Source organism: Streptomyces sp. NPDC101151, assembly GCF_044768335.1.
GTDB lineage: Bacteria > Actinomycetota > Actinomycetes > Streptomycetales > Streptomycetaceae > Streptomyces.
The window spans coordinates 167,907-278,113 of the sequence record NZ_JBIWPP010000010.1 but is presented as its reverse complement, the minus strand read 5'-3'; the positions used below and the strand labels follow the sequence as shown (position 1 = coordinate 278,113).

Annotated in this window: 109 protein-coding genes and 11 pseudogenes (2 of these 120 cut by a window edge); 64 read left to right on the top strand and 56 right to left on the bottom strand. The window is 68.9% G+C overall.

Annotated elements, in window-relative coordinates:
• Window positions 1-488 carry the 3' portion of an ABC transporter ATP-binding protein gene (locus ACIRU3_RS21435; protein ID WP_404058409.1) on the top strand. Its footprint begins 373 nt before the window's first position, so only the last 488 of its 861 coding nucleotides appear in the window; its start codon lies beyond the left edge, outside the window; it ends in the stop codon at window positions 486-488.
• 7 nt (window positions 489-495) lie between these two features.
• Here the strand turns inward: ACIRU3_RS21435 and ACIRU3_RS21430 are convergent, their stop codons facing one another.
• The gene (locus ACIRU3_RS21430) at window positions 496-1,101 is read right to left on the bottom strand and encodes a DJ-1/PfpI family protein (protein WP_404058407.1); all 606 of its coding nucleotides are present in this window, start codon (window positions 1,099-1,101) and stop codon (window positions 496-498) included.
• Between the two features lie 262 nt (window positions 1,102-1,363).
• Here ACIRU3_RS21430 and ACIRU3_RS21425 point away from each other — a divergent pair, with 262 nt between their 5' ends.
• The gene (locus tag ACIRU3_RS21425) at window positions 1,364-1,678 is read left to right on the top strand and encodes a hypothetical protein (RefSeq protein WP_404058405.1); all 315 of its coding nucleotides are present in this window, start codon (window positions 1,364-1,366) and stop codon (window positions 1,676-1,678) included.
• On the opposite strand, the gene ACIRU3_RS21420 is transcribed toward ACIRU3_RS21425, so the two are convergent.
• Window positions 1,653-2,258 carry a hypothetical protein gene (locus ACIRU3_RS21420; RefSeq protein WP_404058403.1) on the bottom strand — a complete coding sequence of 202 codons (606 nt, stop codon included), beginning with the start codon at window positions 2,256-2,258 and terminating at the stop codon, window positions 1,653-1,655. The two genes, ACIRU3_RS21425 and ACIRU3_RS21420, sit on opposite strands and share 26 nt — an antisense overlap.
• 487 nt (window positions 2,259-2,745) lie before the next feature.
• On the opposite strand from ACIRU3_RS21420, the gene ACIRU3_RS21415 reads away from it, so the two are divergent.
• The 6 genes from ACIRU3_RS21415 (at window position 2,746) to ACIRU3_RS21390 (ending at window position 7,082) form a co-directional block, all read left to right on the top strand.
• Entirely contained in the window at window positions 2,746-3,876 is a 1,131-nt protein-coding gene (locus tag ACIRU3_RS21415; protein ID WP_404058401.1) for a sulfite oxidase, read from the top strand.
• Between the two features lie 418 nt (window positions 3,877-4,294).
• Window positions 4,295-5,560, top strand: coding sequence for a molybdopterin-dependent oxidoreductase (locus ACIRU3_RS21410; RefSeq protein WP_404058487.1), 1,266 nt, complete (start codon window positions 4,295-4,297; stop codon window positions 5,558-5,560).
• A 2-nt stretch (window positions 5,561-5,562) separates the two neighbouring features.
• On the top strand, window positions 5,563-6,066 hold the full coding sequence (locus ACIRU3_RS21405; RefSeq protein ID WP_404058485.1) for a hypothetical protein: 504 nt from the start codon (window positions 5,563-5,565) through the stop codon (window positions 6,064-6,066).
• Window positions 6,063-6,755 carry a class I SAM-dependent methyltransferase gene (locus tag ACIRU3_RS21400; protein WP_404058399.1) on the top strand — a complete coding sequence of 231 codons (693 nt, stop codon included), beginning with the start codon at window positions 6,063-6,065 and terminating at the stop codon, window positions 6,753-6,755. The genes ACIRU3_RS21405 and ACIRU3_RS21400 overlap by 4 nt, the downstream gene beginning before the upstream one ends.
• A gap of 50 nt (window positions 6,756-6,805) precedes the next feature.
• On the top strand, window positions 6,806-6,964 hold the full coding sequence (locus tag ACIRU3_RS21395) for a hypothetical protein (RefSeq protein ID WP_404058397.1): 159 nt from the start codon (window positions 6,806-6,808) through the stop codon (window positions 6,962-6,964).
• The gene (locus tag ACIRU3_RS21390; protein ID WP_404058395.1) at window positions 6,954-7,082 is read left to right on the top strand and encodes a hypothetical protein; all 129 of its coding nucleotides are present in this window, start codon (window positions 6,954-6,956) and stop codon (window positions 7,080-7,082) included. Before ACIRU3_RS21395 ends, ACIRU3_RS21390 begins: the two co-directional genes overlap by 11 nt.
• Before the next feature lie 165 nt (window positions 7,083-7,247).
• Here the strand turns inward: ACIRU3_RS21390 and ACIRU3_RS21385 are convergent, their stop codons facing one another.
• The gene (locus tag ACIRU3_RS21385) at window positions 7,248-8,336 is read right to left on the bottom strand and encodes an alcohol dehydrogenase catalytic domain-containing protein (protein WP_404058393.1); all 1,089 of its coding nucleotides are present in this window, start codon (window positions 8,334-8,336) and stop codon (window positions 7,248-7,250) included.
• 92 nt (window positions 8,337-8,428) lie between these two features.
• Here ACIRU3_RS21385 and ACIRU3_RS21380 point away from each other — a divergent pair, with 92 nt between their 5' ends.
• The 8 genes and pseudogenes from ACIRU3_RS21380 to ACIRU3_RS21345 all read left to right on the top strand — a co-directional run bounded on the left by ACIRU3_RS21380 (window position 8,429) and on the right by ACIRU3_RS21345 (window position 16,844).
• Window positions 8,429-9,322 carry a LysR family transcriptional regulator gene (locus tag ACIRU3_RS21380; protein WP_404058391.1) on the top strand — a complete coding sequence of 298 codons (894 nt, stop codon included), beginning with the start codon at window positions 8,429-8,431 and terminating at the stop codon, window positions 9,320-9,322.
• Between the two features lie 785 nt (window positions 9,323-10,107).
• Window positions 10,108-10,881 carry a polyphosphate--glucose phosphotransferase gene (ppgK, locus tag ACIRU3_RS21375; protein WP_404058389.1) on the top strand — a complete coding sequence of 258 codons (774 nt, stop codon included), beginning with the start codon at window positions 10,108-10,110 and terminating at the stop codon, window positions 10,879-10,881.
• A 51-nt stretch (window positions 10,882-10,932) separates the two neighbouring features.
• Entirely contained in the window at window positions 10,933-12,999 is a 2,067-nt protein-coding gene (tkt, locus tag ACIRU3_RS21370) for a transketolase (RefSeq protein ID WP_404058387.1), read from the top strand.
• Window positions 13,000-13,166: 167 nt separating this feature from the next.
• Window positions 13,167-13,310 (top strand): annotated as a pseudogene (locus ACIRU3_RS21365) (hypothetical protein); the annotation flags it as partial.
• A gap of 10 nt (window positions 13,311-13,320) precedes the next feature.
• Window positions 13,321-14,352: a phosphogluconate dehydrogenase (NAD(+)-dependent, decarboxylating) gene (gnd, locus tag ACIRU3_RS21360; protein WP_404058385.1), complete on the top strand. Its 1,032-nt coding sequence runs from the start codon at window positions 13,321-13,323 to the stop codon at window positions 14,350-14,352.
• Window positions 14,353-14,357: 5 nt separating this feature from the next.
• Window positions 14,358-15,050, top strand: coding sequence for a 6-phosphogluconolactonase (locus ACIRU3_RS21355; RefSeq protein ID WP_404058383.1), 693 nt, complete (start codon window positions 14,358-14,360; stop codon window positions 15,048-15,050).
• 48 nt (window positions 15,051-15,098) lie between these two features.
• Window positions 15,099-16,508 carry a glucose-6-phosphate dehydrogenase gene (gene zwf / locus ACIRU3_RS21350; RefSeq protein ID WP_404058381.1) on the top strand — a complete coding sequence of 470 codons (1,410 nt, stop codon included), beginning with the start codon at window positions 15,099-15,101 and terminating at the stop codon, window positions 16,506-16,508.
• Between the two features lie 132 nt (window positions 16,509-16,640).
• On the top strand, window positions 16,641-16,844 hold the full coding sequence (locus ACIRU3_RS21345) for a hypothetical protein (protein WP_404058379.1): 204 nt from the start codon (window positions 16,641-16,643) through the stop codon (window positions 16,842-16,844).
• Here the strand turns inward: ACIRU3_RS21345 and ACIRU3_RS21340 are convergent.
• Window positions 16,837-17,073 (bottom strand): TetR family transcriptional regulator C-terminal domain-containing protein, encoded by a 237-nt coding sequence (locus ACIRU3_RS21340; RefSeq protein ID WP_404058377.1) that lies wholly within the window; start codon window positions 17,071-17,073, stop codon window positions 16,837-16,839. The genes ACIRU3_RS21345 and ACIRU3_RS21340 overlap by 8 nt on opposite strands.
• A gap of 2 nt (window positions 17,074-17,075) precedes the next feature.
• Here ACIRU3_RS21340 and ACIRU3_RS21335 point away from each other — a divergent pair, with 2 nt between their 5' ends.
• Window positions 17,076-17,243 carry a hypothetical protein gene (locus ACIRU3_RS21335; protein WP_404058375.1) on the top strand — a complete coding sequence of 56 codons (168 nt, stop codon included), beginning with the start codon at window positions 17,076-17,078 and terminating at the stop codon, window positions 17,241-17,243.
• A 228-nt stretch (window positions 17,244-17,471) separates the two neighbouring features.
• On the opposite strand, the gene ACIRU3_RS21330 is transcribed toward ACIRU3_RS21335, so the two are convergent.
• The 3 genes and pseudogenes from ACIRU3_RS21330 to ACIRU3_RS21320 form a co-directional block, all read right to left on the bottom strand.
• Complete coding sequence (locus ACIRU3_RS21330) at window positions 17,472-19,271, bottom strand: Ig-like domain-containing protein (protein WP_404058373.1); 1,800 nt, start codon at window positions 19,269-19,271, stop codon at window positions 17,472-17,474.
• Between the two features lie 76 nt (window positions 19,272-19,347).
• Window positions 19,348-20,427 (bottom strand): hypothetical protein, encoded by a 1,080-nt coding sequence (locus tag ACIRU3_RS21325; protein WP_404058371.1) that lies wholly within the window; start codon window positions 20,425-20,427, stop codon window positions 19,348-19,350.
• A gap of 512 nt (window positions 20,428-20,939) precedes the next feature.
• A pseudogene (locus ACIRU3_RS21320) lies at window positions 20,940-21,065 on the bottom strand (transposase); the annotation flags it as partial.
• Window positions 21,066-21,705: 640 nt separating this feature from the next.
• Between ACIRU3_RS21320 and ACIRU3_RS21315 the strand changes: the two are divergent.
• Window positions 21,706-22,032: a transposase gene (locus tag ACIRU3_RS21315; RefSeq protein ID WP_404058369.1), complete on the top strand. Its 327-nt coding sequence runs from the start codon at window positions 21,706-21,708 to the stop codon at window positions 22,030-22,032.
• A gap of 215 nt (window positions 22,033-22,247) precedes the next feature.
• On the opposite strand, the gene ACIRU3_RS21310 is transcribed toward ACIRU3_RS21315, so the two are convergent.
• The 3 genes from ACIRU3_RS21310 to ACIRU3_RS21300 all read right to left on the bottom strand — a co-directional run bounded on the left by ACIRU3_RS21310 (window position 22,248) and on the right by ACIRU3_RS21300 (window position 23,879).
• Entirely contained in the window at window positions 22,248-23,381 is a 1,134-nt protein-coding gene (locus tag ACIRU3_RS21310; protein WP_404058367.1) for a S1 RNA-binding domain-containing protein, read from the bottom strand.
• 108 nt (window positions 23,382-23,489) lie between these two features.
• Entirely contained in the window at window positions 23,490-23,636 is a 147-nt protein-coding gene (locus ACIRU3_RS21305; RefSeq protein ID WP_404058483.1) for a phage minor capsid protein, read from the bottom strand.
• 24 nt (window positions 23,637-23,660) lie between these two features.
• On the bottom strand, window positions 23,661-23,879 hold the full coding sequence (locus tag ACIRU3_RS21300) for a hypothetical protein (RefSeq protein ID WP_404058365.1): 219 nt from the start codon (window positions 23,877-23,879) through the stop codon (window positions 23,661-23,663).
• A 331-nt stretch (window positions 23,880-24,210) separates the two neighbouring features.
• Between ACIRU3_RS21300 and ACIRU3_RS21295 the strand changes: the two genes are divergently transcribed.
• Window positions 24,211-24,714, top strand: a complete 504-nt coding sequence (locus ACIRU3_RS21295) for a hypothetical protein (protein ID WP_404058363.1) — start codon at window positions 24,211-24,213, stop codon at window positions 24,712-24,714.
• 96 nt (window positions 24,715-24,810) lie between these two features.
• On the opposite strand, the gene ACIRU3_RS21290 is transcribed toward ACIRU3_RS21295, so the two are convergent.
• Complete coding sequence (locus ACIRU3_RS21290) at window positions 24,811-25,314, bottom strand: hypothetical protein (protein ID WP_404058361.1); 504 nt, start codon at window positions 25,312-25,314, stop codon at window positions 24,811-24,813.
• Window positions 25,315-25,770: 456 nt separating this feature from the next.
• On the opposite strand from ACIRU3_RS21290, the gene ACIRU3_RS21285 reads away from it, so the two are divergent.
• Window positions 25,771-26,244, top strand: a complete 474-nt coding sequence (locus ACIRU3_RS21285) for a protein kinase (protein ID WP_404058359.1) — start codon at window positions 25,771-25,773, stop codon at window positions 26,242-26,244.
• On the opposite strand, the gene ACIRU3_RS21280 is transcribed toward ACIRU3_RS21285, so the two are convergent.
• From ACIRU3_RS21280 to ACIRU3_RS21265, 4 genes and pseudogenes are all read right to left on the bottom strand, one after another.
• Window positions 26,159-26,662 (bottom strand): hypothetical protein, encoded by a 504-nt coding sequence (locus tag ACIRU3_RS21280; protein ID WP_404058357.1) that lies wholly within the window; start codon window positions 26,660-26,662, stop codon window positions 26,159-26,161. The two genes, ACIRU3_RS21285 and ACIRU3_RS21280, sit on opposite strands and share 86 nt — an antisense overlap.
• A 129-nt stretch (window positions 26,663-26,791) precedes the next feature.
• Window positions 26,792-26,980 (bottom strand): annotated as a pseudogene (locus ACIRU3_RS21275) (hypothetical protein); the annotation flags it as partial.
• A 309-nt stretch (window positions 26,981-27,289) separates the two neighbouring features.
• A complete protein-coding gene (locus ACIRU3_RS21270) occupies window positions 27,290-27,646 on the bottom strand; it encodes a TetR/AcrR family transcriptional regulator (RefSeq protein WP_404058355.1) in 357 nt (118 codons plus the stop codon).
• Between the two features lie 381 nt (window positions 27,647-28,027).
• A complete protein-coding gene (locus ACIRU3_RS21265) occupies window positions 28,028-28,717 on the bottom strand; it encodes an SDR family NAD(P)-dependent oxidoreductase (protein ID WP_404058353.1) in 690 nt (229 codons plus the stop codon).
• Between the two features lie 249 nt (window positions 28,718-28,966).
• On the opposite strand from ACIRU3_RS21265, the pseudogene ACIRU3_RS21260 reads away from it, so the two are divergent.
• Window positions 28,967-29,278: pseudogene (locus ACIRU3_RS21260) on the top strand (sensor histidine kinase); the annotation flags it as partial.
• A 385-nt stretch (window positions 29,279-29,663) separates the two neighbouring features.
• On the opposite strand, the gene ACIRU3_RS21255 reads toward ACIRU3_RS21260, so the two are convergent.
• The 5 genes from ACIRU3_RS21255 to ACIRU3_RS21235 form a co-directional block, all read right to left on the bottom strand.
• On the bottom strand, window positions 29,664-30,065 hold the full coding sequence (locus tag ACIRU3_RS21255) for a DDE-type integrase/transposase/recombinase (RefSeq protein ID WP_404058351.1): 402 nt from the start codon (window positions 30,063-30,065) through the stop codon (window positions 29,664-29,666).
• Between the two features lie 153 nt (window positions 30,066-30,218).
• A complete protein-coding gene (locus ACIRU3_RS21250; RefSeq protein WP_404058349.1) occupies window positions 30,219-30,614 on the bottom strand; it encodes an Imm50 family immunity protein in 396 nt (131 codons plus the stop codon).
• Window positions 30,607-31,074, bottom strand: coding sequence for an Imm50 family immunity protein (locus ACIRU3_RS21245; protein WP_404058347.1), 468 nt, complete (start codon window positions 31,072-31,074; stop codon window positions 30,607-30,609). The genes ACIRU3_RS21250 and ACIRU3_RS21245 overlap by 8 nt, the downstream gene beginning before the upstream one ends.
• 214 nt (window positions 31,075-31,288) lie before the next feature.
• Window positions 31,289-31,798, bottom strand: a complete 510-nt coding sequence (locus tag ACIRU3_RS21240; protein WP_404058345.1) for a class I SAM-dependent methyltransferase — start codon at window positions 31,796-31,798, stop codon at window positions 31,289-31,291.
• Window positions 31,799-32,189: 391 nt separating this feature from the next.
• Window positions 32,190-32,924, bottom strand: coding sequence for a dienelactone hydrolase family protein (locus ACIRU3_RS21235; RefSeq protein ID WP_404058343.1), 735 nt, complete (start codon window positions 32,922-32,924; stop codon window positions 32,190-32,192).
• A 392-nt stretch (window positions 32,925-33,316) separates the two neighbouring features.
• On the opposite strand from ACIRU3_RS21235, the gene ACIRU3_RS21230 reads away from it, so the two are divergent.
• From ACIRU3_RS21230 to ACIRU3_RS21210, 5 genes and pseudogenes are all read left to right on the top strand, one after another.
• Window positions 33,317-34,297 carry a threonine/serine dehydratase gene (locus tag ACIRU3_RS21230; RefSeq protein ID WP_404058341.1) on the top strand — a complete coding sequence of 327 codons (981 nt, stop codon included), beginning with the start codon at window positions 33,317-33,319 and terminating at the stop codon, window positions 34,295-34,297.
• 460 nt (window positions 34,298-34,757) lie between these two features.
• Entirely contained in the window at window positions 34,758-35,483 is a 726-nt protein-coding gene (locus tag ACIRU3_RS21225) for a peptidylprolyl isomerase (RefSeq protein WP_404058339.1), read from the top strand.
• A 316-nt stretch (window positions 35,484-35,799) separates the two neighbouring features.
• Window positions 35,800-36,063 (top strand): annotated as a pseudogene (locus tag ACIRU3_RS21220) (MFS transporter); the annotation flags it as partial.
• Window positions 36,030-36,338, top strand: a pseudogene (locus ACIRU3_RS21215) (isocitrate lyase/phosphoenolpyruvate mutase family protein); the annotation flags it as partial. The pseudogenes ACIRU3_RS21220 and ACIRU3_RS21215, both read left to right, overlap by 34 nt.
• A gap of 247 nt (window positions 36,339-36,585) precedes the next feature.
• Entirely contained in the window at window positions 36,586-37,485 is a 900-nt protein-coding gene (locus ACIRU3_RS21210) for a hypothetical protein (protein WP_404058337.1), read from the top strand.
• On the opposite strand, the gene ACIRU3_RS21205 is transcribed toward ACIRU3_RS21210, so the two are convergent.
• The 3 genes and pseudogenes from ACIRU3_RS21205 to ACIRU3_RS21195 all read right to left on the bottom strand — a co-directional run.
• The gene (locus ACIRU3_RS21205; protein WP_404058336.1) at window positions 37,466-38,845 is read right to left on the bottom strand and encodes a sensor histidine kinase; all 1,380 of its coding nucleotides are present in this window, start codon (window positions 38,843-38,845) and stop codon (window positions 37,466-37,468) included. The two genes, ACIRU3_RS21210 and ACIRU3_RS21205, sit on opposite strands and share 20 nt — an antisense overlap.
• On the bottom strand, window positions 38,842-39,504 hold the full coding sequence (locus ACIRU3_RS21200) for a response regulator transcription factor (protein WP_404058334.1): 663 nt from the start codon (window positions 39,502-39,504) through the stop codon (window positions 38,842-38,844). Before ACIRU3_RS21200 ends, ACIRU3_RS21205 begins: the two co-directional genes overlap by 4 nt.
• Window positions 39,505-40,163: 659 nt before the next feature.
• A pseudogene (locus ACIRU3_RS21195) lies at window positions 40,164-40,460 on the bottom strand (polysaccharide deacetylase family protein); the annotation flags it as partial.
• 740 nt (window positions 40,461-41,200) lie between these two features.
• Here ACIRU3_RS21195 and ACIRU3_RS21190 point away from each other — a divergent pair.
• On the top strand, window positions 41,201-41,596 hold the full coding sequence (locus tag ACIRU3_RS21190; protein WP_404058332.1) for a DUF3592 domain-containing protein: 396 nt from the start codon (window positions 41,201-41,203) through the stop codon (window positions 41,594-41,596).
• Between the two features lie 50 nt (window positions 41,597-41,646).
• Here ACIRU3_RS21190 and ACIRU3_RS21185 read toward each other — a convergent pair whose 3' ends face one another.
• Window positions 41,647-42,465 (bottom strand): class I SAM-dependent methyltransferase, encoded by an 819-nt coding sequence (locus tag ACIRU3_RS21185; RefSeq protein WP_404058330.1) that lies wholly within the window; start codon window positions 42,463-42,465, stop codon window positions 41,647-41,649.
• A 336-nt stretch (window positions 42,466-42,801) separates the two neighbouring features.
• Here ACIRU3_RS21185 and ACIRU3_RS21180 point away from each other — a divergent pair, with 336 nt between their 5' ends.
• Both ACIRU3_RS21180 and ACIRU3_RS21175 read left to right on the top strand, forming a co-directional pair.
• Window positions 42,802-43,173 carry a BlaI/MecI/CopY family transcriptional regulator gene (locus ACIRU3_RS21180; protein WP_404058328.1) on the top strand — a complete coding sequence of 124 codons (372 nt, stop codon included), beginning with the start codon at window positions 42,802-42,804 and terminating at the stop codon, window positions 43,171-43,173.
• Window positions 43,170-44,108: a M56 family metallopeptidase gene (locus ACIRU3_RS21175; RefSeq protein WP_404058326.1), complete on the top strand. Its 939-nt coding sequence runs from the start codon at window positions 43,170-43,172 to the stop codon at window positions 44,106-44,108. The genes ACIRU3_RS21180 and ACIRU3_RS21175 overlap by 4 nt, the downstream gene beginning before the upstream one ends.
• Before the next feature lie 150 nt (window positions 44,109-44,258).
• Here the strand turns inward: ACIRU3_RS21175 and ACIRU3_RS21170 are convergent, their stop codons facing one another.
• The 3 genes from ACIRU3_RS21170 to efeO all read right to left on the bottom strand — a co-directional run bounded on the left by ACIRU3_RS21170 (window position 44,259) and on the right by efeO (window position 46,979).
• A complete protein-coding gene (locus ACIRU3_RS21170) occupies window positions 44,259-44,849 on the bottom strand; it encodes a hypothetical protein (RefSeq protein WP_404058324.1) in 591 nt (196 codons plus the stop codon).
• 114 nt (window positions 44,850-44,963) lie between these two features.
• Window positions 44,964-45,812, bottom strand: coding sequence for an iron uptake transporter permease EfeU (gene efeU / locus ACIRU3_RS21165; RefSeq protein WP_404058322.1), 849 nt, complete (start codon window positions 45,810-45,812; stop codon window positions 44,964-44,966).
• A gap of 21 nt (window positions 45,813-45,833) precedes the next feature.
• The gene (efeO, locus tag ACIRU3_RS21160) at window positions 45,834-46,979 is read right to left on the bottom strand and encodes an iron uptake system protein EfeO (RefSeq protein WP_404058320.1); all 1,146 of its coding nucleotides are present in this window, start codon (window positions 46,977-46,979) and stop codon (window positions 45,834-45,836) included.
• Between the two features lie 383 nt (window positions 46,980-47,362).
• On the opposite strand from efeO, the gene efeU (ACIRU3_RS21155) reads away from it, so the two are divergent.
• Window positions 47,363-49,393: an iron uptake transporter permease EfeU gene (gene efeU, locus ACIRU3_RS21155; protein ID WP_404058318.1), complete on the top strand. Its 2,031-nt coding sequence runs from the start codon at window positions 47,363-47,365 to the stop codon at window positions 49,391-49,393.
• 38 nt (window positions 49,394-49,431) lie between these two features.
• On the top strand, window positions 49,432-50,703 hold the full coding sequence (gene efeB, locus ACIRU3_RS21150) for an iron uptake transporter deferrochelatase/peroxidase subunit (RefSeq protein ID WP_404058316.1): 1,272 nt from the start codon (window positions 49,432-49,434) through the stop codon (window positions 50,701-50,703).
• 113 nt (window positions 50,704-50,816) lie between these two features.
• Here the strand turns inward: efeB and ACIRU3_RS21145 are convergent.
• Window positions 50,817-51,339, bottom strand: a pseudogene (locus ACIRU3_RS21145) (GNAT family N-acetyltransferase).
• A gap of 308 nt (window positions 51,340-51,647) precedes the next feature.
• On the opposite strand from ACIRU3_RS21145, the gene ACIRU3_RS21140 reads away from it, so the two are divergent.
• Genes ACIRU3_RS21140 through ACIRU3_RS21130 form a run of 3 tightly spaced genes read left to right on the top strand, consistent with a single transcriptional unit; the run spans window position 51,648 to window position 53,580 of the window.
• Entirely contained in the window at window positions 51,648-52,316 is a 669-nt protein-coding gene (locus ACIRU3_RS21140; RefSeq protein WP_404058314.1) for a DedA family protein, read from the top strand.
• Window positions 52,313-52,918: a phosphatase PAP2 family protein gene (locus tag ACIRU3_RS21135; RefSeq protein ID WP_404058312.1), complete on the top strand. Its 606-nt coding sequence runs from the start codon at window positions 52,313-52,315 to the stop codon at window positions 52,916-52,918. Before ACIRU3_RS21140 ends, ACIRU3_RS21135 begins: the two co-directional genes overlap by 4 nt.
• Complete coding sequence (locus ACIRU3_RS21130) at window positions 52,915-53,580, top strand: phosphatase PAP2 family protein (RefSeq protein ID WP_404058310.1); 666 nt, start codon at window positions 52,915-52,917, stop codon at window positions 53,578-53,580. Before ACIRU3_RS21135 ends, ACIRU3_RS21130 begins: the two co-directional genes overlap by 4 nt.
• Before the next feature lie 224 nt (window positions 53,581-53,804).
• On the opposite strand, the gene ACIRU3_RS21125 is transcribed toward ACIRU3_RS21130, so the two are convergent.
• Window positions 53,805-54,584, bottom strand: coding sequence for a hypothetical protein (locus ACIRU3_RS21125; RefSeq protein ID WP_404058308.1), 780 nt, complete (start codon window positions 54,582-54,584; stop codon window positions 53,805-53,807).
• A 337-nt stretch (window positions 54,585-54,921) separates the two neighbouring features.
• On the opposite strand from ACIRU3_RS21125, the gene ACIRU3_RS21120 reads away from it, so the two are divergent.
• The 4 genes from ACIRU3_RS21120 to ACIRU3_RS21105 all read left to right on the top strand — a co-directional run bounded on the left by ACIRU3_RS21120 (window position 54,922) and on the right by ACIRU3_RS21105 (window position 58,727).
• Window positions 54,922-55,869 (top strand): ATP-binding cassette domain-containing protein, encoded by a 948-nt coding sequence (locus tag ACIRU3_RS21120; RefSeq protein WP_404058306.1) that lies wholly within the window; start codon window positions 54,922-54,924, stop codon window positions 55,867-55,869.
• Entirely contained in the window at window positions 55,866-56,705 is an 840-nt protein-coding gene (locus ACIRU3_RS21115) for an ABC transporter permease (RefSeq protein ID WP_404058304.1), read from the top strand. Before ACIRU3_RS21120 ends, ACIRU3_RS21115 begins: the two co-directional genes overlap by 4 nt.
• A 70-nt stretch (window positions 56,706-56,775) precedes the next feature.
• Window positions 56,776-58,041, top strand: coding sequence for a sensor histidine kinase (locus tag ACIRU3_RS21110; RefSeq protein ID WP_404058481.1), 1,266 nt, complete (start codon window positions 56,776-56,778; stop codon window positions 58,039-58,041).
• Window positions 58,038-58,727, top strand: a complete 690-nt coding sequence (locus tag ACIRU3_RS21105; protein WP_404058302.1) for a response regulator — start codon at window positions 58,038-58,040, stop codon at window positions 58,725-58,727. The genes ACIRU3_RS21110 and ACIRU3_RS21105 overlap by 4 nt, the downstream gene beginning before the upstream one ends.
• Window positions 58,728-58,818: 91 nt before the next feature.
• On the opposite strand, the gene ACIRU3_RS21100 is transcribed toward ACIRU3_RS21105, so the two are convergent.
• From ACIRU3_RS21100 to ACIRU3_RS21085, 4 genes are read right to left on the bottom strand one after another with little or no spacing between them, the layout of a single operon-like run.
• The gene (locus tag ACIRU3_RS21100; protein WP_404058300.1) at window positions 58,819-60,321 is read right to left on the bottom strand and encodes an ABC transporter ATP-binding protein; all 1,503 of its coding nucleotides are present in this window, start codon (window positions 60,319-60,321) and stop codon (window positions 58,819-58,821) included.
• Window positions 60,318-61,163 carry an ABC transporter permease gene (locus ACIRU3_RS21095; RefSeq protein WP_404058298.1) on the bottom strand — a complete coding sequence of 282 codons (846 nt, stop codon included), beginning with the start codon at window positions 61,161-61,163 and terminating at the stop codon, window positions 60,318-60,320. Before ACIRU3_RS21095 ends, ACIRU3_RS21100 begins: the two co-directional genes overlap by 4 nt.
• Window positions 61,160-62,179 carry an ABC transporter permease gene (locus ACIRU3_RS21090; RefSeq protein WP_404058296.1) on the bottom strand — a complete coding sequence of 340 codons (1,020 nt, stop codon included), beginning with the start codon at window positions 62,177-62,179 and terminating at the stop codon, window positions 61,160-61,162. The genes ACIRU3_RS21095 and ACIRU3_RS21090 overlap by 4 nt, the downstream gene beginning before the upstream one ends.
• Window positions 62,167-63,714 carry an ABC transporter substrate-binding protein gene (locus tag ACIRU3_RS21085; protein ID WP_404058294.1) on the bottom strand — a complete coding sequence of 516 codons (1,548 nt, stop codon included), beginning with the start codon at window positions 63,712-63,714 and terminating at the stop codon, window positions 62,167-62,169. Before ACIRU3_RS21085 ends, ACIRU3_RS21090 begins: the two co-directional genes overlap by 13 nt.
• 321 nt (window positions 63,715-64,035) lie before the next feature.
• Between ACIRU3_RS21085 and ACIRU3_RS21080 the strand changes: the two genes are divergently transcribed.
• Genes ACIRU3_RS21080 through ACIRU3_RS21060 form a run of 5 tightly spaced genes read left to right on the top strand, consistent with a single transcriptional unit; the run spans window position 64,036 to window position 69,910 of the window.
• On the top strand, window positions 64,036-65,031 hold the full coding sequence (locus ACIRU3_RS21080) for a TauD/TfdA family dioxygenase (RefSeq protein WP_404058292.1): 996 nt from the start codon (window positions 64,036-64,038) through the stop codon (window positions 65,029-65,031).
• A 29-nt stretch (window positions 65,032-65,060) separates the two neighbouring features.
• Entirely contained in the window at window positions 65,061-66,056 is a 996-nt protein-coding gene (locus tag ACIRU3_RS21075) for an ornithine cyclodeaminase family protein (RefSeq protein ID WP_404058290.1), read from the top strand.
• Entirely contained in the window at window positions 66,053-67,417 is a 1,365-nt protein-coding gene (locus tag ACIRU3_RS21070) for a Y4yA family PLP-dependent enzyme (protein ID WP_404058479.1), read from the top strand. The genes ACIRU3_RS21075 and ACIRU3_RS21070 overlap by 4 nt, the downstream gene beginning before the upstream one ends.
• A gap of 52 nt (window positions 67,418-67,469) precedes the next feature.
• Entirely contained in the window at window positions 67,470-68,498 is a 1,029-nt protein-coding gene (locus tag ACIRU3_RS21065; protein WP_404058288.1) for a cysteine synthase family protein, read from the top strand.
• A 5-nt stretch (window positions 68,499-68,503) separates the two neighbouring features.
• Window positions 68,504-69,910: an MATE family efflux transporter gene (locus tag ACIRU3_RS21060; RefSeq protein WP_404058286.1), complete on the top strand. Its 1,407-nt coding sequence runs from the start codon at window positions 68,504-68,506 to the stop codon at window positions 69,908-69,910.
• A gap of 187 nt (window positions 69,911-70,097) precedes the next feature.
• Here the strand turns inward: ACIRU3_RS21060 and ACIRU3_RS21055 are convergent, their stop codons facing one another.
• The 5 genes from ACIRU3_RS21055 to ACIRU3_RS21035 all read right to left on the bottom strand — a co-directional run bounded on the left by ACIRU3_RS21055 (window position 70,098) and on the right by ACIRU3_RS21035 (window position 75,588).
• Window positions 70,098-70,829 carry a response regulator transcription factor gene (locus ACIRU3_RS21055; protein WP_404058284.1) on the bottom strand — a complete coding sequence of 244 codons (732 nt, stop codon included), beginning with the start codon at window positions 70,827-70,829 and terminating at the stop codon, window positions 70,098-70,100.
• A 29-nt stretch (window positions 70,830-70,858) separates the two neighbouring features.
• Window positions 70,859-73,504 (bottom strand): FtsX-like permease family protein, encoded by a 2,646-nt coding sequence (locus ACIRU3_RS21050; RefSeq protein WP_404058282.1) that lies wholly within the window; start codon window positions 73,502-73,504, stop codon window positions 70,859-70,861.
• Window positions 73,501-74,118, bottom strand: a complete 618-nt coding sequence (locus tag ACIRU3_RS21045; RefSeq protein ID WP_404058280.1) for an ABC transporter ATP-binding protein — start codon at window positions 74,116-74,118, stop codon at window positions 73,501-73,503. Before ACIRU3_RS21045 ends, ACIRU3_RS21050 begins: the two co-directional genes overlap by 4 nt.
• Window positions 74,119-74,236: 118 nt before the next feature.
• A complete protein-coding gene (locus tag ACIRU3_RS21040) occupies window positions 74,237-74,902 on the bottom strand; it encodes an ABC transporter ATP-binding protein (RefSeq protein WP_404058278.1) in 666 nt (221 codons plus the stop codon).
• Window positions 74,903-74,976: 74 nt separating this feature from the next.
• Window positions 74,977-75,588, bottom strand: a complete 612-nt coding sequence (locus tag ACIRU3_RS21035; protein WP_404058276.1) for a hypothetical protein — start codon at window positions 75,586-75,588, stop codon at window positions 74,977-74,979.
• A 173-nt stretch (window positions 75,589-75,761) separates the two neighbouring features.
• On the opposite strand from ACIRU3_RS21035, the gene ACIRU3_RS21030 reads away from it, so the two are divergent.
• Window positions 75,762-77,126 carry an ATP-binding protein gene (locus ACIRU3_RS21030; protein ID WP_404058274.1) on the top strand — a complete coding sequence of 455 codons (1,365 nt, stop codon included), beginning with the start codon at window positions 75,762-75,764 and terminating at the stop codon, window positions 77,124-77,126.
• Between the two features lie 116 nt (window positions 77,127-77,242).
• Here the strand turns inward: ACIRU3_RS21030 and ACIRU3_RS21025 are convergent, their stop codons facing one another.
• Window positions 77,243-77,821 carry a fasciclin domain-containing protein gene (locus tag ACIRU3_RS21025; protein WP_404058272.1) on the bottom strand — a complete coding sequence of 193 codons (579 nt, stop codon included), beginning with the start codon at window positions 77,819-77,821 and terminating at the stop codon, window positions 77,243-77,245.
• A 399-nt stretch (window positions 77,822-78,220) separates the two neighbouring features.
• On the opposite strand from ACIRU3_RS21025, the pseudogene ACIRU3_RS21020 reads away from it, so the two are divergent.
• Both ACIRU3_RS21020 and ACIRU3_RS21015 read left to right on the top strand, forming a co-directional pair.
• A pseudogene (locus ACIRU3_RS21020) lies at window positions 78,221-78,476 on the top strand (DNA-directed RNA polymerase subunit alpha); the annotation flags it as partial.
• 633 nt (window positions 78,477-79,109) lie between these two features.
• Entirely contained in the window at window positions 79,110-80,456 is a 1,347-nt protein-coding gene (locus tag ACIRU3_RS21015) for a hypothetical protein (RefSeq protein WP_404058270.1), read from the top strand.
• 506 nt (window positions 80,457-80,962) lie between these two features.
• Here the strand turns inward: ACIRU3_RS21015 and ACIRU3_RS21010 are convergent.
• The 4 genes from ACIRU3_RS21010 to ACIRU3_RS20995 form a co-directional block, all read right to left on the bottom strand.
• On the bottom strand, window positions 80,963-82,279 hold the full coding sequence (locus ACIRU3_RS21010) for an MFS transporter (RefSeq protein ID WP_404058268.1): 1,317 nt from the start codon (window positions 82,277-82,279) through the stop codon (window positions 80,963-80,965).
• Complete coding sequence (locus ACIRU3_RS21005; RefSeq protein ID WP_404058266.1) at window positions 82,276-83,487, bottom strand: type III PLP-dependent enzyme; 1,212 nt, start codon at window positions 83,485-83,487, stop codon at window positions 82,276-82,278. Before ACIRU3_RS21005 ends, ACIRU3_RS21010 begins: the two co-directional genes overlap by 4 nt.
• Window positions 83,484-85,199 (bottom strand): IucA/IucC family protein, encoded by a 1,716-nt coding sequence (locus ACIRU3_RS21000; protein WP_404058264.1) that lies wholly within the window; start codon window positions 85,197-85,199, stop codon window positions 83,484-83,486. Before ACIRU3_RS21000 ends, ACIRU3_RS21005 begins: the two co-directional genes overlap by 4 nt.
• Window positions 85,200-85,299: 100 nt before the next feature.
• Window positions 85,300-86,901 (bottom strand): IucA/IucC family protein, encoded by a 1,602-nt coding sequence (locus ACIRU3_RS20995; RefSeq protein WP_404058262.1) that lies wholly within the window; start codon window positions 86,899-86,901, stop codon window positions 85,300-85,302.
• A gap of 594 nt (window positions 86,902-87,495) precedes the next feature.
• Between ACIRU3_RS20995 and ACIRU3_RS20990 the strand changes: the two genes are divergently transcribed.
• Complete coding sequence (locus ACIRU3_RS20990; protein ID WP_404058477.1) at window positions 87,496-88,254, top strand: response regulator transcription factor; 759 nt, start codon at window positions 87,496-87,498, stop codon at window positions 88,252-88,254.
• A 32-nt stretch (window positions 88,255-88,286) separates the two neighbouring features.
• Complete coding sequence (locus tag ACIRU3_RS20985) at window positions 88,287-89,684, top strand: sensor histidine kinase (protein WP_404058260.1); 1,398 nt, start codon at window positions 88,287-88,289, stop codon at window positions 89,682-89,684.
• A gap of 25 nt (window positions 89,685-89,709) precedes the next feature.
• Here the strand turns inward: ACIRU3_RS20985 and ACIRU3_RS20980 are convergent, their stop codons facing one another.
• Complete coding sequence (locus ACIRU3_RS20980) at window positions 89,710-90,432, bottom strand: conjugal transfer protein (RefSeq protein WP_404058258.1); 723 nt, start codon at window positions 90,430-90,432, stop codon at window positions 89,710-89,712.
• Window positions 90,433-91,228: 796 nt separating this feature from the next.
• Between ACIRU3_RS20980 and ACIRU3_RS20975 the strand changes: the two are divergent.
• A pseudogene (locus ACIRU3_RS20975) lies at window positions 91,229-91,962 on the top strand (hypothetical protein); the annotation flags it as partial.
• Window positions 91,963-92,158: 196 nt separating this feature from the next.
• Here the strand turns inward: ACIRU3_RS20975 and ACIRU3_RS20970 are convergent.
• Window positions 92,159-93,055 carry a replication-relaxation family protein gene (locus ACIRU3_RS20970; protein WP_404058256.1) on the bottom strand — a complete coding sequence of 299 codons (897 nt, stop codon included), beginning with the start codon at window positions 93,053-93,055 and terminating at the stop codon, window positions 92,159-92,161.
• A 667-nt stretch (window positions 93,056-93,722) separates the two neighbouring features.
• Between ACIRU3_RS20970 and ACIRU3_RS20965 the strand changes: the two genes are divergently transcribed.
• A complete protein-coding gene (locus ACIRU3_RS20965; protein WP_404058254.1) occupies window positions 93,723-94,019 on the top strand; it encodes a hypothetical protein in 297 nt (98 codons plus the stop codon).
• Between the two features lie 98 nt (window positions 94,020-94,117).
• Window positions 94,118-94,351: a hypothetical protein gene (locus tag ACIRU3_RS20960; RefSeq protein ID WP_404058252.1), complete on the top strand. Its 234-nt coding sequence runs from the start codon at window positions 94,118-94,120 to the stop codon at window positions 94,349-94,351.
• Between the two features lie 59 nt (window positions 94,352-94,410).
• Here the strand turns inward: ACIRU3_RS20960 and ACIRU3_RS20955 are convergent, their stop codons facing one another.
• The 4 genes from ACIRU3_RS20955 to ACIRU3_RS20940 all read right to left on the bottom strand — a co-directional run bounded on the left by ACIRU3_RS20955 (window position 94,411) and on the right by ACIRU3_RS20940 (window position 95,575).
• The gene (locus ACIRU3_RS20955; protein WP_404058475.1) at window positions 94,411-94,569 is read right to left on the bottom strand and encodes a DUF6087 family protein; all 159 of its coding nucleotides are present in this window, start codon (window positions 94,567-94,569) and stop codon (window positions 94,411-94,413) included.
• Between the two features lie 2 nt (window positions 94,570-94,571).
• Window positions 94,572-94,718, bottom strand: a complete 147-nt coding sequence (locus ACIRU3_RS20950) for a DUF6087 family protein (protein WP_404058250.1) — start codon at window positions 94,716-94,718, stop codon at window positions 94,572-94,574.
• 118 nt (window positions 94,719-94,836) lie between these two features.
• On the bottom strand, window positions 94,837-95,310 hold the full coding sequence (locus tag ACIRU3_RS20945) for a hypothetical protein (RefSeq protein ID WP_404058473.1): 474 nt from the start codon (window positions 95,308-95,310) through the stop codon (window positions 94,837-94,839).
• Window positions 95,311-95,335: 25 nt separating this feature from the next.
• The gene (locus ACIRU3_RS20940) at window positions 95,336-95,575 is read right to left on the bottom strand and encodes a hypothetical protein (protein ID WP_404058248.1); all 240 of its coding nucleotides are present in this window, start codon (window positions 95,573-95,575) and stop codon (window positions 95,336-95,338) included.
• A 167-nt stretch (window positions 95,576-95,742) separates the two neighbouring features.
• Between ACIRU3_RS20940 and ACIRU3_RS20935 the strand changes: the two genes are divergently transcribed.
• From ACIRU3_RS20935 to ACIRU3_RS20890, 10 genes are all read left to right on the top strand, one after another.
• Window positions 95,743-96,405, top strand: a complete 663-nt coding sequence (locus tag ACIRU3_RS20935; RefSeq protein ID WP_404058246.1) for an HAD-IA family hydrolase — start codon at window positions 95,743-95,745, stop codon at window positions 96,403-96,405.
• Window positions 96,406-96,494: 89 nt separating this feature from the next.
• Window positions 96,495-97,697 (top strand): helix-turn-helix domain-containing protein, encoded by a 1,203-nt coding sequence (locus ACIRU3_RS20930; RefSeq protein ID WP_404058244.1) that lies wholly within the window; start codon window positions 96,495-96,497, stop codon window positions 97,695-97,697.
• Between the two features lie 201 nt (window positions 97,698-97,898).
• Complete coding sequence (locus ACIRU3_RS20925; protein ID WP_404058242.1) at window positions 97,899-98,342, top strand: hypothetical protein; 444 nt, start codon at window positions 97,899-97,901, stop codon at window positions 98,340-98,342.
• Complete coding sequence (locus ACIRU3_RS20920; protein WP_404058240.1) at window positions 98,339-98,533, top strand: hypothetical protein; 195 nt, start codon at window positions 98,339-98,341, stop codon at window positions 98,531-98,533. Before ACIRU3_RS20925 ends, ACIRU3_RS20920 begins: the two co-directional genes overlap by 4 nt.
• Window positions 98,534-98,597: 64 nt before the next feature.
• Complete coding sequence (locus ACIRU3_RS20915) at window positions 98,598-99,485, top strand: glycosyltransferase family 8 protein (protein WP_404058238.1); 888 nt, start codon at window positions 98,598-98,600, stop codon at window positions 99,483-99,485.
• A complete protein-coding gene (locus tag ACIRU3_RS20910; protein ID WP_404058236.1) occupies window positions 99,482-100,363 on the top strand; it encodes a phosphotransferase enzyme family protein in 882 nt (293 codons plus the stop codon). The genes ACIRU3_RS20915 and ACIRU3_RS20910 overlap by 4 nt, the downstream gene beginning before the upstream one ends.
• Window positions 100,360-101,091 carry a glycosyltransferase gene (locus ACIRU3_RS20905; RefSeq protein ID WP_404058234.1) on the top strand — a complete coding sequence of 244 codons (732 nt, stop codon included), beginning with the start codon at window positions 100,360-100,362 and terminating at the stop codon, window positions 101,089-101,091. The genes ACIRU3_RS20910 and ACIRU3_RS20905 overlap by 4 nt, the downstream gene beginning before the upstream one ends.
• Window positions 101,088-102,014 carry a PIG-L deacetylase family protein gene (locus ACIRU3_RS20900; protein WP_404058232.1) on the top strand — a complete coding sequence of 309 codons (927 nt, stop codon included), beginning with the start codon at window positions 101,088-101,090 and terminating at the stop codon, window positions 102,012-102,014. The genes ACIRU3_RS20905 and ACIRU3_RS20900 overlap by 4 nt, the downstream gene beginning before the upstream one ends.
• Complete coding sequence (locus ACIRU3_RS20895; RefSeq protein ID WP_404058230.1) at window positions 102,008-102,622, top strand: hypothetical protein; 615 nt, start codon at window positions 102,008-102,010, stop codon at window positions 102,620-102,622. Before ACIRU3_RS20900 ends, ACIRU3_RS20895 begins: the two co-directional genes overlap by 7 nt.
• Window positions 102,623-102,628: 6 nt before the next feature.
• Window positions 102,629-103,660 carry a glycosyltransferase gene (locus tag ACIRU3_RS20890; RefSeq protein ID WP_404058471.1) on the top strand — a complete coding sequence of 344 codons (1,032 nt, stop codon included), beginning with the start codon at window positions 102,629-102,631 and terminating at the stop codon, window positions 103,658-103,660.
• Here ACIRU3_RS20890 and ACIRU3_RS20885 read toward each other — a convergent pair.
• The gene (locus tag ACIRU3_RS20885; protein ID WP_404058228.1) at window positions 103,657-104,703 is read right to left on the bottom strand and encodes a phosphotransferase; all 1,047 of its coding nucleotides are present in this window, start codon (window positions 104,701-104,703) and stop codon (window positions 103,657-103,659) included. The genes ACIRU3_RS20890 and ACIRU3_RS20885 overlap by 4 nt on opposite strands.
• Before the next feature lie 226 nt (window positions 104,704-104,929).
• On the opposite strand from ACIRU3_RS20885, the gene ACIRU3_RS20880 reads away from it, so the two are divergent.
• The gene (locus ACIRU3_RS20880; protein ID WP_404058226.1) at window positions 104,930-105,367 is read left to right on the top strand and encodes an NUDIX domain-containing protein; all 438 of its coding nucleotides are present in this window, start codon (window positions 104,930-104,932) and stop codon (window positions 105,365-105,367) included.
• Between the two features lie 69 nt (window positions 105,368-105,436).
• Here ACIRU3_RS20880 and ACIRU3_RS20875 read toward each other — a convergent pair whose 3' ends face one another.
• Window positions 105,437-106,066, bottom strand: a complete 630-nt coding sequence (locus ACIRU3_RS20875) for a hypothetical protein (protein ID WP_404058224.1) — start codon at window positions 106,064-106,066, stop codon at window positions 105,437-105,439.
• 164 nt (window positions 106,067-106,230) lie between these two features.
• Between ACIRU3_RS20875 and ACIRU3_RS20870 the strand changes: the two are divergent.
• A pseudogene (locus ACIRU3_RS20870) lies at window positions 106,231-106,356 on the top strand (IS110 family transposase); the annotation flags it as partial.
• A 388-nt stretch (window positions 106,357-106,744) separates the two neighbouring features.
• Here ACIRU3_RS20870 and ACIRU3_RS20865 read toward each other — a convergent pair.
• Window positions 106,745-107,710, bottom strand: coding sequence for a pirin family protein (locus ACIRU3_RS20865; protein WP_404058222.1), 966 nt, complete (start codon window positions 107,708-107,710; stop codon window positions 106,745-106,747).
• Between the two features lie 155 nt (window positions 107,711-107,865).
• A complete protein-coding gene (locus tag ACIRU3_RS20860; RefSeq protein ID WP_404058220.1) occupies window positions 107,866-108,033 on the bottom strand; it encodes a hypothetical protein in 168 nt (55 codons plus the stop codon).
• 191 nt (window positions 108,034-108,224) lie between these two features.
• On the opposite strand from ACIRU3_RS20860, the gene ACIRU3_RS20855 reads away from it, so the two are divergent.
• Window positions 108,225-108,746 carry an ArsR/SmtB family transcription factor gene (locus ACIRU3_RS20855; RefSeq protein ID WP_404058218.1) on the top strand — a complete coding sequence of 174 codons (522 nt, stop codon included), beginning with the start codon at window positions 108,225-108,227 and terminating at the stop codon, window positions 108,744-108,746.
• A 56-nt stretch (window positions 108,747-108,802) separates the two neighbouring features.
• Here the strand turns inward: ACIRU3_RS20855 and ACIRU3_RS20850 are convergent, their stop codons facing one another.
• From ACIRU3_RS20850 to ACIRU3_RS20840, 3 genes are all read right to left on the bottom strand, one after another.
• Window positions 108,803-109,144 carry a hypothetical protein gene (locus tag ACIRU3_RS20850; RefSeq protein WP_404058216.1) on the bottom strand — a complete coding sequence of 114 codons (342 nt, stop codon included), beginning with the start codon at window positions 109,142-109,144 and terminating at the stop codon, window positions 108,803-108,805.
• Window positions 109,141-109,824, bottom strand: a complete 684-nt coding sequence (locus ACIRU3_RS20845; protein ID WP_404058214.1) for an RNA polymerase sigma factor — start codon at window positions 109,822-109,824, stop codon at window positions 109,141-109,143. The genes ACIRU3_RS20850 and ACIRU3_RS20845 overlap by 4 nt, the downstream gene beginning before the upstream one ends.
• Before the next feature lie 61 nt (window positions 109,825-109,885).
• Window positions 109,886-110,207: the 3' portion of a hypothetical protein gene (locus ACIRU3_RS20840; RefSeq protein ID WP_404058212.1), read on the bottom strand. The gene runs 137 nt beyond the window's last position; only the last 322 of its 459 coding nucleotides appear in the window; its start codon lies off the right edge, out of view; the stop codon is at window positions 109,886-109,888.

Sequence of the window (110,207 nt, the reverse complement as noted above, 5' to 3'; positions counted from 1 at the left end):
ACCGCTGCGGTGTACGGCCGTACGCGGACCGGGACTACGCCTCCCTGTCCGGTGGCGAGCGCCAACGTGTGCTGCTGGCCCGGGCCTTGGCCCAGGACCCCCGGCTGCTCGTGCTCGACGAGCTGACCAACCACCTGGACATCCGCGCCCGGTTCGAGCTGCTGGACCTGATCCGCGCCACCGGTGTCACCACGCTTGCGGTCCTGCACGACCTCGACCTGGCCGCCCGACTGTGCGATCACCTGGTCGTCCTGCACGAGGGCGCCGTGGTGACGGCGGGACCGGTCCTGGACGTGCTGTCCCCGCAGCTCCTGGCCGACGTCTTCGGCGTACGCGCGCACGCCGAACGGCAGGCGGACGGAGTCGTCCGCATCACCTACGCGGCTCAGCCACTCGCCCATGGCCACGGGGAGGAGGGCGGCGGTGACATGACGGGCGACGAGACCGGTGCGCAGGACGACCGGAGGGTGAAGACGGGAGAACTGTGATGCCGGGTCAGGCGCCCTTTTCAGCAGGTGTCTCGTACTGAATGCCGGTACGCGTCGCTTCGCTCGCCTCCGCACCACCGAACCGGGCCACCAGGTGCAGCGCCATGTCGATACCGGCCGACACCCCGGCGCTGCTGACGATGTCACCGTCGTCCACGTACCGGTCCCGCGTACGCACGTCGATCGTGCCGTCGAGCTTCGTGAGCTTGTCGAGGTAGTGGTGGTGCGTGGTGGCCGGCCGGCCGGCCAACAGCCCCGCGGCAGCCAGCACCAGCGAGCCCGTACACACGCTCGCCAGTACGGTGCCACGTTCGTGGAGGCCGCGCAGCCAGTGGAGATGTCCTTCGTCGCGCGCCAGAGTTCGGGTGCCGTTGCCACCGGGATGGACGAGTACGTCGAGCGGCGGCGCCGTGTTCGTGCCGCAGTCGGCGACGAGGCGGAGCCCCTTCGAGCAGACCACCACAGCATCAGCGTCCGGTCCGACGGCCAGAAGCCGCACCGGAGACGACGCGATGTGGGAGGCCCAGAAGCCGAGCACCTCCCACGGGCCCACCACGTCGAGTTCCTCGACGTCCTCGAACAGCAGCACACCGATGGTCAGGGTGTCGGTCACGATCACACCGTAGACGAGGAAGGCGCCTCCGAGCCCCACGTGTCCTGCCAGAAAGTGCGTAGCCCCCCGGGCGTCGATGGGTGTCCCGGGGCAGCACGGCGCGGTCGGATGCACCGCCGCACACTCCTCGGAAGGGTCTGGACCACGAGCGGTGCGGACGGCCTGGCGCCTGTGGCGACTTTGTGGGACCTGCACCTGCGGCCGCCCGAGCCGGCATCTGCCGCGCCGGCTGCGACCTCCGCACCGCCCCCAGTGCCCGCGCGTGAGCTTTCTGCGCATCACCGTGCGACACCGGCCAGGGCCAGCGCCACCAGCCGTAGCCACCACGCGGATCCCCACCGCTTCGGCGGCGCCCGACGGCAGCCGTCTGCAGCTGCGCGCCCGCACCAGCGACGGGATCGACACCTCCACCTGGTCCGGCTGGAAGGCCTTCCGCATCGACGCGACCGCCGTACAGCCCGCAGTCCTGTCCACACAGCTGGTCGATGAGGGCCTGCTACGAGGGCAAGTGCTCGGCGTGGGCGTGGACCGACAAGACCCCGCTCCGCCCGTCAGGGCCGTAGACCGGCCCGTCTGAGTGCGACTCCGGACAACTCGGAGATGACGTCGGGGTCCCCGCGGCGCCAGGCGTCGGCGAGGCCGCCGGGTGGGGTGGGGAGCGCGGCGAGGTCGCGCTGCGGTCCGGTGAGGGCGCGCAGGGCGAGCAGGTCGGCGCCCCCGGGGTTGTCCAGGAGGCGCCGCGTGGTCGTGCTGCGCCGGATCCAGAGCAGACGTGGAGGGAGCCACAGCACCAGTACGAAGGCCACGGGGAGGACGATCAGGGCGAGTGTGGTGAGGTCGGCCACCTGGCCCACGATGTGCTGCAGCGACTGTCCGGCGTCGGAGAGACCGGTGCCGGCGCCGGCGGCGGACTGGAGCGGCTTCTTCAGGGCGCCCCCGATGAGCGGCACGTTCGAAGCCGCGTCGGCCGCGTCAGCGAGGCCGTCGGCGAGGTTGTCGCCCGCGCTCTGCGCCTGCCGGCCAGGCTCCGCCAGCCGCATGATCGCGTCGTGGACGGTCAGGGCGAACTTCACCGTGGCCGCGATCAGGGCCACGGCGATCAGGTCCGCGAGTACCTGACGGCTCCGGCGTGCCGGGGTCTGGGCGTAAAGGCGCATGGGTGTGCTCCGTCCCGCTCACCGTCTGACCCAGCACGTTCGCCCATGGACGCACGCCTCGGCCGTGCGACATGCGGTGCCTTGCTCCGGGAAGCCCGGCAGGTCAGCCGATGGGGTGATGGGAGGCGACGGGAAGAGGAGGGGCTGGACGTCGGTGGCGAGGGTGGCCGCCCGGTCCATGTGGATCCGGGCCCCGGGATTTTGGTGGGCCCGCCCCCGGCGCACCCCCGGCACGGTGTGACGGCCTACGGGCCCCGGTGATCAAGGCCATCCTCGACGTTCCCCGGCGAAAAGCAACGCCCAGGGACCGTCCCTTGGGTCCACTCGGCGTCGTGGCGTCGGTCCATGGCGTGAGCGGCCGCCTGCTCGGGCGGCAGCGGGTTCACGCGCCGCACCGTCACGTCGGTTGCCACGAGGGCAGGATTCCAGCTGACGCCTGCGGGCGCGCTGCGGTGCACGAGCGGTGGCGCGAGCGAATAATCGGAGCATGGGGCGTCGACTCGCCGACGTGAGCACTCCCGCCCGCGTGGCCGCGAAAGGCGAGGGACTGGGGCAGGACGAGCTGGCGCTGGCCGCCCGGAATCACGGTCTGCCGCTGGAAGCCATGCGCTACGACGTGACCCCGCCGGGCCTACACTACGTCCTGACGCACTACGACATCCCCCCTGTGCCGGACGAGGCCGCGTGGCGGCTCACCGTGATCGGACGCGTGCGGCGCGTGCTGTGCCTCTCGACTGCGGAGCTGCGCACGTATCCGGCGGTCACGACACGTGTGACCCTGGAGTGCGCAGGCAACGGCAGGGCCCTGCTGTCGCCGAGGCCGGTGAGCCAGCCGTGGCTGGTCGGAGCCGTAGGCACGGCGGAATGGACCGGGGTGCCCCTGCGCCTGCTCCTGGACGAGGCCGGTGTCGGGTCCGACGCTGTCGACGTGGTGTTCACCGGCGCCGATCACGGTGTGGAGCGCGGTGTGGAGCAGGACTACGAGCGCAGTCTTCCCATCGACGTCGCAACGTGCGACGACCCCGAGGTGCTCGTGGCCTACGCCATGGACGGCGCACCCCTGCCGCCCCAGCACGGCAGGCCACTGCGTCTGGTGGTGCCCGGCTGGTACGGGATGGCCCAGGTGAAGTGGTTGCGGGGCATCACCGTCATCGACGCCCCCTTCACCGGCTTCCAGCAATCCGTGGCCTACCGGATCAGGCAGGAGGCCGGGGAGGCGGGGGAGCCGGTCACTCGTATTGCTCCACGGGCACTCGTGATACCGCCCGGCTTCCCCGACTTCATGTCCCGCACGCGGGTGGTCGCGCCCGGTCCGGTCCTCCTCGAAGGACGGGCGTGGTCGGGATGCGCGCCGGTGACGTCGGTGCAGGTCAGCACCGACGGTGGCGCGACCTGGCAGCCGGCCGGGCTCGAACCGGATGGTGGCCACCGCTGGGCCTGGCGCCGGTGGTCCTTCATGTGGTCCGCAGTCCCCGGTGACCACGTCCTCAGCGTCCGCGCCGCGGACGAGTCGGCGAACGTCCAGCCCTTGGAACAGCCGTGGAACCGAGGCGGCTTTGCCAACAACGTGGTCCAGCGCGTTCCGGTGTTCTGCCCGGACAGTGCCAAGACCGCATGACGACAGGCATACCGGTGAGTCCGGTGCGGGACTCCGGCGCCCGTCCCCGGGGCCGGGGCACGGGACTTTGAGGACTACCCGTGGCAGAAGTTCGACCGTCCGGCCGACGACAGACACCCACTTGCGCCTCAGCCCCGGACAGACCGCCTGACCCGTGTCAGTTTGTGAGTGTTCTGTATCCCGGCAAGGGTCGAGGCGTGGGGCTGTTCTCTGGTGAGCACGGCTCCGAGACCGGAGAGGACGGCCGATGGCAAGTGGCGGAAGGCCGTCGGGTTCGGCCCCGTCCGGTGGGACGCGACGCCCGGGGCCGGACGAGAAGCCGGTGCTGGAGCGGCTGAGGCGCGTGCGCATCGCCGGGACGGCTGCCGTCTCGGCGGCCGCGGCTCGTACTCGGGCGACGACGCGGCGCATCGGGCAGATGCCGCCGCCCCCGGGGCCGTTCCGGCGGGGGTTCTGGCGCAGTCCGATCCGCGGACCTTGGCTGACCTCGGTGTTCGGGCTGGTCCTCCTGATCGGCATCCCACTGCTGTTCATCACCGGACTGCTCTCCTACGCCTCCTACAACCCCGGGCTGAGTCCCATCAACGACGAGACTCCCGACAAGGGTGTCCTGGGCTTCTACCTCTTCAGCTGGCCCACGCACCCGTACTGGCTGTACCGGCTGCTCCAGGGCGTGCATGTGACGCTGGGTGTGGTCCTCGTGCCGGTGCTGCTGGCCAAGTTGTGGTCGGTGATCCCGAAGCTGTTCGAATGGCTGCCGGTGCGCTCCGTCGCCCACGGGCTGGAGCGGCTTTCGCTGCTGATGCTGGTCGGTGGTGCCATCTTCGAATTCGTCACCGGGATCTTCAACATCCAGCTCTACTACGTCTTCCCGGGCTCGTTCTACCGCCTGCACTTCTACGGCGCGTGGGTGTTCATCGCCGCCTTCGTCGTCCACGTGTGCCTCAGACTCGGCCGGATGACACGGGCCCTGCGCTCGCGCAGCCTGGGCGACGAGCTGCGCACCGACCTCGCCCACACAGTGCCCGAACCACCCGATCCCGACGGTCTGGTGGCGGCTGCCCCCGCCCCGCCGACGATGACCCGCCGCGGCGCGGTGGGCATGGTGGGAGCGGGATCGCTGCTCCTCCTCGTCGTGACCGCCGGACAGAGCATCGGTGGCTGGATGCGCGCCACCGCGCTCCTCGCACCGCACAACCGCGACCCCGGCAGTGGCCCGAACGCCTTCCAGATCAACAAGACGGCGGCGAAAGTGGGCGTCACCCCCGCACTCGTCGGCCCCGCCTGGCGACTGGAGGTCCACGGGCGCGGAGCGCCCCAGGTCCTCACCCGCGAGCAGCTCCTGGCGATGCCCCAGCACGCCGCCGCACTCCCGATCGCCTGCGTGGAGGGATGGTCGACCGAGGACCAGCGCTGGAGCGGCCTCCGGTTGGCCGACCTCGCCGCCGCGGCCGGTATGCCCGATGCAGGAAGCGTCCTGGTCCAGTCGATCCAACCCCCCGGCCCCTTCACCAGGGTGGTGCTGCGGGGCAACCAGATCCACGACCCCCGAGCGCTGCTCGCCCTCCGCGTCAACGGCGCGGACCTCTCGCTCGACCACGGCTATCCGGCCCGCGTCATCGTCCCGGCCAACCCCGGCGTGAACAACACCAAGTGGGTCCACCGGCTCACCTTCAGGGCGTGACCATGGCACGATTCGTCCGCTGGTACGGCTCCGGCCCCTTGCACCTGCTCGTCCTGATCGCCTCGTTCGCCCTCACCGGCTACGCCATGGTGCGCCTGTTCGCCGTCCAGCCGTGGGAGGTGGCGATCTGGCTCGTCGGTGCGGCGATCCTTCACGATCTGATCCTGCTGCCCCTGTACTCGCTCGCCGACCTGTCGGCCCTCTCCGTGCTCCGTCACCGCGCCGCCGAAGGACCGACGGTGCCATGGATCAACCACCTGCGCGTCCCCGCCTTCCTCTCGGGTCTGCTCCTGCTGGTCTGGTTCCCCCTCATCCTCCGCCTCGCGGTCCCCTATCCCGGTGACACCGGGCTGTCCGACGACGTCTACGTCGGCCGCTGGCTGGCGATCACCGGCGTGCTCTTCGCTGCCTCCGCGGTGGCCCTCGCGGCGAGACTGCGCCGCGTGCGGCGGGCCGCCCGGAGTGACGAGAGCAGACCCGCCCCAGGTGGTGGCGCCGCACCGTGACGACCGACGAGGACGAGCTGTACGACGCCGACGAGGATCCCTACGCCCTGGCCCTGCGATCCGGCCGTGGACGGGTGTACCTACGGCTGGTCGACGGGCGCCGGATCCGGATGCCGGTCCACCGCTGGCACGAGAGGCCCACCGAGGCCGACAAGACCGTGCTGGAACGCTGCATCGGCCCCGTCCTCGATGTCGGCTGCGGCCCGGGCCGCATGTGCAGGGCACTCCTGAACCGGGGAGTCTTCGCCCTCGGTGTCGACATCGCGCCTCGCGCGGTCGCGCTGACCACGGCCCTGGGCGGCCTCGCACTCTGCCGATCGGTCTTCGACCGGCTGCCGGCCGAGAGGGGCTGGCAGACGGTGCTGCTCATCGACGGCAACATCGGCATCGGAGGCGACCCCCGGGGCCTGCTGCGCCGCTGCGGCCGGCTCATCGCCCCCACCGGGCGCCTCGTCGTCGAGGTCGACCCCCACGACATCGAAGAGCTGTGCACCGCCCGGTTCGAGAACGTTCAGGGCCGGAGCGGTCCGTTCTTTCCCTGGGCGCGGCTGGGGCGACGAGCGCTCCACAGGGTCGCCGCTGATCTTGCCCTCGGCGTCACCGACCAGTGGACGAGCGGGCACCGCTGCTTTGCCACCCTCGCCCAGCAGGGATCATCCTCGGACTGCCCTGACACGCAATCACCGTGATGAGACGGGCGGGATCACCGTCGTCCGAGCCGAACCCTGTCACGCTCCTGATGATCGACGTCACCGCGCTCGGGCAGCCACCAGCCGTGTTGCGGAAACGCACACCGATTCCGGTCACCGACCACGACGTGAAGGTCGACCCGGTCATCACGCCGGATGAAGTCATCGAGTGCACGGCGACACAGCGTCGGGAGCGGGGTGCTCGGTGAGCAGGTCCTCGGCCAGGCCGCGCGGCAGGACCAGTGCGTCGGCGCCGGGGTGCCCGGCTGCGTGGAGTGGACGAACAGCTGCCGGCCGGGCGCGCTGGTGACGGTGAACGCTTCGTAGTAACGAGGGCCCTGGATCGGCGCCCTTCAAGTAGGAGTGTTCTGCGGCTGTTGCGGCCGGCGCTTCGTGATCTTGAACCTCGCGGCTGTTCACGAGAACGGCATCGGTATGGACCGCCCGCCCCGCATGAGGGCAGCAGGCCCTTCCGGGTGGGGAATACGGCCATCAGTCTCCGGACGGATTGAGGACGGTGCGGTCGAACGGCCCGCCATGCGCGGTGGCGTACTCGACGGCGTCGTTGACGGCGTCGAGGGGGAAGGTCCGCATCCGTTCGGGATCGAGGTCGAGCGCACGTGACGCGATGAGGCGGATCATGCCGACGTTCGCCGAACGCGGGTACATCCACTGTCCGCGCACGGTGACCGAGTTGCGCATGATCCACGGGTAGGGCAGGGCGAAATCCGCGCCGCCGAGCATGCCGACACCGCCCATGAGGACGACGCGGCCGTATTCGCGGACGGTCATGGCCGCAGCGCGCGATGCCGTGCTGGGCGCGGCGGGCGGGAGCAGGTCGAGCACCATGTCGATCGGGTCCTCGGCGGCCGCGGACATGGCCGCGCGGTCGGCGGCCTCGTCGCCGGTCAGTCCGACCGGGCGGACACGTGGGCCGAACCGGTCGGCGAGGAGGTCGAGCGCGGCGCGGTTGCGGCCGGGCGCGATCACGCGGCCCGCCCCCATCGCAAGCGCCACGGCGACCGCGGCGCTGCCGAGGTTTCCGGTGGCCCCGCTGACGAGCAGCGTCTCGCCGGCTTGGAGCCGGCCCGCCAGCAGTCCTCCGTAGGGGATGGTGTACACGCCGAGCGAGGACCAGCGAGCCGGGTCGGCCTCGGCTTCCAGGGGCAGGGGGTGGACGTTCTCCGTGGGTACCCGCATGAGCTCGGCGAACGATCCGTCGGGCAGATGCCGGGCGAGCCTGGCGCCACCGTCGCCGCGGGAGCTCCAGCCCTGCAGCGTGATGTCGGGGGCCAGCGCGTCGTCGCGAGAGCGGACCGTGCAGTCGCACCACACCAGGTCGCCGACGCGCAGCCGGGTGGCGTCCGGGCCGATGTGGACGATGCGTCCCACGCCGCCGGGGCCTGGTACCACAGGGGGTTCGAGCGGGTAGTTCCGCCGGCCGCTGAAGACCTCCTCGGCGTAGGGGGGGACAGTGGCCGCGAGGACTTCGACCACCACCTCGCCGCCGCCCGCGCCCGGGTCGGGTATCTCCTGCACGGTGAGCGGGGCACCGAACTGTGTCAGGACTGCTGCTCGCATCTGCTGACCTCCTTGGTCGTCGGTCTTGAGGCTAGGAGTGCAGAGGGCATGCGCCAAGCGACGATCTGGCATCTGTGGTATGCGTAGTGCGCATGGACTTCTCCAGTACGTCTCTACGGGTGCTGCGGCAGGTCGCCGAGTCGGGGAGTTTCTCCGCGGCGGCCTCCCAGCTCGGCTACACCCAGTCGGCGGTCTCGCGCCAAGCGGCGGGCCTGGAACGGAGCGCGGGCGCCGTGCTGTTCGAGCGCCGCTTCGACGGGGTGCAGCTCACGCCCGCCGGCCTGAACCTGTTGCGGCACGCTCGCACGATCCTGGACTCCGTCGCGGCGGCCGAGCGCGAACTCACCGGCTCCGCCGTACCGACGGAACTGGTGCGGTTGGGGATGTTCCCCAGCGCCGGGGCAGTGATCCTGCCCGGCGTGCTCACCCGGCTCGCGACGGCCACCCCGCACATCACGGTCACGACGCGTGAGGGCACCACGCCCGGCCTGCTCCGGGCGCTGCGGGCGGGCTCGATCGACATCGCCGTGCTGACGTCCCGCCCGCCGCACCGTCCGTCGGACGGCGAGTCCCCCCGGTTGCACGTCGAGCCCGTCGAGGACACCGAACTGCTCGTAGGGGCGTCCAGCACCGGCCTGTTCGCCGGCCGGAGCGCGGTGCACGTCGACGAGCTCGTCGATGCTCCCTGGATCGCGGCCCCGTCACCGAGTGCAGAACCTCTGCTCGGGGTCTGGCCGGGCCTGCCCGGGCGGCCGCGCACGGTCCATACGACGAGGGACTGGCTGACGAAGCTGCAGCTGGTTGCCGGCGGTTTCGGCGTGACAACGGTCCCGTCCCGCATGTCGACGGTGCTGCCGCCCGGCGTGAGCCTGCTGCGGGTGGACGGAGTACCCCCCGAGGTCCGGCGGATTCTCATGGCGCGGCTTCCCGGCCGGCCGGCTCCGGGAATCGCGGCCGTCACCCGAGCGATCGCCTCCGCCCCGTGACCGTCGCCGCAGCCCGCAGCCCGCTGATGCTGTGCCATCCTCACGTGTTCTGTGGCCCTGCCAGGGCCTGCCACCGGAAGTACCTCGATGCTCCGACCCCTCTCCGGGCTTCTGCTGATCTTGTTCTGGCGCAGGACCATCTGTGAGAACGGGCCCGGGGCATCACGGTCCTCAACCGGTGTCGGCGGCGATGTGTACGCGGTCGATGTCCGCGTCGTCCTGAAGGGGACTCAAGGGCTTGCCGGGACACAAGTCGTGGCTGCCGGCTGCGGGAGTCGTTGTCGTGGTGGGGGAGACCGGAGGGGATCGAGGCGGTCCTGGCTGCGAACTTCCGGGTGCTGCTGCCGCATCTGGACGAGCGTCAGCGGCGGCCGGCCATAGGGGCGGAAGCGCGGTCGCTGCGGCATGGCGGGATCAGGCTCGTCGCTGCTGCGGCCGAGCCCAAGGAGCTGGGGGTCTGCTCGCAGGGTCTGAGAACTGGGGGAACTGTGGGACGGGTTCCCGGTCGGCTTGATTTCCGAAAGTTGCCGGAGGGCACCGCGGCTGGCATGAGTCGCAGGCGCGTTCCTCTCGAACGGAGGGGAAAGCCGATAGAAAGCCAATACCCATGCGGGCATGCAATGCTTGGATATACCCATTCGCTTTCGATATAACCCTATAAAGGTGATGTGGCGAGCATAGGGGGTGTGTGCGAATATTAAGTATTGTATGGCGAAGCTCTTGTGGGGCCTGACGTCCAAAATTCACACAACTCATTTTGGGCCGGCCCCTGAGGGGAGCGGGCAGTGGCGCAGGAAATTCTGGACCGGACGGCCCATGTGCTGGGGGTCGACATCGGCGGGACCGGTATCAAGGGAGCGCCGGTCGACCTCGACCTCGGCAGCCTCATCGGTGAGCGGGTCCGGATCCCGACCCCGCATCCGGCGACCCCGGGGGCAGTCGCTGACGTGGTCGTGAAGGTCCTCTCCCAGATAGGCGTCCAAGGACCGGTCGGGCTGACGCTCCCGGCCGTCATCCGGGGCGGCAAAGTCCAGACGACGTCCAATATCGACCCGGCCTGGATGGATACGGACGCGGCCCGGCTCTTCGCGGGAGCGACCGGCCGCGACGTGAGGGTGGTGAACGACGCCGACGCGGCCGGGATCGCCGAGATGCGCTTCGGCGCCGGCAAGGGACGCAAGGGCGTCGTCGTGATGGTGACGCTCGGCACCGGTATCGGCAGTGCCGTCTTCTCCGACGGGATCCTGGTGCCCAACAGCGAGCTGGGGCACCTGCCGCTGCACCACGAGGATGCCGAGGACTGGGCCGCGGAGTCGGTGCGCGAGCACGACGACCTGTCCTGGAAGAAATGGGCGCACCGTCTGCAGACGTATCTCGAGCTCGTCCAGCGGCTGCTGTGGCCCGACCTGATCGTCATCGGCGGCGGCGTCAGCAAGAAGGCCGATAAGTTCCTGCCGCACATCGAGCTCAGGACCGAGATCGTACCGGCGCAGCTGTTGAACGATGCGGGCATTGTCGGCGCGGCGCTCTTCGCCCCGGCCGGGAAGGCGCAACCCTAGTCCGCCGCGCTCGACATGAAGGCAGGGGCGGCACCTTCAGGGAGGCTCGCATTGGGCAACAACGACCTGGAAACACTTTCCGTCAACACGATCCGCACCCTGTGCATGGACGCCATCCAGGCGGCCGACTCCGGCCATCCGGGAACGCCGATGGGAATCGCCCCGGTCGCGTACACGCTCTGGCAGCGCTTCCTGCGCTTCGACCCGGCCGACCCGATCTGGCCTAACCGCGACCGCTTCGTGCTGTCGGAGGGACACGCCTCCGCGTTGCTCTGGTCGCTGCTCCACCTCACCGGCGTGCGGGCTGTCGACCCCGACTATGAGATCCTCGGCCGCCCCGCCGTGAGCCTCGACGACCTCAGGACGTTCCGCCAGCTCGGCTCGCGTTGTCCAGGGCACCCGGAGTACCGGTGGACCAGCGGCGTGGAGACCACGACCGGCCCGCTCGGCCAGGGCGTTGCGACCTCGGTCGGCATGGCGATCGCCGGGCAGTGGCTCGCCGCCCGGTACAACCGTGACGACTTCACCCTCTTCGACTTCGACGTGTACGCGATGGCCGGCGACGGCTGCATGATGGAGGGGATCTCCTCGGAGGCTGCCTCGCTCGCGGCCCATCAGCGGCTGTCGAACCTTTGCTGGATCTACGATTCCAACCGGGTGACGATCGAGGGTCACACCGACATCGCGTTCACCGAGGATGTGGCGGCCCGGTTCATCGGCTACGGCTGGAACGTCACCACTGTGGCCGACGCCAACGACCTCGACGCGGCGGCCCGCGCGCTGCACACCTTCAAGTCCGAGAACGAGCGCCCGACGCTCATCGTGGTGCACAGCCACATCGGCTACGGGTCACCGGTCGAGGACACCCCGAAGGCGCACGGCGCGCCGTTCGGCGTGGAGGGTGTCAAGTCGACCAAGCGATTCCTCGGGATGCCGGAGGACAAGGACTTCTTCGTTCCCGGCGGCGTCTACGAGCACTTCGCCGCAGGCGTCGGCGCTCGCGGTCGCGAAGCCCGGACGAGCTGGGAAAGCCGATTCGAGGCCTACCGAACCACCCATCCCGAGCTCGCCGACGAGTTGGGGCGCATCCAGCGGCGTGAACTGCCGGAGGGCTGGGAGTCGGTGCTGCCGACCTTCGTGGCCGACCCCAAGGGCATCTCCGGCCGCGACTCCAGCGGCCAGGTGCTCAACGCCCTTGCCCGAGCGGTGCCGTGGCTGGTCGGCGGGTCCGCGGACCTCTCGCCGTCGACCAAGACCAACCTCACGTTCTCCGGCGCCGGAGACTTCCAGGCCGATGACCGCTCGGGGCGCAACCTCCACTTCGGGATCCGCGAGCACGCCGCCACCGCGATCACGAACGGGATGGCGCTGACCAAGCTGCGTTCGTACTGGTCGGGGTTCCTGATCTTCTCCGACTACGCGCGCGCCGCGATCCGGCTCTCGGCGCTGATGGAGATCCCGGTCGTGCACATCTTCACCCACGACTCGATCGGGGTCGGCGAGGACGGCCCGACCCACCAGCCCGTCGAGCAGCTCGCGTCGCTGCGCGCGATGCCGGGGCTGCTGGTGTTCCGCCCGGCCGACGCGAACGAGGTCGTGGAGGCCTGGCGGGTCGTCGCCGCGCTCAGGCACGAGCCGGCGGTGCTGGTCCTGTCCCGTCAGGCACTGCCGACCCTGGACCGCTCCGAGATGGGGGCCGCATCCGGGGTGGCCAGGGGAGCCTATGTCCTGGTCGACGCGGCGGACGGCAAGCCCGACGTCATCCTGCTCGCCACCGGCTCGGAGGTGCAACTCGCGCTCGCGGCCCGTGACGAGCTCGCCGCCGAGGGCCTCGCGGCTCGCGTGGTCAGCATGCCCTGCTGGGAATTGTTCGACCGCCAGTCCAAGGAATACCGCGACTCGGTCATCCCGCCCGGGATCCGGGCCCGGGTCGCCGTCGAGCAGGCGGCGACCTTCGGCTGGGACCGTTACGTCGGCGACGGGGGCGCGGTCGTCGGCATGCGCACGTTCGGGGCATCGGCGCCGCTCAAGCAGCTTCTGACCAAATTCGGCTTCACCCCCGAGAAGGTCACCCAGGTTGCCCGCGAGTGCGTGGCCGCCGGAAGGGAGCAGGCGTGAACGTAACCCAGGCGCTCCACGAGGCCAACGCCTCGCGCGCTCCGGTGAACGTGACGGTGCTGCTCTCGCGGACCACAACCGGGCCGCAGCCGATGCCTACCTGCGTGGCGCCGAGCGCATGGCGCGGGCCGGCCACGACCCCGCCGTCGGCTCGGTCGCGTCGGTACTCCTTCGACCAGTGGGGCGTCGAACTCGGCAAGGTGCTTGCTGTCGCGATCACCCCGGAGCCCGAGGGCGCGACCGGCCCTGAACTCGGTCACGACCCGTCCACGAACGCGCTGATCCGGCACTACCGCACGCTCAAGGACTAGGAGGCGCCACATGGCGACAGACAAGCCCATGCAGCTCGGGATGATCGGGCTCGGCAGGATGGGGGCGAACCTGGTGCGTCGGCTGATGCGGGACGGCCACCATTGCGTCGTGTCCGACGTCAACGCGGCCGCCGTCGCCGAACTGGCCGGCGAGGGCGCGACGGGCGCGGACTCACCCCGGGACTTCATCGCGAAACTGGACAAGCCACGGGTCGTATGGCTCATGCTCCCGGCTGCGATCGTCGACTCCATCCTCGACCAGCTCGAGCCGTTGCTGGAGCCCGGCGACATCCTGATCGACGGCGGCAATTCCTACTACCGCGACGACATCACGCGCGCCAAGCGTCTTGCCGGCAAGTCGCTGCACTATGTCGACTGCGGGACCAGCGGTGGGATCTGGGGGCTGGAGCGCGGCTACTGCCTGATGATCGGCGGCGAGGATGAGGTCGTGGCCCATCTGGACCCGCTCTTCAAGACGATCGCTCCCGGCGAGGGCAGTGCCGAGCCGACGCCGAGCCGGACCCGGACCGACGGCACCGCCCCGCTCGGGTACCTGCACTGTGGGCCGAACGGCGCCGGGCACTTCGTGAAGATGGTCCACAACGGGGTCGAGTACGGGATGATGGCCGCGATCGCCGAGGGCCTCAGCATCATCAAGCGCGCGGACGCCGGCAAAGGCCGGCAAGAGGTCGACGCGGAGACGACGCCGCTGCGCGATGCGTGGGCCTACCAGTACGACATCGACGTCGGCGAGGTGGCCGAGGTCTGGCGGCGCGGCTCGGTCGTCGGCTCGTGGCTGGTCGACCTGATCGCCGACGCCTTCGCCGGCTCGCCCTCCCTCGACGGTTTCGCCGGGCGGGTCTCCGACTCCGGGGAAGGCCGCTGGACCGTCCTCGCCGCGGTGGACGAAGGCGTCCCGGCACCGGTCATCACCACCTCGCTCTACGAGCGCTTCGAGTCCAGAGAAGCCGGGGAGTTCACCGACAAGATCCTCTCGGCGATGCGCTCGGAGTTCGGCGGGCACGCCGAAAAGAAGAGTTGAGGGCTGTGCATCACGAACTCGAAGTCGTCGCCGACCCCGATGCGGTCGCCGGCACCGCGGCGGCGTTCGTGGCGCGGCCGGCCCGGGCCCGCGCGCAGGCCCACGGCCGAGTCACGTCCGCCGTCAGCGGGGGGCACACGCCATGGGCGATGTTCGCGCGGCTCACGCATGAGCACGTCCCCTGGGAGCACGTGGCGGTGTTCCAGGTCGACGAGCGGGTCGCGCCCGACGGCGACCCGGACCGCAACCTCACCCACCTGCGGGAGAGCCTCGGTGCGGCCCCGGCCGAGGTCATCGCGATGCCCGTGAACGACGCCGGCCTCGACGCGGCGGCCGCCGCCTGCGGGCGGTCGCCGCCCGAGCGTTTCGACCTCGTTCACCCGGGCCTCGGCCCGGACGGGCACACCGCTTCGCTGGTGCCACGGGACCCGGTGCCCGAAGTCCTGGACCGGCTGGTGGCCCCGACGGCGCCCTACATCGGCCACCAGCGCATGACACCCACCTACCCTGCGCTCGCTCGCGCCCAGCAAGTGCTCTGGCTCATCACCGGAGAGGACAAGCGCGAACCGCTCTCAAAGCTCATCATGGGAGACCGGCCGATTCCCGCCGGCCGGGTCGAGGCGGCGGCGTCGCTCGTCCTCGCGGACGCGGCGGCCGGCCAGGGCCCGGCTCGCGCCGACGCCCGGTCGCCAGCATGACCATGACGCCCGACCCTATTGCCGTGCCGGCCCCGTAAGGGGGATCAGATGGCCTTGAACTCATCGAACGTTCCCGCAGACGTGCTGGTCATTTTCGGGATCACCGGCGACCTCGCGCGAAAGATGACGTTTCGCTCGCTCTATCGGCTTGAGCGGCGCAAGCTGCTGACCTGCCCGATCGTCGGAGTGGCGCGCGACGGCTGGTCCGACGACGCGCTGCGTGACCACGCCCGCGCGGCGATCAAGGCAGCGGGCGAGCCGCTCGACGACAGCGTCTTTTCCCGGTTCGCCGCCCGACTCAGCTATGTGCAGGGCGATTACGCCGACCCGGAGACGTTCCATCGCCTCGCTCGGGCGGTCGACGGCAGGCGGCACCCCGTCTTCTACCTGGAGATCCCGCCGTCACTGTTCGCCCGGGCGGTCGGGGGCCTGGCAGGCGCCGGGCTGACCAAGGGCGCCCGAGTTGTCGTGGAGAAACCATTCGGGCATGACCTCGCGTCGGCGCGCGCCCTCAACGCCGAGCTGCGTCAGCTCCTCGACGAGGATCAGCTGCTGAGGATCGACCACTTCCTCGGCAAAGAGCCGGCGATGGACATCCTGTTCCTGCGGTTCGCCAACTCCGTGTTCGAGCCGGTGTGGAGCCGAGACCACATCTCCTGCGTGCAGATCACCATGGCCGAGGACTTCGGGGTCGAGGACCGCGGCCACTTCTACGACCCGGTCGGCGCCCTCCGCGACGTCGTGCAGAACCATCTGCTGCAGCTGCTCGCCCTGGTGGCGTCCGAGCCACCGTCAGCCGCCGATGCGGACGCGCTCCGGGACCGCCGGGTCGATGTGTTCCGGGCGATCCCCGACGCCGACCCGGCTCACTACGTCCGCGGTCAGTACGAGGGGTACCTGCAGGTGCCCGGAGTGCGGCCGCGCTCGCGCACCGAGACCTTCGTCGGGTTGCGGCTGGAGGTCGAGAACTGGCGCTGGTCCGGGGTGCCGTTCTTCATCCGCGCCGGCAAGTCCCTCCCCGAGCGAGTGACCGAGATCCGGATCGTGTTCAAGCGCCCGCCGCGGCTCGCGTTCGCGAAGGGGTTCACGCCCGAGCCCGGCCAGTGGATCCTGCGGATCGATCCGAGCCCCGGCATGAACTTCCGCATCCAGGCCAAGCAGCCGGGCAAGCAGGACACGCAACTGGTGGACCTCGACCTCCTCTTCGCGGCCGAGCTGGGTGAGGCACCCGAACCGTACGAACGCCTGCTCAGTGATGCCATGCAAGGCAACGCGAGCCTGTTCACCCGAGAGGACTCGGTGGAGGAGACGTGGCGAATCGTCCAGCCGTTGCTGGAGTCGCCCGGCGACCCCGAGCACTACCGGCAGGGGACCTGGGGACCGGCGGGAGCGAGCAAGCTCGTCGCCGGATACCCGCGATGGCACGAACCATGGCTGCCGGCGCGGTCCCCCGAGTGAGACAGCCGCGCCCCGGACCTGGCGAACGGCACGGTGATCAGGCCACCTGGGTGAGAAGCGGGTCCGGCAGAACTCTCACCAGCGCTGTCGGAAGAGCCCGCCACAGCTGGACCTTGTCCGGCAAGAAGGGCAATGCGCCCGTACCGCTTCTCCGTCGCCCGGCTCCCCGTGCCCGCGGTCGGCGAGGACATCGTGGGCGGGACCATGAGCACCGGCCGGGTACTCGTCACGCACATCGACGGGCCTCTTGACGAGCCGACCGGGGGACGCGTGGCGCGTGACGCGATCGCACATCACGCTGGTTCGGCCTCGTCCTTCGCCTATAGGGCTACCTGACAGGACCGCGCTCTTGCGGGGCGGTCAGCATGCCCTCGACAATGCGGCGCACCTTGCTCACAGCACTGTCGTCGCCGAGCCGTAGAGCCGTGTTGGCGGCGCACAGCAGGGCGTCGATCCGGAAGACGGCGAGTTCGACGTCCAGGTCCGCAATCTCACCGATGTCAATGGCGTACCGCAGTTCACCGGCGATGACTTCGAGCCACTCGGGTCCTTTGATACCGCCCATGGTTGAACACCTCTGCCCGCATCGGCCTCGCGGTGCTGCGTCGCCTCGCGTCCTTCGACGTCGAGCTCCACTGCACCGACCAGGGCCGCACGATCCGCGATGAGTACGTGATCGTCGACGGCGGAAGCCTGGCCGGTACCGGCGCGCACTCCTACTCCGTCACCAAGTGACCCGTGGCCGCCACCGCACGGGTCGATGGACGGGCCGGTGTGCACGCTCGTTGATTTCATCCGGGCGGTGGCAGCCCGGCCTTCAGTTCAGCTCCGCTGTGGCCTGGCGCAGATGGGGAGGGTGGTGGACAACACGGCCCTCCCCGTACTGCTGCCGTCGCTTTCCGCCGGCCTGGCGCCCCGAGTCAACGATGTGATCGACCGTTCAGTCCGGACCGTGCCACCAGGTCAGCGGCACTGGCCGGACCGGGGTCCGTGCACGGTGTTGCCGCTTTGGTCCAGCCCCGGCTTGTTGCCCTTGCAGGACAGCGGGCCGTCGACCTGGTTGTTCTCGAAGGTGGGAATGGCTTCGTCGGGCAGCAGGCCGCTGCCGCTGTTGTCGGTGATCGTCACCAGCCCGGTCACCGCGTTGTCGGACGCCTCGACGCCGCCGCTGTTGGCGTCAAGAGTGAACGGACCCCGGATGACGTTGCCCTGGCAGGTCGTCGGCTCGCCGCCGATCCGTACGTAGCCGGTGCTGTGCCTGACGGTGAGGGGGCCGGTGAGTGCCGACCCGCAGATGGAGAGGGCGAGCGCTCCGTCGGCGGTGACGGGTCCGGTGATCCGCGCGTCGGAGAGGGAGAGCGAACCGCCGGGCCGCACGGTGATCCTGCCGACCTGGCTGCCGTCGGAGGCGATGCAGATCGCCTGACCGTCGGCGACGGTCAGGGTTCCGTGGTGGGCCGTGGCGATGCAGGGCCGGCTGAAGCCGACCGTGACATCCGTGGGCTCGTCGGTCGAGCTCCCGGTGAAGTCGGCGTCACCGCTGTAGGTGGCGGTGATCGCGTGGGCGCCGGGGCGGAGTCCGCCGGTGGTGAAGCTGGCCCGGCCGCCGTCTAGCGGTACGTCCGCCAGTGGTGTCGTGCCGTCGGAGAAGGTCACCGTGCCGCTCGGGGTGCCGACGGCCGGGTTCACCGGACCGACGGCGGCGGTGAGGGTGACGGGGTGGCCGAACAGCGGGGTGTCGGTGTCCGCGGTGAGCAGGACGGAGGCCGTGTAGCGGAAAGAGACGATCGCCTTGCCGTTGCCGTGCTGGACGCCCTGGCGCAGGGAGACGTCGGTCGCGGCCGGTGTCGCGTAGCTGCTGCCGCCGCCACCTCCGGCGCCGTAGAGGTTGCCCGGATTGCCGCCGCCGGAGCCGCCACCGCCACCGAAGTAGCCACCGCCTCCGCCGCCGTTGCCGCCCCGGGCGCCGTTGCCGCCGGGCCCGCCGCTGCCGGGGTTGGGCAGACCGGTGTTGGGGTCGGTGTCGCCTCCTGCGATGCCGGGGCCGCCGAGGGCAGAGTTGGGGCTGCCGGTCCCGGGTGTGGTCTGGCTGCCCCCGCCGCCCGCGACGCCGGACCCGTCCGGGCCGCCGCCTTGGCCGCCGTCCTGTCCGAGCGGGGCTCCGCCGTCCCCTCCGTGCAGGAGCGGTCCGCCGTTGCCCGCGCCTCCGCCGCCGCCGGCCACCAGGACCCGGTCGGAGGGGCCGAAGTCACCGACTCGCACGTCGGAGGCGCCGCCCCCGGAACCGCCACCGCCATGGGCACCTCCGCCACCGGATCCGTGGCCGAATCCGCCGAGCCGGGCGAACTCGCCGTGCCGGGAGGTGCCGGAGACGCCGGCGGCTCCCACGGTGATCTGGAGCTTCTGGCCCGCGGTGACGGCCAGCCGGGCGTGACTCTCCCCGCCGAGTCCGCCCGGTGCTCCGGTGTTCGGCGGGTTGGGGGCGACGAAGCCGGCCGCGCTGCCGCCCTCGGCGCCGTACAGGTCGACGGTGACGGCGTTCATCCCCTCCGGCACGGTGAAGGCGTCCGTGCCGGTGGAGGTGTAGGTGCAGGTGGGCGGGGAGGTGGTGAACAGGCCGCCGACGCCGCAGGGCGAAGCGGTAGCGGCGGAGTCGGCGGGATCGGCCGGAACGGCGGCTCCGGCCGGCAACGGCGCGAGGACCGCCGTGAGGAGGCCGGCCACGCCGACAGCGGGCAGGAGCTTGGTTCGCAGGAGGCTCAACGGGTTTCCCTGAGGCAGGAGTCGGTTGATCGAGGGCAGAGCCGGCGCCGTGGCGGCGCCGGCTTGCGCGGACGTCTCAGACGCCGTCGTCGGCGCACAGGGCCCAGACGTCGGAGGAGGTGCTCGGCGAGCTGACGCCGCCGGTGTGGGCGAAGGCGGTCCAGTACGCGGCCGTGGTGGTGCCGTCGCTGACCGGCGTGCCGCCGGAGTCGCTGGGATAGCTGCCGTTGAGATGGTCGCCCTGGGAGCCGGGGCCGGTGAAGTCGGTGGTGGTGACGCTGCCTCCGCTGATCGCAGCGCCGCCGCTGACGAGCTTGCCGTCGTTGCCGCCGCAGCCGACGGTCACGGTCTGCCCGGAGGTGGCGGACGTGGGGCCACTGACCTCGCTGTAGCGCACCTTGACGGTCGTACCGCTGATGTTGATGTTGTTGCCGCTGCAGATGGCGTAGGCGTAGGTGGTGTTGTTGCTGTTGCCGCCTCCGCCGTTCCAGCCGACCGTGCTCCATGAGTCGGGGTTGGTCTCGCCGTCGGCCGCAGCCTTCTGGCCGTAGTCGTGCGCGGCGTTGTTGAAGGTGGGGAAGCTCGCGATCGGCTTGAGGCTGCCGGTGCTCGCGGGCGTGGTGCGGGCGCCGCCGCCGAGCAGACGGGTGTTGGCGGGGCAGGTGGCGGTGACCAGGCCGACTGTGCTGCTGCCGGTCGGGCCGGCGAGCTTGTTCATCACCACCTGGATGTGGTTGATGAGGCTGCTGGTGAGGCATATGGCGTAGGGGGTGCTGGAGAAGCCGGCGTCGACCGCTCCTCCGCTGCCGCCGATGCCGAGCCAGTGGGTGACGTCGGTGCCGACCACGCCGGTGGAGCCGGTGTATTCGGTGCTGCCGTCCGGGCTGGGCGACGTGCCGTTGATGTGGTTGCCGTTGGACGCCATCCCGGTGCCGATGGCCTGATTGATGCCGCCTCCTGAGATCAGCCCGCTGGTGCAGGAGGCGTCTGTGGTGATCTCGGAGAAGGTGGTGGTCGGGCCGGCCGTGGCTCCGGGGGTCTTGACCGTGACCCCGACGGTGTTGGCGTACGCGACGCCTGGAACTGCCAGGGCCAGTGCGGCGCCGATGACCAGTGTCTTTCCTGCGACGAGTTGCCGCAGACGTCTTGTCTTCATCGAGTCCTCTCACGTGCGCAGGGCGACCAGCCATGTGGCCGTCGCGTACCGCGCAGGGGGCGATGTGTGATTCGCTTGCCGATCAGGTGACTGTGGCCGTGCATGGCCCGAAGGCTCCCTGTTGGGGAGCTCGCTCACGTGCCGCGGCAGCGGCGTCTCCCGGGTGTTCCGAGGCGCCCGCTTTCCGCTTGGAGCACGCGGACTCTAACAGTGATTCAGGCGCGCATGTACAGCCTCTGTGCCTGCAAATTCCTGGCAGATGCGGCTTCCATTCCCCGATCAGCATCGCATCTCGGAGGACCGCACATATGACCGCTGCCTACGCTGAACCTCGCTCGTACGATGCTCCAGCGGGCGGGGAAGTCATTCATCGGTGTCAGTGGCCGGACCGCGAGCATGTGTGGATGCTGCCGACGTTGTGTCCGCCGCGATGTATGACATCCGGCGTGCAGTCAGGTGAGCCGGCATGGGGGCAAGCGACGGTCACGTCCGCTGGAGTGGTGTATCGACGGCCACTCGCTGATCTCGTTTTGAGGCCATGCGGTGACCAGGCGGAGCAGGGTGGTGTGGTCGGGGAAGACGCCGACGATGTCGGTGCGGTGGCGGATCTCCTTGTTGAGGCGTTCCTGCGGGTTGTTTCGACCTGATCTGATCCTGTTGGCGCATTCGGCTCAGGCTGCGGCGGTTTGGAGTGCGGTGATGCGAGAGGCGCGGGTACCGGAGTGAGGGATGCCGAACAGCAACCGTCAGCACGGACGATATTGATCGCGGCCGCGGTAAGGACGTGTTCCAGGCTTGTCTTGTTCGCACCTCGTTATCGGCATCTGCGTAGGCCGAAGGTCCGTACTGCTGGGGAGGTGGTGCCTTCGGCGCCCGCGCGCACGGCGTACTGCTCCGTCCGCTCGGTGGTCTCCTGTGCGGCGTAGGGGGGACGCCGGGAGCCCGCAGGCCGGGGCCATCTACCCCTTCCTGCTCGGCTCCGGCCTGCCGCGGCGGGGCGTGCCGGTCGGACGGGACGTGCTGGCCGGCGAGCTGGTGTGCGTCGACCCCAACGGTTGGACGGGCCGTCGGACGACCGACCCGGGCGTATGGGTCGTGTCACCCCGACCCGCCGGCCGCCAACGGTGGAGGCCGGGTTGTGGAGTTTGCCTTCCGCCGTCGCCGTCGCTATGGACCATCCTGATCGACGCCGAAATGCACCAGGTCGTCGACGTGCTGCCGGACTGAACCTCCGAAACACTGGCCGCATGGCTGCGCCGGCATGCCGGTGCCCAGGTCGTGTGCCAAGACCCGACCAGCACCTACACCGGCGCCATCAAGGAAGCGGCCCCCAACGCCACTGAGGTGGCCGACCGTTGGCGCCTGCTCCGCAACGTCTCCCACGCCGTCGGACAGGTCTGCAATCAGCACTGCACCTGCCTGCGAAAATATGCCGAACACCAACAGCGCACCCAGACACGGCAGTCCACCCTCGATCTCCTGCCTGCCACACTGATCAGCAGCGGTCATCCAGGAGGCGGATCTCCCCTTTCCCCGGGTCAGCCACAGGCGGTGCGGCGTGCGTGTCCTCCAGGTCGTCGTCAGCGGGGCGCGGGTGGGGGTTGAAGTCGGTGTCCCGGCGATGGGTCATTCGCTGGCCTCCAGGGCGGCCTGCGCGGTCTTGGGCAGCCGCTCGGCGGTGTGGCGGAGCTGGGAGCTCTCCACCATGAGGGGGGAATCGGCGTCGTGGCCGGCCGGGATGAACTCGGCCCCTCCTGCAGCAGTCGGGCGACCAGACGGCAGTTCAGTGCTTGTTCAGGGTGCGGCGATACCTGGAAAGCTCATAGGAGAGCCGTAGAAGCCCGTCGTCGGGAGAGGGTCAGCCTGCGCCGCTCTCGGTTGATCTCTGTGATGACGACCATGATCTTGTCGCCGACTTGGACCACCTCCTCTGGAGCCTCGACAGCCGTCCACGTGAGCTCTTGCAGATGGACCAGGCCCTCAATGTCCTTGGAGACCCGGACGAAGGCGCCGAACGGGACCAGCATGGTGACCTGTCCCTGTAACGTCTGCCCGACCGTGGTGCCGTCGGCGAAGGTCTGGAACGGGTCAGGCTGCGTTGCTCGCAGGGACAGCCGGGCCTCTCCGTTCCATGTGTCGAACTGGAGGAACTGGCACGAAACGCGCTGTCCCACCTGAACGACGTCCGAAGCTGCTTCAAAAGGTCGCCAGGACAGCTCGGGGATGCCAATGAATCCGACGCCGGCAAAGACTGGGTGGTCAGGACCGTCGTCCAACGCCACAAACACACCGAACGGTTCGATCGAGGCGACCGTGCCCGAAAGTGTCCCGCCGAAGCGAAGGGATTTCAGAAACGCCCAGAGTTCTGGGTTCTCCGTGGCGGCCATGGACAGCCCGGCTCGCCCTTGAGTCAGGTCGATGGAGGTTACCTCGGCAGTGATCCGCTGGCCGGCCTCCACCGCTGCAGCCGGATTCTGCTTCCAGGACAGGTCCAACGGCCCAACAAACCCCAGCGGGCGTGCGGCGAAGCCGTCCAGGAACACCGACGCTCCTCGAAACACCTCTGCTACGGTCCCGCTGCAGAGGTCACCGACCTTGAGCGCAGCCAGGAACCTCTGGGAAGCCTCATCGTCCGACGTTCCGCCCATGCCGTCCAGCCTCTCATGGGGACCCATCCGCCGGCTCGGGGCGGACTCGTGCTCGCTGCCCGAAATGACGACAGTCGGGTAGCTGAGGCTGGTTTTGGCGCCTAGCGGGAAGACGTGCGCGAGGTGGAGAGGATCCGCGCAGGTGGCAAGGGCCTCCTCCAGGATGTGGTCCTGACATAGCCGGTCGAGGCCCACGGGCAGCGGCTCGACCAGACCAGCTTGTCCAGCCAGAACGTGCCGACCGCTGTCGTGGTCGTGGCTGTGTTCCGGCTGATCAGCAGGTGAGGGTTGGTGCTGTTCGGCCAATGGCTGCGCCGGTGGCCGAGGTAGCGGTGATCGCGTCGGCGGTGTATTCGGCCAACGAACGGTTGAGGCTTTCAGGGTCCGCGTTTCTTGTCCTGGTCGGCGGCGGAATCAGGAGCGGCCGGTCGCCGTGCGTACGGCCATCTCGGCACAGCTCGTCATCTGCCACGTGCGCCCGCTCCGGTCGACGAACGTGCGCAGTCCGAGGTCGGCGCATCGCTCCATTGCCCGCTGTGTCGCCTGCCGGCGGGTGTCGATGCCGAGCAGTGGCGTTGCCGCTACCTAGGCGATCACCTGCCAGTACCCGCCCTCGACGCCGCGCGGAAGGCCGCGGTGCGTGGCGGTTACGAGGTCGGCCGTTTCCTGCGCGAGCCGATCGACGCCGCGCGTGTTCGGCGTGGTCTCGGCGCCGCGGCGCAGAACGTTGTCGGGCAGTGCGCCGAGCTCGGCCAGTCCGGCACGGGCCCCGGTGTTGTACGCCTCGGTGACGGCGTCGAACACGTCGAGCTGCCGCCGAGCCGGGGGCGTCGACGACTCCCTGCGCGCCGCGGCGCAGGGCCTGTATGTCGTGCAGCTTGTTGGTTGCCCACCCGGGGCCTTGACCTCTCGGCGAACAGCCGTCCCACGATGCCGAGCATCGCCACCGCGGCCACCCCTCCGACCGCCGAAACCGCCCCGCTCCCACCAGAGCAGTACTACAAGGACGTCAGCACAGGCGCGGTCGTCAGACTTCACGCCATGGAGTGGGGATCACCAACAGCATCAGTTCCGTGAACGCTCCTGTATGTTCTTCCGGACTCGCGGTGGCGGGTCTCCGACGGAGGCGACGGGAGTGACCGTGATCGATGAACGGCTTGATGCCGAGTGGCTTCGTGGTTGGCGTGAGCAGGCGGATGCGGCGCTCGCGGATCTGCTTCAGTCGTTCCAGGCGCGACACGGCTTCGAGCCTGGCAGCAACGTGGTCGTGCTCGCTGCGGAAGAGAGCCACCAGGCGACAGACGCGCTCGTTGAACTGACGCCGATTCCCTCGGACCTGACCACGATGTACTGGGTGATCGACGAGGTCTCCCTGCCCGATGTGGACAACGGCTATTTTGTGCACCCGGCGTCAACGGTCGCCGGCCACTTCCGCGAGTACGGTGCCGTCCGGATCGACGGGGAAGAGCCTGCTCTCGTCTTCGGCAGCGACGGCGGCGGCCATCTGTTCGCGCTGGCGGGCTCCGGACGGGTTTGGAGGTCGACCACCGCTTCGTGGTTCGATCAGTTCGACCTTGCCGCAGCCAGTCTTCAGGAGTTCTTCGAAGGGCTCTCTCAACGCCTCAGCAATCAGCTCTGACTGCTGAGCGAAGAGCAGGCCGATTAACGGCCGGGTGAGGAAACGGATCCGCAGGAGCGGGAACGCCGTGATCGCGCAATCGCCTTGCTCGGCGACCTACCGCCACAGTTCCGCACCGTCGCGCCCACTGGGGTCCATCGTCAGCAAGTCCTCGTGAAGGCCCGTGAGGAGGCGAGCAGTGGGAGACCCGTCTTCACCGGACTCCATGACGACCCAGCCGACATCCACACCAGACACGTTCACGTCCCCGCCGGAATCCAGCTCGTCAACCGCAGCGAAGACGGCTTCGTAGGCAACCGCCCGAGCCAGGAGCACCAAGTCGTCCCTGTCCGCTCCTGCGTCCAGCAGGCGCCGGGCCGCCGCCACCTGCTCCAACGCTCCCGGGCTGGCCCAGCCGTCGATCGCCCCACGCCAAAGCGAACGGAGCAGCACGAAGCGGGCCAGCTCCGGCCGGTTCTCATCGATCTCTGACTTCACCCAATCCGGTGCGTCAGCCGCACCGAGCGCCTCGAACTGCGCCCGAAGCGACTCCGCCGCAGATCGCTTTGACGGAGCAAGTCCAGACAACCACGACCGCCATGTCGCCTCGGCATCATCCATCGCACCAGGATGCCCTACCGGTCACCCAACAACAGCAAGATCAATAGTTCACGCAGGTGCGGTCAGAGCCAGGTTCAAAGAGCGCCATCAGATCAGTATGCCCGGAGGAACGAAGTCAAGCGGCTGAAGGGCACCTTGAAGGTCACCACTCGACCTCCTCACGGCTCGGCGCGAAGAACAGATGCAGCTCATGGGCGGTGATCAACCGCTTGAACCGCGGACACGCGGTCCTCTCGCCCGAGGTCACAGCTCACCCCACCCCAGACGAAACCCAACATCGCCACCAACGACACTGAGCTGAACCGGTGACGGGACAAGGCACTCAACAGCCCAAGATCATCTCGTGACGGGTTCCTGGCATGACTGGGTCATGCCCCGACTTCGGCATCACCGAGGACAGCCGACGGCCAGCACGACTTCACCACCACCGGCGTCCTGATCGGCACCCCGGCCTGCATGGCGCCCGAAGCGCTGGCCGGCACCTTCGACCACCGCTCCGACCTGTACTCGCTCGGATGCACGCTCTACGAGATGGTCACCGGCCGCCGACCCTTCACCGGAACGTCCTGGCACCTGGTCAACCAGCACATCAAGAAGCAGCCTGCGCCACTGCGCGCCCTGCGCCCGGACACACCCGTGGAACTGGAGCGGTTCCTCAGCCAGCTACTGGCCCAAGGACCCCGCTCGGCGGCCCGCCTCCGCTGGAAAGGTCTGGGACGTCCTGGTCTGCGGGCGCGCCATTCGAGCTCACCGGCGCCCACCACATTCATGTCGAGATGCGCATCCCGAACATGTGTGACGCCCCGCACGGCTCGGCTGCGGCGGTGCGGGGGCTCGCGCACGGTCAGTGTGCGCGGACGGAGGTTCCGTAGCTGTCGGTCTGGCGGAGCACTGTGGGGTCCTGTGTTTGTGCCGGCCATGCCTGGATGAGGTACCACTCGGTGATCTCGTCCGGGGCGAGGTCGATGGCGGTGTCCCGGCCGCGGGCGTGGATGCGCAGCCGGTAGTCGCCGGGGCCGTCGAAGGAGAGCACCGGCAGTTCCTCGTCCAGGTCGTCCATCAGGCCGCGGACCATCAGTTCTCCCGACACTGAGTGCAGGGAGACTTCGACGATCTCGTCCCACTCCGCGTCGCCGGGCTGGGGGGCGTGGGTGTGCAGGGTGACGGTGACGTCGACGTCCCCGGTGTGGATGCCGGTGTGGACCGTGGCGATACCGTCCTGCACCTCGATCAGTCCGTTGTGCTCGCGGGGCAGATCGCGGCCGGCGGGACCGTCCTCGTCGTTGATCTGAAAGTGGTGGTACTGCACGGGAACGAGCCCGCGCCCTTGCTCGGCCTGATCGCTCATGAAGTGTTCCCGGTTGATCGAAGACTGGTCAGGGCTTGATCCATACGAGGTACCTATCCCTCTCCAGGACCCGGTTATAGAGGCAGAAGCGGCCAAGCGCCCTACTACCCGCCGCGTTAAGGGGCCGAATTACGAACCTAGGGACAGAAAAGGTGAATCTGCCGGGTGAGAGAGGCCGATCGGCAGCTTGGCGAGCAGGACCTGAGCAGGCAGCGGCTCCCCGTCGTGCCCCTTCACTTCGCCGAATCTCGTCCCGCTCATCCGGCCCTCGCGGGCATGTTTGATCTCATCCTGCGTACGCCCGACGAAGTTCCACCACGTACCACGGACTCGGCGGTTCTTCCGGGGTCAAGGGCATCGAAGACCCTCGGACGTCAGCAAAAGGTCAGCATCGGACGCCGAGGAGTCAGCACCACATGGCGGCACGCGCGCTCGCACGCGGTATGGGCACCTTCGTCAAGGACTGCGAACACCCGGAGTCCCGTTGGTCGAAGTGCCCGCACGAGTACAAGATCTGGTGCCGCAACGTGAGGGAAAGCAGACCGAAAAGTCCGGCTTCGGAACCCAGGGCAAGGCGATCGCACGTTTGATGGAGGTCTACAACCAAAAGAAGGCGACGCCACGGTCTCAGTCGAAGGCGGAGCGCATCCAGAAGTACGGGAGGATGCGCTTCGAGGAGTACACCGAGGAGCGGATGGCCGGCCGACGCCACCTGGCCGCCTCCTCCCTACGGCACCTCGACTCCGCGACATTGCGCACATGCCGCTCCAGCATGGGCAGGGCCGGTCCGGGGCCGCTCAGAGCTGTTCGCCAGGCTCCCGTGCGTGGCTGCTGCAGCTGTCGAGAGCCTGCAGCAAACAGCGCGTGCTTGTCCCCGAACGCTCCATACAAGTTTCCCGTGCCCAGGTCCGTCACAGCGCTCAGGTCGTCGATGGAGGTGCCGTTGTAGCCCACGGACCGGAACTGATCGCGGGCAGCACGCACTACCTCTTCTTCGTCAAGCTGCCGAGGCCGAGCCATGGGGCAGCTGTACGCCGCGCACAACAGCCGAGATCGCCGTCAGTGGCCTGCGCGAGTTCGACGCAGTCAGCGCCTTCCCGAACACGGGGTGCGGTCGGCTCCCGCCTGACGTTGCCGCCCGCCGCCACGCCGCTCTTCGAGCGCTGAATCCTGCCGAACCAGCCACGAGACTGCCGACTCTTCGATCAAATCACCGAGATGCGCATGCGGGACGCCTCGGAAGGCAGGACGGGTCAAAGGCCGGACGCGACCACTTCTTGGTCACACTCGAAGAACCTGTGCGGCCGTTGTCACGTCACGGACCTGGTCGAGCAGCATTGCCGACCGCGTCGTAAGTCTTGTTGCCTACCATGGCAGAGGGCCCGCCTCGTCGAAGTAGCCGCCGGTCGGGCCGTCCGTCCCCAGCTGAGCCATCCGAACGATGATCTCGGCGCCCTGCTCGACGGTCTGCGTGCCCTCGTGTCTGTTCAGGTCCGTTGCGGTGTAGCCGGGCTCCACGGCGTTGATCCGCATCCGTGGGAACGCCTTGGCGAACTGCACGGTGAGCATGTTGACTGCGGTCTTGGAGGTCGGGTACGCGACCCCCGGGTACCCCTTGCCTGCCTGGGCCAGTGAGGCCAGGCTGCTGCTGACATTGACCACGACCGGGTCGGCGGAGCGTTCCAGCAGTGGCAGGAAGGCGTGGGTCACCCGGACCAGGCCGAAGACGTTGGTCTCGAACACCTCCCGCATCACATCGGCGGTCAGCTCTGCGGCGCCGATGATGTCACCTCCTGGTGAATGCACCTCGATTCCGGCGTTGTTGACCAAGACGTCCAGCTCGCCGTCGGCCTCAATGGTGGCCACCGCGGCGGCGACCGACGCATCGTCGGTGACATCGAGTTGCACGAACCGGGCGCCGAGATCGGCTGCGGCCGCCGCGCCCCGCTCGGTGTTGCGCGCTCCCAGGTAGACGGTGTGGCCCGCGGCGGTCAGGCGGCGGGCGGTCTCGTGGCCGAGTCCTTTGTTGGCCCCGGTGATTAAGGTTGTCGTCATGGGGCACAGCTTCCCTCCGGGGTGATCCGATCGGCCAGTGGTTTGTGACGCGGTCCGACCATGGACGACTGAAAGCGGCCCCTGTGCGCTGATCCTGACCGGCTGGGTACGGCGCGGTCACCCGCAGGAGGAGCCGACAAGACTGGCCCTGGAACTCATGTCGGGCCTGACGCTGGAAAATGCCAAAGGCATCACAGCGACGCCTGACGGCGGTCGTCACAACGGCCAGGTCGGTCAGAAGGAGCCCGTTCAGCACGCGGTTCCGTCGTGAGTCTCCACCTCTGCAACGGCCAACTCGTTGTACGAGATCAAGGGCCAGGGATCCCAACCGATGAATTGCCGCACGTGTTCGACCGCTTTTGGCGTTCGCCGACATCTCGGAGCATGCCAGGAAGCGGTTTGGGCCTGGCTATTGTGGCAAAAGCAGTCCAGGGAGCTGGTGGCACCGTGACACTGCAGGCCGCTGCCACTCAGGGAACTGAGGCTGTCATGCGGATTCCCGGTGCTCGAACACCGCCCCCGCAAACACAGCCCGGCAATGCAAGCTTTGAGGCGTTGTAAGTGCGATTGCCGGCGGGGCGCACACGCCCGACAGCGGGTGTCATTCAATTCGAGTGGTGGGCCTGATAGTCCGTGGCCTCGCCGAGGCCATATCCAGCAAGAATGCAGGGTGATCAGGGGCCAAGCCGCCCAGCGGCGCACCGGTTCGGTCAAGGCAGCCATGGCTGGATGGTCACCCTGAGGGGTGTCCCGCAACTGATCTTTGAGTCGTTTCGGGGTGGGCTGGGTGATGTGGCTCGATCTTCTGTCCGCTCAGGGTGACGTTGTGCGGGCGGGTGAACCGTTCCGGGTCTGGTGGAGACTCTAGATCTTGACTGTGACCTGTGGTTTCTTGTTGGTCAGGTAGTGGTTGGCTTCGTATTCTGCGGGTGGGACGTGGCCTATCTCACTGTGGAGGCGGTGGTGGTTGGTACCATTCGCCCCATTCGGCGGTGGCCAGTTCGACGTCGGGCAGGGTTCGCCAGGGTCGGCGGGGCTTGATCAGTTCGGTCTTGAACAGGCCGATCGTGGATTCCATCAACGCGTTGTCGTAGGCGTCGCCGACGGATCCGATGGAGGCCGCGATGCCCTCCTGGTGAAGGTGCTCGGCGAGGGAGAACGAGGTGTATTGAGAGCCGGCGTCGCTGTGGTGAACCAGCTCGCCGGGCTGGTGGCGGTTGCCTTCACGGTCGCGCTGCCAAAGGCCCATCTCGACTGTGGCCAGGACGAGTTCGGTGTGCTTGGTGGTGGCAGCGGCCCAGCCGACGATGCGGCGGGAGAAGATCACCGCGTTAGCTCGCCCATTCATGAGGGGAAAATGCTGATGGGTAATCAGAATTGGAGTTGGCACCGCCGGCCTGCAGTGATGTTCCATGTCCGGGGCCCCATCGGGGCATCTGTGGCGTTCACCTCCGAGGTGAAGCTCCCGGTGCGCCAATCCTCTCTCGACCTGCTGGCGACGTCACCGCGCGTGGCTGGCCAGCCGTCCAATCGGGGACTCGGCGCGGATCTCGGCGGCCTCGAAGGACACGCGCTTGCCCTGGCCGGCGAGCAGGACGGTTTTCCCGGCGAGGGCGGCAACGGTGGTGGGCCAGCCGGACCAGCCCTCCACCTCGAAGTTCTTCACGCCGATACAGACCAGGACGAACTCGACCGCGTTGTGTCCGCGCGCCTGCCATAGATCCGCAGCACTGACCGGTACGGCGAAGGCGAAGAACCTCAAGGTCACTGACGCCTCGCGTTCGTCGACGAGAACGGACGTCAGCTCGTAGTCGCTCAGTGGTGGCGGTGGCGAGCCCAGGACTTCGCGGAGCGTCTCGGGATTGGTCACCTCGGCAGACCAGTCACGATCACTCATAGAACACCTTCGCTGTTGTGGGAGGCAGCACCTGATGCAGGTGCTGGTCGACTCGGCCCGCGAACCATCGCCGAGCCGCGTAGAGATCCGCGTCGCCGGAGCGATAGGCGTTGAGATGGCCGGCCTTGAGCGCGGCATGCGCGGTGAAGTCCAGCGAGAACCCCGGTCCACTCACCGCGACCGTGATCCGGCGTTCTTGGCTCTGGACGAAGGGGCTGAACTCGATGTCGGCCACGGTGCGGTTGGGAACACCCCGCATTCGAAGGTCCTCGCCCACGGCCAGGAACTCGATCTGGGCCTCGAACCGGTCGCAGCCGGCTTCGGTCCAAGCTGGAGGAGCGAGGTCCGGAAAACGGGGCAGCTCCACCCGCAACTTCACACCGGGACCGTAAGGACTCAGGTGCGCCGATCGGAGAACCAGGCGCTCCAGGGGCGGCAACTCGGTGTAGAGAGCGGTCAACTGCTCGGAGTGAACCAAGAGCTCCGGCCATGTGCCGGCTGACATGGGCGCTCCCTTCACTTTGAGTGCCTGGCGCCCGGCGAGGCCAACGGGTCCTCGTGCCAGGGACGACCGGAGATCAACAAGAGCATTCGAGCTGGAATGATAGTGCTCGTCCACGATCCGGTTGCATCGACTCAGCACGAGGCACGTTCCAGATGAAGCGCAATGGGACCTATCCACCCGTCCGGACATCGGGTGGCGGCTCGGGAATGGTCTTGCAGGCCGGCGGGGTTCTCCTGGTGGAGACTGTCCGCCGGATCGACCTGGGCGCTGGGCTGTCGGCGGCGCTCACGCCGTGGCGCAAGCCGCGTGCGGTGCACGACCCAGGCAAGATTCTGAGGAACGCAGCCACGAACCGCAGGGTGATCAAGTCGTACCCGTCGGCATGCAAGGGCTCCCAGTCGTCGCCTTCGACGTCGAGGCGAAGCCATCGAGCGGCCCCGTCGTGTCGGGTGCGGGCTTCGGCGAGAGCGGACTCGGACCAGCCGACGGCGTCCACGGCGTAGCCGAGGCCGGCCAGGTGGGCGGCGAGCTCACCGACCCCGCGCCCGAGGTCGAGGGCCCTCCCCGTGCCCGGTGCAGGCACATGAGTGGCCAGCAGTGTGCGCTCAATGGCGCTGAGTTGGCGATAGCGGCGGCCGCCGGCGTAGTCGCGGTCCCATTCGTCCTGCGAGGTGAACATGTGTGGGAGTGCGTCCTTTCCCGGAAGTGGCGGTCTCAAGGAAGCAGCGGACCGGCCGACGACACGTGCGGGCCCGGCCGGCTCCGCGGGCAGCGATTTCAGGTCCAGCCCAACGAGGTGTAGAGGGTGCTACGTGACATGCCCTCCAGGGCGGCGCGGGAGTAGTCCACGATCGGCTCGGGCAGTATGCCCGGCGCCGGCAGCAGGAAGGGACCTCGGCCGGATCACCGGCCCCACCAGGAGGCCGTTGGGGCGGTGAAGAGTCGGGGGATCTCCAATCAGTGGCTCCCCAGCCTGGGTGAGGGCGGCTGTGTCCGCCCTCACCCAGGCCTCGAAACATCACTGGGGCTCTGGAGCCATGTACTTCAGGTTCGGTTTCCGAGCCGGAGCCTCAACTGCCGGCCAGGGCGCGGTCGAGGAGGGGCAGCAGGCGGTCCCAGTGACGCTGCAGCGCGGCGGGGTTGAAGGCGTCGGTGTCGGACATGGTGAAGCCGTGGACGGTGCCGGGGTAGATCTCGGAGGTGTAGCCGACCCCCGCGGCATCCAGGGCCTGGTTGAGCTCGCCGAGAGCCTCGGGCGTCATGTCGCCTTCGGCGTGGCCGAGGTAGACCTCGCCGGTGAGGCGGTGCAGACTGTCGGGCCCGTCGGCGCCCACCGGGCCGTGGAATGCGGCGACGGCGGCCACCTGGTCGGGATGGGCCGCGGCGGTGCGCATCGCCAGAAGGCCGCCTATGCAGTAGCCGGTCACCGCGACCGGTCCGGCGCCGACCTCGGGTTGGGTGGTGAGGAACCTGAGGTAGGCGTCAGAATCACTCCGGACACGTTCGGCGGTGTGCGCCTCGATCAAGGGCATCAGCTGGGCGAAGACCGCGCGCCGGTCCCCTTCTCCGATGTGCTCGGGAAGCTCGATCACCGGTGCCGGGCCGTGCCGGTAGAAGAGGTTGGGGACGAGCACGTAGTACCCGTGCCCGGCCAGTTCGCGGGCCATCTCCCGCAGCACGGGCCGGATACCGAAGCCGTCCGAGTACATCAGCACTCCTGGGTGCCGCCCGCCACGGTCGGGGAAGGCGGCGAAAGCGTCGGCCCGGCCGTCCGTGGTGGGAATGTGAAGCGTCTTGGTGGGCATGGGTTCTCCTGTCGTGGTTGACGTGTCGAGCTGTGATCAACCTGACAGGAGGCGGAGCCCGCGCAGCAGCGCCAGATCCTCGATCCAACAGTGGGCCAGCACTGGCCCGCACGGCGCTCAGAGGAGCGCCGGGTCACCAATCCGTGTGTGGCGCAATGCCGTCCCGGTAGTCATCGCCGAATAACGTAGCCCACTGGACAGGGGCGATGCCAGCGCTCCCCCCCCAGTTCACAGTGCCGTTCGCGAGAATGAATCTTGGTCAGCACCTCGGATCCTGAACCCGGGGCGACGCACGGCCCGTGGCAGCGATACCGACCTGTCTGCACGGCCGACACCATGAGCCGGGCGTTCACCCCAATGGAACCCCGCCGGCGGCGCTATGCTGCTGCGTCGTGCAGGAGACGCGCCTCAACACTGCTCGGATCCGTGCGGCTCGCCGGGTGATCGACCCGATTTTTCTCGACACCCCGCTGTACAGCTGCGAGGCGCTGGAGCCCGACCTCGGGTGCACGGTGAGCATCAAGCTCGAAACGGCGAACCCGGTCCGCAGCTTCAAGGCCCGCGGTACCGAGGTAGTCGGGAGCCTGCTCGCCGACCATGGCCCGCGAGCCGTGGTGTGCGCGAGCGCGGGCAACCTCGGCCAAGCCCTCGCCTGGTCCGGTCGCGACCGGGGGCTCGACGTCACCGTCGTGGCATCCCGCTTCGCGACTGCGGCCAAACTCGATCGCATCCGCGCATTGGACGCCAGGTTGGAACTGGTGGACGGCGACCACGAGATGGCCCGCGAGCGGGCAGCGGCCATCGCGCGCTACAACGGCATCCGGCTGCTCGAAGACAGCCTGGACATCGAGACCTGCGAGGGCGCGGCGACCATCGGCCTGGAACTGGTGGACACCGCGCCGTCGTTCGACGCCGTCCTGATCGCTCTCGGCGGCGGGGCGCTGGCCACCGGCGTGGGTCATGTGGTGAAGGCCATGGCACCCGAAGTCGAGGTGATCTGCGTCCAGCCGCTGGGCGCACCGGCGATGACACACTCGTGGCGCCAACGGCGCGTCGTCACCACCGACTCGACCGACACCATCGCTGACGGCGTCGCCGGCCGGCGGCCCGTCCCGGCCGTCCTGGACGACCTCCTCCTGGTCGCTGACGACGCCGTCCTGGTCCAGGAGGCGTCGATCATCGCCGGTATGCGGATGCTCCACGACCACGCCGGCCTCGTCGTCGAACCGTCGGCCGCGCTCGGCATCGCAGCGATCCTCGAAGACCGTGACCGCTTCGCCGGCCGGCACGTAGTCACCATCCTGTGCGGCAGCAACGTCGACGTAGAGGCCTATCACCGCTGGGTCGGTGCGGCTCCCATTCACAGGTCTTGATGCGATGGCACACGTCGTAGAAACCGTCCACGGGCCTCCAGTTGGTCCAAGGCGAGTGCGTAAGTCCAGGTCAGGGCCTTGTGATGTGAGTGCGTCCACGGGGTTGGTGACACGTCTGTGATCGCTCGTGATGCGTGAGGACCCCCGTCGGCTTGTTCCGGTGGGACGCCGTCGTGTAGTTGGTCAAGACGGATTGGGGTTTGTACTGAGGCGCCGTTGTACTCCGGCTCGCCGCTCTCGAGTACGGGGAGGCGCGAGGTGGTGAGGGAGCATCCGTCGTGCATCGGGTGGACGCCCCGATCGGCCAGCCGGCGCTGTGCCGCATCCGGACGAAGTGGCATGCGGCCGCGGGCCGCAGGCTGGGAGGCGGATGTGGCTTGCGGGCGGGTTCTCGCCCGCCGGGCCGCGCTTTAGACTGCGACCGCTCCGAAATCTGGCGATCTTTTGGAGGGTGTGCAGGATGAACCGAGCTCTCATGACCGCATTGGCGGCAGCAGCGTTGGTCGTGTCCGGGGGCAGCACCAGCGCCTCCGCTTCCGATGCCCCGCCGCGAACCACGCACGGTCCTTGCCAGTACACCCAGACTCCGGAGGAGCCGGCGGCGCGGCCGGTTCCCCTGCCGCCCGACCCGCGACGCACCCCCAGTCACGGCACGGTCGATATGGCTGTCCCGACCAGCCAGGGCCCGCTCCCGCTGCGTCTGGACCGGGCGAAGGCGCCGTGCACGGTCCAGAGCTTCGTGCACTTGGCACGGCACCGGTTCTACGACCGTACGGTGTGCCATCGGCTGACGGCTTATCCGACGCTGAAGGTCCTGCAGTGTGGCGACCCGACCAGCACTGGCGAAGGAGGCCCGGGGTACAAGTACAAGGACGAGCTGCCGGTGGACCTGCCGCCGGCACCGAGCGATCCGACCGGCGTCCGCCGCCTTTACGGGCGCGGCTTGCTGGCGATGGCCAACGCCGGGCCGAACACGAACGGTTCGCAATTCTTCGTCGTCTACGGCGACTCCGCGCTGCGACCGAACTACACGGTGTTCGGCACGGTCGGTGATGCCGGCCTGAAGACGCTCGACAAGATCGCGGCTGGCGGTATCGAGCCAACTGCGCAGGACCCGGCGCCTGTCGACGGCACGCCCGTGCTGCGGACAGAGCTGCTCAGCGTCCGGCCGTCCTGCCGGCCTTGATGAACTGCGGTGCGGTCACCGTGGGTCCAGCTGCGTGCCTGGTCTCACGGTGATGTGTAGTAGCCGTTTCCGACGTCCGTCCAGATGACGTCGCCGATGCAGTCGTAGACGGTAACCAGGTCAGCTGGGAGGAGGTTCACATGTAGGCCAGGCCGCCGCCGTTCGAGCCGATGGCCACTTGCCCTCCTAGGACCTTTGTGAAGGGACTTCTGGGAGCGGAATATGGTGCGGGCCCTACGCCGCCAAGGACTGGTTCACGTGGCTGGCACGGTGGCGCCCGCTGCAGCCCCAGCGTCGAGGGTGTCATTCCAAGCGGGCGGCCGTCGGCTTTGTGGCCTGGGAGCTGCACCGCACGGACGCCTCGCTATTTGACGTGCGCCTGTTTCGTGAGCGTGGTCTGGCCGGCGGCTTCGTCACGCTGCTGGTGGTCTTCGGTGTGCAGGCGGGCATCGCCGTGGTGCGCTTCCTGTTCTTCCAGGCTGTGCTCGGCTGGTCGGGCCTGCTGTCCACGGTGGCGATCATGCCCATGGCCGTCATGATGATGACCCCAAGCGGTGCGGCCACCTCGACGGCAAGTCGGTCGTGCCGGTCGCGGAGATGACCCGGCGCATCCGGGCCGCCGTCGACGCCCGCCGTGACGCGGACTTCCTGCTCATGGCCCGCACCGACGCCCGCGCGGTAGAGGGCCTGGAGGCGGCGATCGACCGTGCGAAGGCGTACGTCGGCGCCGGCGCCGACGCGATCTTCCCCGAAGCCCTGGCCGGCGAGCGGGAGTTCGAAGTGTTCCGCTAGGCGGTGCCCGTCCCGCTCCTCGCCAACATGACCGAGTTCGGCAAGGGCCGGCTGCTGGACAGCTGTCCCCTACCGCGATCGGCTCCATTGTCGTGTACCTGTCCGTGACCCGCAGGGACGTCACCGAGCCGGAACAGGCCGGCCGACCGATGGCCTGATCTGCAATCTTCACGTGTTCAGGATGCGTTCAGGATCTCTGTGCCACGGTCGAAGATCACGGCCGCCGCCGGCGGCCGGTACATCTCACAGTGCGCTCGTCCCGACTCCGGGGGCGAGCGCCCTGTCGTTCGACCGGACAGGAGAAGCCGCATTGAAGAAATCTGAGGTCGTCACCGACCTCGACGTGTTGAGCACGTCGACGACCAGGTCGGTGATGAAGAAACTGCCCGAGGTCACGCTGGCTTTCTGGATCATGAAGATTGCCGCGACGACCTTGGGTGAGACGGCGGGCGACCTCTTCGCGCAGACCCTGAAGCTGGGGTACTTCCTCACCACGATCGTGCTGTTCCTGGTCTTCGTGGTCACTCTGGTGGTCCAGCTGCGGTCCAGCCGCTACAACCCGTTCTTCTACTGGACCGTGATCCTGTCGACCAGCATGGCCGGCACCACGATGTCCGACTTCATGAACCGCGACGCCAGCGCCAAGTACCTCTCGAACGGCGCGACCAAGCTGGGCTGGGGCCCGCAGGGCCTCGGCCTCGGCTACCCGGAGGGCGCGGCGATCCTGATCTCCCTCCTCCTGGCGATCTTTCTCGCCTGGAGGCTGAGCGGGATGACCTTCCAGATCACCGAGATCGTCACCTTCAAGGGCGAGGCCCTGTTCTGGTCGGCGATCCTGGTCTCCAACACGCTCGGCACCTCGATGGGCGACTTCCTCTCCGACAGCTCGGGGCTCGGCTACCTGGGCGGCGCAGCGCTGGTCACCGGTGTGCTGCTGGTCCTGGTCGTGCTCATGAAGGTGTCGGCCGTGCCGAACGTCCTGCTCTTCTGGATCGCCTTCGTCCTCACCCGCCCGCTGGGCGCCACCGCGGGCGACTTCCTCACCAAGCCGGTCGCCAAGGGCGGCCTGGATCTCGGGACCGTGGGTTCGTCCGCCGTCCTGCTCGTCGTTCTGTTCGGCCTGATGGCGTACGCCCACGTCCAGGAGCGCCGCACAGCTGCCACACCGGCGGACGAGGAGCGGGAGCCGGTCACCCCGCGGGGAGACTGACCGTGAATCTGGCCCCGGGTGTGTACCCGGGGTCGTAGGAGACCTCACCACCGACGGCGCGGGCCAGGCGTCGCGCCAGGGGCAGCCCGAGGCCCGCGCCGTCGTGCCCGTCGCCGGTGTCGGCACGCCGGCCGGGCTGGAACAGCTCGTCCACGAACGCCTCGGGCACACCGGGGCCGTCGTCCACGACATCGATCAGCACGGCGCCCGGCAGGCGCCGCGCGGACACGACTACGCCGGATCGGGCATAGCGGCCAGCGTTGGCGATCAGAGGGCTGAGGATCCGTTCGAGGAGAGCCGGCGCGACTCCAGCCTTAATTACCTGCGCGTCTGTCTCCACCGTGGCCTTCACCCGATCCGGTAGGTCGACGTTCTGGAGCAGGCGGTCCACAACTGGCGCGATGTCCGTCGTCGCGGGAGCTGGTGCACGGTTCAGTGCATTCTCGCGGGCGTCGTCGAGGAGCGTGTCGCAGATCGTGCGCATGGACTGCGCGGCCTCTGCGATCACCTCGTGGGTGGTGCGGGTCTGGGTGTCCGTGCGTGGGCGGGTCCGCCACCAGTCGAGCTCCATGACGATCCGGGTGAGCGGCGTGCGCAGTTCGTGGGACAGCTCTGCCGTCAGTCGCCGCTCGTGGCGCAGTACGGTGCGTATGCGATCAAGGAGCTCGTCCAGCGAGCCCCCCAGTCGGGCGAGTTCGACCGGGTGATCTTCCGTGCCGAAGCGGTCGTCCGAGCCCACCGCGCTCCACTGGGTGGCCTGGTCGGTCATCGACCGCACCGGTTGCAGTGCCCGGCCGACGGACAGGCGCGTTAGGACGTACGTGCATCCGAGCATCACAGCGTCCAGGGCCAGCGACCCCAGCAGCAGGGTCTCAGCCGAACTGCGGTACGGAGCCAGGTCCAGGGCGGTGACGATCGTGGCTGCGCCGTTGCGGCCGGGGATCGGCTCGGAGCACAGCCGGACGGGCCGGTGACCGCCGACCGTCGCGCACACATGTGTTCGCCGCGCGGCCAGCCGGTCGGCGGCCTGGGTCAGCGAGCTCCCGGTGGTGGCGGTCGGCGGCTTCTCCAGCAGGCGGGTGCCTGCGTAGATCCACACGTTCGCGTCGAGCAGGCGGTCGTTGACGGTTTCCAGGACGCGTACCCGCGGACTGCTGGTGTCGACGGTGGTAGTCACCGCTGCTGCTCTGGTGTACAGCTCGTTGTCTGCCTGGTGTTGCAGGTGGTCGTCCATCACCGCGTTGAATGCCACGGTCAGGACTGTCATCAGCAGGGCGGCGATGGCTACCGCCACGAGGGAGAGCCTGCCTCGCAGAGTGCGCGGGACCAGGCGGCGAAGGCTGCGGAAGGCGGCGTTCATGACAGGCGGTGTCCCACCCCTCGCGATGTATCGATCGTCAATTGACTGCTCGCCTTGCGGAGCTTGCGCCGCAACCGGGTCAGGTACTGGTCCACTGTGTTGTCGCTGACCTGCGCGCCATCGGGCCATCCGGCCCGCACCAGGTCACGGCGGCGCACGAGGGCGCCGTCCGCGGCGACGAGTGTGGCCAGCAGTCGGAACTCTGTCGGGGAGAGGTCGACGCGCGTACCGTGCACGGTCGCGCTGTGATCCACCGCGTCAAGGACCAGATCACCGGTTGCGGTGCAGGGGCGCGGGGCGGTCCGTTTGAGCCCGGCGCGCAGCCGGGCGGCGAGTTCGGCGAGATGAAAGGGCTTGGGCAGGTAGTCGTCGCCCCCGGCGGAGAAGCCGGACAGGCGGTCGGTGAGCTGGTGTCGGGCAGTCAGGAAGATCACGGGAGCGAGGAAGCCGTTGGCGCGCATGGCCTGGCAGACGTCCCGCCCGTCCGAGTCGGGCAGGCCGACATCCAGGACGGCCGCCGCGATGTCGGCGGTCGCCAACCGCAGGGCGGTGGCACCGTCGGGGGCGAGGACCGGCTCGAACTCCTCCTCCTGCAGGCCCCGCCGCAGCACGTCCCGCAGGGCGTGATCGTCCTCAACAACCAGGATCTTGGGGCGCATGATCCTCCGTCGGCTCTACGGCCAAGGTCGTTCGTGCGGTGACCCCGGCCATACGACGATCTGGCAGGGGTGATGCTGTCGAGCCGGCCGTGGGGTTCGGCACATCCACACGACCGGTATGGCCCGGCTCGGGACAACCGCCGCGTGTCCGCCGGCGTCGATGCGAGGGCGGGTGCGACGAGGAGGTCATGTGGGGGAGCCCTTTCCCAGCGGTCCAGCTGGCGTGATCGCATAGGTGAAAGCAGATGACTACAGAAAAGTAGACTGTCTACCCAACTGTAGACGAGCATCTGGCGTGGAGCGTTCCCGAGCCGCAGGTGCCGCGTGCAGGCCAGCCGTGTCACGCAATCGGCCGACCTCGAAACCCTGTTCCGCGCAGGTGTCGAGGATGCGCGGGAGGGCGCCCAGAGCCGAGCGCCAGGCGTTGGGGGCCGAGGTGCAGTCGGAGTCGTGGAGCAGGATGGTGCCGCCGCCGTCCAGGTCACGTGCGACGGTGTGGTGGGCAGATTCCGGAGTAGCTCGGGCTCTCCAGTCCTCTCCCCAGCAGGTCCACCGAACCGGAGTGAGGCCGAGGCGCCCGGTCGCCAGGTGGGCGGCCGTGGACATGACCCGTAAGGCGGTCGGAAAAGTGTGGGCCGCCGCCCTGTTATCGCGGCGATGGTGTCTCGGGTGCGGGCGAGATCCTCGCAGGTGGCGTGTGGGCCGCGCAGGATCAGCGGGCGATGCAGCCAGCCGTGGAGGGCGATCTCGTGGCTCTCTGCGGCGATCTCGCGGACCAAGCCAGGTGCGGCGTGTGCCTGACTGCCGAACAGGAAGAAGGTGGCATGCCCCCGACGCTCGGCCAGCAATCGCAGGAAGAGTGGGGTGGAGCGGATGTTCGGTCCGTCTTCGACGGTCAGGGCGACATGGTCGGGACGGCCCCGGCCAGAGAGGTGGGGCAGGACGCGGTTGCGCATCGGTCCCAACGTGGAGATGGCAGGCGCGGCATGGGCGGCTGCGAGCTCTGGTGGGGCTGCCGAAGCCGCCCGGCGGATGGGAGTCACGAGTGGTGGCCTCCCGGTAGCCTGCCGTGACCGGGGGCAAGGTCGTCCAGGTCGAGGCCGTGATGAATGGCGTGTGTCAGGTCTGGGCCGTCGTAGGCTGTCGCGATTCCTGCACCCACCGCGCACCCCCATACGGCGCATGCGACCAGAGCCGTGGTGGCGAGCCGCCGCGATGTGGGGTGCCGGTGCGGCGCGGTGGGGGAGGGAGCCGGCTTCGGGAGTCCCGATCGGTGTACGCGCGCTCTCTCGGCTGCCGGGCTTTCGGGCGAGCGTGAGGAAAGGCGGACGGTGAGCGGCCCGAGGGACGAAGAGAGCGCCGGCGGATCCGGCAGGCGGGCGCGCGGCGAGCTGGAAAGCGATGTGTCGGCCGCGCGCTGGGCGGCTGACGGTGCGATGACCGCCCGCCAGGTCCTCGATCGCTGACTGCACTGACTCAGTTGACTGGCTCGACTCAGGGAAGGCTCATCAGGGGTGGCAGCCGCATGCTCGACGGCGAAGGCGGCAATCGGCCCTTCGTGGCCCCCGTCACGACCACGTAAGCCCGAGGAGCCGGTTTGCTCGCGCACCTTCGTGAACCATCGGGCTGCGTGCCGCGTCCTCCTGATGCGCGGCCCGTGCCAGGCGGGCGCTGTGCGAGGGAGAGCAGGGGACGGATGACGGGTGAAACGATCGGTATCGGGCTGGCCGTATTGGTGGGCCTGGTGGGTCTGGGGGCCAGTGCGTGGGAGGCACGGCTGCAGATGCGGCTGAGCCGCTACGGGCTGCACGCCGAGGGGGTGGTGGTGGCCCAGGAGCATGAGCCCGGGGACGATTCTTCGACGCCCGTCATCGAGTTCATCGACCGGCAGGGCCGGCCCGTCAGGTTCCGGCCACCCACTACGGCGACGGGGCTGGACCTCGGAACCCATGTACCGGTCGCTTACCTGCCCGAAAAGCCGAAAAGCGCACGGGTGTTCACCTGGAAGTACCGCCTACATCAGATCGTCGGCCTGTTCTTCGGAGCCATGATCTTCCTCGGCGTCGCGGCAGGGTGCCTGCTCACGCGCTGAGCTTGTTCTCCCTCCTCGTTCTCACCAACGGATCCACCGTTAGGGCTGCCTTAGCCCTCGGTGCGGGTGGTTGGGCCGAAGCGGGTCAGGACTGTCATGGTCGGCCGGATGTTGCGCAGTCCCGGCAGCCGGCGCAGCACGGGCCACACGGTGCCGTAGTACAGGCCGCGCCCTCGTGGCAGCGGTAGCTCATGAACCTCGCAGATGGCCGGGTGAGCCGTGCGTACCTTTGGCAGATCCCCGGCATCGAGCGCCCAGGGCATAGGCGGGGTCACGTAACCCTGCGCCGTCTTCATCTCACCGCGCATCGTGCGCTCGCTGAACCACCGAGGCACGGCGTCGAAGATCAGGGTTCCGCCAGGGAATCCTTCGGCGCATCCCGCAATCAGCTCGCGCACTTCGGCGGGGTGCAGGTACATCAGCAGGCCCTGGGCGGTGACGAGCACGCCTTTGGTTGCATCTATCTCTTCCCGCCAGGACAGGTCGAGCGCCGACTGCGCGAGCGTCCGGCGGCGCTCCTGGTCCGGCAGCAGTGCGCGGCGTACCTTCGCCGTCTCAGGCAGTTCGACACACAGCCAGCGCACCCGGCCGTTGTCGACGCGCCAGAACTGGGTCTCCAGTCCTTCGGCAAGAGCGACGACGGTACCGTCGGGGTGTTCCCGGAGAAAGCCCCTGACGGCGTCGTCGAACGTGCGCACCCTCAGGGCCTGCCCCTGTGCGAGGAACGGGGAAGGGGTACCGAAGGTCTCCTCGAAGGGATAGTCGATCCGTTCGACCAGCTCGACCGCCTTCGGGTCATCGAGTACCGGGTGCGGCTGCCGCGCCTCAAAAGCCCGCTGGTAGAGGTTCCACAGCAGCGTCTCGGGCACGCCCTCCAGCCGGACGTGCCGTCTATTGACGTCCATCACGCTATTCCTCGCTGATCGCCGACCGTCACAGACAGCGTATGCAGGGTCGCTGAGGCTGCACGCCTTGCGATACGCCTTCGACCGCCAGTTCCCTGGCTTCGAATCCGCAGGGCACCGCACACTGCTCACGAGGACGGCGGGCGCGTCGTGCGGCCGGAGAGTACGGCCGTGCAGGGCCGACGACGCCGAATACGGCTCGCCTGACTGATAATGGATGGTGTGCGCTGGCTGTGGTGGCCTGCGCCTCGGGACGGATGCTGCTCGACTGCGGGCGGCCTTGGTGAGGAGACCGGCGCCATGACGGACAACGACGGTGAACGTCGGGCTGCCGGTGAACTTGAGGCCAGCGTCCTCGCTGCCTTGTGGGCGGCCGGCAAGCCCCTGACAGTGGCGCAGGTCAGGGCCGCCATATCGCAGCCCTTGGCCCGCACGACTGTGGCGACCCTGCTGACCCGCCTCCATGAGAAGGGAGTCATCGGTCGCCGATCGGGCACGCGAAGCTTCGTCTATTTTCCTGTGGACGACTCCCACGGCATGACCGCTCGCCGGATGCACCGCGAACTCGACCAGGACGCCGATCGAAGCATGGTGCTGGCGCGATTCGTCCAGGGGCTCAGCCCCGAGGACGAGGCGGAACTGAAGCGTCTGCTGGAGGAGGGCGAACAATGATCACGCTGCTCCTGGTCCCGCTGGTGCTGCCGTTCGCTCTGCCGCCACTGGCCCGGCGGATCGTGCATCAGGTCCGCCCGAAGGTCGCGCTGTGGACCGTCACCTCTGCGGCAGTCGCGCTGGCCGTGGGTGTCGTGGCCTGCCTAGGGGCGCTGCTGCTTCCCCTCGCGCTCACCGTCCCGGCACTTGGCCGGCTGGCCGATCTGATCCAGCCTCTCGATTCAGGACCTCAGTCTCTGGTCCTGGTCACATCCGCCCTGGCCACCGGCGCTCTTGCAGCCACCTGTTTCACCGCTGGGCGTCGCGCTCTACGGGAGGTACGGCGGTTCCGGGCAGCTCATGTCGATGTTGCGGATCTCCCGCATGTCGGAGAGCTGTGCGTCATCGATGACGCTCGCGCAGAAGCCTACGCGTTGGCCGGCACCCGCCGCAGGTCGAACAGGATCGTCGTGACCACCGGCATGCTTCGCGCTCTTGGACCAGGAGATCTCGAAGCCCTGCTCGCCCACGAGCGGGCCCACCTCGCCGGGCGCCACCACGTCTTTCTCGCCGTGGCCCAGTGCGCCGGCTGGTGCCACCCGGCCCTTGCCCGGGTCGTGGCTCATGTGTCGTTCGCCGTCGAGCGTGTCGCAGACGAAGCGGCTGCCGGTGCCTGCGGGGACCGGAGGACGACGGCACAAGCCGTTGGTCGGGCCGCGCTTGCCAGCACGCGTAGCAGGAAGCAGATCCTGCCTCCCTTCACGGCCGGCGCCACCGGCGGGCTCGTCCCTGCCCGGGTCAAGGCGCTCCTGACCGAGTCTCCCCGCCGTAGCCTCGCACCCGCCCTGCTGGCCATGGCCCTGCTTTGCGGGACTGCTGGTGCTTCATCGCTGGCCGGTGCGGTGTCTCTGCACCGCGACGTGGAAGTCGCGCAAGGTGAGAACCCCAGCGACTGACCGTTCCTCAGCAACGCGGCACGACCGACTCCGAGCGACCCTTGTGGCGTGTTGTGCCGGCGGGCGTCGCTCGTGCGATCCAGGCCTGTTGGGAGAACCCGGAGAGGTGCAGTCGCGGCACGGACACGGTTTGACGGCCACCCTCGGGGCTCAGTCACCTTCCGACCCGGGAGCGTCATACTGCACGAGGCGGTAGCCCTTGTGATCGGGAGCAGAGGTGTTCGGCTGAGGGGAAGAGGTCCTGAGCCGTCGTGCCCTCCGTGCTGCATTCACCAGAGCGACCATCATGGGCGAGGACCCCCACAACTTGCGGTACTGCCGCGTCGAGAATCCGGCCAGAACGGCAGCCGCTGACCAGGTTTCACCCCGGCTGATGGCGATCAGCGCGACCCGGAGCTTCGCTGGTGTCACCTTGCCGCGAGTTTGCAGCCCGTGTGCGGCTGCCAGATCACTCGCCGACTTCGCGGCTGCGGCGAAGGCGGAGTCCTTCTTCAGCCAGCTCTGCAGAACTCGGTCCGGCACTCCCGCCCACATGGCCGCAGCGCTCATCCCGAGTCCAAGTGCCATGCCCTGCAGCACGTCAGCCATACGCGATATCGACTCGTCTCGCAGGCTCGGCAACCCGCCCAAAGGCTCGGAGAGTGTGCGCTCGACGTCTCTCTGCGCGTCAAGCCACGTGACAACGCGGGCCGCACGCTCGTCGGTCTCCGGCTCGGTGATCAGTTCCTCCGGTTCGTACACCAACTCTCCCTGCTCACTCATCCTTGGCCGGGAAGAACGCCGGAGAGACAAGTCGGTACGCGGGACGGAGCCAAGACCCACTCGGGACGAGCGAGAGTGGCGTCAGCGGGAAGCTCAGCCGGCATGGGTGGGCGTGGCAGCCTTCTGGGGCCGGGGCGCCTTCCGGGTTCGTTCCGGGGCGAGGAAGAGCCCCATGACCGGGATGACATACAAAGCCCAGACGATCACTTGGAGGACGGTCGGATCGGGCTGGAAGTTGAAGATGCCCTTCAGAAGGGTGCCGTACCAGGAGTCCGGCGGAATGGTGGTGCTGATGTCGAAGGCGAGGCGGCGCAGACCGGGCAGGAGATCGGCTTCCTGCAGGTCGTGGATGCCATAGGCGAGGACACCGGCGGCCACGGCGACGAGCATGGCACCGGTCCAGCGGAAGAACTTCGCGAGGTTGATACGCAGGGCGCCCTTGTAGAAGAGCCAGCCCAGCACCGCGGAGGTGGCAAGTCCCAGGACTGCGCCGACGAGGGGACGGATTCCGTCGTTGGTGGCCTGCACGGCGGTCCAGATGAACAGGGACGTCTCCAGGCCTTCGCGGCCGACGGCGAAGAAGGAGGTCACGACCAGTGCTCCCGTGCCGACGGCCAGAGCGGCATCGAGCTTGGTCTGAAGTTCGCTCTTGAGGTGGCGGGCGGTGCGTCTCATCCAGAAGACCATCCACGTGACCAGGGCGACGGACAGGATGGACAGGGTGCCGCCGAGGGCTTCCTTGGCCTGGAAGGTAAGGGTGGAGGAACCGAACTGCAGGAGGGCGCCGAAGGCCAGGGACAGGCCTACGGCGAGGCCGACGCCGGCCCACAGGGGCGGGAGTTGACGGCGGTTGCCCGTTTTGACGAGGTAGGCGACGAGGATACAGACGACGAGACTGGCTTCGAGGCCTTCGCGCAGTCCGATGAGGAAATTGCCGAACATGAACGGGCTGGTCCTTCCGGGCTACTTGACGACGGCGGCGGCGAGCTTGGACAGCGGTTCGGCGAGTGCGTTCACGCCGTCCGAGAGGTCCTTGCGCTGCCCTTGGCCGACCTTGTCGTAGGAGGTGAAGCCGTCGTCGTCGGTACCGGTGCGGTACTTGCCGAGGAGCGAGTTCAGCGAGACGAACTGGGCGTCCAATTCCTTGACCAGGTTCGTGTCGTTCTTCGCCGCGATGGGCTTGAGCAGTTCATAGGACTTCTGGGCGCCGTCCAGGTTGCCCTTGAAGTCGACCAGGTCGGTGTGCGAGTAGCGTTCCTCTTCCCCGGTGACCTTGTTGCGAGCGACTTCGTCGAGCAGGCTCTTAGCGCCGTTCGCCATGGACGTGGGCGTGATCTCCGCCTGACCGACCTTCTTCACCCAGGTCTTCAGATCGGCCATGAGCTGATCGGCGAGCTGCTGCTCCCCGTCACCGATCTTGCCGTCCTGCCACAGTGCCTTCTCCAGGCGGTGCCAACCGGTCCAGTCTTTGGCTGGATCCTGTCCGGCTTCCAGGCCGTCCTCGCGGACATCGACCTTGGGGTCGATGTCTCCGAACGACTCGGCGACGGGCTCGGTGCGCTCCCAGCCGATCCTTGAGGGCGCGTACAGTTTCTTGGCCTTTGCCACGTCTCCGGCCTTGACCGCGTCGGCGAACGCCTTGGCCTTGGGGAGTGTCTCCTGAGCCTGTGCGAGAACGTAGCTGCGGTAGGCAGCAACAGCGGCGTCCGCCTCGGGGCTGCGCCGGGCAGCCGTGTTGTCGCCGGTGACCGTCACCTTCTGGCGGATGCCGTCGCCCTTCATCCCCGGCTTGCATGCGATCTCGTAGTCGCCTGCCTTGATTTCGGCAGTGATCGAAGTCGTGGTGCCCGGGCCTATGTTCTCGCGCTCCGCGGCTATCCGGTCGTCGGGGAACAGTACGTACACCTCGGTGACCTCGGCGCCCTTGTTCTCCACGTCCAGGGTGAGCTGACCTGCAGGGAACCGGGTCTTGGAGACCTTGCAGGATGAGTCCGAGGCCGTCACCCGGACCGCGTCGTCGCCGCCGTGGTTCTTCTGCGTGCATCCTGTCAGGGAGACGGCAGTTGCCACGACGGCTCCGACGAGGAGGTGGTGGGGTCTCACGGACATGGGTGGGCCTCGTTTCATGCAAAGGGGGAAGGGCAGGCGGTAGCGCCGACCGAGCGGAGTCTACTGAACTGTAGACAGTAAGGAAAGGTTTACCTAAGCCTCGTGAATTGAGGCGACCGGGTCTCGTGTCGCGCCGCGCGGCCGCCGCACCGTGCTGCGCTGTGTCGGCTCGGCCGACTGCCTGCTCGCGTTCGAGGCGCGGAGCTCCGTTGCCCCAAGGGGTGTCGTCGCCGCGGCACCTGTCGTCACCACGGAACTTGCCCCTGAAATTACCTTCACGTGAGCGATTGACTACAGTCCAGTAGTCATCATGGATCCGTCCAACTTAGGTGTGCCTACGCTAATCGTCGCGGGAGCGGTCGAAGGTGGGCGGGGAGGGTCACATGTGGGATGACGCGTTTCCGAGCTTCCTGATCGGGCTGCGGGAAGGACTCGAAGCGGGACTCATCGTCTCCATCCTCGTCGCGACCCTCGTGCGGGCCGACGCCCGGTCCCGGCTGCCGCAGGTGTGGACCGGGGTCCTCGCGGCGATCGCGCTCGCCCTGAGCTTCGGCGCCGTACTCACCTTCACCGCCGCGTCCCTGTCCGCGACCGCCCAGGAGAGCTTCGGCGGCACCCTCAGCGTGATCGCCGTCGCGTTCGTCACCGCCATGGTGTTCTGGATGCGCCGCTCGGCGCGCAGCCTCTCCGGCGAGATCAAGGAGAAGGTCGCCGGCGCGCTCACCATGGGCGCGGGCGTGCTGATCGTCACGTCGTTTCTCGCGGTCGGTCGCGAGGGCCTGGAGACCGCCCTGTTCTTGTGGACCACCGCCCAGGCGGCCGGCGAGTCCGCTGGCCCCCTCACGGGCGCGGCGATCGGCGTGATTCTTGCGGCCGGGCTGTGCTGGGGCCTGTACCGGCGCGTCCTGAAGATCAACCTGACCAAGTTCTTCACGGCCACCGGCGCCGTCCTGATCGTCATCGCGGCCGGTGTCCTGGGCTACGGCCTGCGCGACCTTCAGGAGGGCGGCGTACTGCCGGGGAAGACGGCGTACGTCATCGACCTGAGCAGCAGCATCGACGCCGGCTCCTGGTACAGCACCCTGATCCAGGGCGTCTTCAATCTGACACCGATCATGACCTGGCTGCAGGTCATCGGCTACGTCGGCTACCTCACCGTGGTCATGGCACTGTTCACCCGCGGGGTCGGCGCCGCGACACCCAAGGCCGCCTCCGAGAAGCAGGTCTCCGAGCAGGACGCCCCGCCGCCCGCCCCTCGCCGACCAGGCTGGGTGGTTCCCGTTGCCGTTGTCGTCGTTCCGGCGGTCATCGCAGCCCTGGCCGTCACCTTCGGCCGCCCCAAGCCGGAAGCCGCCCAGACCATCGCCGTATCCCCAACGGAGTGCGGCAAGGGATTCACCCCGCCCAAGCCTGGTCGGCAGAGCTTCCAGATGCACAACACCGGAGACAAGACCTCCGAGGTATACCTCGTCGACCCGGCCACGAGTGCCGTCTACGGCGAGATCGAGGGGCTGGCACCTGGTACCACCCGTGCGCTGATCGCCACGGTCGCCGGGGGCACGTATGCGTGGCGGTGCGTGCCCACCGGCGGTACGGCAGTCACTTCCAGGGCTGTCCGCGTCACGGGCCGAGGCACGGTCAAGGCGGTCGTACCCGTCTCGGAACAGGACCTCGCAGGTCCCCTCGACCAGTACAAGTCGTACGTTCAGCAGGGGCTCACCACTCTCGTCGACCAGACCCGCAGCCTCGCTGCCGACATCAAGGGCGACCATCTCGGCAAGGCCCGCACCGACTGGCTCACCGCCCACCGGACCTACGCCTCTCTCGGCGCCGCCTACGGCACCTTCGAGGACTTCGACCAGAAGATCAACGGCCGATCTGACGGCTTGCCCAACGGCGTGCACGACAAGGACTTCGCCGGATTCCACCGCATCGAGTATGGCCTGTGGCACGGTGAGTCGGCGGCCTCACTCACGGCCTCGGCCGAGCAACTGGCCGCCGACGCCGCAGGACTGCAGGCGGTGTTTCCGCATCAAGACTTCGACCCCGGCGACCTGCCGCTGCGCACGCACGAGATTCTGGAGAACACGCTCCAGTTCGAGCTGACCGGCGACACGGACGAGGGGAGCGGCACGAACCTCGCCACCGCGGACGCGAACCTCGCCGGAACCCGCCAACTGGTCACTGTCCTCAAGCCACTGCTCACCAGCCGCGCACCCAAGCTGCTCCCGACGGTTGACGTCGACATCGCCCGACTGCAGAAACTCATTGACGCAGCTCACCGCGGCACCGATTGGACTTCCGCCGAGCAGCTCGCCGCCGCCTACAAGCAGCGTCTCGACGGGGCCACCGGGCAACTGTTGGAAGACCTTGCCCCGATCCCGGACCTCCTCGAGATTCGGAAGTCCGCCTGATGGCCACCGTACAGCCGCACCCTGAAGGGAACCCTGCGATGTCCACTGCCGACCCGTCGGCCTGCCCCGTCGGTCCTGCCCGCCGTTCCTTCGTGCGGACCGCGCTGGGCGCCGGTGCCGCCGGAACGGTCCTGGCCGGCGGTGGCTTCGCCCTCGGCGAGACGGGGGGCACCGTGCAGGCCCAACCGGCGGAGACAGACAGCACCGCGAAGTTCTCCTTCCACGGTGCCCATCAGGCCGGCATCGTCAGCCCGGCACCGGCCGCCGCCACCTTTGTCTCGTTGGACGTCATCGCCGACGACCGCCCGGGACTGGCCGAGCTGCTGCGCGTCATCACCGAACGGGCCCGTTTTCTGACCTCTGGCGGCAGCCCCATCGACCTGGGCGTCGGTGCGCCGCCCTCCGACAACGGCATCCTCGGCCCCGAGGTCCCCGCGGACGGCCTCACTGTCACCGTCGGCGTCGGCGCCTCGCTCTTCGACGATCGCTACGGTCTCGCCACGGCCAGGCCCGCCCGGCTCACCCCGATGCGGACCTTCCCGAACGACAACCTGAACGCGGCCGAGTGCCACGGAGACCTGTCCCTGCAGATCTGCGCCCAGAGTCAGGACACTGTGCTGCACGCGCTGCGCGACATCGCCCGGCACACCCGGGGTGCCATGCAGATCAAGTGGCGCATCGACGGCTTCCAGAACACCCCGCGACCCACCGGTGCCCAGCGCAACCTGCTCGGCTTCAAGGACGGCATCGCCAACCCCGACGTCAACTCTGCTCGCGAGACGGACAAGCTGATCTGGGTCGGCGGCGGACAGGGCGAGCCCGCCTGGGCCAAGGGCGGCAGTTACCAGGTGATCCGGATCATCCGCATGCTGGTCGAGTTCTGGGACCGGGTCTCTCTCGCCGAGCAGGAGAAGATGTTCGGCCGCCGCAAGGACACCGGCGCCCCGCTCGATGGAGCCGAGGAGACCGACTCCCCGAACTACGCCAAGGACCCGCAGGGCAACGCGATCCCTCTGGACTCGCACATCCGACTCGCCAACCCGCGTACCGCCAGGACCGACAGCTCCCGCATCCTGCGCCGCGGCTACAACTACGACCGGGGCGTGGACAACGTCGGTAACCTCGACATGGGCCTGGTCTTCTGCAGCTACCAGCAGGACGTCAAGCGCCAGTTCGAGGCTGTGCAGACCCGGCTGATCGACGAGCCCCTGGTCGACTACATCTCTCCCACCGGCGGCGGCTACTTCTTCGCCCTGCCTGGCGTACGCGACAGTAAAGACTGGCTCGGTCGCGCACTCATCGCGACCTGAGGTAGCGCCCTGGCCCGACGACCAGCGCGGGTACCCGCGCGTCAATGCCTCCTGCGTCCGGGGACGCAGGGGCAGTGGTCGACTGTCTTGTGGTGATCGACGGCTCGGCCGGTTCATGCCTGGAACTCGGTGAGGTCGATGGCGTGAATGCGCAGCGGGTAGCCGTACATCGGGTGTGCTGTCTCCCGCTCGGGCACCATGCCGAGCTTGCGGATGACGTTCTCGGAGGCGTTGTCCCCCACCCGGTTGATGCTGAGGACGCGGTCCAGGCCGCGGTCCTGGAGAGCGAACTCCAGGATGGCGCGGGCGGCTTCGGAGGCGTATCCCTGGCCCCAGAACTGTGAGCCGATCCGCCAGCTGATTGCCACGGCGGGCATCACCTCCGGCAGGAACTCGGGCACGGACAGTCCTGTGAAGCCGATCAGTTCGCCGGAGGCCAGCAGCTCGACGGCGAAGAGTCCGAAGCCCTCTTCGTCCCACTCCTCCTCCCACCGTTCGACGTCCTCGGCCGTGTGGTCCAGGTCGCGCGTCGATCCAGCGCATGACCCGGGGGTCCGCGTTGATGTCCGCCATGGGCGTGAGGTCGTCGTCGTGCCAGCTACGGAGGAGGAGGCGGGGTGTGCGGATCTCGGTCATGCGCCCATCCTGCCGAAGGCGACGGACTCATCGTAATCCGGCGCTCGGCCGCGCTGCTGCTGCGGAACCACAAGGCCTGAAGCCGCCAGTACCGCGCACCGTGACGGGTGAAGCATCGGGCCGCCGGCCGGGCAGACGAAGTGCCACTCGGCAGCGCGGTCGAGCAGTGAGACCGATGTTCCACGTCGTCGGGTGGGAGCGTTTTGGCTCGCTTATCGTCTACAGTTCGGTAGACAGTCTACTTCGATGTAGTCATCGCTTCTGATTGTTCGCCTACTCATCGTTCCCAGGAAGGGGCCAGGGGTCGCATGGCCACACCGCTCCAGCTCGCGTCGCAGCTCGCCGTGAACGTGCTTGACGCCCAGTCCCTGCTGACCGCCTTCGGCGTGCTGGGCGTCGGCGTCGTGCTGTTCGCCGAGACCGGACTGCTGATCGGGTTCTTCCTGCCCGGTGACTCGCTGCTGTTCACGGCGGGCCTCCTGTGCACCGGGGCTGCGGACCGGGCCGTGAAGCTGTCACTGGGGCCGCTGCTGGTCGTGGCGGCCGTCGGTGCGCTCGCCGGTGCCCAGTGCGGATACCTGATCGGCCGGAAGGCGGGCGGAGCACTGGTGGCCCGCAGCCGGTCGCAGCGTTTGCACGAGGGGATGGAGCGGGCCGAGGAACTGCTGGAGAGGTACGGGCACGCGAAGGCGGTCGTGCTGGCCCGGTTCATCCCGGTGGTGCGCACTGTCCTCAACCCGATGGCGGGCGCCCTGGAGGTACCGGCGCGGACGTTCACCCTGTGGCAGACGATTGGCGGCCTGATCTGGACCGTCGGTCTCATCCTGGCCGGCTACGCGCTGGGCTCCTCGGTCCCGAACGTCGACCGCTACCTGCTGCCGCTGGTGGCGGTGATCGTCGTCGTGTCGCTGCTCCCGCTGCTCTTCGAGGCACTGCGCAGCCGCCGGGCCGCCAGGCCGAACGGAGGGCCTCAGTGATCCTGGCCATGGACGGTTCGACGATCGACGGCACCGCGTACGAGGACGTGGTGCACCTGGCTCAGCGCGCCCCCGACTGGCTGGACGACACGGTCTCGGTCTGGACCACGCTCGGGCTCGGCCTGTTTGCCGTCCTCATGATCGTCGGCTGGTGGCATGCACGCCGTGCCGGGGCCGCCGCGGCGGTGACTGCTCTGCTCGTGCCGGTGGTCGTGGTCCTTGCCTACGGCGTCGACATGATCGTGAAGCTCCTGGTGCGCGAGGACCGACCGTGCCAGAGTCTGCACGTGAGGACGCTGGAGGCATGTCCGGCGCCGGGTGACTGGGCCTTCCCCAGCAACCACGCGGCGATCGCCGCGGGAGCCGCTGTGGCGCTGGTGTTCGTCTCACGCCGACTCGGGGCGGTTGCTGTTCTGGGGGCGCTGGCCATGGCGGTCTCCCGGGTGTGGGTCGGCGCTCACTACCCCCACGACGTCCTGGCCGGAGTGGTCGTCGGCGGACTCGTGACGCTGGTGGCGATGCTCGTGCTGCGCAAGCGGGTGCAGACGCTGGCCCGGTGGCTCAGCACCAAGCCGCTGGGCGCCCGGTTGCTCGCGGCATGAGCCGGCGGGACGGCCTCCGCCCGACCGTGACGGCCGGCCTCGGCGCGTGCATCCTCTTCGGTGCGCTGGCCGCGCTGATTGTCGCCCATGCCGGGGCGCCGCTTGGTCTGGACAGCCGCTTGCTCTCCTGGTCGGTGGTGCACCGCCCGGAGACCGCAGTGATCCTGGCACGTGGGGTGACCGCCACGGGGACCGGTGTCATCCCCTACGCCTTGGCCGTGCTGGCCGGCCTGGTCGCGGGACGGACAGTGAGGCACCGGCTGAGCGCCGTTGCCCTGTGCGTCGCGTGTCTGGCCGCGGGCCAGGCCCTGCGGTACGGCGTGATGGAACTCGTTCACCGCACCCGACCGCCGACGTCCGACTGGGCCACGCACGCCACAGGCTGGGCATTCCCCTCGGGCCACAGCACCACGGCGGCCATCACCGCCGGTCTGCTGATCGTGGCGGTCACCTTGCGTGCCCCTCGCGGAGCGACGCCGCTGCGGGTGGTCATCGGCTGTTGGGGCGTGTCGGTCGGGCTGACCCGCGTCTACCTGGGTGTGCACTGGTTCACCGATGTCGTCGGCGGCTGGCTGTTCGCCATCGGCTGGCTCGGGATGTGTCTGTGGGTGATTGCCAGGTGGCTGCCTGAGCCGCCGACGGCGCCACCGCCTGCCGGCTGAACAGCGCCGATTCCATGGAGGCCGGGCATTCCGCCTTGGCCCGGGAACGCCCCCTTACCTCCCGGACGATGTGGCCGCGGACCAGGCTTGTTGCGACGGCAAGATCCATGCTGGCCTTTGCAGATGTGGCGTCCGGCACGCCATTCCGGAGCAGAGAGGCAGCCATCGAGCGGCGGGCACCACTACAACTGGCACCTGCCGCTCGAGCCTCGCCGGCACATTGCCTACCGCTCGGCGTCTTGACGGGACACGGCCAGGTAGGCCACGAAGCACACGATGGCAACCGTCCAGGCGAGGGTGACCGGACCGAGCCCCAGTCCGAGTCCGCCCCGGGCGTGGCCGAGCGCCATCCAGTCGGCGAGGGAGGCACCGAGGGGACGGGTGATCACGTAGGCCGTCCAGAAAGCGGTGACGGCGTTCAGGCCGGTGAAGCGGTGGGCGACGGCGGGTACGCAGATCGCGGCGGCGAAGAGCACGACGGAGCCCAGGTATCCGAAGCCGCCGGTGGCGGTCAGGTCGCCGGCCGCGGTGCCGAGTGCGAAGGTGGCGAGAACGGCCGCCCAGTAGAACGCCTCGCGGCGGCGGGTGCGGATGCTGTGGATCGACAGTGTGCGCTCACTTGCGTACCAAAGGGCGAATACGGCGGCCAGTGCGGTGAGGAAGAGCGGTGTCGAGACCGTGTAGGAGATGCCGAGGCCGACGTGCAGGACGTCGGCCGCCATCGTGCCGAACACGCTCACCATGACGATGGCGGTCCAGTAGATCCAGGGGACGTACCGGCGGACGGCGAACTGAACGGCCAGGGAAGCCACGAGGGCCAGACCACCGAGCGCGACCGCCGGAACCGGGCCGAGGAGACGTGCGAGCAGGTCCGACGCCGTTTCGCCCATCCCCGTGGTGAGGACTTTGATTATCCAGAAGTAGACGGTCACTTCCGGCACCTTGTTCGCCATGGCGCGGAGGGGAACGAGGGGGCGGTCGTCGAGAACGTGCTGTGTGGTCATGGAGAGCACGATGGCACGGCGAACTCCTGGTTCCACAGATGCTTTTGCCATTGTTTTGAGGCCTCTAAGGCATGAGTTTCAAAACCGTGCGGACAGCCTGAATGCAACCTGAATGCCTTGACGAAACCCCTGGTCAGGTTGATTGAGTCAGTGATAAGCGTGGACTTTCACATGCCGTGCCATCCCCGCAATGCCGGTCCGTCTTCGCCTAGTACCGCGGTACCACCGGAACGCCCGAGTTCAGCCCTCGGTACCACCGTTCCGGGAGGATCCCGACCTTAGGTTGAGGGTGAGGCGTCAGATCCGACGGACGCCGAGCCCGAGAGAAAGAGCGCCAATGATCGACGCACGGCAGCTGACCAAGAGGTACGGCGAGAAGACGGCCGTCGACGGCCTGGATTTTGTCGTGAAGCCCGGGACGGTCACCGGCTTTCTGGGCCCGAACGGAGCAGGCAAGTCCACAACGATGCGCATGGTCGTCGGCCTGGACGCCCCCACGAGCGGATCCGTCACGGTGAACGGCCACCACTACGGCCGGCATCGGGCACCGCTCCAGGAGGTCGGCGCCCTGCTGGAGGCCAAGTCGATTCACCCGGGCCGATCGGCCTTCAACCACCTCAGGGCGTTGGCGCTGACACACGGCATCCCCCGCCGCCGAGTCGACGAGGTCATCGAAATCGCCGGCCTGGGCAGCGTGGCCGCGAAGCGAGCAGGTTCCTTCTCCCTCGGGATGGGCCAGCGGCTCGGCATCGCTGCGGCTCTGCTGGGCGACCCGCAGACGGTGATGCTGGACGAGCCCGTCAACGGACTCGACCCCAAAGGCGTGCTCTGGATCCGCAACCTGCTGACGTCGCTTGCCGAGGCGGGACGCACGGTGTTCGTGTCGTCGCACCTGATGAGCGAAGTATCGCTGGTGGCGGACCACCTCATCATCGTCGGGCGCGGCCGTCTGCTGGCCGACACCACCGTGCGGGACCTGGTTCGCGAGGCGGGCGGCGACACCGTGCACGTGGCCGCGCAGGACCCGGCGCGGTTGAGAGACGTCCTTGCAGGCCCGGGCGTCGACATCACCGGACGCATCGGTTCCGAGGAGTTGCAGGTCACCGGGCTGACCGCGCGCGAGATAGGCCTGAGGGCCGCCGAGCACGGGCTTGCACTGTTCGAACTGAGCACGCGTCAGGTGTCGTTGGAGGAGGCCTTCATGAACCTGACCAAGGATGCCGTGGAGTACCACGGATCCACCACCAGCACCCAGACCCGCGAGCCTCTCGGGAGGCCGGCATGAGTACCCTCACGGTGCCCACCGAAGCAGCTCCCACCGCGCCCGCACGCCCCGCCTACCGGGTGACCGGTCGGCGCGTGCTTGCCTCGGAATGGGCCAAACTCTGGTCGCTGCGGTCGACCTGGATCACGCTCGGGCTGGGACTGCTGTTCCTCATCGCGTTCGGGCTGATCGCCGCGAGCCGCTACAAGTCCGGGGTCGGCTCCGGTCACATGGACCGGGACTTCGCCCGTTCGACCGCGGTGAGTCTCTCGCTCTTCGGCACGAACTTCGCCCAGTTGGCCCTGGGTGTCCTCGGTGTGCTGGTCACCGCGGGGGAGTACTCGACCGGCATGATCCGATCCACCCTGGCGGCGGTACCCCGTCGTCTCCCGGTGCTCTGGTCGAAGGCAGCCGTGTTCGGCCTGGTGGCGCTGGTCATCGGCACACTCGGCGTGTTCGTCGCCTTCCTCTTCGGCAGCCGGATCGTCGACGGCACACCGGCGGCCATGGACCTCTCGCACGCCGGGGTTCTCCGGAGCCTGCTGGGAGCCGGGCTGTACCTGGGCCTGGTCGGCGTGATCGGCACGGCCCTGGGCTCGCTGCTCCGCTCGGTGGCGGGCGGAATCTCGGTCCTGGTCGCCACGCTGATGCTGATCCCCGGACTGGCCACCCTGCTCCCCAGCTCCTGGAAGGACAACATCAGCCCCTATCTGCCGAGCAATGCGGGGGAGTCGATGTTCGCCCTGACCCATGACGCCACCAGCCTGTCACCCGGGGCCGGGCTGCTGGTCTTCCTCGGCTGGACCGCGCTGGCACTGTCCGGGGCGGCGTACCGGCTGCTGCGCAGCGACGTCTGACACCCTGCATGATGATCAGGTGACCCCCGTGACGTCCGAGGCCACAGCGCCCATCGAAGAAATCGGCGGAATGGGGCCGCTGGTCGCCCGTATGTCCCGGGTCGGCCAGCGGCTGCGCCTGGCCGACCGGGCACATCCGTGGGTGCTGGACACCGCGGTGGTGATCCTGGTCTTCCTGATGTTCTGCTTGCCCGACCTGTTCGACGCACATGGCGGTGACGGCGACGGCCCGCGGCGCTTCCGGCTCGCGTTCACGCAGCTACCGGTCGTGGGGATGCTCGCGCTGCAAGCCGGGCTCGTCCTGCCCTTGCTGTGGCGCCGCCGCAAACCCGCGGCCGCGTTCGGCGCCGTAACGGTAGTCTTTGTCGTCCAGTGGTCGCTGGGTGCTGCGCTGCGCGCGGACATCGCGTTGTTCATCGCCTTGTACAGCCTCGCCCTGCACGGGCGGCTGCGGCAGCTGCCCTGGGCCTGCGGGGTCATGGCGGGTGTTATGTCGCTGGTCGCGGTGCGGGTGTCGGTGGCGGTCTCGGTCTGGGATACGTTGTTCTTCCTCCTGAGTACGGCGACCGCGGCCCTGGCACTCGGCCTCGTGGTGCGCATTCGCCGGGCCCAGCTGGCGGGACTGCGGGACCGGGCCACTCGGCTGGAAATCGAACGCGACCAGCGCAGCCGGCTCGCCGCAGCGGCCGAAAGGGCCCGCGTGGCCCGCGAAATGCACGACATCGTCGGCCACAACCTGTCCGTCATCATCACCCTTGCGGACGCCGGGGCTTACGCCAGCGCCGCTGCTCCGGAACGGGGCAGGGAAGCCCTTCTCATCATCGGTGACACGGGTCGTCAGGCCCTTGGAGAGCTGAGGCGCGTGCTCGGCGTCCTGCGCAAGGCATCGGACGGCTCACCGGACAGGCCGGAACTCAGCCCACAGCCCGGCCTCACGGACATCGAGGCACTCTGCGAAGGGGTACGTGCCGCGGGCCTGGCGGTCGTCTACAGGACCGCTGGTGAGGTGGACGCACTCGACAGCGGGGTACAGCTGACGGTCTACCGCATCGTTCAGGAGGCCCTCACGAACACGCTCAAGCACGCCGGAGTCGACACCCGGGTGAACCTGTCGATCGTCCTGAAGGACACTGAGCTGACCGTCACGGTCCAGGACGGCGGCCCGGCCGATGCCACGTCCGCCCGTCCTGGTCCGGCGAACGAGGAAGGGCAGGGTCTGGTGGGTATGCGCGAACGGACAGCTCTCTACGGCGGGACTCTCAGCGCGGGTCCCCTCGGCGGCGGTTGGAGCGTGCAGGCAACCCTCAACCTCGTATCCCCAGGCGGTGCTCAGTGACCACCGTGCTCATCGTGGACGACCAACCGCTGCAACGCTACGGATTCCGTATGCTCCTCGACTCGATTCCCGAGACGGAGGTCGTAGGCGAGGCCACGCACGGTGGGGAAGCGGTGCGTATGGCAGCCGAACTCCGCCCCGACGTCATCCTGATGGACGTCCGCATGCCCGGCGTGGACGGCATCGAGGCAACCCGCCGCATCACTGCCGCGGGCGACCGTTCCCGTGTCCTCGTGCTCACCACGTTCGACCTCGACGAATACGTCCACGCCGCCCTGCGCGCCGGAGCCAGCGGCTTCCTGCTCAAGGACGCCCGCCCCGAGGAGCTTCTCGCCGGGATCCGGGCCGTCGCCGTCGGCGACGCCGTGATCGCTCCCGCGCTCACCCGCCGCCTCCTGCACGAGTTCGCCCAGCTCGTGCCCCGCGCAGGTGGCCTCGCTGACGATCCGAGGCTGAGCAGCCTCACCGACCGTGAACGCGAGATTCTCGTCGCCATCGGCAAGGGCTGGACCAACCGTGAGATCGCCTCACGCTTCGTCCTGTCCGAGTCCACCGTGAAAACCCACGTCGGCCGGGTCCTGGCCAAGATCGGAGCCCGCGACCGCGTCCAGGCCGTGATCTTCGCCTACGACCACGGGCTGGCCCGGCCCCATGACGGAAATACCGACGAAGAGGTCGCGATCTGACGCTGGACGCGTCGGCGACACACGTCACCGGTCACCAGATGTCCCGGCGGCCTCCCAGCCCGGGACCGAGCATGGCGGCGCGGCCCTGGTTCTACGTCTTGGTCAGGATGCGGGCGGTCGGACCGCTGTCCGTGATGCGGCCGGCGTCGAGGAGGTGGACGGTGTCGGTGTAGCGCGCGACGAGATGGTGTTCATGAGAGACCACGACAAGGGTGGTGTGGTGCTGCTCGCGCAGTGACGTGAGCAGGTCCATGACGCCCGTCGCGGTGTCGGCGTCCAGGGCGGAGGTGACTTCGTCACAGAGCAGGATGTCGGGGCCGGCGGCAAGGGCGCGGGCGATGGAGACACGCTGACGCTGTCCGCCGGACAGTTCGCCTGGGTAGCGGTGGGCGTAGTCGGCCGGGAGTCCCACCTGGGCGAGAAGTTCGGTGATGCGGTCCGCAAGCGCGCTCTTGGGCGTGTCTGCATGGAGTCGTAGAGGCCGGGCCAGCTGATGCCTGACGGTGTGCCGTGGGTTGAGAGCGGCGAGGGGGTTCTGGGGGACGAGTTGGATACGTCGCTGCTGCTCGCGGGTGCGCCGGCGTACGCGTGTTGCCAGGGGAATGCCGTCGAGCGTCAGGTGCCCGGTGCCTGCGGGATGGAGGCCGGCCAGGACACGGAGCAGGGTGGTTTTGCCGGATCCGGACGGGCCGATGATGGCGGCAGCCGATCCTGCGGCTGCGCTGAACCCGACATCGGTCAGGGCCGGAGAGCGGTGCCGGCCGACACCGTAGAAGGCGTCGACCGCGTGTGCGGCGATGACCTTGCTGGTGGCCTGGTCCCGCGTACCCGGCGAGGTGCCCTTCGCGATTGCCGGGGCGGAGCGTGGCGTTGGGACGGTCTTGGTGGTGAGGCGGATGGTGTGATCCGCGCAGAGGTCGACCAGTTGGGTGTCGTGGGTGGCGATGACGACCGCCAGGTTCCGGCTGGTGGCGAGGTCGCGCAGGAGGTGAGCGATCTCGTCGCGCAGCGCCGGGTCGAGGCCGGCAGTGGGCTCGTCCAGCAAGAGGAGCTTGGGGGTGCGGGCAAGAGCGCGGGCGAGGGCGACCCGCCGTTGCTGGCCGCCGGACAGAGCTGTGGGCCGGCGATCGGCGATACCGGTGCCGACGGGCAGACGGCACTCGGCAAGAAGGTCCATGACTGCGTCGTTCGCCGGATCGGTTGCGAGTTCAGCGACCAGACGGCGCACGGTCATCCGTGGGTTGAGGGCGGAGCCGGGGTCCTGACCGACGTAGGCGACGGCTGTGCGGCGCAGTTGGCGCAGCTCAGCGCTTGCCAGGAGATGCGGGGTGTGGCCGAGGACGTCGAGCGTGCCTGCGGTGATGGTGGCGCCTCGGGGAAGGTGGCCGATCAGGGCGCGCAGCAGGGTCGTCTTTCCGGATCCGGAGGCGCCCGTCAGGGCCGTGACCTGCCCGGGCCGGATCACTGCGGTGGTGTCGGGCAGCAGCACCGTGCCGTTGTGGAGTTGTATCCGAAGGCCCGTGACGGTGGCGAACGGCGGCAGCTGGGTCGTGGCCGTGGGGGTGTTATGGTGGGGAGGGGCGAGGTCGCTCATGAGCGGGTCACCGCCTTCGCTGTGGTGTCGGGGGCCAGGGTGACGGTGACGAGGTTGACGGTGATGGCCAGCGTGGCGATGGCGATGCTCGGGGCGACGACGGCCCAGGGGTTGAGGAGGATGCCGGAGGCGTTCTCACGGACCATCAGCGACCAGTCGGAAGCCGGCGGCTGCGGTCCGATCTGGAGAAATCCCGCCATGGAGATGACGTAGACGGCGTCGACGAACCGGAGCCCGAAGAGGGTCAGGACGGTGGCTCGGAGGTTGGGCAGGATCTCGCGCAGCGCGATGTACGCGGTGGACTCCCCCCGGGCCAGGGCCGCTTCGACATAGCCGGCCGTGGTCAACGGGGAAGCCGCGGCGGCGACGACCCGGACTGCGTAGGGCACACCGAGAGTGATGGCGGCGGCGATCACGGCCCAGCGTCCGCCACCGGGCCAGGCGAGCGCGATCAGCATGATGCCCAGCAGAGGCGGCAGGAGGATCGCAATGTCCGCGCTGCGCTCGACCGCGCGGCCGAGGGCGGGGCGCAGCACGGAGATGCAGCCGATCACGGTGGCGGCGACCGTGACCACGGCCGCGACCAGCAGGGCGCCTGCGACCAACAGCGTGCCGCCGCCGAGGAGGCGGCTCAGGACGTCGCGGCCGAGCTGGTCGCCACCCAGGGGGGCGTCGCCGCCAGATGCCGCGAAGGGCGCCGTGACGGGGGTGTCGATGGTGTGCGGAGCGATGAGGGGCCCGACGAGGGTCACCAGCAGAGGCAGGCTTGCGAGCACGAGGAGCCCGGTGGGCTTCGCCCGGCGGGTGGGCCGGTGGTCGGCCAGGGGCAGGGCGGCGGTCATGCGCGGGCTCCCAGGGTGGCGTAGCGGATGAGGTCGGCGGCCAGCAGCACGAGGCTGATGACGGCACCGGCGCACATCACGACTCCGGCGATCAGCGGGGTGTCGCGCGCGGCGACCGCGCCGGCGAGCACGGTTCCGAGCCCGGGGTAGTTGAACAGGGTCTCGACCACGATGGCTCCACCGAAGAGCATGCCGGTGGAGGTGGCGATTCCGGTGGCGATGGCGGGGACGGCGCCGGGCAGTTGATGGTGCAGCAGGATCCGGTGCAGGGGCAGGCCGTCGAGGTGGGCGGCCTCGACATGTGGGGCGGACGCCTGGTCCGCCATCGCGCCGCGCACTACGCGAGTGTTCCACCCGGTCTGTGGGATGACGAGGGCGAGGACCGGCATGATCAGCATGGTCCACGTGGTGGGTCTGCCGTCGCCTCCGGTCACGGTGACAGCAGGCAGCCAGCCCGTCCACAGTGACAGCACCAGGAGCAGCGCGGTCGAGACAACGAACTCGGGTACCGCGAACGCGGCCGTCGAGGTGTGTCCGATGATGCGGTCGGTCAGGCGGCCGGGGCAGCCGGCGGCCCAGCAGCCCAGCAGCAGGGACAGTGCCACAGTGATGGCGAACGCGCTCACGGCCAGGACAAGGGTGTTGGGCAGTGGGTCGGCGAGCAGGTCGGTGACCTTCTGGCCCCGGGCGGAGGTGCCCAGGTCTCCCGTGGGAAGCGCGGTCATCCAGTCGAAGAACCGCTCCCGGACGGGCCGGTCCAGCCCGAGCAGGTGCCGGCGGGTGGCGACGTCCGCCGCGCTCTCCCCGCGCTCGGCCGATGCGCTGGCTGCGTCCCCGGGCAAGACCTCAACTGCGGCGAACACCAAGGCGAGCAGCGCGACGAGCATCAACGCGCGGCGCCCGGCCGTGCCCGCGATACGCACGGCTATGTACATGGCCCGGCGTGGGCCGGTGGCCGCCCCCCTGCTGGGTGCGCCCACCGGGCCGGTCTCGGCCGTACGGCTCAACGCAGCCACACGCCTTCGAGCTGGACACGGCCGTAGCCGGCGAGCTTGGGCAGGTTCTGTACCTTCGCGGCAGCCAGGTCGATGCCGTCGGCCATGCCCCACAGCAGGTAGCCCGAACGGTCGTACTCGATCTGCTGGAGATCCTTCAGAGCCGTTGCGCGCTGCTTGGGGTCGGCGGTGCCGATCACCTTGCGGTAGGCGGTGTCGAAGCCCGTGTCGTGCCATCCGGACTCGTTCTGTCCGGCGTCGCCGACCATGGTCTTGGAAGCGAAGAAGATCACCGAGTCGTTGGTGCCCCAGTAGGTGGTGTAGAAGTCCCCGGCCTTCCAGGTCTTCTCCCAGAACGCGCCGGACTCCTGCTTGACAACCTTGATCTTGATACCGGCTTCGCGGGCATGGTTGGCGAAGAGGGTCGCGGAATCGGCGAGTCCGGCGATGTCCTCGGTGGTGACCAGCTCGTATGTCTTCGAGAGGTCGAAGTCCGCCTCTGTCAGCAGCTTCTTGGCCTTGGCCAGGTCCCTCTTTCGCTGCGGGATGCTCTTGGCGTAGGCAGGGTCGCCGGTGCCGAGGATGTCGTTGGCGACCGTGCCATATCCGGACAGGACCTGCTTGACCATCGCCTCGCGGTCCACGACCAGGCGCATCGCCTCGCGCACCCGCGCATCCGCGAAGGGGCTGCCTTTGGCGGTGCGCATGACGACGGGCATTGCCATGTCGTTGGGGCGCCGCAGCACTTGGACGTCCTTGCGGGACTCGGCGGTGCGGGCGGCGACCGCGCCGGCGTTGGAGGCCAGGTCGATCTGTCCGGACAGCAGGGCGTTCGCCATGGCCTGCGGGGTCTCGAACATGGTGACCTCGATGGCGTCGAGGTGCACGGCGGGGCCGTACCACTTGTCGCTCTTCACCAGGCGGGCGTTGCCGCCGCGGTACCAGTCCAGCTTGAACGGGCCGGTGCCTGGCGCCTTGGCGAGCTCGGAGTCCTTGGTGCCCTTCTTCATCACGAACGTGGTGAAGCGGGTCAGGACCGGGAACTCGGCGTTGGCGTAGTCGGACACGAGGACGACCGTGTCCCTGCCCTCGGCGCGGATGTTGTCTGCCTTGATGCCCGGCAACCGGGCCGCGCCCGACGGGGTGTTGCGCAGCCGCTTGAGCGACCACACGACGTCCTCAGCGGTCACCGGCGTTCCGTCGTGGAACTCCGCACCCTTGGCGATCTTGAACTTCCACGTCTTCAGATCTGCCGACGACTCCCACGAAGTGGCAAGTCGTGGCGCCGTGTTGGACTTCGCTCCGGGGACGGTGAGGGTGTCGAAGGCGAGGGCGATGATGAGGTAGTCGCTCTCGTTGGCCTGGGTGCCGTGCGGGTCACGAGTGATGGCGCTCGCGCGGCCCAGGGCTCCCACGCGCAGGGTGCCGCCGTTCTTGGGCTTGCCGTCCCCTGCCGACGGAGTGGACGCGGTGCCGTCTTCGTTCGAGGAGCAGGCAGCGAGCAGGGCGCTGACGCCTATTGCTCCGCCGGCCCACAGCACTTGGCGCCTGTTCATGTTCACGTACGTCCTCGATCCACTGAAGCCAACGGGGATGACTTAGGTTTGCCTACCCTAATGACAACCATCTCCGCAAGGTGGCGTTCGTGATGGGACGCATGTCTGAATCCGTTTCAGTGACGTGACGCATTAGTAAGGTATGCCTAACCTTAGTTTAGTGCTAGCGTTCGATGGGCCGCCGGGCTCCACCCCCGGCGCCTCTGCCCACAACTCCTTTGATTTACGGTCTAGTTGACCGTTCGCCGGTGGTTTCCCGGTGAACGGCGCCAGAGACCGGGATCCCCCTTCCGTCAGCCGACTGAAACGGATTTCCTTGCCATGAGCACGGCAGCCGCGCCCGTCCGCCAGCTCGATGCCCGCACCCTGGGCGAACTCCGCCAGGCAGCGGAGAAACTGCTCGCCGAGTTCAACACCTCCGCCACCAGCCCTGAGCTGCTCGCACGCGTCCGTGAGATCTCAGGCGGCTTCAGCGACGAGCTGCGCCACCACTGTCGCCCCGTGGACACCGCCGACGGACTGTTCGTGTTGCGGGGGCTCGAAGTGGACGACACCGAGATCGGTCGGACGCCGTCCAGCTGGGCGAGTGCCGGCGACAGCGGCGCGGTCTACGACCTGGTCCTGCTCCTTCTGGCCACCGTGATGGGTAATCCGATCGCCTGGGAGGGGCAGCAGGACGGCCGCTTCGTCCACAACATCGTCCCTTCGCCGGGCCATGAGACCGAGCAGACCGGTGCGTCGTCCGCCGTGCTGCTCAGTCCCCACACCGAGGACGCCTTCCACCCCGGCCGCGCGCACCTGCTGATGCTCGGCTGCATGCGCAACCGCGACCACATCGCCACCACAGCGGCGAGTATCCGTAGGGCCCGCCTGTCGGACGCCGACATCGACCAGCTCACCCGGTCGGTCCTGCCGATCCTTCCCGACGACGCCTACGCGGCAGCCCAGAACTTCACCGAGCAGGCCCCGCCACCTGTTCCGGCCCTGTTCGCCACCGAGGAGGGCATGTCGCTGCGCTTCGACCCCGCCTACACCCCGCTCGATGACGCGGATGCAGCGTACTGCGGGGCCTACGCGCGGCTCTCGGACGAACTGGCCCGCGTCTCGGTCGCGGTGAGTCTGAGCCCGGGGGAGGTGCTCGTCGTCGACAACGACATCGTCGTCCACGGCCGGGTGCCCTTCAAGGCCCGCTACGACGGCGCCGACCGCTGGCTCAAGCGCGCGTCAGTACGCGTTCCCGGCCGCCGGACTCGTCCTGATGCGGAAGCCACCGAGCACGGCTACGGCCAGGCCGCGCTCGAAGCGCACACGAACTGACACGCCCCCCCGACGATTGGAGGCATCCCTTGACCGAGATACCCCCGGACCGCCGTCTGCGGATCCTGTCCACCAGCGACCTGGCAGGCATCGACATATCCCTGACCGATGTGCTCGGTACCGTCGAAGGCGCCTACCGCACTTTGGCGGATGGCTTGTCAGACAATCCGCGCAAGCTCACCGTCAAGCCTAGCGATGGCCACTCCGTCTCCTACGCGATGCTGGGCCGAGACGGCACCCGCGAGGTCGTCGCCATCAAGACCTCCTACAAGCATGGCCTGGACAAGGGCCGCGAGGACCAGCACTACTACACGACGCTGACCCTCTACGACGACGTCACCGGCCTACCCGTCGCAATGATGGACTGCTCGCGCATCGGCTCTCTCCGTACCCCGGCTGTGACCGCTCTGCTGGCCCGGGAACTTGCTGTCCCTGGCACGCGGACGGCACTCGTCATCGGCACCGGGACACAGGGCCGCCTTGCCCTGCCCTTCCTCGTGACCGCGCTGCCCGGACTCGAACGGCTGATGGTCTCCGGCACACACCCCGACGGCCTTCCCGCCGTGCAGAAGGAGCTGCGCACCCACTTCCCCGACCGGGACCTCGAGATCGTGTCCGACCTGCAGGCCGCGGCCGGCGAGGCCGACGTGATCGTCGCCACCGCGGGTGGGCACACGCCGGCCGCGGTAGAGGCCGACTGGCTCAAGGAAGGCGCGCTGTCCGTCCTGGTCGGGCACGGCCTTGCACCCTCCACCCTGCACAGCGCGGACCGGGTTGTGGCCACCAGCGAGGCCCAAATGAACGTCACCGGTACCGACATGGCCGACGCCGACGGCAAACTGCCGTCCGTCGATGCCGAGTTCCCCACAGTACTGGTCGGCACCGGCACAGGACGCACCTCGCCCACCGAGCGGATCTTCGCCTACAACAGCGGCCTGGTCGTCACCGACATCGCCCTCGGTCACCGCTTCGCCCAGCTCGCCCTGGACGCCGGCCGTGGCACTGAGGTGGCTCTGTGGCAGTGAAGACCGTCAACTGGCCGTCCCTTCAGGTCCTGCCGGATGCCGCCACGGACGCGGTGGTGGCCAGCGGGCTGCTGCCTGAACTCGCGCACGGGTTCGGCGGCCCGTTCCACTTCCTGCTGCCCGACGCCTTTACCGCCAACCTCCGTGCCCTGCAGGACACCTTGGCCGCCGCCGGTGTCGACGGCTTCGTCTACTACGCGAAGAAGGCGAACAAGGCGGCTGCGTTTGTGGAAGCCGCCGCCGAGAACGGGGCGGGAATCGATGTCGCATCCGTGGCCGAGCTGCGCGAGGCGCTCGGCCACGGTGTGCGCGGTGAGCACCTCGTCGTAACCGGACCCGCCAAGGACGCCGCTCTGTTGCGCCTGGCCGTCGCGCACAGCGCCCTGATCGCTGTTGACGCCCTGGACGAGCTCGACGCGGTGATCACCATCGCGCTGTCCGGACAGGTACGCCCGGCCCGGGTGCTGCTGCGTGCCCTGCCCTCGATTCAGCCGCACAGCCGTTTCGGCATGACCGACGAGGAGCTTGCCACCGCCCTGGACCGGTGTGTCCAGGTGGGCGAAGCCCTACGGGTGGAGGGGTTCAGCTTCCACCTGTCCGGCTATGCCCTGCAGCCGCGCGCCGACCTTGCCGCCCGCCTTGTCGAACTGTGTCTGGAGGCCCGGGTCAACGGCTTGGAAGCCAGCCGGATTTCGATCGGTGGCGGCCTGCCCATCAGCTATACAGACGCCGACAGCTGGCACGCCTTTCTCGAAACCCAGCGCCCGGTGCACTACCACGCGGGCAAGACCTTCAGAACCGGTGACTTCTACCCTTATCACTCACCGGCATCCGGACAAACGGCTCTGGCCGCGCTGCTCCAGACCCAGCCCGAGGACAGCCAGGGCACCCTCGCGCAGGTCCTCAAGGACGCCGGGGTAGAACTCCTCCTGGAGCCGGGCCGTGCCCTGCTGGACCAGGCAGGGGCCACCGTCTTCACCGTCCAGGGAGTCAAGGACCGCGACGACTACCAGCTGCTGACCGTCAACGGCACCAGCCTGAGCCTGTCCGAACAGTGGTTCAACAGCGAATACCTCCCCGACCCGCTGCTGATCTCCCAGGACCCTGCCGCGCCCACCGGCGTATTTCCCGCGAGCGTGGGCGCGGCCACCTGCCTGGAATCCGACATGCTCACCTGGCGCAAGATCGCCTTCCCTCGCCGGCCCTGCGCCGGGGACCTCCTGCTCTATCCCAACGCAGCCGGATACCAGATGGACTCCAACGAGTCCCCGTTTCACGACCTGTCGCTGCCGCCCAAGGTCGTCATAGACCACACCGACCGGCCTCGGCCGCGCTGGCGACTGGACCGCCACTTCACCTGACCTGCGCCGGCCCCGCCCGTACTCGCGCCGTCCCCCTCACAGGAGCTTTCTGATGCCCGGAGCCCTTCAGCGCCCCGCCGTGGTCTCCCGCATGTCCGACCTGATCGGCTACACCCCTTTGCTGGAGCTGGCCACCACCGAGACCGGCAGCCGCCTCCTGCTGAAGCTGGAGATGTTCAACCCCACCGGCACCGCGAAGATCCGCATGGCCCGCGCCATGATCGACGCCGCCGAAGCCGCTGGAGAGCTGCGCACCGGAGGGCGGATCATCGAGTCCACGTCCGGCAACACCGGACTGGGCCTGTCGGTGATCGCCGCCGAGCGCGGCTACACCTTCACCGCCGTCGTCGACCACCACGCGGCAGCCGACAAGCTGCGCGCTATGAAAGCCCTCGGTGCCGAACTCGTCTACGTCGTCGACGACGGCACGGAGGAGCTCGCCACCGCTGCCCGCGAGGAGCTGGCCGAGGACATGGCTCGCGGCCAGGACAACACCATCTTCACCGAACAGCACAACAACCCGGCGAACGGTGTCGGATACTTTCCCGTCGCGCATGAACTCGCCGAGGCCCTCGATGGCGGCATCGACATGCTCATCGGCGCGGTCGGCACCGGCGGTGGCCTGTGTGGCACGGGCCGTGAACTGGCCAAGTTGATCTCCGGGTTCACCGTCATCGGTGTCGAGCCGAAGGGATCCATCGCGTTCGGGGGACCGGCCCACGACTACTACCAGTCCGGTACCGGCACACCTGAGGGCGCCGAGATCGGCGCCCTGGTCGACTTCGGCCTCATCGACGAGGGCGTCAAAGTCGGTGACGTCGAAGCCTTTGCCACCTGCCGGGCCGTGGCCCGCACCGGTCTGCTCATCGGAGGTTCGGCCGGCGGCGTCGTCTACGAGGCCCTGACCCGCCTGCCCGCCCTGCCGCCGGGCACCACTATGGTCGCCCTAGTCAACGACGGGGGTGAGAAGTATATGGACACAGTCTTCAACGACGACTGGATGACCGAACGCGATCTCCTGAGCCCCGAGGTCGAACACCAAGTCGCAGAACTGCTCACCAAGCTCCGCAGGAACCGGTAACCCCCATGCTGACCACTCTCCTCCGTGACAGCCGCGCACTCGGCGCCCTCGCCGTCCCGCTCATCCTCACCCAACTCGCGCAGGTCGCCCTGACGACCACCGACACCGTGATGATGGGTCTCTTGGGCACGGCCGAACTCGCAGCCGGCGGCCTGGCTATCGTCATCTTCAACCAGGTACGCACCATGGGCGTCGGCCTGGTGACCTCCGTCGGCAACCAGATAGCCGCCGCGGCAGCGCGGGCCGAACAAGCGGCAGTCGACGCGAATGACAAGACCGCGGAGGAGACGGCACACGACGAGGTCCGGGCCATTGTCCGCGCGAGTCTGGCAGTCGCAACCCTGGCCGGTCTTGCCGGCGCGTTCGTGATGATCCTCATCGGACAGGCACTGACCTGGCTCGGCCAGGACGCCGCCGTAGTCGACCTCAGCCAGAAGATGTTGTACGCGCTCGCCCCCGGCCTCCTGCCGTGCCTGTGGTTCCAGGCCATACGCCAGTTCACCGTCGGCATGCGGCGACCCCAGGCACTCTTGCAGATCACCCTCGCCTCCATAGCCGTGAACGCAGGACTGAACTGGGTGCTCATACACGGCACTTTCGGACTGCCCCGGCTAGGCCTTACCGGCGTCGGTATAGCCACCTCCACCGTCTACCTGCTGTCCTTCCTCGCCCTCTACCTCGCCGCGAGGAAGGACCGTGAGCTGGCTCCCCTCCTCGCCCTCGATGTCACCCGCACAGATGTCGCCACCGTCAAGCGCCTCCTCGGTCTCGGTGTCCCGATCGCCGCCACCTACGGCTCCGAAGCCGGATTCTTCTCCGTCACAGCCCTGATGGCGGGCTCCTTCGGACCCGATGCACTCGCCGCGCACACTGCCGTCAACCAGCTCGTCTACATCGTGTTCCAGGTGGCCGTCGGCCTCTCCCACGCAGCATCCATCAACGTCAGCCGTGAGCTCGCCCTCGGCAACCACGACGGCGCTCGCCGCATCAAGAACACTGCCCTGGCCTGCGCCGCCGCCGTCATGACACTCGTCGGCTTCATCTATCTCACCGTTCCCCGCCTCGTCCTTGCCCCGTTCCTGGAAACCGGATCCGAGGACGCGCTCAGCACTGCCACCCACCTTCTCGTCGTGACTGCATTCCTGCAGTTCTTCGACTGCACCCAGAACATAGGGGTCGGTCTGCTCCGCGGCCTCGACGACACCAAGAGCGGCTTCCGCATCACCCTGATCGGCTACTGGGCTGTCGGACTGCCGGCCGCCTGGCTCCTCGCCTACGCTGTGAACCTCGGTATCGTCGGCGTCTGGCTCGGGCTCCTCACCGGCCTCGCAGCCACCGCCACCCTCCTGCTGCGTCGCTACAACAGCGCACTCACTGCCGCCCGTCCCGTCCCGGCAAGCTCACCTGCCTGACCAAGAGCCCGAGCGCGATGCTGTGGCCCAGGGGGGTGACCACATGGGGTACGTCAGGTGAGCCCATCCCACGTCGGGTCGCCGCGCCGACAGCGTTACGGTCACGGTCGCTGTGGCCGGCAGGCGCTCGCCACACGCCGATCCTCGGCGCGGCGAGCGGATGGCGCGGCGCTCGGCCCGCCGGTCATCAGCCGAGCTCGAGTCGGTAGCCGTGTCCGCGCAGCGTCGTGATGTCCGGCAGCCGCGAGGACGGCGCTGCCGCGTCGCCGAGCCGGCGTCGCAGCCCTGTCATGGTGACGTCGAGAGTCTTGGTCGAACCGAACCAGTTCTCGTCCCAGACCTCGGCCATCAACGTCTCGCGGGACACGGCTTTTCCCGCGTGCCGGGCCAGAAGCGCCAGCAGCTCGAACTCCTTCGGGCGCAGCTCGACGTCTCGTCCGTGTACTGAGCAACGGCGCGCCGTGATATCGACGACCAGGTCGCCGAGCCGGATGGGCTCCTGCGCGGGTGAGGCGATGGGACGGCGCCGTAGGTGCGCCCGCAACCGTGCCAGCAGCACGGACAGGCTGAAGGGCTTGACCAGATAGTCGTCGGCACCGGCGTCGAGTCCCGCAATGACGTCGATGTCCTCCGTGCGCGCGGTGAGGATGAGGATCAGCAGGTCGGGGAAGCGGGCACGCAGCACGCGGGCGACGTCGAGACCATCCATGTCCGGCAGGCCGAGGTCCAGGAGGAGCACGTCGAACGCCGACTGCGTGGCCTCGGCAAGAGCTCCCGAGCCTGTCCGGCTCCAGGACGGTGCATAGCCGTTGCTCAGCAGTCCGGTGTTGAGGTGCCTGCCGATTGTCTCGTCGTCCTCTACGACAAGGATCTGCACAGGACGGGACTGGCCTGAGTTCGCTGCCATGGGCGTGCGCATGGTCGGCAGCGTAGAGCGCGGTGGCACCGTCAAAGGTCCCGGAGTTCCTCCACGGCGGGTCGAGCCGCCCGGCGCACTCCGTTCAGGGCCGCTCCTAGCACCGCCGCCGCGGCAGCGAGAGCGGTCAGCGAGAGATACCCACCGGGTACGGCGAGTGCTGCGGGCGGTGGGTCGAACACGCCCGTCAGTACCTTGACCAGCATCTCCGACAGTGCCCAGCCGATGAGCGCGCCGCCGGCCAGGCCGGTGACGGCCAGCAGGAGTGCCTCGGTGAGCACCATGCCGCGCAGTTGCGCCGGGCGGGCGCCGAGCACGGTGGCGATGGCGAAGGTACGACGGCGCTCCGCGAGGCCCAGCGCGAGGATGAGCCCGCCCGCACCGGCTGCGAGCAGTACCGCGAAGACGAGTTCGATCCGGGTGAGGCCTGCAAGGTCCACCGAGGTGAGACTGGTACCGACGCTTCCCCGCGTCTGGGTGATGTCGGTGACGGCCGCTCGGGTACCAAGGTGCTGCCGCAGCCGCGCGGCAACCTCCTTCTGGTGGGTGCCCCCGGTGTCCACGAGGAATGCCCCCACGGCGTTGCTTCCGGTCGCCCTTGCCACATACGAGGAGTTGGCGATGAAGAAGCTGTCCTTCGGTGCCGTCGGGAACTCCTTGGCGATCCCGGCATAGTGGAAGGGCACCGTGCGTAGTGCCTTGGAGCGGCTGTCCTGGATGCGGAGGTTGACGGTGTCGCCGGGTGCCAGCTGGAAGTCGTGCACGGTCTCCTCGCTGACCAGCAGCGCGTCGGGCTGACGGGTGAGGCGCTCCATGAGCGTGCGGGCGCTGCCACCGGCGAAGTACGCGTCCTGGAGCGAGGTTGCCGAGGCGATCGTGTCGGGCCTGACTCCATAGAGGTCCTGGAGGTCGGAGCCGACGTAGGCGAACCGGTGCTGGACCGGCTCGACATGGCGCACGCCGGGGACCTTCAGCGAGGATGCCGCCGAGGGTGGCGTCTGCGCTCCGGGCGGCTCTGTGACGGTGACGTCGGCACCATTGGTCAGTCGTGCGTCGACCTCCGCCTGCTGGCGGTAGGTCGCGTTGAAGGTCGCCGTGGACACCGCGAACGAGACCGCGAGCGCCAGCAGCACGATCGAACGAGACAATGGACGCCGCCGCCGGGAGAGCATGGCCGCTGCTGTCCCTGCGAGCTCCGAGGCGAGTGGCCTCGACAGCCGGGTCAGCGCGCCACGACCGTGGGTCAGGGCGATGAGGGTGAGGCGCCACAGCAGGAGCGCGGAGCCGACCCACAGCAGTGCAGGGCCGAGGAATGCCCAATAGGAGACGGAGATGCTCGGCACGCCCTCCGGGGCCAGCACGAGAGCGTACTGGTTCCCTGACGAGGCCCGGAAGACGAACCAGGAGCCGATCAGTAGCACAAGGTCGAGCCCGTAACGCATCCACCACAGGGCGCCCGTGCCACGTTGGCTTCGGAGGGAGTCCGCGACGGTCACGGTGCGCAGATCGCGCAGTGCGGGGACGAGCACGGCGCCGGCAGCGATCGCAGTGCCCAGCACGAAGGCGGCGGCGTACCAGGCGATCCACGAGCTCGCTCGCGTCCCGAAGGAGGCAGATCCAAAGGCCATGAACTCGGTCAGTGCGGCTACGCCGAGCCCGGCCATGCCGCCGGTGACGCCGACGAGACCGGCTTCCAGACCGGACAGGGCCGTGATGCGCCGTGGCCGCATTCCGCGCAGCCGCAGGAGGCCTTGTTCTTGCCGGCGCCGTTCACCGCCGGCGGCGGCGACGGATGCGGTCAGCGCAGCGGCGAGCACGGCGCCGGGAACGCCGAGGAACAGGAAGAGGATCTGAGCGTAGAGCGCGTCCTGGCGGGCGGAGTCGAGGGCTGCGCCCAGGTTGTTCCCCACCAGTGCTCCGCCGGAAGCGTGGGCCTCAAGGTTGCGGGCGGCTCCGGACACCGCGTTGAAGGCCGTGGCAGGGTCGGCAGGCAGCTGAGCGTTGCGGGAGGTATGGATCTGGGTGGTGGTGGCTGCGTTCGCGTGGGCGGTCAGGGAGGCGAAGGTGGCGGACGGCAGCAGAACGACGTTGTCGGGGGGCGCGGTGGGCTGGGACTGCGTGGGGGCTCCGACGTTCTGGAACAGCGAGTCGGCTTGGGGGAGATCAACGACGCCCGCCACTCGGACTTGTCGGGTCCCTGATCCGGGCAGGCGGATGCCGATGGTGTCGCCGGGAGCGATGTGCAGGTTGGAGGCTGTCTGCTGGGCCACCAGGACCCCTCGGGTCGCACCTGCCAGAGACCGGACCTCGCCCGGGAAGAGCCGCACGTAGCCGTCGGGGATGCCCAGCACCATGCCGGGGCCGGTCGTCTGTGTACTGCCCTTGGTTCGAGCTGTGAACCCGCTGCTGTGGGCGTAGCCGACCGGTACGGCGATGCGGGTGCCGGGCGCATGCCGCACCAGGGACAGGATCTGTGTGGGATCGGTGCCGGGCTGTACCTCGACCTGCCAGTCGACGGCGACTGCGCGCAGCGCCCTCTGGGTCATCGTCGCCTTCGACGCGGTGAGGAAGGACCCGAGTGCCGCGATGAGAGCGACGGCCAGCGCAATCCCCGCCGCGGCGGCCAGGAGCCGACCGGTGCGATGGCGGGCCAGGCCGCGGGCCCATGCGGTGTTCATGAGGGAGCCTCCGTGTCGGATGCGGCGTCCGCCGCGGCAAGCAGTCGTCCGTCGCGCATGGTCAGCTGGGTGGTCAGTCGTGCGGCGACGGCCGGATCGTGGGTGGTGACGACGAGGGCTGCGCCTGTCGTGTCGGCAGCGGTCAGCAGGGCGGACAGGACATGAGCGCCCGTGGTGTGGTCGAGCCGTCCGGTCGGCTCGTCGGCGAGGATGAGGCGGGGTGCCTGGGCAAGGACGCGGGCGGCCGCAACGCGCTGGGCCTGACCGCCGGAGATTTCCTCCGGCAGCCGGTGGGCGAGATCGGCAGCGTCCACCAAGGCCAGCGCCGTGACAGCCTCCTGGCGCGCCTGTGCGTCCGCCATCCCGGCGAGCACCAAGGGCAGGGCGGTGTTTTCCGCAACGTCGAGTGCTGGGATCAGGCTGTCTCCCTGGAGGACGAGCCCGATGTGTCGGGCAGCGTCTTCGAGCCCGGGCCAGGTGACGCTTCCGCTGGTGGGCTGCTCCAGGCCGGCCAACAGGTGCAGCAGGGAGGACTTGCCCGAACCCGAGGGACCGACGATCGCGAGCCGGTCTCCCGGCTGCACGGACAGGGTCGCCCCGTGCACGGCGACCACGGCGTTAGTACCTCGGCCGAAAGTGAGGGCGGCGTCCCGGCAGCGAACCAGCGTCTTGTCGGCGTTACCGGACCTTGGGGCGGCAGGGCCAATCAGGCCTTTGCGAGGGTCCAGGGGGTCACGTGGTGGCATCTCTGGCCCTCCCGTCGTCCAGGGCAATCACCCGGTCGGCGACGCGCACGGTTTCTTGGCTGTGGGTCACGATCAGCACGGCGCAACCGAGGCCGGCGCGAGCGCGCAGCATGCGCAGGATCCGTCGTTCGGTGTCGCCGTCGAGTTCACCGGTGGGCTCGTCCGCGAGGAGGACATCGGGAGAATTGGCTAGTGCGACTGCCAGTCCCGCCCGTGCCAGCTCGCCACCGGACAGATGCTGGGGGAGCGCCTGCGCTCGGTCTGTCATGCCGACCTGTTCGAGGAGGTCCCGGGCCGGCACATCGGGTCGGCCGCGAACGGAGCTCTGTGCGAGGCGGACGTTGTCGAGCACGCTCAAGTGAGGCACAAGATTGCGACTCTGCAGGAGGATGCCGATGTGGCGTGCGCGTAGTTGAGAGCGTTCCGTCTCGGGGCGGTGACTGATGCGTACGCCTGCAACGCGCACTTCGCCGCCCGACGGCTCGTCAATTCCGGCCAGACACGACAGCAGCGTGGACTTGCCTGCTCCGGACGGCCCGACCACTGCAACCGTCTCGCCGCGTCGGACTGCGATTGACACCCCACGCAGAGCGAGGGTTTCCTCGTCCCCGGCGCGGAAGAACCGGTACAGCTCGCGTGCGGCGAGGGCCATACCCGGTGGATGCTGTGACGGGGCCGCAGGAGGGAGCGGGGACGGGGATCCGGAGACGGACACGGCGATCTCACTCACTGCCATGTGAAGGAGTCGCTGATGATGCGCCAGGGGTCCACGTTGTCTGCGTTGACGGGCCCTGACAGCGTGAGATCCACCTCGCGTCCCTGGCGGTAGAACGCGTACCGCTCGAACGCGTCGCGCACGACCTTGCCCGTAACGGGATCGGTGGGGGAGTCGCCCTGATATTTCAGCAGGACGACCGGCCCGGCATGCCGCCTCGCCTGGGTCACCTTGGCCCCACTGAACTTGCTGACCTGCCCGCTCAGTTGCGGAACGACCGTCTTGGTGACCGAAGCGACGGTGGGAGCGGAGGATGCCGACCCAGCCTCCACACGAACGTGGTTCAGCTTGTCCGTGAAGACAGTCGCGGTATCCGATTGAGTACGTGCCCATCCCTCGGGCACCTTGATCTTGAATCCGGCACCAGTCGGCCGGTAGGCGACGTAAGCCTGGTTGTCGGGGATGTCACCAGGAGGATTCGACTCAGTAGGCGCAGCAGAGTTGCCGGGCGCACTGGTCGAGGCCGATCCGGAGCCAGATCCAGTGGAGGATCCGGAGCAGCCGGCTGTTACCGCCGCGAGGAGGACGAGCCCGACCGCCCCGTAAGTACGTGCGTTTGTCATGACCACGGCCTTCCTGGGGGAAGCGTCTGCGTGCCGTCTCCCGGAGCAGGGGACGGTCATGACAGCGACGCTAGGCAGCGCGCGGTTAGCGGTTCGCATGGCCGGGGTTAGACGACGGCAAAACCGCGTGGCGGGCCCCGCGGCAGCGTGCCCGAGCCCCGCATGATGAGGTCATGAGACAGCGTGTCGTGCGGGTGGCGGTCACGGCGGTGCTGGTTGCGCTGTTCCTCCTCGCGATTCCTCTGGCCTTTGCGATCAGGTCGTCCTCGTACGCCGACCAGCGGGACAGCCTGGAACGGTCGGCGCTGGCGGCGGCCGTGCGCGTCAATCCTGACTACGCGGCCGGTGACCCCGTCGAGCTGCCCAAGCCGGCAGCAGGCGAGCAACTTGGCCTGTACGACCCTGACCTCAGGTTGCGTGCCGGCAGTGGTCCAAGGTCGGGTGACGGTGCGGTGCGCCGGTCACTCGACGGCGTCATCGCGCATGTCGAGACGGGTGGCGAACTCGTCGTCGCCGTACCCGTTCCTCATGACGAGCAGGTCATCGGCGTGGTTCGAGCCTCCTCGGCTGTGTCGTCCGTGCGTGCCCACTTCCTCCTGGGCTGGGCGGTACTTCTCGGCGCGGCTGTGCTCGCCCTCGCGGTGGGGGTCTTTGTCGCCCGGCGCCAGACGCGAGCCCTCGCACAGCCACTGGAGGAGTTGTCTCGACACTGTCAGGCGGTCACCGCAGGCGACCTGGCTGCCCGCGCCGCGCCCAGCACCATCGCGGAGATCGACCAGGTCGCCCGCACCCACAACGACATGCTGCACAGCCTGTCCGAGCTCCTGAGGCATGAAAGAGACTTCGCCGCGAATGCTTCCCACCAGCTACGCACACCGTTGACTGGACTCCAGCTCACCCTGGAGGCAGGCCTCTCACAGGCTGACGACCGTCAGCTGCGGCCCGTCCTCGAAGAGGCCCTCGCAGGCACTAGACGTCTGCACCTCACGGTGGAGGAGGTGTTGCGACTGGCCGGCTCGCCACATCCGATGCATCCGAGGACACTGGACCGACCGCTGGCAGAGGTACTGGCGGAGACAGAAGTGCTGTGGCACGGGCTGTTCGCCGAGAACGGCAGGCGCTTGCAGTACGCCGTCCAGGACGTTCCGGCTGATGTGCGTGTTCCGGGGACGGCCCTCTCGGAGATTCTCGGCGTCCTACTGGACAACGCACGGGTGCACGGGCGCGGCAGTGTCCGAGTCTCCGTACGGGACCTTGAGGGAGCCGTGGCCATCGATGTGGTCGACGAAGGTGCCCTGGGCATCGAACCGGCGCGGTTGTTCGCCCGCGGTCATACGGGCGACGCCATCAGCGGCACTGGCATCGGCCTCGCCCTCGCCCGTGATCTGGCTGACTCCCTGGGCGGACGGCTGTTCCTGGCCAGTTCCGACCCCACGACGTTCACCCTGCTCGTCCCCGCCGGCAAGCAGAGGCAGGGCGACCAAGGACGGGACGGTGATGACGGGGCGCAGAATGGAGGGGAGCGTCCAGACCTGTGACGGGTCGGATCACTGGCCGGTCGAGCGTGCAGCTCCATGTCATGGCGCATGCCGTCATGGACCGCAGATTTGCAGCAGGTCGTCGGGTGGCCCGGGCGGGGAACGAGTGCCCTGAGTCAGGACGGGGGCTGGAGGATGGTGTCGATGACGTAGATGGTGGCGTTCGCGGCCTTTATGTTGCCGCAGACGATGTTCGCCTTGCCGTTGACCTTGAAGTCTGTGCCCGAGCCCGACGTGGTCAGTTTGCTGCCTTCCACCGTCGTGAAGGAGCCGTTGGAGAGTTCCTCCGGGGTGATCTGCTTGTCCACGACGTGGTAGGTCAGCGTCTTCTTCAACTGTCCCTGATTGCTGAGCAGCGAGGCAATCTGGCTCGCGGTCACCTTCTGAAATGCCTGTTGGTTGGGAGCGAAGACGGTGATGTTGGGTTTTCCGTCGAGGGTGTCGTTCAGCTTTGCCCTGACCATGGCTGAGACCAGCTGGCTGAGCTGCGGGTATGCAGCCGCAGCCTCTACGACCTTGTCCTTGGCCGTCTGGGCTTTCTGGGCGAGCCCCGAACAGCCGGGACCGAAAGTCCCCGAGGGGCTGGGAGATGCATCCTGGGCGTGGCTCGGGGAGGCCAGACCTCCGAGCGCGAGCGGGATGACGACCACAGCTGCCGCGGTGGCCTTTGCCGTACGCATGCGGGTGAACCTCATCGCAACTTTCCTCCCGTGGAGGCCTGAACACTGCAGAGGTTGGGACTGCGGACGTCTTCGATTCCGCTGGCGGGGTGGGGCGGTTGCTGCGCCACGGCCTTGGGGCATCGTCACCCGGCCACTCAGAGAGCGTATCCAGCAGGTGCTGGTGACCGCATCTCGAAGTCGGCCGTGGGCAAGCTCCAGCCTGCTGAGCCTCCCCGTCATGCTGCTGCGACGCGACGCCATGTCGCCACGTGCGACGAGGCCCGGCAGTGTGGCCACGCAGCCGTCGGCATGGCTGCGCGCCGTCCCGTCACAGAGCGTGGCGAGGACGTCGTGGACGGTACGGGTGCCGCCACTCGTACGCGGCGAACGGCTCGGGAGCCGTAGACGTCGGTGATGGTGCGCCCATGCCCGCAGAACCCGGGCCTTGTCACCGCCGCCGACGTCCCGCCTCAGGCCGGTGTCGAGGTGCACAACCCCGACCCGGTCCCTCGCCATGCTCTGCGGCAGGGGCAAGCCGGAGATGGAGCTGACCGTCGAGCGCGCTCACGGCTACGTCTCCGCTGTGCAGAACACGCAGGTGGGCCAGGAGATCGGCCGTGTTGCGGTCGACCCCAGATACAGCCCGGTGCTGAAGGTCACGTACAAGGCTGAGGTCACGTGTGTCGAGCACACCGGCCTCGGGGAACCGGGGAGCGGGCATGTACGGCGGTGGTACCCCATGGGGCAATATCCACGCTGATCGCCGAATGCGGGAAGCGCAGGACGGGGCGCATGCGTGCGTCGCGCGGCGGCTGCTTGGAAGGTGCGGGCGCAGTAGCCCGGGGCGCGGGTGTACGAGCTTGTTGACGAAACCCACCGCGCACACGGAGGAGGCGCCCCAATGTCGCTGTCGTGGTTGTTGCGGCGAGGCCCTGAAGGAGATTCGGACTCGTCAACGGGTGAGGTGTGGACGCTCGCGGCGGGCGAGTCCGCGTAGCCGCCGGTGAGGAGTGTCACGAGCAGGATCATCGCGGTGACCAGGCCGTTTGCCGTGGTCGGCAGCAGGCTCGGGGCGGCGGACAGCGGCAGGCGGAGGAGTGGCCCGGGGGAGGCGCACCCACTGACCCGGCGAGCCCGAAGCACGGCGGTGCAAGAGAACACCACGCCGGGGCCGGATCGGCGCCGTAGCCAGCCGGTCGCACGGTCGGAACATGCTGGGGCAGCGGTCGGCATGGCGTGATGATGCTCATGCGGCACGAGTGGGGCCGGTGACGGTGGCAGTCAGGATGCGTTCAGGTAGCCGATGGCACAGTCGGGCGGCATGACCTATGAAACGTCTGACAATCCGGTGGTTTCAGCGGCAGGCGCCCAGCAGGGAGACCAGCAGCGAGCCGGCGAGCAGCTGGCCGGGGCCGGCTCTCATCGCCTGTCCCCCGAGAGCCTTCGGACGCCTGCCAGGCAGATGCTGAACAAGGTTCCCGAGGTCACGATCTGGTTCTGGATCATCAAGATCTTGTGCACCACGGTCGGCGAAAGCTTCGCCGACTGGATCAACATGAACCTCGGCGTTGGCCTGATCAACACCGCATTGATCTTCACCGCCGTTCTCGCAGGCGTCTTGAGCTGGCAACTCGGCACCAAACGCTACATCCCATTCGTGTACTGGCTCACCGTGGTGGTGGTGAGCGTGACCGGCACTCTCTACACCGACATCCTCACCGACAGCCAGGGCGTTCCCCTCGCACTGAGCAGTAGTGTGTTCGCCGCCGTCCTCGCCGTTGTGTTCGGCATCTGGTACGCGCGCGAGCGGACCCTGTCGGTCCACAGCATCACCACCTGTCCCCGTGAGCTCTTCTACTGGCTCGCGGTCCTGGTCACCTTCGCTCTCGGCACCGCCACCGGTGACTGGACCCTCGACCTGACCGGTTGGACGCCGGGTGTCTCCGTGCTCCTGCCTCTCGGGTTGATCGTCGCGATCGTCCTTGCTTGGCGCCTCGGCGCCGAAGCAGTGCTCTCCTTCTGGCTGGCCTACATCCTCACCCGCCCGCTCGGGGCCAACCTCGGCGACTGGTTCGGCTCGCCCAGCGGCGACGGCGGCTTGGGCCTCGGCACCGCGGTGACCAGCGTGATCTTCCTGGCTGCAATCCTTGCTACGGTCGTGTACCTCACGCTCAGCCGGAGCGATGTGATCGAAACCCACGGCCTGACCGATGCCCCACGAGCGCTGAACCCGGCGCGTGAGCGAATCATGCTCGGTTACTACGCCGTTGTGGCGGTCGCCACTGCGGCCCTTCTCATCTGGGCGCACCACCAGCCCCACGCTGCCGCGGCCGGCGAGGACGACGCCCTCGCGCCCGTAACCGCCCATCTCACCCCGGAGCAGGCGACGTCACCGTTCCCTCCCAGTGAGATCGCGAAGTTCCGCACGATCACAGCCGACACCCTGGCAAGGCTCAATTCGGGCAATCAGCGAGCCGCGACCGCCCGAGTGACCGGCCTCGAGACCGCTTGGGACGATGACCAGTCCACACTCGAGCCCAAGAGCGAGAAGGCGTGGCACTTCCTCGACAGCGAGATCGACCAGGTCCTGACGGCACTGCGCGCCCCGAATCCCGACAAGGCCACCGAGGCCAAAGCACTCAACACCCTCCTCACCTCACTCGGCTGACCGATCGAGATGACGGACTGCCCCGACACCTCCCCCGTGTCGGGGCAGTCGACATCCCGGACCTCGCTCGGTTCGCGGATCGCCAACTGCTGCGGTCGTCAGATTGGCCCAGTGGATGAGGGCGATTCTGCAGTAGCTGTGGCCGGCAACCCAGAACATCGGGGTCTGTCTGCTCCGTGGCTCGACGACACCAAGAGCGGTTTTCTGGGCCTCGGCACTGCGGTGACCAGCATGATGGCTACTCGTGGAGCTACCGGGCTGCCAACGGCACCGGCTACACCGACTCCGGCAGTGCCCGCGCTGTCATGGGCCCGCGCACCGCTGACCGCATCGACAGGTTGAGGCCGTGCGTCCAGGGCCGCCAATCCCAGTGACGCCGGGATTCCACAGTGCGAGCATTGATCACCCCCACGGCTCACCGCTGCCGTCTCGGCGACCGGCTTGGCACCGAGCAGCCGTTACGTCACACAAGACGTCAACCGACCCTGCGTCGACCTGGAAGTGGCCTACTTCCGGTGTCGAAAGTCCAGCGTGCCGACGAGGCCTTCGCCTAACTGGTCACCCGTACGTCCTGGCTTGCCCTGACGTCGGAGCCGGAACGTCAGTGTTGTGCAAGCCGCCGCTGCGAACGTCGAGACGAGCCCGCCGAGCAGCAAGGGCGAGCGTGCGCCGTAGTGGTCGGAGACCAGGCCGACCAGTGGTGCGCCGATGGGGGTGCCGCCGAGGAGTACGAGGAAGTAGGCGGACAGGACGCGGCCACGCAGATGCGGTTGCGCGTGGAGCTGGATGAGAGAGTTGGCGGTCATCGTGATGGTCACGGAGGCGTAGCCGGTCGGAATGAGCAGGGCCAGGAAGGTGTCGTAGCCGGGCATCAGGCCCAGAGTTGCCTCCAGCAGACCGAATACGACCGTGGCAGTGATCAGACGCCCTGCCGTGGGCGGCCGTTTGATCCTTGCGCCGACTATCGCGCCGACGAGGCTGCCGACCGCGTATCCGGTCGAGAGAAAGCCGAATGCCGCGGAGTCCGAGTGGAAGACGGTGATCGCCACCAGGGAGGTGGTGACCTGGAAATTGAAGCCGAAGGTGCCCACGAAGGCGATGAGGGCGATGGGCAGAAGAAGCTCGGGCGTTGACGCGATGTGCCGGAACGCGTCGCGGAGCTTGGCGCTGCGCTTGGCAGGGGCAGGGCCGTGGAGACCGCTGACGGGGGTGAGCAGCCCGTAGAGGACTGCCAGGTACGAGACGGTGTTGATGAAGAACACCGGGCCGACCCCGACGGCGGCCACTGTCAGCCCCGCTGCCGCGGGTCCGAGGATTCTCGCGACGTTGAACTGGGTCGAATTGAGACTGACCGCAGTCGCCACTCGCTCGCGTGTGACCAGTTCGCAGACGTAGGCGCTGCGTGCCGGGCTGTCGATTGCGGTGGCTGTGCCGAGGGCGAAGGCCAGTGCGTACACCAAGGGAAGACTGACCGCTCCGGTGACGGTGAGGATGCCGAGCAGCAGGGACTGCACTGCCATGCCGGTGTGGGTGATCAGCAGTATTCGGCGCTTGGTACACCGATCGGCCAGGACCCCTCCGGCGAGACTGAACAGCGTCTGGGGGAGAAACTGAAGTGCAGTCACTATGCCGACGGCACTGCCGTTGTTGCCGGTGAGATGCAGGACCAGCAGGTCCTGGGCTGCACGCTGCATCCAGGTGCCGACGTTCGAGGTCAGCTGGCCGAGCAGGTACCGGCGGAAGGCCGGGATGGTGAGGGTGGCGTACACCGCGCTCGGCGCTTTTGCCTGCTGAGGGACACGGGTACGGGTGTACGTCCTCATGCGGTCCGGCAGGCGCACTCGTACGGCAGGGGCTGGTTCCCCTCGTCGTGATGGTGGAAGGTGGGGTGGGGGTGCATGAGGAATCCCTGGTGGGAGATGTTCCAGGCGTAGGCGCCGGCCATGGTGAAGGCGACCCGGTCGCCGACTCGCAGTCGGGTGGTCATGACCCGACGGGCCAGCACGTCCTTCGGTGTGCAGAGTTGACCGACCAGAGTCACCGGCTCGTCACGTGCCTCCGGGCGGATCCAGGGGAGGTGCCACACGTCGTCGGGAATGATCTCGAAGGGTTGGTCGTGCTGTTTCGCGGCGGGCGTGCGCAGATGGTGAGTTCCTCCGCGGAGGACGGCGAACGCTTCGCCTCGGCTGAATTTCACGTCCAGAACCTGAGTGACGTATGTGCCGCAGTAGGCCGTGACCGACCGGCCGGGTTCGATTTTCAGCGTCAGACCGGGGCGGCGTGAGAGGATCTGTCGGAGTCCGGTGCCAAAGGCGGACCAATCGAACGTCTTGTGCGGGCGGTCGTAGTCGACGTCCATGCCGCCGCCGACATTGATCTCGGTCAGCTCGACCCCCCGCTGCCTCGTCCAGCAGTCTGCCCAGCTCACAACCTCTTCGACCAGGGCCAGATGGGCTCGGGCGTCCAGGCCGCTCGCGAGGTGGACATGGAGCCCGCGCAGTCGGATACGCCCGTCGTCGGCGATGATCTGCATGCATCGGTCCAGCTGGGAGGGATCCAACCCGAACGGGCTGGGCCTGCCTCCCATGGTCAGTGCCGTCTGACGAACGACCACGGGTGCGTTGACACGCAGGAGGACGTCGGCGGTGCGGTGGCCCATCACGGTCGTCAGGATGCGCAGCTCTTGCTCACTTTCGACGTGCAGGCGTTGCACACCTGCGGACAGTGCCTCGTCGAGTTCGGTCGACGTTTTGCCGGGGCCGCCGAAGACGATCGCCGCGTCGGGCAAGTGAGCGCGGACATGGCGTAGTTCGCCGCCGGACGCAACCTCGAATCCGTCGACGTGCTCTGCCACAGCCTGCAGAAGGCGTGGGTCGGAGTTGGCCTTTACCGCGTACAGGAGCTCCACGCGTTGCGGCAGCGCGACACGGATGGACCGGGCGTGCTCTCGCAGGCTCGGCAAGTCGTAGACGTAGGCGGGCAGTTCGGCATCGGTGATGTGGTGGACATGGCGCAGCAGCGGCTCCTTCACTGAGGGACCCCCCGGGGGAAGTCCGCGCCGAGGGGGCTGGGCAGGGGCACATAGGTGGCGTGCCGGTCGGCCTTGCGTGCCCAGCGCAGGAGGAGATTGGCCTTCGCGGGCAACGGGACGCCGGAGAGCAGGGCGCGCAACCGTGGAGGTGTGCCGACGGTACGGGCGTAGGCGTGGAGACAGTCCCGGACCATGCCCCACAGTGCCGATTCCAGAGTCGGTTCGAGGTCGGCGAGGGCGCCGAGGACCTCGGAGACGTGGTTCACCAGAAGGCAGTACGCGACCCGGTTCCAGCCCTGTTCGGCGTCGTAGGTGATGGGCCGGCGGACATCATCGGGGAGGGAGGCGAGGAAACCCGCGTGGTGCTGTGGCAGCAGCTTGGTCCCCTCCAGGTCACGGAACAGCATTTGTGCCGGCGATCCGTCGGTGTGCACACCGACCACGACGTTCTGCAGGTGTGGTTCCATGACGACGCCGTGTTCGAAGTAGGCGCTCAGCACCGGCGGTAGGAGCAGCTGGAGGTAGGCGTCCCACCAGCTCAAGACATCCCGGCTGCCACGAGCGAGCAGGTGGGAGACGTGGGCGGCGCTGCTGGCATATTCGTCCGCGATCGCGGCAGCGAGCAGCGGGGTCACCCCGGGGCGCAGGTGGGGGCGTAGTCCCGAGCGGACGATGACACCGAACCCCTCCACAAGTGCGGTGTCGCCATCTGCGGCAACCGTGCGGTACCCGGGTTCTTCCAGCAGTGCGCACCCGGGAAAGCGTTCGGCCAGACGGACCATGACGGGCTGGAGCAGGCGGTTCAGGGCAACGGCGCCGGGCAGTTCGTAACTGGCATGCTTGCGAACGCAGTTGGTGAGGCGGATGTTCAGGCTGAACTTGAGGAAGGTGTCGGCGTCCGGCTGATACAGCGTGCGGACGGACGCGGTAGGCGCGAACTCGGGCCCCATGACACCGTTGTCGACTACGTCCCCCGCTGCAATGGCCGCACGCAGACGGTCGTGCCGGCTTAGCAGCCGGAACTGCCAGGGGTGTACCGGGAGCGTCGCGAATTCGGGGTCGGCCACAGCGTACAGCGCGTCGAGTTCGGCGACGTCGCCTTCCTCCTGCACCAGATGACGACGCACGGCCAGGTGACGCAGCCGGAAGCGGGCGCCGGTTTCCGGTCCGTACGTCAGCCAGTCCGCTGTGTCTCCGGTACGGGCTTTGGGGGTGGGGTGGAAGCGATGACCGAAGACGAGGGCTTGTTCCGAGGCCACATACGGGTCTTGCTGCGGCATCGTGTGCGTCCGGTGCTCGAGGGCCGCGTGGATGGTCGCGCGGCTGTCGGCCACCTGTTCCAGGAACTCACTGTTGGTGTCGCCGGTGCGCAGTTCCAACTCCTCCCTCACATATACAGCGAGTTCGTGCCAGCCGACGGGAACCCATGTGGTGTCAGTGAATCGCTGGAGCGGGCCCTGGAAACGGTGTGCGCCGATCAGTGATACCCGGCGCAGGCGCGCTCGCAGCAGTAGGTCACGGCGGGGCAGGCGCAGCAAAAGGTGGTCGCGGTCGATGGTCACCTGGCGCTCGGGTGCGGACACCTCGCGGATCAGGCAGTTGAGGAGGGTGTGGATGGTGACGTTGTCGGAGATCTGAGCAGGCGTAGCAGCCGTCGGCGGTGTCAGATCGGTCGGCATGGTGCTGCTCGGGATGGTGGTGGGCGTGGTCATGGGTGACTCCAGTGCGTCGGAGATGCGGCTTCGGTGGCTCCCGGCAGGGCGGGATGGAGAGCCATGTGCCGACCATCGGGTCAGGGTGGGCACACGGAGGTCAGCGATGGAGAGCGAGTGGATTGGGGACAGCGGTCCACCGTGCTCTGCCCGGGTCGCCGGCCAGACGCATGGCAATGGTCGCCTTGAGCGGCAAGGTGGCACCGAAGAAGGCCGCGGCATCATCTCTGTCCGGGAGTTCGGAGTACACGCTGCGACCGACATCTGCCACCGTTGCCCACAGCTGCGCGGGGTCGGCCGACCTGGTACGTGCCAGCACGTCGACCAGCTCGCTGAACACCCCGCTGAGCAGTGCACCGAACAGCTTGCTGTGCAGTGCGCCGACGTCGTTGCAGGCGCGGGACCCGGCCAGGACCGGCAGCGTGAAGCCGCAGTCGGCCAGTCGTCGTGGACTGACCCGCACCCCGTCCAGGTCCCGGTAGAGGATGCGCACCGGCCGGCCGTCCCTCATCACGACGAGTGTGTTCTGGCCGTGGGCCTCCAGCGCCACGCCCATGGACAACAGGGTCAGTACGGGAGGCAGCAGGAGTTCAGCGAGGTCCGCCAGCCAGTGCACCGGATCACCCACCACTGCTGCCGCTCCGGTCGCGTGCACCGCGGTCAGGGGTACGGCGACCTCTCCGACCCCGAGGTGCGAGTCGGTGGACTCTCTGACCATGGACGCGAGGCTTGCGGATGCCTGCCCGTCCACCCGTACGGCCCCGCCGCCCAGCTCGCGCAGGATCCCCAGATCTTCGCCGAACCCGGCCTTGTCGAGGACCGCCGACACTAACTCTGACAGAGGCGGACCGTCGGCGACCTCCGCGGGCGAGATGGTGCGGAGGTAGTTGGTGACCTGTACGTCCAGCGAGGTCTTGATATGACGACCTGCCAAGCCGGCCCCGGGCGCCAGCGTGCGCAGTGACAACAGGGGCCGGGCCCGGATCGTTCGTCGTGTCGGGGCGAGGTCGGGGTGGCGCACCAGGACGTGGTCCCGCTGCCAGGGGTGGATCGGAAGCAGGAACGTGCCACCGTCCCGCAGCTCCTCCGGCCAGCTGCCGGCACCCAGCCAGCGCTCCGCCGGGACCGGCAGCAGGGCGAGCTCGATCACCGGGTGGTGCTCGGGCGCGTAGGCGAGCACGTCGGCGACGCTCATGCCACTACGCGTGCGGCAGCAGGGATGCTGCGGATGGCCGTCCACCACCGCCTGCTCCGCATCGACCGAATCGCGGAGCGCAGACGGCACATCGCGATGGCCGTTTGCCGCGCGGGCCAGGGCCAGGTTCACAACGCTGTTGTCGAGTTCCGCCACGAGGCGACTCGCGGCGCAGGTGCCCAGGTCCAACTGCGCAAGCAATTCGCCCGGTTCGCGGATCGGTCCTTCGGGTCCTGCCACTGTGAAGTCGTCAGGCACCGGAGCGAATTGCCGGGAGCAGGCCTCGGCTCCCGTGAGGCGGCCCCCATTGCGCAGATCGACGATCAGTGTCTCCGCGTCCCGCCATCGCGCAGTGAGGCCAGGAAGAGGCTCTCGTCCGAAGGCGCCCCACAGACGGGCCAGCACAGTGGCCCTTGCCCCCGGGAGCGCCGCCATGAACGGCTGCAAGAGATCCGGGCGCTTGCTGCCCAGTTCGGCGAGCGTCGCGTCGATTGTCGCCTCGTACATCTTCACCGTCCTTGCCTGCAATTGAACGAGGATTCAGTGCTGCGGCAAGGTTCCTGAACAGCCATGGGCACCCCTAGGAGTCGAAGCCGTCTTTCTCTACGCGGCGTGCCTGGTATCCGGCGCCGCACATCGGACACTAGGTGATGTCCTGTAAAGGAAAATCCAGCACACATACAGCGGGCAACGTGCTGGTAGGACGGCGAATGCCTGAAAACGATGACGCCCGCGCCTGGTACCTGGGGCGGCTGCGTCAAAGGAGGGGCGCGCGGGGTGTGCACAGCCGACGGGAGCCGTACCGAGATCAATCTCCCTAAGATGTGCAGCACTTACTGGGCTGTCGTGCGCTGAAGTCGCGATATTGAGGCGACCTGATGCTCAGGTCCTTAACCGATCACTAACCACTTCCTGGCAATCTCCTTGATGTCTTGGAAATTCTTTGGGCGGCTTCATGCGTCATCTGGTGGATTCACCCACGGAGCTCTCCCGGAAGCTCCTTGTGTCGTCAAGGCGCTCCGAGAGCGAACATCACTGAGACGGGGGAGTGACGCGGCGATGGGGCCGCACGTCGGGCCTTCAATGCGTGAGCCTGTCGGCATGCATGTTGTGCTGATCGAAGACGACGACCGCGTGGCCGAGCCCTTGACAGAGGGCCTACAGCGCTTCGGATTCACTGTGGAACGCGCCCGGACCGGCGCTGAGGGCCTGGCGGCAGCAGAGCCGGCGATGGTGTTGCTGGACCTCGGACTGCCGGACATGGACGGCGTCGACGTCTGCCGGGCGTTGCGAGCGCGCTCCTCAGTGCCGATCATCATGATCACCGCCCGTGACTCAGAGGTGGACAGAGTGCTCGGCCTCGAACTGGGCGCGGACGACTATGTGTCCAAACCGTTCGGAGTCCGGGAGCTGGTCGCACGCATCCGTGCTGTCACTCGCCGCGCCCGCATCGGTCCACTCGACGGAGTTCGCGCTGCCGTGTCCGGTGGCTGGGAGATGACAGGCACGTGCGACGACGCCCAGTGGATCGGCCCGCTGAGCATCGATCGCCGTACCCGTCAGGTGTCTCTGCAAGCGACGCCGATCGCCCTGGCTCCCAAGGAGTTCGACCTGCTCGTATGCCTCGCCGAGGATCCCGGAGCCGTCTGCACCCGCCAGCAGATTCTCGACACGGTCTGGGAGCCGGACTACTTCGGTCCCACCAAGACACTTGACGTCCACATCGCCGCCCTGCGCCGCAAACTCGGTGACCCGTCATGGATCGAGAACATCCGTGGCATCGGGTTCCGCCTGGTCCCGCCCGCGCAGCATCCGGCCACTTCGCCGGCGCAGCCGGCGTCGTCACGAGGACGCCGATGAGCCGCCGCCTATTGCTCAGCTATCTCAGCCTCATGGCGCTGGTCCTGCTCGTCCTCGAAGTGCCGTTCGGCTTTGTATACGCACGTAGCGAGCTGAACCGCTTCTCCAATACCGCGGAACTGGGCGCCGTGACGCTGGCTGCGGTGTGCGAGGAGAAGCTGGAGCACGGTCTGGCCTCGGACCTTCCCGAGCTTGCCCGCAGCTATGCCCAGCGGACCGGCAGCAGTGTCATCGTCATCGACCGCAGCGGAAGAGTCCTCACCGATACGGTCACCTCCGCCGCTGTGGGCAGAAACCTCTCCTCCGAGCCGGACGTCGTCATGGCCCTACGGGGGCGACCCGCCACGGGTATCAGTGAAGATGTCGCCCCAGGCGGCAAGGTCCTGTTCGCAACCGTGCCTGACACCTCCAATGGCCCCACCCCGTGCGTCGTACGCACTCTCTATTCGTTGGCGCCCCTCGCGAAGAAGGTGCACGCCACGTGGATGGCGCTCGTTCTCGTTGCTGTCGGCGTGCTGATCGCGGTGGCCCTGGTCGGATTCGTCATCGCCCGCTGGACGACCCGTCCTCTGAGGGCTCTGGAACAAGCCACTACGCAGCTGGCCGACGGCCGTCTCACCGATCCTCCTGCCGCCGATCGCGGCCCGCCGGAGCTGCGTCGGCTCGCCGCATCCTTCACGCGTACGGCCACCCGGCTCCAACACCTGCTCCAGACCCAGGAAGCATTCGCCTCGGAGGCGTCTCACCAGCTGAAGACACCACTGACGGCCCTGCGCCTGCGTTTGGAGAATTTTGAACCCCACCTCGCTCCTTGCGCACAGGCCAGCCTGAACGAAGCGATCGGTGAAGTGGGGCGACTCAGCCGCATGGTCCAGGGACTGCTCGCTCTCGCACGGCTGGAGAACTCGGCGATCACCCCTGAGAACGTCGACCTCGACGCCGTCGTTGCCGAACGGGCTTCCATGTGGACGGCCTTCGCCGCCGAACAGAGCGTCGGAATCACCGTGACCGGTGCCAACAGCGGGCGGCGCGTGTGGGCGGTTTCCGGCGCACTCGACCAGATCATCGACAACCTGCTGTCCAACGCGCTCCATGTTGCTCCTCCCGAGACCACCATTACTTTGGCGATCGCAGCTGCACCAGCCGATGGGGGCCGCATGCCGGCCATGGTCGAACTGCACGTCATCGACCAAGGCCCGGGGATGAATGAAACCGACCGGCAACGGGCCTTCGACCGATTCTGGCGTGCCGCCGATACGCACCACGACGGCACGGGCCTGGGACTGTCCATGGTTCAGCGACTCACTGACGCCAGCGGTGGCGACGTCACGTTGCTCGCGGCACAGGGCGGCGGCCTGGACGCCGTCGTGCGGCTGCAGCCCGTCATGACCGCACGCCTGCGCAGAACGGCACGGCGGACTCCGTCATGACGACCCAGCCGAGGGCTGCCGAGATTCAGAAGAAGGGCGTCGGCACCTCTGCGATCGACCTGACCACCACCGACGGCGCCAAGACGGCATTGGGCGGTGCGTTCGGCGACGCCGCTGCCTCCTCGACGGAGACCGCCGAGTACGGGGCGGAGGAGACCGGAGCCAGTGTCACGCCGGGCGCGACGTAACGGTCGACCCCTCCGGCACCCGTCAGGTAAGCGGCGAGGAACTCCCCGACGGTGGAGGACAGATCACCCTCCGGGACGGTCACGCCGTATGGCGACTTCGGCACCTCGGCCTGGGTTGGACCGGCCACCACGCCGGGCGCACCGGTCACCGCGAACGAGGCGCCCGCCCGGTCGGTGGCCACCGGCATGGCGTAGTACCGCACCGATCCGTCGGCATGCTGCGCAGCCAGCGTCACCGACCACGCACCGCCGTCGCGCTGGGCACTGCGCACCGCCGTCACGGACTGCGGCCTCGACTGCGCATCAGAGGCCGGGTCGGGCAAGTCGACGCCCGGCGCCATCGACTGCGCAAGCCGCACCTGCGCACTCATCGCTTCGTCCATGCTGCTGCGCAACCAGGCGCTGACGAACACCTGCGCATAGCCGCCCGGGTCCGCGGCCGCCGCAGTGCGCACGGTGGTCGGCTTGGCCGGGGTGGCCGCCTGGACCGTGGTCGGGGTGGAGGCGACGGCGACGCACAGGGCGATGGGGCCAGCCGCGATCACAGTCCAGACAGCCACGCGTGAGAGGCGTACGCGGCGTCGCATCGTCTGAAGCGCCACGCCTGCCGCCATCGGGGTACCAGTTCCGTGCTTTCCGTAGCATGCATGCCAGGGGACATGGTCAAACTCCCAGGTGAGAACGAATCTTGCTGACCTTGAGGAAGCCCGTCGGCCGACCACCGACCACGAGACCCCGACCACGGTCACGATGCGGCTACGAAGCCCATGGTCGGGGTCATGGTCGGCCCGACCACAGACCCGACCACGCCTTGCCACCCGCGTCGACCTCACTGCGAACGCATGAAGCCGGCACGGGCGAGCCCGGTGGCGGTGCACCGATGCGCACGCACGAGAAGCCCCCGGTACAACAGCGGCGCGGGGTGGCAGCCTTCTCTCCGGGGCAACTGCGCAACGGGGCCGGATGCACCCCACCCCGTCACCGGCCGCGTCATCACGGCTGCGCAACCACACGCACGAGCCAACCGCGCACGATACGCGCACCGGTGCGCAGCGCTCCGCGCGCAGGCTGCGCAGTTGGCGTTGCACCCCATTGCGTAGCCTGCGGCACGCGGGCGTGGTCGGGCCGACCACTGGCCCGACCATGGCAGCTTGAGGGCTGTCGTTGCAGGATCATGACCGGTGGTCGGGGATTGTGGTCGCCAGCCTTGTCGGGGCCGGCGGGTGATCTGAGGGAATGGATCTCAGCACGTCCCTCGCTCATCGGCACCACGCACGGTGCGGGCGGCACCGGCCGCCGCACACACCGTGCACCCACGGACGCGTGACGAGCGGAGCACGCATCCGCCGCGGACCAATGGCCGGCGACCATCACCAGATCGCCAACGCCTTGTTCCGCGATAGCAGCCTCTCCTGCAAAGCCAAAGGAGTCTTCGGCTACATCAGCACCCACCACGACGGCTGGCAGGTGACCGTCGCCGGGCTCGTCCGCTCCGGGGCCCGGCGGACGGAAGGCGGTGCGCACCGGGCTGCAAGAGCTGGAGACCCACGGCTACCTGATCCGCGAACGACTCCGCCGGACGAACGGCGCCCTCGGCGAAATCGTCTACTCGATTACCGACCACCCCGCCTTCGTCGCAGCCCTGATTGCGGACGCCGCCACGGCGCTGAACGCGCCGACGGCCCCCAAGGGCGGCCAGGGCGACTACGGCATGGCGATCCGCTGCGGACCGATGGCTGGCGACCAGTTCACCCAGATCGCCAACGGATTGCTCCGCGACCAGCGCATGTCCTTCAAGGCGAAGGGCTTGTTCGGACTGATCAGCACCCAACGCGAGGGCCGGCACATGGCGGTCGCGGACCTGGCCTGCCGCGGCCGCGAAGGAGTGGTGGCGGTGGCGACCGGGCTGGAGGGGCTTGAGCGCCACGGCTTCCTGCAGCGGGACCGCTACCGCAACCCCGACGGCATCCTCGGCTCCGCCACGTACTTCATCACCGACCTGCCCAGCCTGCCTGCAAAACACCAGGTCACAACCAGAGTCGGATTTTCCAAGACTGGATGACCCTACGTTGGCTGACCGCCCCACCCGAAAGCGTGGGGTTACGAGCTGGGCATGGTCCACGCAGTTGCGGGCCCGTGGAGTGCCCGGTGCCGCGGTGGGACCCTCGGCGGCCGTGGCCGCGCCGCCGCTGGCCATTGTCGGGGGTGGCCCGCAGGCCCGACCATGAGCCCGACTACGGGGTCTGGCAGCGCCGTGCTCACCTCCGACCATGGCTGGTCAGCGCGCTACGCCTGCCGGTGCCCGGACTCGGTCCAGCCAACTCGCCAGCCGGGGTCGTGGACGGGGCGCCACACGGGTGCGGAGGGGCCGTGGTGGAGCAGGTCAGCCAGCGGCGCCACGAGCACAGGGACGTCGTACGGGAAGCGGGTCAGCAGCCCGGCCCACGCGCGCAGTGCTCGGATCCGGTTCTCGACACCGCTGGGCCCGGTGTTGTCCAGGACGAACAGGATGCGGGGGAAGAGCGGGTAGTGCCGCTGCCACTCCTGCACCGCCGGTTCCTGGACGGTCGGCCGGCGCCCAGGGACCGTGGGCACGTAGTGGTAGAGGTGTTCGTACGCGGACAGTTTGGCGGCGAGACGTTCCGGGCCCATGGTGGCCCGGTCGACTTCCACGAACGCCCGCAGCATCGAACCGTTGTCGCCGTCGGCGGGGCCGCGCCGGTAGTACAGGAGGGCGTCGGGGATGACGGCCTCGCCGCTCCCGATCGGGTGGTGGACCTCGGGGATCCAGTCCAGCGGCTGGCACACATCGCTGCGGCGGCGGGCGTCCTCGAGGAAGACGAGGGCGGTCTCGGTCACGGTCAGCGTGTGGCCGGCCTTCAGCCGTACGGCGGTCGGATCGGACACGGTCCTGGAGGGCCGGTGCCCGCGCAGCTCGGGCCATTCGCAGGCGAGCTGCACGCCGTACGGGGTGGGGAACCACACCCGGGTCCGTCCAGCCTGCGGCAGGGTGATGCGGTCGACCAGACCCTCCTCCCGTAGTCGGGCCAGCCGCCGCCGGGTCTGCTCGATGCGCACCTCGGGTGCGATCACCCGGTGCATCTGCTCGGTGCTGGCCATCCGGTACTGCGTCAGCACGCCCAGCGCCATCCGGTCCCCGCTGCCTACGTCCACGCCGATCATCACGGATCCGCTCGCTTCCCGTCCGGTGCGGTACCGGGCCGCCCGGCGCCGCGCGTACCGGACACAGCAGCAGCCGGCCCCGACCAGAGGACCGACCGCGAAGGCCCGACCACGGTCACGAAGCGACAACGCCTCCGTGGACCAGGCCCACATCCCCGCCGACAACGCGTCCGACAACCGTCCGCAGCGTTGGTCACGCCTGTCCGTGAATCCGCAGGTCACCACGTTGACCTTGCCATGGTCGGGAGGCCGACATCCCCTCTACGCCCCCGGAGCCCACGCCACACAGCAGAGAGAAAAGAGAAGTGGGTGGGTGGGAACAGGCCCGCGGCGGGCGAGGGGATGGGGAGCCGCTGGTGTTTTTCGCGCGCGACGGCGGGGCCTCGCGCGAGGCGGGACAGGAGAGCGCCGGCGCGGCCATCGTGTAAGGGCGGGGTGCGACTCGGGCGGGGCTGGCTGCTCGCTGACGGCCGTGACGGTCGTTAGCGAGCAACCGCGATCACGGGCATTGATGGGACTTCTTGCATTCGGCTCTGTCCGCAGTTTTGAATGCTGTTGGTGATCTCCACTCGGTGAGGTGAAGTCTGCTGGCCGTGCGTGAGTTGATGTTCTTGCCGTGCTGGCTGGTGGAAGCGGGGCGGTTTCGGCGGTCGGAGGGGTGGCCGCGGTGGCGATGGGTTCGTGGTCGGGGCGCATGATTCCGCCATTGACGGTGCGGATGGCGCGGGCGAGTAATCCGCAGGGTACGGCCGCTATGTGGGTGCGGGATCGCCTGGACGACCTGTTCACGGATGGCGACTTCGCCGACTGGTATCCGGTTGACGGACGGCGTGGGCTGTCGCCGGCCCAGCTGGCTTTGGCGTCGGTGCTGCAGTACGCGGAAGACCTCACCGATCGGCAAGCAGGCTTGACCATGCTGCGGACGGCTGATCAGAACCCTCATTCAGGACACGGCGGCGCATGACGACGACGTGACGCTGCTCCTGGTCGGGCTGCCTGAGCCGGGTGGAGGAGGCTCTTGCGGCTGACCGCCGCGGCATCGGCGAGTGGTCCGTTCGGCCGATGTCGGTCGAAATCTGTGACCGCTCTGGTGATCGTCGTGCCGTTGAAGCGACCACGCGCGCCTTGGAGCTGCTTGAGCGCGGGGTAGAGGCGGCCCGTGCACGCCACCAGCAGGCGATTGGCCGCGCGTACGTCAATCCGCCACGCGGGCGCAGGAAGGCGCTGGAGATCATCACCAGATACAGCGGCGAATATGTCCGTGGAGTGGCCGAGCGGTCGAACAAGTTGGAGTGACTCCATGCAGCATGATGCCCCCGCTGGTCAGACCGGCGCGGGCATCGTCGTATTCGGGGTCAGGGTTTGCGGTGTCGCCCGTGCCCGATCATCGGGTTCGGTCCGGTTGCAGGCAGTTCCATGCGGCCATCGCCTTCGATGCCGTGCAGCATGCGCTGCGCGGCGGCGTAGTTGTCCACGGTGGTCACTGGCACCCACTGGTAGCCGTCCCACTCCATGATCAACTGGGGCGCGTGTCCCGGTCCAGGTGGGCGGCGTGCTGCGGGCCGGTGCCGAGGGTGACGGCGCGGCGTTCACCGACCGGCCGCAGGCGTGCGGCGCGGCGGTCCGCCCATTCGTTCAGCGGCTCGTCTCCAGGGTCACCCATCGCTCGCCCTCCCTCATGCTTGGGGCTCAGACCTTAGCCCACGTCGCGGCCTGCCCCTCGGGCGTGACGATGACTTCGAAGTGTTCCAGTGGCGGGGCGCCGTCGGTGCGCCAGCGCGTCACCTCGTCCTCAACGGGGTCCCAGAGGCGTTCGGGCCGGTCCTGGCGAACGGTCCAGGTGTCGCCGTCCTTGGCGAGCGCGGCTCATGACTCCTCTTCGATGTCCAGGAGTACGTGCGTTTCCCGGCCCTCCCAGGTAAGGGTGACGCGCTGGGCCTGGGGGCGGCGATCTGGGCGACGAAGCGCGTATTCCAGTCGTTCAGTACGTCGGGCGCGAGGGCGGAGGGGCGCTCGTGCCCGGCGTTCAGGTCGGGGAGGGTGCCCAGGGGCGGCGGGAGTTGGGGGCGGGCGAGCATGAAGGAGACTTGGCCGCCGAGGAACCGGCCGCGTGCGGTGCCGTCTTCGTGCACGGTGAGGCGGGCGAGTTCGGAGGCGTAGAGCCAGCCGGAGAGGGTGGCGAGGATGATGCCGCCGGGCCGGGTCTGCTCCACCCACGCGTAGGGCAGATCGACCACGCCGCATGTGGCGACCAGCCGGTCATACGGTGCGCCGTCGGGGTCACCGGCGAGACCGACACCCGTGGGAGAGGCGTTCGAGCACGTCGCTGCCGGAGTGCACGACCAGCTCCTTCGGGACGAACCGGTCGGCGAAGCGGATGTCCGCCGGGGCCAGCGGCAGGCAGCCGGCGGGCACGGCCTCGAAGATGCGCTGGGTCATCTGCCCTACGGCGGCATACCGCTCGGGCAGCATGAGCACCGTGGCCAGGGACCGGCCGTAGACGCCGGCGGCGGCCGCCACGGGTGATCAGGCGAGCCGCTCGCCGAGCCAATCGAGCCGCAGCACCCAAGGAGTCCCATTCCGACGCCGGCAGGGGAGGAGCCTACGTAGCGTCTTCCGCCCCAGTCTCTTCCTGACAGGGCGCTGTAGCGTCTCCATGGGACTGACAGGAAAGGGACGGCCATCGGATGCTCCACAGCAATGGCGCTGCCAGCAAGAGTGACCAGCAAGCTCTGATCCTCGACTTCGCGGGAGTGCTCACGGCCAGCCCGATCGACACCCATCGTGCCTGGTGTGTGTCCGAGGGGCTGGAGCCGGGCGCGTGGCGTGCCACTCTCAACGACCATCCTGATGGCCGGCGGCTGTACGCGGCGCTGGAAGTCGGGGAGATCGGGCAGGCCGAGTGGAACGAGGGGACGGCGGCGCTGCTGGGGGAGCACGTGGACCCCGTGAACCTGATGGGGCGGGCGTGGGCCGACGTTCCACCGGCGCGGCGAATGGTCGCGCTCGCGCGGGCCGCGCGGGCCGCCGGTCATCGGCTCGCGCTGCTGTCCAACAGCTTTGGGCTCGATCCGTTCAACCCGTACGAGCACGTGGGCATCTGGGACCTCTTCGACGTGCACGTCGTGTCCGAGCTGGAGGGGCTGGCCAAGCCGGATCCGGCGATCTACCGGCTCGCGCTGGAGCGGATCGGGCTGCCTGCCGAGCGGTGTGTCTTCGTGGACGATCACGCGGTGAACCTTCCGCCGGCCGCCGCGTTGGGTATCTCCACCGTTCATGTCACGGACGAGGACGCGGCCGTAGCGGAGCTTGAAGCACTGCTCGGGGTCACAGCGGTTCTTGCCGCCTGATGACAACTCCCTTGCCGGTAAAGGGCGTCCGCGCCCGCTCTCCGGCCAGTACTGTCCGTGTGGGGCTCACCACGCGGAGGTTCTGGACCATGGAGTGGTCGGAGTACACCACCTCGGAACGCTTGAAGGCGCTGCGGGGCGGAATGACGCAGGAGCAGCTGGCGGAGGCCGCAGGCGTCTCTGTCGGGGTGGTCAGAAAGCTCGAACGCGGAGGGACGGCATCGCTGCCGTCCCTTCTGTCGATCGCCGACGCGCTCGGTACCGACATCGCCGTGTTGCTGGGACAGCAGGCGCCCCGCCGGTCCATGGACCGGGACGAACGGGCCGCGTTGCGCGCGGTCTCCGCCGCCACCCACGACGCCGCGATCGGCATTCCCGCGGACGTCGAGCCGGGCAGTGTCGAAGAGCTTCGCACGGTCCTGCGTCGCGCGGACGCCGCCTACTGGAGCGGGCGGTACGCCGAGCTGGGGACGCTCCTCGGACAGCTCCTCCCCGAGGCGCGGGCCCGCTTCGACGTCGCCGGCCTCGACGAGAAGGAAGCCGCTGCCGGGGTCCTGATCGACACCTTCCAGACCGCCGGCATGGCCGCCAACGTGCTCGGCTCACGGGATCTGGCGTACGCGGCCCTCACATACGGCCGCCAGGTCGCCGTGCGGACCGGGGACGACCTCCGCGACGCCCATCTCGCCGCCACCACCGCGTGGGTCAACCTCCGGGACGGCCGCACCCGGCAGGGGTTCCTCCTCGCGGCGGCGCAGGCCGACCGGATCGAGCCCAAGATGAGCGAGGACGACCCGGACCGCCTCAGCGTCTACGGGCAGCTCGTGACGAACGCGGCCGTGGCCGCCTCCCGGGGCAGCGCCCACGCCGACGACGCCCGCGAGTACCTCTCCCAGGCCCACGCCGTCGCCGCCCGCATCGGGGACGAACACGCGCGCGGGGCCCATGCCCAGCCGTACGGCCCGATGTACGCGGCCACGCAGGCCATGAGCATCGCGGTCGCCCTCGGCGACACGGCGGGAGCCCTGCGCCTGATGGACACGGTCCGTCTGGACGACGCCGTCCCTCTGGCCACCCGCGCCCGCTACGGCCTGGACGTCGCCCTCACGCAGGTGGAATGCCGTCGGTGGGAGGCCGCGGCCGACACCCTCCAGGCCGTCTGCGAGATGGCTCCCGGATGGGTGCGCCACCAGATGCTCCCCGGCGTCATCATCAGCAGGCTCGCCGGGGTGTCCGTCAGCCGGCTGCGAGGACTGGCGAACTCCGCCGGCGTACCGCTCGGCGTCCGCTGACGCACGGGGCCGGGGCCGAAGTACCACGCTCCGTAGCAGGAGTGGGTGTGGCACCGACTCGACCGCCACGGAGCGTGGCACACCCTCGGGCGATCCGACTTCAGCTGCCACGGGACGTGGCAGCCCTTCCGGAAACCGGGCCTCCCTGGTGCGACGGGCCGTGTCTGGGCCTGAACGTTGCAGCCCAGCAGCCTTGAGGACATGCCGAACAACCCGCCCGGCAGCCTCGGGCACGTACCCGTGGCTGTCTACTCCTGCGCCGCCACTTCCACCGCCCTCAGCGAGGGCGAGGAGCGTGGCCGCTACTACGCCGACGCCCGGCACTGGCACGTCGCCGGTGTCTGGTCCGACTCCGACCCGGCCCGGCCGCTCATGGAACGGCCGGGTTGGCAGGCTGTCACGGCCACCCTCTCCGCGGGGATGATCCGGGGCGTTGTCGTCGGAGGTCCGACTCATGTCGGTTCCGACGCCGCCCAGTTCGCGGCTTTCGGCGTTCTGCTGCGCGAGCGGGGCGGGTTCCTCGCGGACGCGTCGAATGGCACCGCGGGCCGGACCCCTGGCCAGGTTCGTCGCCGCCGGGACATCGCGGGCGCGGCCTCCGGCTGGTTCGCGCAGACCGACCAGCATGACGAAGGCAGCTCGTGAGCGCCCGGCGTGCCTGGGTCGGAGACCTCGTCCGGGACGGCGGCGGGCGGCGGGCGATCGTCACCGACGTCCGTGACAGCGGCACCGTGTGGGTGCTGCGGACGCCGGTCGGAGGAGGCCCGTACTGGGAGACGGACGACCCCGACAGCCTCGAAATCATTGCCCCGTCCGGAGCCGGGGACGACCAGTGAGCTCTCAGGCTCACCGACGGCCCTGCGCCCCGCCCGTGCACCACGCCTGAAAGGCGAAGCCCCTGTGTACGCGTTCGGACTCTGCATCGACCAGCACTACCTCGTGCCCGGCCTCGCCACCCTCGCGGGCCTGGCCGACGGCCTCACTCCGGCGGCCCGTCGCAGAGGGGCTGTTCGGGTCCTCACCATCGACCTGACCCCGGCGCAGGCCCTCCTCCTCTCCGACCTCGCCAAGAGAGTCGGCTTCGGCTCCTTCGGCCTCCGCCACTGCTCCCCGATGCGCACCTCCCGCATGGCGGACGCCTCGTACATCACCGTCACCACGTACCTGCGGTTCGAGTTCACGCCGGGCTTTGTCCTCCGGCCGTACCTGATCTACGTGGACGCGGACGTGCTCGTGCGCGGAGACATCACCGAGCCGCTCGATCCCTTGGAGCCGGACGAGACCGGTGCGGTCCGTGACGAGTTCAATCCGGCCGTCGGTGCGTGCCCGGCTCTGCCCGGGGCCGCCGAACACTGGCCCCAGCTGCGCGGCCGTCCCTACTACAACGCAGGCGTCCTCTGGACGCACACCAGCCACATGTCCACCGTCCGCAAAGGCGTCGAGCACGCGCTGATCCATGGCCGCCGCCACATCCTCCACAACGACCAGGACGCCCTGAACCTGTGGCTTCTGCACTCGGGCCGAGTGCGGCCGGTCGACGTGGGCTTCAACCGGTTAGAGACCTCCCGCTTCCTTGAACGGGGGAACTGGGTGAGCCGAGTCGTCACTCGGTCGCTCAGGCCGGACCCGAACGCGGCCCTCGTGCACTTCGTCGGTCCTGAGAAGCCGTGGCAGGCCGATTGCCCCGTCACCGAGGACGTATCCGAGTACCGGCGGCACATGTCGCGCACCCTCCGGCACGTCCGCCGGTTGGGCGCCATCGGTACGGAGCCGGCGGGTGCAAGGTGAACGGAGACGTACCCGCCGCCGTGCTGCGGGCCGCCGTCGGACTGGTCGGCGTTCCGGTCCGTACCGTACATCGCCTGTCCGCGCGGTCGAGGTCGGTCGTGTACCGGGCGGGCCTGGCCGACGGCCGGAGCGTGGTGATCAAGCTGTACGCGGCCACCGCCCGCCGCGACGCGATCAGCGAGGCCGCGGCGATCAGAGCAGCAGGTATCTACGTCCCCGTACCGACCGTCCTCGCGTATGGACATGTTCCCGGGCACCAGGCCACCGCTCTCGTCACCTCCGACCTCGGCCCGCTCACCCTCGGCGCCGCCGTGCGCTCCGGGCGATTGAGCGACGAGCGGGCGCTACGGGACCTCGGCGGCCTGCTCGGCCGCCTGCACCGAGCGACCGTGCAGTCGTGGGCGCCTCGGCGGCCGCTCCACGAGCAGGTCACTTCCCTCGGCCGACGCTGCCCGCCCAGCGCCCTGGACCGCATCGCCCCTGCCTTGGCAGCCGTGACAGATGCTCCGGCAGCGGCCCCGGTGTGGTGCCACGGCGATCTGCACGGGGACAACGTCGTGATCGCCGGCCCCCGTGCGGTGCGGCACCTCGTCGACTTCACCGATGCCGCGATCGGACCCCGCGAATCCGATGTGGCCCAGACCCTGGTCATGACCGGTGCCTTCGCCTCCGCCCGGACGCGCACCGTCACCGACGCCTATCCGCTCGCCCTGGACCACCACCAGCTGTCCGCCTGGGCCGTCTTCCACACGTCGCGCTGCTGGGCGCACTCGGAACCCGGCGACGACCGCACTCGGTGGGCCAGCCGCCTGGACGAGCTGAACCGGCGGACCCCGCACCTCTTCCGCGTACCCCGCCCGGAAAGGACGTACCGATGACCACCCCTGCCCTGTCGGTGGTGATCCCGGCCTTCAACGAGGCCGCCTACCTGCCCCGCTACCTGCCCTCCGTCCTCTCCTCCCTCGTCCGCTGGGAGGAGATCACCGGTCACATCGGGGAGGTGATCGTCGTCGACAACGCCAGTACCGACGCCACCGCCGACATGGCCGCCTCCTTCGGCGTCCGTGTCGTCACCGAGACCGTCCGTAACATCGGCCGGGTCCGCAACACCGGAGCGGCCGCCGCCCGCAGCGGCCGCCTCTTCTTCACCGACGCGGACGTGGCTCTGCCCCTGGAGGCCGTTGCCGTTGCCGCTGCCGCCATGGACGCCGGGGCCATCGGCGGCGCCATCCCACCGCTCTACACCCCGGAACGGCTCGGCGCCCGCCTGCTGTGCGCCTACTGGGACCACCATCGCACCCGGCGCGGCGGAGCCCAGGGCGTCAACCAGTTCTGCACCGCCGACGCCTTCCACCACGTCGGCGGGTACCGGGACGACCTGTTCATGAGCGAGGACGTGGAGTTCTTCGCCCGCCTCACCGCCCACGGACAGGTCACCGGACGGCCCGTGACCATCCTCGACGAGCTGCGCGTGCGCCCGTCGACCCGCCGCTACGACCAGTGGTCGAGCCTCCGGATGCTCTGGTGGCAGAACCCTGTGACCGCCCGCCTGCGCCTCCGGTCACCCCGGATGTGGCGCCACTGGTACGAGACGACCGTGCGATGACGAAGGAGACTCCTGTGCAGGTCCGACCTCAGCCCCATTCTCCGGCCGACCTGCCGGTTCCGGACGGGCACGGCATCTACACCTTCCCGGACGACCTGCACTGTGCCCACCAGACGCACACCCGGCAGCTCGCCGCCCGCCACCGGACCCACGACCACCATGTTCTGGAAGTGACGGCGCCCCACACCCGCGTCCCGTACTGCATCGAGGCCCGCGCCCCCGTCGGCCGCCCGGTGCTCGTCATCGAACCCCACCACGACGACTTCGCCCTCTCCGCCTCCGGCGCCTTCCTCGCCCGCCCCCGACCGCTGACCGTGGTCACCGTCTTCACCCGGTCCCGAAGCGTCCACCCCGCCCTGGAGAGCACGTACCCCACCGTCGACGTCGTCTCCGAGTTGCGCGACCGAGAGGGCGCCGCCGCGCTCGCGCCCTTCGGCGCCCGCCGACAGCTCCTCGGCCGCAAGGACGCCGAGCCGCCGTACCGGCCCTACGATCCGCGGGCGCTCGACCAGGTCACGGAAGACCTCCGCCGGGTAGTCGCGACCCACCCGGGCGCCGAACTCCTCGCGCCCGCCGCTGTCACCCGCCACCCCGACCATCTCCTCGTCCACGACGCCGCGGTTCGCCTCGGCTGTACCTGGTTCTGGGAGGACCTCGCCTTCTGGGCGACGTACGCGCTCGCCGGCTGCGACCAGCAGCTGTTCCGTACGCGTACGGGGGCGACGATGAGACCCGAGCTGGTCGACATCACCGGCGTCGTCCTGGACAAGGTCACCGTCCTGCGGATGCACGGCTCGCAGATGCATCCGGCCCGGAAGATGTACCGGCCGATCCGGCACGCCTTCACCACGGCGGCCGACCTCGTCGACGGTATTGGCCTCTACGCCGAGCGCTTCTACCGGACGGAGGCGGCGACGTGCTGATCATCGCCCTGGAGGGACCCTCCTACGCCGGCAAGTCCACGGCGATACACCACCTCCGTGGCACCGCCCTCGGCTCGCGGGCCTTCGTCTCCGACTGCTACGTCAGGCACATCGCCCACCGTGACGACATCCCGCCGGCCCGCACCGACTCCGCGGCCTCCCAGCTCGCCGCCTTCGAGCGGTTCATGGAGATCGAGGCCGAACGAGTAGCCGAGGCCGCTGCGAGCGGCAGGCGGTTCGTCGTCCTCGACCGCTCCGTGGACACCCTCCTCGCCCACGCCTACGCCTTGGACGCCCTGCTCGGGTACGGCGTCCACCACCAGCTCCGCGACCGCCTCAAGACGCTTCCGTTCCTGCGTCCGGACCACACCCTCTACCTCGACGTACCGGCCGAGACGCTCCACCTCCGTCGCAAGACCGCCGGCCACACCGCCGCCGAGTCCGACTACTTCCTCCACGAGCCCGGCTTCCTCCGCCACGCCCGCGACTACTTCGTCCACACGCCCCGGCGGCCCGTCACGCGAGAACTCACGGTCCTGGCTGCCGATACAGGACCGGACGAAGTCGCCCAGGCCGTGGAAGCCCTCGTCGGCTTCTGGGCGAGGTGACCGACGATACCCACCGCACTCTTCGCCTGGCGGCGCACCCCGCCCCCGTTCCTCATCGGCGGCGCCGAAGTCACCCAGCAGCTCCTCGCCGAAGAACTCGCCGCGGCCGGCTGGCACGTGACCTACCTCGGCTCGCACGAGCCGCCCTGGAACGCAGAGGACCAGCGCGCGGCGATGCGCACCCACCTGGAGTCCCGGGGGCTCCCGTACGAGGAGAACCGCGAGACCCTGAGCTTCCGCTGGCAGGGGTTGGACTGCTTCTCCCTTCCCCAGGAACGGCTGGAGCCGGAGCTGCGCCGCCTGCTGGGGCGGCTACGCCCCGATGTCGTCTTCACGTCGCAGGAAGGCTCGGCCGAGCTGGCCGTACTGGCCCGGCCGCAGGCGCTGGTGGCGGGCCTGCTGCACTCCGTTTCCGCTACCGGCCTGGGCGTCCTCACCGGCCGCCCCCACTACGGGCTGGCCGTGTCGGAGTTCGTCCAGACCCGCGCGCGCACGGCGACCGACACCCGCCTCGCCGTCATGTACCCCCCGTTCGCACGTCCCGGCCCCTCCACGGACACCGCCCGCACCGCCGCCGTGCTCATGGTCAACCCCATCCCAGCCAAGGGAGCCGAGCTACTGCACCGGCTCATCCGCCTCATGCCGGAGCAGCGCTTCACCCTCGTCGAAGGCTGGTGGGACGCCTCGGCCGACTTCGCGCGCTACCCGAACGTCACGTACATACCGCGCGTCTACGACATGGAGCCGCTGTACCGCAGCCACCGACTGCTTCTGGTCCCGTCCATCGTCGAAGACGCCTTCCCTCGGGTGATCGTCGAGGCCGCCCTCCACGGCGTCCCGGCCATCGGGAGCGACCGGGGCGGCATTCCCGAAGCCATCGGCGGTGAAGGCGTAGTCCTGCCGGTCACCGCCGGCCCGGAGGCGTGGATGCGCGCGATCCGGAACGTCGACCACGAAGCCCTGGGGCTGCGAGCCCGGATCCGCGCCGCGCGGTTCGCCCGCCCGTGCCTGCCCGAGCTACGGGAACTGGGGATCTAGAAAGCCCTGTCGAATGCCCGTTCGATCTCGTCGAGGCGCTCTGTCCACCAGTGCAGGAGAGCCTCGTCGGCGATGAACAACTCGTCGCAGGAGTGGTCGTGCCGGTCGTAGTGGAACTCCAGCTGCCAGAAGTCCGTCATCCGCTTCCACCACAGTCGGCGCGCGGCGTCGAGCAGTTCGTCCGGTTCGAGCGGCATCACCGACCGGTAGCCCCTGACGAAGGTCGATACACGTTCCAAGTCGAAGACGCCCTGCACCCCGAACTGCACTTGCGCCGTGCGGACGACCTCCTCCGCGTACGGGCGGACGCCCAGCCGGTCCCAGTCCAGGACCGCGGTCAGCTCGCCGTCGGCCCAGAGAAGGTTCCGGTACTGGAAGTCGCCGTGCGTCCAGCCGTGAGGTCCTGCGGGGACGTCACCTTCGGGGCGCAGGCGCGCGTACTGGGAGAGCAGGGTCCGACGTTTGGCGAGGGCGTCTAGCGCGACCGTGTCGAACGAGTCACCCCCACCGTGAGCCCGCGCAGCCACAGCGAGTCGGTCGGCCTTCTCCATCGCCTGCCCCGGCGTGACGACATCCGCTGTCTCGGCGTCGGGGAGAGCCGGCAGGGCTCCGCTGCCGACAGCCCGCCGGAGCGCCAGATGGAGCTTGGCGAGCTCTGCTCCCAGTCGTCCCACCTGGGCACGAGGAAGGTCCACTCCCCGAACATGCGCTCCCAGCGCCCAGGGAAACAGGCAGTACCCGCTTCCGCCCACCTCGACCACGACACCGCCCGAAGGAGCCTCCACCGGCGCGATCACGGGGACACCGGCTTCGGCGAGGGTGGGGAGCGCGGCGAGATTGCGGCGCAGCCGGTCGAGCGGCACGTCCGTGACCCGCTTGAGCACGAAGGGCCCTGCCACGGTGTCCAGTCGCCAGTTCACATTAATCAGGCCGTCAGCCAGATGCTGACTGCCCACGACTTCGCCGAGGCCGAATTCCTTGATCAGCTCGGCAAGATCGTCCGTGGAGACATGAAGCCTGCTCTCCGCATACGCGTCGCTCACCTGGGCGACGATACGTGAGCGGAGCACCCGCCCGTACAAGGATCACCGGAACGGCGTCGGGGTTCCGCAGCCCGGCTCACGCACGAGTCGATATCGATTTCGCTGCGCCGGCGGGGGCTACGCCGAAGAAACTGCCTCCGTCTCGTTCAGCACGGGGCAGTCCGTCCACGTCGACGGCGGCTGGCTGCTCTATTGAGACCGTCAACAAGCAAGGAGACGAACCGAAATGATCGAACGAGTCCGCGCCGTCCTCGTCACCGCCGACGGCACGATGCTGGTCATCCGCCGCACCCGGCCCGGCATCCCCGAGTACTGGGTCCTGCCCGGCGGCGGTGTCGAGCCCGGCGACGAGTCCCGGGAGGCCGCCCTCCACCGGGAGATCCACGAGGAGATCGCGGGGAAGGCGGACATCGTCCGCCTCCTCCACACGATGGAGACCGACGACGAGCGCCAGCTCTTCTACCTCGCCCGGATCGCGACCTGGTCCTTCGACGACCGTACCGGCCCCGAGTTCAGTGCCGAAGGCCGCGGCGAGTACGCGCTGGAGGAGGTCCCGCTGACCCTGGAGAGGCTCGACGGCATCGACCTCAAGCCCGAGGAGATCGCCCACGTGCTGAGGGGAGCCGTCGGCGCCGGAAGCCTCGGAGTCGAGGCGTCGCTCTGAGCCAGTGTGTAGGTCGTCCTGCCGCCGGGACAGGCTCTGAGATGAGCCGGTCCCGGCATCCTTCCTAGGTCAGCGCGGGGAGCCCGGACGCGGCTCCTCGTCCTGCCCCGGCAGCAGCCGCAGGGCGAGGAGCGATCCGTCGGCGTGGACGGAGACGGGGCCGCCCCAGTCCTTGTCGAAGGTGAGGCGGGGGCGGGCGTGGCGGCTCGCGTGGACGAGGGCGCGGTATTCCTCGATGTCGCCCCTGGCGAGGAGGCGGAAGACCTCCTCGTCCACGCCGGAGAACGCCTCGACGCGGGGGCCGTTGAGGCGGAAGACGTGGTCGGTGCCGACGTACTCGTCGCCGAAGAGGGTGTGGGCGGCGTCCTGGATGCTCGTGCTGGCTGCGTGCTCGAGGCCGGTGAACCGTTTGCGGCCCTGCCGGTCGGTCAGGTGGCGGGCGGTGGCGTGGCCGGAGCCGGTGAAGGCCATGAGGCCCGCCGCCGTGGTGTGGGCCAGGGACTCCTGGAACCAGGCGTAATCCTTCGGCTGCACGTGGCAGCCCCGTACGGGCTCCGGCGCCACCAGGCCCTCGGTCGGCGGGTGGATGTCCGGCATCACGTTCGCCTGGAACGGCGGCGCGTTCAGGTTCGCCTCACGTCCCTCCGCCGGGGACAGCCGACCTCCGCTGCCCGGTGCCTGGAGGGCGTGGACGGTCATCGTGCCGCCGTCCGTCGGGAGCTGCGTGCTGAACAGCAGGCCGGGGGTCTCGTTCCACGCTCCGATGTGGACTGCTTCGGCGTGGGCCGAGGCGGAGGCCAGCTGTTCGGCGGAGGTGGCGGCGTCGCTGTGGTTGCCCTTGCATGCGAGGGGGCGAGATCGGCTACAACCCCGCTCTCCGCCAACTCGGCAACCGACTTGTCGGCATCCTCCACGGATGCCTCAAGACCCGCACCCACTACAACGAAGCGACCGCCTGGTCACACCACGCCCACACCCCAGCCGCTTGACACCAAACGACATGGGGTGTCTGACCCCCACACCTCAAACCTAACCGGAGGCCGCGGTCAGTATGGTTCCGAAGAGTGTGGGGTTCCGGTGCTAGCCGAGAGAAGGGCGATCCGCTGGTGACTCGCGGATCGAGCTAAAGAACGCGGTGGTGAGAGGGACGCGGCAAGAGTCAGCGGAGTCCTCATCGATAGCTGACTGCCTGTCAGTAAAGTCAGTATTGGGTCAGCATCAGTCCGACCAAAGCTGACTACGACTGGCGAGACTTGCACTTCGAGGTGGAGTGGAACGGGTGGTGCGAAAGAGGTTTGCTCGCGTTGTCTGAGCGAACCGGGCGGGGAGCGTTTCGCCTCGCCCGGCTAAGTCCGCTCCGGGCTGGAAAACCACAGCTCAGCGCACTCGGCCCCGCGCCTTCAGCGGCACCGGCGGCAGCTCTGGAGCAGGCAAGGGATCCCCGTCGTACCCCTTCACTTCCCCAAATCTCGACCCGCTCATCCACTCCTCCCGGGCCTGTTTGATGTCTTCCTGAGTGCGTCCGACGAAGTTCCACCACATGATCAGCTCCTCGGCGAACGGCTCGCCGCCCAGCAGCATGATCCCGGCGTCCGACTCGGCGCGCAGCGGGAGTTCGGTGCGGCCGCAGCCGAGGTAGAGCATCGAGCCCGGCAGTACCGGCACACCGTCCACGTGCACCTCGCCCGACATCGAGAGCACCCCGTACTCGAAGTCCGGTTCGAGGGGGAGGCGGATGTCGGCGCCCCGGCTGAGCGCCAGGTCCGCGCCGACGATCGGGGTGAACGTCGTACCGGGGGAGGACGAGCCGTCGAGGGCGCCGAGGATCACGGTCGCCGTCAGACCGGGCGCGGTCACCGTGGGCAGATCGGGGTGGTGCTCGAACTTGGGTTCGGTGTGACGGTGTTCGTCGGGGAGCGCGACCCACAGCTGGGCGCCGTGCAGGAAGCGGGCGTGCGACTTCGGGCTCTCCTCGGAGTGGCTGATGGCCCGGCCCGAGGTCATCAGGCCCAGCTGCTTGGGCCGGATGGTCTGCAGGCTGCCGGTGGAGTCGCGGTGCAGCACCTCGCCCTCGTGCAGCCAGCTGACCGTCTGCAACCCGAGGTGCGGATGCGGCGGGACCTGCATGCCGGGCTCGTCGGCGATGTCGTCGGGGCCGTAGTGGTCGACGAAGGCCCAGGCACCGATCATGCGCCGGCCCAGGTTCGGCAGCAGCCGGCGCACCTCGGTCGACTCGCCGAGTTTCACCAGACGGGGACTCAGCAGCTCGCGGACGGGCTCGGCGACGACGAATCCACGGCCGCCGCACGCGCTCGGTACGGGCGCCCGGTCAAGATTGCTCATGCCGCACAACCTAGCCCCGCCACGCCGTCACCGGCAGGCCAACGGCCCCGCACGGGCGAGCGTTCAGCCAGACGTGGTGAACCGGTCTCCCCGAGCGTGGCCCGGCGAAACGGCGGGCGCAGTGCACGCGGCCCCACCGACCGGTGCGTTCAGGATCAGGGGGCGGCCAGGTGGCGTGCGAGGAATCCGCGGACCGCGTGGCGGACCCCCGGCACCGAGACGCCCGGATCGACGGCGCCGATCAGCGAGTTTCGTACCGCCGCCGTCATCAGGCCGGACGCCTGGAGTTGCCGGTGCGGGAGCTGATGCTGACGGTCTTCCATCCGGCCCGTGATGTCACCGGCCTCGCCCGGGCCGCCCAGTTGGCGCCACAGGCCGCATCTACGCACCGGCACCCAGGCCCGCGCCCGCGTGGATCCGCGACCTGCACCGGGGTGACGCCGACGGCCGGCAGACGATCCACCGTGCGCAGCGCGCGGCGTTCGACGCGCTGCTCGGCTCGGTCTGGGCACAGGTGCAGGACCTCCACCACGCCGAGTTCGTGCGCCGGGCCGTACAGCTCGCCCAAGGCGGTGCCGGCTCGCTGCTGGCCGACCTGGTGCCCGGCGCTCGCCTGCACGGCCCTGTCTGGACCCTCCCGGGCATGCCCCGGGACGTCCACCTCCGCGGGCGCGGGCTGCTCCTGCTGCCCAGCTTCCACGCAGCCGGGGGACCCCTGCTGTCCGACCTCCCGGACCGCCCGGTCGTGGTCACCTACCCGGCCGGTCCCGGCTTCCCGCCCCAGCCCGACGGATCGGCCGGCCCGCCGGCACTGGCCAAGGTCATCGGGAACACACGCACCGAACTGCTCCATCTGCTGGCCGAGGAGCGCACCACGACCGGGCTGGCCCGGCGGCTCCGCGTCAGTGCCGCGACGGTCTCCGCGCACACGGTGGCGCTCCGGGGCGCCGGACTGATCACCACCGAGCGCGCCGGCAAGGCGGTTCTGCATCGGCGCACCGCGGTCGGGACTCTGTTGCTGCGGCAGGGCGCTTAGGGCCTCGCCTTCGGCTCTTGCCTGGTCGCGGGGCCCGGCATGCCCGGCGGATCGGATCACCGCCCCGGAGGACCGGGAGTCGGTGCGGCCGTGGAGGGGTGGACAGGGCTGGGAACCGCTGAGGGCGGGCTGGTCGTGGGCCTGGGCGGGTGGGCAGGCTCGGCTGGGCGGGCCGGGCCGCTCCGCATGGTGAAGAACACCAGGGCCGCCACCGCGGCCAGGGCGAGCAGACCCACCGCGGCCCGGCGCACGTGCACCCGGACGGGGCGGACTCTCGCGGTCGGCGGGCGCAGCGGCCGCAGGTCGGCCGGGCCGACGGACTGCGCCCGTGCGGCCAGGGCGGCCCGCAGCCGCTTCTCGACCGGGGTCGGCACGGTCCCGGTACCGGATTCGTTCAACGCAGACCCTCCAGACGTCGGCCGAGAGCGTCCAGGGCCCGGCTGGCCGTGGACTTGACGGTGCCCCGCGACAGACCGAGCGTCGCCGCGATCTCCGCCTCGGTCAGATGCGACCAATAGCGCAGGACCAGCACCTCACGCTGCCGCCGGGTCAGCGTCCGCAAGGCCGCCAGCACCTCGCGGTGGTCCTCGTGGAGCAGGACGTCCTCCTCCGGTGCGGGCGCGTGCTGCTCGGGTTCGGGGATGTGCGCCCGTACGGTCCTGCGCCGCCGCAGCACCGAGCGGGCCCCGTTGACGACACTGGTCCGCAGATACGCCTCGGGGTCGTCCAGCGAGCCGAGCCGGTGGCCGTGACGGCGGAACAGCGCCGTGAAGGCGTCCTGCACGACGTCCTCGGCCGTGGGCAGATCGTCCACCAGCAGCACCGCCAGGCGCACCAGGGACAGCCGGCGATGGTGGTACAACTCCTCGATGCCGAGCGGGGGTTCGGGGACGACACGGCCCTGTGCCCCGGTGTGCCCGTGGCGGCCGGGCGGTACCGCGTCGGCCGTCGCGCCGGCACGTACGCGCGCGAGGAAGCGGGTCCGCAGGGCATGCGTGAACCTGCGCCAGTACGGGGCGGGGTGCGCGGTGCCGGCCCGGTCCCAGGGCAGGGCCCGCGGCGGTGTGGCTGTCGTCATGGTTCTCCCGGCCCGGTGTGCGGGGAGCCGCACCGGGCGACTGCCCGCACACCGGCCTGCCTCAGTGGTGCTGCGGAACCGGCGCGGGCCTCGCGTGCCCGGTCGCGGGGGCCGGACTCGGCGACGCCGTCGGGAGGTGGCCGTGGTGCGGCGCCGGGGCCGGGGTGGCCGGGCCGGGCGTCGGCGAGGCGGTGGACGGGACCGGCCGCGGCGTCCCCGGGCGTGCCGGAGACGGCATCGGACTGGGGGTGCCCGTGCGGGGTGCGGACGGCATCGGACTGGGGGTGCCCGTGCGGGGTGCGGACGGCACCGGACTCGGCGTCGCCGTCCGGATCGGGGACGGCACGGGCGACGGCGTCGCGTGGCCCGCCGCGGGCGCGGGC

Excerpts from the sequence above, each read along its gene's own strand:
- ACIRU3_RS21420 (WP_404058403.1), bottom strand. The coding sequence starts at position 2,258 with ATGCGCCTTTACGCCCAGACCCCGGCACGCCGGAGCCGTCAGGTACTC.
- ACIRU3_RS21415 (WP_404058401.1), top strand. The coding sequence starts at position 2,746 with ATGGGGCGTCGACTCGCCGACGTGAGCACTCCCGCCCGCGTGGCCGCG.
- ACIRU3_RS21410 (WP_404058487.1), top strand. The coding sequence starts at position 4,295 with ATGCCGCCGCCCCCGGGGCCGTTCCGGCGGGGGTTCTGGCGCAGTCCG.
- ACIRU3_RS21405 (WP_404058485.1), top strand. The coding sequence starts at position 5,563 with ATGGCACGATTCGTCCGCTGGTACGGCTCCGGCCCCTTGCACCTGCTC.
- ACIRU3_RS21395 (WP_404058397.1), top strand. The coding sequence starts at position 6,806 with ATGATCGACGTCACCGCGCTCGGGCAGCCACCAGCCGTGTTGCGGAAA.
- ACIRU3_RS21385 (WP_404058393.1), bottom strand. The coding sequence starts at position 8,336 with ATGCGAGCAGCAGTCCTGACACAGTTCGGTGCCCCGCTCACCGTGCAG.
- ACIRU3_RS21380 (WP_404058391.1), top strand. The coding sequence starts at position 8,429 with ATGGACTTCTCCAGTACGTCTCTACGGGTGCTGCGGCAGGTCGCCGAG.
- gnd (WP_404058385.1), top strand. The coding sequence starts at position 13,321 with ATGGCGACAGACAAGCCCATGCAGCTCGGGATGATCGGGCTCGGCAGG.
- zwf (WP_404058381.1), top strand. The coding sequence starts at position 15,099 with ATGGCCTTGAACTCATCGAACGTTCCCGCAGACGTGCTGGTCATTTTC.
- ACIRU3_RS21345 (WP_404058379.1), top strand. The coding sequence starts at position 16,641 with ATGCGCCCGTACCGCTTCTCCGTCGCCCGGCTCCCCGTGCCCGCGGTC.
- ACIRU3_RS21340 (WP_404058377.1), bottom strand. The coding sequence starts at position 17,073 with ATGGGCGGTATCAAAGGACCCGAGTGGCTCGAAGTCATCGCCGGTGAA.
- ACIRU3_RS21325 (WP_404058371.1), bottom strand. The coding sequence starts at position 20,427 with ATGAAGACAAGACGTCTGCGGCAACTCGTCGCAGGAAAGACACTGGTC.
- ACIRU3_RS21290 (WP_404058361.1), bottom strand. The coding sequence starts at position 25,314 with ATGGATGATGCCGAGGCGACATGGCGGTCGTGGTTGTCTGGACTTGCT.
- ACIRU3_RS21285 (WP_404058359.1), top strand. The coding sequence starts at position 25,771 with ATGGCGCCCGAAGCGCTGGCCGGCACCTTCGACCACCGCTCCGACCTG.
- ACIRU3_RS21280 (WP_404058357.1), bottom strand. The coding sequence starts at position 26,662 with ATGAGCGATCAGGCCGAGCAAGGGCGCGGGCTCGTTCCCGTGCAGTAC.
- ACIRU3_RS21265 (WP_404058353.1), bottom strand. The coding sequence starts at position 28,717 with ATGACGACAACCTTAATCACCGGGGCCAACAAAGGACTCGGCCACGAG.
- ACIRU3_RS21255 (WP_404058351.1), bottom strand. The coding sequence starts at position 30,065 with ATGAATGGGCGAGCTAACGCGGTGATCTTCTCCCGCCGCATCGTCGGC.
- ACIRU3_RS21250 (WP_404058349.1), bottom strand. The coding sequence starts at position 30,614 with ATGAGTGATCGTGACTGGTCTGCCGAGGTGACCAATCCCGAGACGCTC.
- ACIRU3_RS21240 (WP_404058345.1), bottom strand. The coding sequence starts at position 31,798 with ATGTTCACCTCGCAGGACGAATGGGACCGCGACTACGCCGGCGGCCGC.
- ACIRU3_RS21235 (WP_404058343.1), bottom strand. The coding sequence starts at position 32,924 with ATGCCCACCAAGACGCTTCACATTCCCACCACGGACGGCCGGGCCGAC.
- ACIRU3_RS21225 (WP_404058339.1), top strand. The coding sequence starts at position 34,758 with ATGAACCGAGCTCTCATGACCGCATTGGCGGCAGCAGCGTTGGTCGTG.
- ACIRU3_RS21205 (WP_404058336.1), bottom strand. The coding sequence starts at position 38,845 with ATGAACGCCGCCTTCCGCAGCCTTCGCCGCCTGGTCCCGCGCACTCTG.
- ACIRU3_RS21200 (WP_404058334.1), bottom strand. The coding sequence starts at position 39,504 with ATGCGCCCCAAGATCCTGGTTGTTGAGGACGATCACGCCCTGCGGGAC.
- ACIRU3_RS21190 (WP_404058332.1), top strand. The coding sequence starts at position 41,201 with ATGACGGGTGAAACGATCGGTATCGGGCTGGCCGTATTGGTGGGCCTG.
- ACIRU3_RS21180 (WP_404058328.1), top strand. The coding sequence starts at position 42,802 with ATGACGGACAACGACGGTGAACGTCGGGCTGCCGGTGAACTTGAGGCC.
- ACIRU3_RS21175 (WP_404058326.1), top strand. The coding sequence starts at position 43,170 with ATGATCACGCTGCTCCTGGTCCCGCTGGTGCTGCCGTTCGCTCTGCCG.
- efeU (WP_404058322.1), bottom strand. The coding sequence starts at position 45,812 with ATGTTCGGCAATTTCCTCATCGGACTGCGCGAAGGCCTCGAAGCCAGT.
- efeO (WP_404058320.1), bottom strand. The coding sequence starts at position 46,979 with ATGTCCGTGAGACCCCACCACCTCCTCGTCGGAGCCGTCGTGGCAACT.
- efeU (WP_404058318.1), top strand. The coding sequence starts at position 47,363 with ATGTGGGATGACGCGTTTCCGAGCTTCCTGATCGGGCTGCGGGAAGGA.
- efeB (WP_404058316.1), top strand. The coding sequence starts at position 49,432 with ATGTCCACTGCCGACCCGTCGGCCTGCCCCGTCGGTCCTGCCCGCCGT.
- ACIRU3_RS21140 (WP_404058314.1), top strand. The coding sequence starts at position 51,648 with ATGGCCACACCGCTCCAGCTCGCGTCGCAGCTCGCCGTGAACGTGCTT.
- ACIRU3_RS21130 (WP_404058310.1), top strand. The coding sequence starts at position 52,915 with ATGAGCCGGCGGGACGGCCTCCGCCCGACCGTGACGGCCGGCCTCGGC.
- ACIRU3_RS21125 (WP_404058308.1), bottom strand. The coding sequence starts at position 54,584 with ATGACCACACAGCACGTTCTCGACGACCGCCCCCTCGTTCCCCTCCGC.
- ACIRU3_RS21120 (WP_404058306.1), top strand. The coding sequence starts at position 54,922 with ATGATCGACGCACGGCAGCTGACCAAGAGGTACGGCGAGAAGACGGCC.
- ACIRU3_RS21115 (WP_404058304.1), top strand. The coding sequence starts at position 55,866 with ATGAGTACCCTCACGGTGCCCACCGAAGCAGCTCCCACCGCGCCCGCA.
- ACIRU3_RS21110 (WP_404058481.1), top strand. The coding sequence starts at position 56,776 with ATGGGGCCGCTGGTCGCCCGTATGTCCCGGGTCGGCCAGCGGCTGCGC.
- ACIRU3_RS21100 (WP_404058300.1), bottom strand. The coding sequence starts at position 60,321 with ATGAGCGACCTCGCCCCTCCCCACCATAACACCCCCACGGCCACGACC.
- ACIRU3_RS21095 (WP_404058298.1), bottom strand. The coding sequence starts at position 61,163 with ATGACCGCCGCCCTGCCCCTGGCCGACCACCGGCCCACCCGCCGGGCG.
- ACIRU3_RS21085 (WP_404058294.1), bottom strand. The coding sequence starts at position 63,714 with ATGAACAGGCGCCAAGTGCTGTGGGCCGGCGGAGCAATAGGCGTCAGC.
- ACIRU3_RS21080 (WP_404058292.1), top strand. The coding sequence starts at position 64,036 with ATGAGCACGGCAGCCGCGCCCGTCCGCCAGCTCGATGCCCGCACCCTG.
- ACIRU3_RS21065 (WP_404058288.1), top strand. The coding sequence starts at position 67,470 with ATGCCCGGAGCCCTTCAGCGCCCCGCCGTGGTCTCCCGCATGTCCGAC.
- ACIRU3_RS21060 (WP_404058286.1), top strand. The coding sequence starts at position 68,504 with ATGCTGACCACTCTCCTCCGTGACAGCCGCGCACTCGGCGCCCTCGCC.
- ACIRU3_RS21055 (WP_404058284.1), bottom strand. The coding sequence starts at position 70,829 with ATGCGCACGCCCATGGCAGCGAACTCAGGCCAGTCCCGTCCTGTGCAG.
- ACIRU3_RS21050 (WP_404058282.1), bottom strand. The coding sequence starts at position 73,504 with ATGAACACCGCATGGGCCCGCGGCCTGGCCCGCCATCGCACCGGTCGG.
- ACIRU3_RS21040 (WP_404058278.1), bottom strand. The coding sequence starts at position 74,902 with ATGGCCCTCGCCGCACGCGAGCTGTACCGGTTCTTCCGCGCCGGGGAC.
- ACIRU3_RS21035 (WP_404058276.1), bottom strand. The coding sequence starts at position 75,588 with ATGACAAACGCACGTACTTACGGGGCGGTCGGGCTCGTCCTCCTCGCG.
- ACIRU3_RS21030 (WP_404058274.1), top strand. The coding sequence starts at position 75,762 with ATGAGACAGCGTGTCGTGCGGGTGGCGGTCACGGCGGTGCTGGTTGCG.
- ACIRU3_RS21025 (WP_404058272.1), bottom strand. The coding sequence starts at position 77,821 with ATGAGGTTCACCCGCATGCGTACGGCAAAGGCCACCGCGGCAGCTGTG.
- ACIRU3_RS21015 (WP_404058270.1), top strand. The coding sequence starts at position 79,110 with ATGACCTATGAAACGTCTGACAATCCGGTGGTTTCAGCGGCAGGCGCC.
- ACIRU3_RS21010 (WP_404058268.1), bottom strand. The coding sequence starts at position 82,279 with ATGAGGACGTACACCCGTACCCGTGTCCCTCAGCAGGCAAAAGCGCCG.
- ACIRU3_RS21000 (WP_404058264.1), bottom strand. The coding sequence starts at position 85,199 with ATGACCACGCCCACCACCATCCCGAGCAGCACCATGCCGACCGATCTG.
- ACIRU3_RS20995 (WP_404058262.1), bottom strand. The coding sequence starts at position 86,901 with ATGTACGAGGCGACAATCGACGCGACGCTCGCCGAACTGGGCAGCAAG.
- ACIRU3_RS20990 (WP_404058477.1), top strand. The coding sequence starts at position 87,496 with ATGCATGTTGTGCTGATCGAAGACGACGACCGCGTGGCCGAGCCCTTG.
- ACIRU3_RS20985 (WP_404058260.1), top strand. The coding sequence starts at position 88,287 with ATGGCGCTGGTCCTGCTCGTCCTCGAAGTGCCGTTCGGCTTTGTATAC.
- ACIRU3_RS20970 (WP_404058256.1), bottom strand. The coding sequence starts at position 93,055 with ATGATCGGCGTGGACGTAGGCAGCGGGGACCGGATGGCGCTGGGCGTG.
- ACIRU3_RS20960 (WP_404058252.1), top strand. The coding sequence starts at position 94,118 with ATGTCGGTCGAAATCTGTGACCGCTCTGGTGATCGTCGTGCCGTTGAA.
- ACIRU3_RS20955 (WP_404058475.1), bottom strand. The coding sequence starts at position 94,569 with ATGGAGTGGGACGGCTACCAGTGGGTGCCAGTGACCACCGTGGACAAC.
- ACIRU3_RS20950 (WP_404058250.1), bottom strand. The coding sequence starts at position 94,718 with ATGGGTGACCCTGGAGACGAGCCGCTGAACGAATGGGCGGACCGCCGC.
- ACIRU3_RS20935 (WP_404058246.1), top strand. The coding sequence starts at position 95,743 with ATGCTCCACAGCAATGGCGCTGCCAGCAAGAGTGACCAGCAAGCTCTG.
- ACIRU3_RS20930 (WP_404058244.1), top strand. The coding sequence starts at position 96,495 with ATGGAGTGGTCGGAGTACACCACCTCGGAACGCTTGAAGGCGCTGCGG.
- ACIRU3_RS20925 (WP_404058242.1), top strand. The coding sequence starts at position 97,899 with ATGCCGAACAACCCGCCCGGCAGCCTCGGGCACGTACCCGTGGCTGTC.
- ACIRU3_RS20905 (WP_404058234.1), top strand. The coding sequence starts at position 100,360 with ATGACCACCCCTGCCCTGTCGGTGGTGATCCCGGCCTTCAACGAGGCC.
- ACIRU3_RS20900 (WP_404058232.1), top strand. The coding sequence starts at position 101,088 with ATGACGAAGGAGACTCCTGTGCAGGTCCGACCTCAGCCCCATTCTCCG.
- ACIRU3_RS20880 (WP_404058226.1), top strand. The coding sequence starts at position 104,930 with ATGATCGAACGAGTCCGCGCCGTCCTCGTCACCGCCGACGGCACGATG.
- ACIRU3_RS20875 (WP_404058224.1), bottom strand. The coding sequence starts at position 106,066 with ATGACCGTCCACGCCCTCCAGGCACCGGGCAGCGGAGGTCGGCTGTCC.
- ACIRU3_RS20865 (WP_404058222.1), bottom strand. The coding sequence starts at position 107,710 with ATGAGCAATCTTGACCGGGCGCCCGTACCGAGCGCGTGCGGCGGCCGT.
- ACIRU3_RS20860 (WP_404058220.1), bottom strand. The coding sequence starts at position 108,033 with ATGGAAGACCGTCAGCATCAGCTCCCGCACCGGCAACTCCAGGCGTCC.
- ACIRU3_RS20845 (WP_404058214.1), bottom strand. The coding sequence starts at position 109,824 with ATGACGACAGCCACACCGCCGCGGGCCCTGCCCTGGGACCGGGCCGGC.